The 114,653-nt window shown below is 70.5% G+C and carries 103 protein-coding genes, 2 tRNA genes and 2 pseudogenes (1 of these 107 running past the window's edge); 48 read left to right on the top strand and 59 right to left on the bottom strand.

The features are described from left to right. Positions 1 to 261: the start of a GNAT family N-acetyltransferase gene (locus IG08_RS0118790; RefSeq protein WP_030603407.1), read on the bottom strand. The gene continues 483 nt to the left of window position 1, outside the view; only the first 261 of its 744 coding nucleotides appear in the window; the start codon lies at positions 259 to 261; its stop codon lies beyond the left edge, outside the window. An 80-nt stretch (positions 262 to 341) separates the two neighbouring features. Beyond that, positions 342 to 1,055: an HNH endonuclease family protein gene (locus IG08_RS0118785; RefSeq protein ID WP_030603405.1), complete on the bottom strand. Its 714-nt coding sequence runs from the start codon at positions 1,053 to 1,055 to the stop codon at positions 342 to 344. Between the two features lie 190 nt (positions 1,056 to 1,245). Here IG08_RS0118785 and IG08_RS0118780 point away from each other — a divergent pair, with 190 nt between their 5' ends. Next, entirely contained in the window at positions 1,246 to 1,431 is a 186-nt protein-coding gene (locus IG08_RS0118780; protein WP_030603404.1) for an antitoxin, read from the top strand. Positions 1,432 to 1,589: 158 nt separating this feature from the next. Here the strand turns inward: IG08_RS0118780 and IG08_RS0118775 are convergent, their stop codons facing one another. Further along, positions 1,590 to 2,507 carry an SCO6745 family protein gene (locus IG08_RS0118775; RefSeq protein WP_030603402.1) on the bottom strand — a complete coding sequence of 306 codons (918 nt, stop codon included), beginning with the start codon at positions 2,505 to 2,507 and terminating at the stop codon, positions 1,590 to 1,592. Between the two features lie 117 nt (positions 2,508 to 2,624). Between IG08_RS0118775 and IG08_RS0118770 the strand changes: the two genes are divergently transcribed. Together IG08_RS0118770 and IG08_RS0118765 are read left to right on the top strand one after the other, a co-directional pair. Then, positions 2,625 to 3,278 carry a TetR/AcrR family transcriptional regulator gene (locus IG08_RS0118770; RefSeq protein WP_234342907.1) on the top strand — a complete coding sequence of 218 codons (654 nt, stop codon included), beginning with the start codon at positions 2,625 to 2,627 and terminating at the stop codon, positions 3,276 to 3,278. Positions 3,279 to 3,337: 59 nt separating this feature from the next. Continuing rightward, positions 3,338 to 3,709 carry a MerR family transcriptional regulator gene (locus IG08_RS0118765; RefSeq protein ID WP_043454704.1) on the top strand — a complete coding sequence of 124 codons (372 nt, stop codon included), beginning with the start codon at positions 3,338 to 3,340 and terminating at the stop codon, positions 3,707 to 3,709. Between the two features lie 54 nt (positions 3,710 to 3,763). Here IG08_RS0118765 and mfd read toward each other — a convergent pair whose 3' ends face one another. The 3 genes from mfd to IG08_RS0118750 all read right to left on the bottom strand — a co-directional run bounded on the left by mfd (position 3,764) and on the right by IG08_RS0118750 (position 10,965). After that, positions 3,764 to 7,318, bottom strand: a complete 3,555-nt coding sequence (mfd, locus tag IG08_RS0118760; protein WP_030603398.1) for a transcription-repair coupling factor — start codon at positions 7,316 to 7,318, stop codon at positions 3,764 to 3,766. A gap of 282 nt (positions 7,319 to 7,600) precedes the next feature. Next, complete coding sequence (locus IG08_RS0118755) at positions 7,601 to 10,180, bottom strand: ABC transporter permease (RefSeq protein WP_030603396.1); 2,580 nt, start codon at positions 10,178 to 10,180, stop codon at positions 7,601 to 7,603. Beyond that, positions 10,177 to 10,965, bottom strand: coding sequence for an ABC transporter ATP-binding protein (locus IG08_RS0118750; RefSeq protein WP_030603394.1), 789 nt, complete (start codon positions 10,963 to 10,965; stop codon positions 10,177 to 10,179). Before IG08_RS0118750 ends, IG08_RS0118755 begins: the two co-directional genes overlap by 4 nt. A 414-nt stretch (positions 10,966 to 11,379) precedes the next feature. On the opposite strand from IG08_RS0118750, the gene IG08_RS0118745 reads away from it, so the two are divergent. Both IG08_RS0118745 and IG08_RS0118740 read left to right on the top strand, forming a co-directional pair. Next, positions 11,380 to 12,879: an MFS transporter gene (locus IG08_RS0118745; protein WP_030603392.1), complete on the top strand. Its 1,500-nt coding sequence runs from the start codon at positions 11,380 to 11,382 to the stop codon at positions 12,877 to 12,879. 60 nt (positions 12,880 to 12,939) lie between these two features. Next, a complete protein-coding gene (locus IG08_RS0118740) occupies positions 12,940 to 13,434 on the top strand; it encodes a GNAT family N-acetyltransferase (protein ID WP_030603390.1) in 495 nt (164 codons plus the stop codon). Positions 13,435 to 13,468: 34 nt separating this feature from the next. On the opposite strand, the gene IG08_RS0118735 is transcribed toward IG08_RS0118740, so the two are convergent. Continuing rightward, positions 13,469 to 13,858, bottom strand: a complete 390-nt coding sequence (locus IG08_RS0118735; RefSeq protein WP_030603387.1) for a hypothetical protein — start codon at positions 13,856 to 13,858, stop codon at positions 13,469 to 13,471. A gap of 89 nt (positions 13,859 to 13,947) precedes the next feature. Continuing rightward, positions 13,948 to 14,649: an NAD(P)-dependent oxidoreductase gene (locus IG08_RS0118730; RefSeq protein ID WP_030603382.1), complete on the bottom strand. Its 702-nt coding sequence runs from the start codon at positions 14,647 to 14,649 to the stop codon at positions 13,948 to 13,950. A 305-nt stretch (positions 14,650 to 14,954) separates the two neighbouring features. On the opposite strand from IG08_RS0118730, the gene IG08_RS0118725 reads away from it, so the two are divergent. Further along, on the top strand, positions 14,955 to 15,359 hold the full coding sequence (locus IG08_RS0118725; RefSeq protein ID WP_030603379.1) for a DUF485 domain-containing protein: 405 nt from the start codon (positions 14,955 to 14,957) through the stop codon (positions 15,357 to 15,359). Then, complete coding sequence (locus tag IG08_RS0118720; RefSeq protein ID WP_030603375.1) at positions 15,356 to 16,966, top strand: sodium/solute symporter; 1,611 nt, start codon at positions 15,356 to 15,358, stop codon at positions 16,964 to 16,966. The genes IG08_RS0118725 and IG08_RS0118720 overlap by 4 nt, the downstream gene beginning before the upstream one ends. A 51-nt stretch (positions 16,967 to 17,017) precedes the next feature. On the opposite strand, the gene IG08_RS0118715 is transcribed toward IG08_RS0118720, so the two are convergent. The 3 genes from IG08_RS0118715 to IG08_RS0118705 form a co-directional block, all read right to left on the bottom strand. Further along, entirely contained in the window at positions 17,018 to 17,905 is an 888-nt protein-coding gene (locus tag IG08_RS0118715; protein WP_030603372.1) for a coiled-coil domain-containing protein, read from the bottom strand. 187 nt (positions 17,906 to 18,092) lie between these two features. Next, positions 18,093 to 20,855 carry an SUKH-4 family immunity protein gene (locus IG08_RS55865; protein ID WP_052424776.1) on the bottom strand — a complete coding sequence of 921 codons (2,763 nt, stop codon included), beginning with the start codon at positions 20,853 to 20,855 and terminating at the stop codon, positions 18,093 to 18,095. A gap of 9 nt (positions 20,856 to 20,864) precedes the next feature. Then, positions 20,865 to 21,854 carry an SMI1/KNR4 family protein gene (locus IG08_RS0118705; RefSeq protein WP_030603366.1) on the bottom strand — a complete coding sequence of 330 codons (990 nt, stop codon included), beginning with the start codon at positions 21,852 to 21,854 and terminating at the stop codon, positions 20,865 to 20,867. A gap of 316 nt (positions 21,855 to 22,170) precedes the next feature. Between IG08_RS0118705 and IG08_RS0118700 the strand changes: the two genes are divergently transcribed. Continuing rightward, positions 22,171 to 22,743: a YwqJ-related putative deaminase gene (locus IG08_RS0118700; protein WP_078655646.1), complete on the top strand. Its 573-nt coding sequence runs from the start codon at positions 22,171 to 22,173 to the stop codon at positions 22,741 to 22,743. 80 nt (positions 22,744 to 22,823) lie between these two features. Further along, positions 22,824 to 23,318: an SUKH-3 domain-containing protein gene (locus tag IG08_RS0118695; RefSeq protein ID WP_030603361.1), complete on the top strand. Its 495-nt coding sequence runs from the start codon at positions 22,824 to 22,826 to the stop codon at positions 23,316 to 23,318. A 15-nt stretch (positions 23,319 to 23,333) separates the two neighbouring features. Here the strand turns inward: IG08_RS0118695 and IG08_RS0118690 are convergent, their stop codons facing one another. Next, positions 23,334 to 24,641 carry a sensor histidine kinase gene (locus tag IG08_RS0118690; protein ID WP_030603359.1) on the bottom strand — a complete coding sequence of 436 codons (1,308 nt, stop codon included), beginning with the start codon at positions 24,639 to 24,641 and terminating at the stop codon, positions 23,334 to 23,336. 174 nt (positions 24,642 to 24,815) lie between these two features. Between IG08_RS0118690 and IG08_RS0118685 the strand changes: the two genes are divergently transcribed. The 7 genes from IG08_RS0118685 (at position 24,816) to IG08_RS0118655 (ending at position 30,315) form a co-directional block, all read left to right on the top strand. Continuing rightward, positions 24,816 to 24,887 (top strand) — tRNA-Gln (locus IG08_RS0118685). A 123-nt stretch (positions 24,888 to 25,010) separates the two neighbouring features. Further along, a complete protein-coding gene (glmU, locus tag IG08_RS0118680; protein WP_078655645.1) occupies positions 25,011 to 26,459 on the top strand; it encodes a bifunctional UDP-N-acetylglucosamine diphosphorylase/glucosamine-1-phosphate N-acetyltransferase GlmU in 1,449 nt (482 codons plus the stop codon). A gap of 75 nt (positions 26,460 to 26,534) precedes the next feature. Then, positions 26,535 to 27,515, top strand: a complete 981-nt coding sequence (locus tag IG08_RS0118675) for a ribose-phosphate diphosphokinase (RefSeq protein WP_030603353.1) — start codon at positions 26,535 to 26,537, stop codon at positions 27,513 to 27,515. A gap of 185 nt (positions 27,516 to 27,700) precedes the next feature. Beyond that, entirely contained in the window at positions 27,701 to 28,285 is a 585-nt protein-coding gene (locus tag IG08_RS0118670) for a 50S ribosomal protein L25/general stress protein Ctc (protein WP_030603350.1), read from the top strand. A 70-nt stretch (positions 28,286 to 28,355) separates the two neighbouring features. Then, positions 28,356 to 28,967 (top strand): aminoacyl-tRNA hydrolase, encoded by a 612-nt coding sequence (pth, locus tag IG08_RS0118665; protein ID WP_030603347.1) that lies wholly within the window; start codon positions 28,356 to 28,358, stop codon positions 28,965 to 28,967. 52 nt (positions 28,968 to 29,019) lie between these two features. Then, positions 29,020 to 29,523 carry a hypothetical protein gene (locus IG08_RS0118660; protein ID WP_030603344.1) on the top strand — a complete coding sequence of 168 codons (504 nt, stop codon included), beginning with the start codon at positions 29,020 to 29,022 and terminating at the stop codon, positions 29,521 to 29,523. 135 nt (positions 29,524 to 29,658) lie between these two features. Beyond that, a complete protein-coding gene (locus IG08_RS0118655; protein ID WP_030603342.1) occupies positions 29,659 to 30,315 on the top strand; it encodes an LPXTG cell wall anchor domain-containing protein in 657 nt (218 codons plus the stop codon). Positions 30,316 to 30,387: 72 nt separating this feature from the next. Here the strand turns inward: IG08_RS0118655 and ppc are convergent, their stop codons facing one another. Continuing rightward, positions 30,388 to 33,138 (bottom strand): phosphoenolpyruvate carboxylase, encoded by a 2,751-nt coding sequence (ppc, locus tag IG08_RS0118650; protein ID WP_030603339.1) that lies wholly within the window; start codon positions 33,136 to 33,138, stop codon positions 30,388 to 30,390. Positions 33,139 to 33,442: 304 nt separating this feature from the next. On the opposite strand from ppc, the gene IG08_RS0118645 reads away from it, so the two are divergent. Beyond that, entirely contained in the window at positions 33,443 to 34,453 is a 1,011-nt protein-coding gene (locus IG08_RS0118645) for an acyl-CoA desaturase (protein WP_030603336.1), read from the top strand. Next, positions 34,450 to 35,127: a TetR/AcrR family transcriptional regulator gene (locus tag IG08_RS0118640; protein WP_030603333.1), complete on the top strand. Its 678-nt coding sequence runs from the start codon at positions 34,450 to 34,452 to the stop codon at positions 35,125 to 35,127. Before IG08_RS0118645 ends, IG08_RS0118640 begins: the two co-directional genes overlap by 4 nt. 29 nt (positions 35,128 to 35,156) lie before the next feature. On the opposite strand, the gene IG08_RS0118635 is transcribed toward IG08_RS0118640, so the two are convergent. Both IG08_RS0118635 and IG08_RS0118630 read right to left on the bottom strand, forming a co-directional pair. Continuing rightward, on the bottom strand, positions 35,157 to 35,519 hold the full coding sequence (locus tag IG08_RS0118635; protein ID WP_030603331.1) for a VOC family protein: 363 nt from the start codon (positions 35,517 to 35,519) through the stop codon (positions 35,157 to 35,159). Next, positions 35,519 to 36,319 (bottom strand): trans-aconitate 2-methyltransferase, encoded by an 801-nt coding sequence (locus IG08_RS0118630; protein ID WP_030603327.1) that lies wholly within the window; start codon positions 36,317 to 36,319, stop codon positions 35,519 to 35,521. The genes IG08_RS0118635 and IG08_RS0118630 overlap by 1 nt, the downstream gene beginning before the upstream one ends. 89 nt (positions 36,320 to 36,408) lie before the next feature. Here IG08_RS0118630 and tamR point away from each other — a divergent pair, with 89 nt between their 5' ends. Next, entirely contained in the window at positions 36,409 to 36,906 is a 498-nt protein-coding gene (tamR, locus tag IG08_RS0118625) for a MarR family transcriptional regulator TamR (protein ID WP_030603324.1), read from the top strand. On the opposite strand, the gene IG08_RS0118620 is transcribed toward tamR, so the two are convergent. Continuing rightward, the gene (locus IG08_RS0118620) at positions 36,865 to 37,632 is read right to left on the bottom strand and encodes a LuxR C-terminal-related transcriptional regulator (protein ID WP_030603321.1); all 768 of its coding nucleotides are present in this window, start codon (positions 37,630 to 37,632) and stop codon (positions 36,865 to 36,867) included. The genes tamR and IG08_RS0118620 overlap by 42 nt on opposite strands. Before the next feature lie 255 nt (positions 37,633 to 37,887). Here IG08_RS0118620 and IG08_RS0118615 point away from each other — a divergent pair, with 255 nt between their 5' ends. Then, positions 37,888 to 38,343, top strand: coding sequence for a GNAT family N-acetyltransferase (locus IG08_RS0118615; protein WP_030603318.1), 456 nt, complete (start codon positions 37,888 to 37,890; stop codon positions 38,341 to 38,343). Here the strand turns inward: IG08_RS0118615 and IG08_RS0118610 are convergent. The 4 genes and pseudogenes from IG08_RS0118610 to galT all read right to left on the bottom strand — a co-directional run. Next, positions 38,309 to 38,737, bottom strand: a pseudogene (locus IG08_RS0118610) (capsule biosynthesis protein CapD); the annotation flags it as partial. The gene IG08_RS0118615 and the pseudogene IG08_RS0118610 sit on opposite strands and share 35 nt — an antisense overlap. A 125-nt stretch (positions 38,738 to 38,862) precedes the next feature. Then, on the bottom strand, positions 38,863 to 40,014 hold the full coding sequence (gene galK / locus IG08_RS0118605; RefSeq protein ID WP_030603304.1) for a galactokinase: 1,152 nt from the start codon (positions 40,012 to 40,014) through the stop codon (positions 38,863 to 38,865). Continuing rightward, positions 40,014 to 40,985: a UDP-glucose 4-epimerase GalE gene (gene galE, locus IG08_RS0118600; protein ID WP_030603301.1), complete on the bottom strand. Its 972-nt coding sequence runs from the start codon at positions 40,983 to 40,985 to the stop codon at positions 40,014 to 40,016. The genes galK and galE overlap by 1 nt, the downstream gene beginning before the upstream one ends. Next, positions 40,982 to 42,043, bottom strand: coding sequence for a galactose-1-phosphate uridylyltransferase (galT, locus tag IG08_RS0118595; RefSeq protein WP_030603298.1), 1,062 nt, complete (start codon positions 42,041 to 42,043; stop codon positions 40,982 to 40,984). The genes galE and galT overlap by 4 nt, the downstream gene beginning before the upstream one ends. Before the next feature lie 176 nt (positions 42,044 to 42,219). Here galT and IG08_RS0118590 point away from each other — a divergent pair, with 176 nt between their 5' ends. Continuing rightward, complete coding sequence (locus tag IG08_RS0118590; RefSeq protein WP_030603296.1) at positions 42,220 to 43,899, top strand: sodium:solute symporter family protein; 1,680 nt, start codon at positions 42,220 to 42,222, stop codon at positions 43,897 to 43,899. A 21-nt stretch (positions 43,900 to 43,920) separates the two neighbouring features. Then, entirely contained in the window at positions 43,921 to 44,241 is a 321-nt protein-coding gene (locus IG08_RS0118585; protein WP_030603293.1) for a hypothetical protein, read from the top strand. 32 nt (positions 44,242 to 44,273) lie between these two features. Here the strand turns inward: IG08_RS0118585 and IG08_RS0118580 are convergent, their stop codons facing one another. The 3 genes from IG08_RS0118580 to IG08_RS0118570 all read right to left on the bottom strand — a co-directional run bounded on the left by IG08_RS0118580 (position 44,274) and on the right by IG08_RS0118570 (position 48,387). Then, a complete protein-coding gene (locus IG08_RS0118580; RefSeq protein WP_030603290.1) occupies positions 44,274 to 44,981 on the bottom strand; it encodes a helix-turn-helix transcriptional regulator in 708 nt (235 codons plus the stop codon). Positions 44,982 to 45,256: 275 nt separating this feature from the next. After that, complete coding sequence (locus IG08_RS0118575; protein WP_052424775.1) at positions 45,257 to 46,588, bottom strand: outer membrane protein assembly factor BamB family protein; 1,332 nt, start codon at positions 46,586 to 46,588, stop codon at positions 45,257 to 45,259. Then, positions 46,585 to 48,387 (bottom strand): ABC-F family ATP-binding cassette domain-containing protein, encoded by a 1,803-nt coding sequence (locus IG08_RS0118570; protein ID WP_030603287.1) that lies wholly within the window; start codon positions 48,385 to 48,387, stop codon positions 46,585 to 46,587. The genes IG08_RS0118575 and IG08_RS0118570 overlap by 4 nt, the downstream gene beginning before the upstream one ends. 438 nt (positions 48,388 to 48,825) lie before the next feature. On the opposite strand from IG08_RS0118570, the gene IG08_RS0118565 reads away from it, so the two are divergent. Next, on the top strand, positions 48,826 to 50,424 hold the full coding sequence (locus IG08_RS0118565; protein WP_030603285.1) for a S8 family peptidase: 1,599 nt from the start codon (positions 48,826 to 48,828) through the stop codon (positions 50,422 to 50,424). Between the two features lie 89 nt (positions 50,425 to 50,513). On the opposite strand, the gene IG08_RS0118560 is transcribed toward IG08_RS0118565, so the two are convergent. The 10 genes from IG08_RS0118560 to rsmI form a co-directional block, all read right to left on the bottom strand. Beyond that, positions 50,514 to 51,644, bottom strand: a complete 1,131-nt coding sequence (locus tag IG08_RS0118560; protein WP_030603283.1) for an N-acetylmuramoyl-L-alanine amidase — start codon at positions 51,642 to 51,644, stop codon at positions 50,514 to 50,516. A gap of 155 nt (positions 51,645 to 51,799) precedes the next feature. Then, on the bottom strand, positions 51,800 to 53,785 hold the full coding sequence (locus IG08_RS0118555) for a sensor histidine kinase (protein WP_030603281.1): 1,986 nt from the start codon (positions 53,783 to 53,785) through the stop codon (positions 51,800 to 51,802). A 216-nt stretch (positions 53,786 to 54,001) separates the two neighbouring features. Next, positions 54,002 to 54,781: an MHYT domain-containing protein gene (locus IG08_RS0118550; RefSeq protein WP_030603278.1), complete on the bottom strand. Its 780-nt coding sequence runs from the start codon at positions 54,779 to 54,781 to the stop codon at positions 54,002 to 54,004. A 231-nt stretch (positions 54,782 to 55,012) separates the two neighbouring features. Continuing rightward, on the bottom strand, positions 55,013 to 56,254 hold the full coding sequence (locus IG08_RS0118545; protein WP_106980978.1) for an ankyrin repeat domain-containing protein: 1,242 nt from the start codon (positions 56,252 to 56,254) through the stop codon (positions 55,013 to 55,015). A gap of 291 nt (positions 56,255 to 56,545) precedes the next feature. Then, entirely contained in the window at positions 56,546 to 57,445 is a 900-nt protein-coding gene (locus tag IG08_RS0118540; protein WP_030603274.1) for a 4-(cytidine 5'-diphospho)-2-C-methyl-D-erythritol kinase, read from the bottom strand. Continuing rightward, complete coding sequence (gene rsmA, locus IG08_RS0118535; protein WP_052424773.1) at positions 57,442 to 58,368, bottom strand: 16S rRNA (adenine(1518)-N(6)/adenine(1519)-N(6))-dimethyltransferase RsmA; 927 nt, start codon at positions 58,366 to 58,368, stop codon at positions 57,442 to 57,444. Before rsmA ends, IG08_RS0118540 begins: the two co-directional genes overlap by 4 nt. A gap of 116 nt (positions 58,369 to 58,484) precedes the next feature. Further along, positions 58,485 to 59,831 (bottom strand): resuscitation-promoting factor, encoded by a 1,347-nt coding sequence (locus tag IG08_RS0118530; RefSeq protein WP_030603268.1) that lies wholly within the window; start codon positions 59,829 to 59,831, stop codon positions 58,485 to 58,487. Positions 59,832 to 59,958: 127 nt separating this feature from the next. Continuing rightward, the gene (locus tag IG08_RS0118525; protein WP_030603266.1) at positions 59,959 to 60,837 is read right to left on the bottom strand and encodes a TatD family hydrolase; all 879 of its coding nucleotides are present in this window, start codon (positions 60,835 to 60,837) and stop codon (positions 59,959 to 59,961) included. Between the two features lie 52 nt (positions 60,838 to 60,889). After that, the gene (locus tag IG08_RS0118520) at positions 60,890 to 61,288 is read right to left on the bottom strand and encodes a hypothetical protein (protein WP_030603263.1); all 399 of its coding nucleotides are present in this window, start codon (positions 61,286 to 61,288) and stop codon (positions 60,890 to 60,892) included. Between the two features lie 256 nt (positions 61,289 to 61,544). Then, positions 61,545 to 62,414, bottom strand: a complete 870-nt coding sequence (gene rsmI, locus IG08_RS0118515; RefSeq protein WP_030603260.1) for a 16S rRNA (cytidine(1402)-2'-O)-methyltransferase — start codon at positions 62,412 to 62,414, stop codon at positions 61,545 to 61,547. Positions 62,415 to 62,477: 63 nt separating this feature from the next. Here rsmI and IG08_RS0118510 point away from each other — a divergent pair, with 63 nt between their 5' ends. The 3 genes from IG08_RS0118510 to IG08_RS0118500 all read left to right on the top strand — a co-directional run bounded on the left by IG08_RS0118510 (position 62,478) and on the right by IG08_RS0118500 (position 67,721). Further along, the gene (locus IG08_RS0118510) at positions 62,478 to 64,220 is read left to right on the top strand and encodes a dolichyl-phosphate-mannose--protein mannosyltransferase (protein WP_030603258.1); all 1,743 of its coding nucleotides are present in this window, start codon (positions 62,478 to 62,480) and stop codon (positions 64,218 to 64,220) included. 85 nt (positions 64,221 to 64,305) lie between these two features. Further along, the gene (locus tag IG08_RS0118505) at positions 64,306 to 65,940 is read left to right on the top strand and encodes a penicillin-binding transpeptidase domain-containing protein (protein WP_030603255.1); all 1,635 of its coding nucleotides are present in this window, start codon (positions 64,306 to 64,308) and stop codon (positions 65,938 to 65,940) included. A 98-nt stretch (positions 65,941 to 66,038) separates the two neighbouring features. Continuing rightward, entirely contained in the window at positions 66,039 to 67,721 is a 1,683-nt protein-coding gene (locus IG08_RS0118500) for a penicillin-binding transpeptidase domain-containing protein (RefSeq protein WP_030603253.1), read from the top strand. 22 nt (positions 67,722 to 67,743) lie between these two features. On the opposite strand, the gene IG08_RS0118495 is transcribed toward IG08_RS0118500, so the two are convergent. Further along, on the bottom strand, positions 67,744 to 68,097 hold the full coding sequence (locus tag IG08_RS0118495) for an SsgA family sporulation/cell division regulator (protein WP_030603250.1): 354 nt from the start codon (positions 68,095 to 68,097) through the stop codon (positions 67,744 to 67,746). A 159-nt stretch (positions 68,098 to 68,256) separates the two neighbouring features. On the opposite strand from IG08_RS0118495, the gene IG08_RS0118490 reads away from it, so the two are divergent. From IG08_RS0118490 to IG08_RS0118465, 6 genes are all read left to right on the top strand, one after another. Beyond that, a complete protein-coding gene (locus tag IG08_RS0118490; protein WP_030603247.1) occupies positions 68,257 to 69,300 on the top strand; it encodes an energy-coupling factor ABC transporter permease in 1,044 nt (347 codons plus the stop codon). A gap of 1 nt (position 69,301) precedes the next feature. After that, the gene (gene cbiQ, locus IG08_RS0118485) at positions 69,302 to 70,063 is read left to right on the top strand and encodes a cobalt ECF transporter T component CbiQ (RefSeq protein WP_030603245.1); all 762 of its coding nucleotides are present in this window, start codon (positions 69,302 to 69,304) and stop codon (positions 70,061 to 70,063) included. Then, positions 70,051 to 70,818 (top strand): energy-coupling factor ABC transporter ATP-binding protein, encoded by a 768-nt coding sequence (locus tag IG08_RS0118480; RefSeq protein WP_030603242.1) that lies wholly within the window; start codon positions 70,051 to 70,053, stop codon positions 70,816 to 70,818. Before cbiQ ends, IG08_RS0118480 begins: the two co-directional genes overlap by 13 nt. Positions 70,819 to 70,828: 10 nt before the next feature. After that, on the top strand, positions 70,829 to 71,296 hold the full coding sequence (locus IG08_RS0118475; protein WP_030603239.1) for a MarR family winged helix-turn-helix transcriptional regulator: 468 nt from the start codon (positions 70,829 to 70,831) through the stop codon (positions 71,294 to 71,296). Positions 71,297 to 71,425: 129 nt separating this feature from the next. Continuing rightward, a complete protein-coding gene (locus IG08_RS0118470; RefSeq protein WP_030603236.1) occupies positions 71,426 to 71,872 on the top strand; it encodes an organic hydroperoxide resistance protein in 447 nt (148 codons plus the stop codon). A 34-nt stretch (positions 71,873 to 71,906) separates the two neighbouring features. Continuing rightward, positions 71,907 to 73,061 carry a serine hydrolase domain-containing protein gene (locus IG08_RS0118465; protein WP_030603232.1) on the top strand — a complete coding sequence of 385 codons (1,155 nt, stop codon included), beginning with the start codon at positions 71,907 to 71,909 and terminating at the stop codon, positions 73,059 to 73,061. Here IG08_RS0118465 and IG08_RS0118460 read toward each other — a convergent pair. The 3 genes from IG08_RS0118460 to IG08_RS0118450 all read right to left on the bottom strand — a co-directional run bounded on the left by IG08_RS0118460 (position 73,058) and on the right by IG08_RS0118450 (position 74,779). Beyond that, positions 73,058 to 73,330 (bottom strand): DUF1876 domain-containing protein, encoded by a 273-nt coding sequence (locus tag IG08_RS0118460; RefSeq protein WP_030603229.1) that lies wholly within the window; start codon positions 73,328 to 73,330, stop codon positions 73,058 to 73,060. The two genes, IG08_RS0118465 and IG08_RS0118460, sit on opposite strands and share 4 nt — an antisense overlap. Positions 73,331 to 73,430: 100 nt before the next feature. Further along, positions 73,431 to 74,276, bottom strand: coding sequence for a DMT family transporter (locus IG08_RS0118455; protein ID WP_030603226.1), 846 nt, complete (start codon positions 74,274 to 74,276; stop codon positions 73,431 to 73,433). Beyond that, complete coding sequence (locus IG08_RS0118450; RefSeq protein WP_030603223.1) at positions 74,273 to 74,779, bottom strand: YbaK/EbsC family protein; 507 nt, start codon at positions 74,777 to 74,779, stop codon at positions 74,273 to 74,275. The genes IG08_RS0118455 and IG08_RS0118450 overlap by 4 nt, the downstream gene beginning before the upstream one ends. 144 nt (positions 74,780 to 74,923) lie before the next feature. On the opposite strand from IG08_RS0118450, the gene IG08_RS0118445 reads away from it, so the two are divergent. Then, positions 74,924 to 75,580, top strand: a complete 657-nt coding sequence (locus IG08_RS0118445) for a GNAT family N-acetyltransferase (RefSeq protein WP_052424772.1) — start codon at positions 74,924 to 74,926, stop codon at positions 75,578 to 75,580. On the opposite strand, the gene IG08_RS0118440 is transcribed toward IG08_RS0118445, so the two are convergent. After that, positions 75,564 to 76,124, bottom strand: coding sequence for a cysteine hydrolase family protein (locus IG08_RS0118440; protein ID WP_030603218.1), 561 nt, complete (start codon positions 76,122 to 76,124; stop codon positions 75,564 to 75,566). The genes IG08_RS0118445 and IG08_RS0118440 overlap by 17 nt on opposite strands. Positions 76,125 to 76,191: 67 nt before the next feature. Between IG08_RS0118440 and IG08_RS0118435 the strand changes: the two genes are divergently transcribed. Beyond that, on the top strand, positions 76,192 to 76,650 hold the full coding sequence (locus IG08_RS0118435) for a MarR family winged helix-turn-helix transcriptional regulator (RefSeq protein WP_030603216.1): 459 nt from the start codon (positions 76,192 to 76,194) through the stop codon (positions 76,648 to 76,650). Positions 76,651 to 76,719: 69 nt separating this feature from the next. Here IG08_RS0118435 and IG08_RS0118430 read toward each other — a convergent pair whose 3' ends face one another. Further along, a complete protein-coding gene (locus IG08_RS0118430; RefSeq protein ID WP_030603214.1) occupies positions 76,720 to 78,918 on the bottom strand; it encodes an MMPL family transporter in 2,199 nt (732 codons plus the stop codon). 127 nt (positions 78,919 to 79,045) lie between these two features. Then, positions 79,046 to 79,648 (bottom strand): TetR/AcrR family transcriptional regulator, encoded by a 603-nt coding sequence (locus IG08_RS0118425; protein WP_030603210.1) that lies wholly within the window; start codon positions 79,646 to 79,648, stop codon positions 79,046 to 79,048. A 179-nt stretch (positions 79,649 to 79,827) separates the two neighbouring features. Between IG08_RS0118425 and IG08_RS0118420 the strand changes: the two genes are divergently transcribed. Then, on the top strand, positions 79,828 to 83,073 hold the full coding sequence (locus IG08_RS0118420) for a S41 family peptidase (protein ID WP_030603206.1): 3,246 nt from the start codon (positions 79,828 to 79,830) through the stop codon (positions 83,071 to 83,073). On the opposite strand, the gene IG08_RS0118415 is transcribed toward IG08_RS0118420, so the two are convergent. The 5 genes from IG08_RS0118415 to IG08_RS0118395 all read right to left on the bottom strand — a co-directional run bounded on the left by IG08_RS0118415 (position 83,062) and on the right by IG08_RS0118395 (position 87,516). Beyond that, a complete protein-coding gene (locus tag IG08_RS0118415) occupies positions 83,062 to 83,826 on the bottom strand; it encodes a hypothetical protein (protein WP_030603203.1) in 765 nt (254 codons plus the stop codon). The genes IG08_RS0118420 and IG08_RS0118415 overlap by 12 nt on opposite strands. A 115-nt stretch (positions 83,827 to 83,941) precedes the next feature. Beyond that, a complete protein-coding gene (locus IG08_RS0118410; protein ID WP_030603200.1) occupies positions 83,942 to 84,124 on the bottom strand; it encodes a hypothetical protein in 183 nt (60 codons plus the stop codon). A gap of 91 nt (positions 84,125 to 84,215) precedes the next feature. Further along, positions 84,216 to 85,100 carry an SDR family oxidoreductase gene (locus tag IG08_RS0118405; RefSeq protein ID WP_030603197.1) on the bottom strand — a complete coding sequence of 295 codons (885 nt, stop codon included), beginning with the start codon at positions 85,098 to 85,100 and terminating at the stop codon, positions 84,216 to 84,218. Continuing rightward, positions 85,097 to 86,014, bottom strand: a complete 918-nt coding sequence (locus IG08_RS0118400) for an alpha/beta fold hydrolase (protein ID WP_030603194.1) — start codon at positions 86,012 to 86,014, stop codon at positions 85,097 to 85,099. The genes IG08_RS0118405 and IG08_RS0118400 overlap by 4 nt, the downstream gene beginning before the upstream one ends. After that, entirely contained in the window at positions 86,011 to 87,516 is a 1,506-nt protein-coding gene (locus tag IG08_RS0118395; protein WP_030603190.1) for a flavin-containing monooxygenase, read from the bottom strand. The genes IG08_RS0118400 and IG08_RS0118395 overlap by 4 nt, the downstream gene beginning before the upstream one ends. 134 nt (positions 87,517 to 87,650) lie before the next feature. Between IG08_RS0118395 and IG08_RS0118390 the strand changes: the two genes are divergently transcribed. Continuing rightward, the gene (locus IG08_RS0118390) at positions 87,651 to 88,304 is read left to right on the top strand and encodes a MerR family transcriptional regulator (protein ID WP_030603188.1); all 654 of its coding nucleotides are present in this window, start codon (positions 87,651 to 87,653) and stop codon (positions 88,302 to 88,304) included. A 6-nt stretch (positions 88,305 to 88,310) separates the two neighbouring features. On the opposite strand, the gene IG08_RS0118385 is transcribed toward IG08_RS0118390, so the two are convergent. Then, positions 88,311 to 89,114 (bottom strand): exodeoxyribonuclease III, encoded by an 804-nt coding sequence (locus IG08_RS0118385; protein ID WP_030603185.1) that lies wholly within the window; start codon positions 89,112 to 89,114, stop codon positions 88,311 to 88,313. A 67-nt stretch (positions 89,115 to 89,181) separates the two neighbouring features. On the opposite strand from IG08_RS0118385, the gene IG08_RS0118380 reads away from it, so the two are divergent. Next, the gene (locus IG08_RS0118380; RefSeq protein ID WP_030603182.1) at positions 89,182 to 89,658 is read left to right on the top strand and encodes a GNAT family N-acetyltransferase; all 477 of its coding nucleotides are present in this window, start codon (positions 89,182 to 89,184) and stop codon (positions 89,656 to 89,658) included. Between the two features lie 18 nt (positions 89,659 to 89,676). Here IG08_RS0118380 and IG08_RS0118375 read toward each other — a convergent pair whose 3' ends face one another. The 8 genes from IG08_RS0118375 to galU form a co-directional block, all read right to left on the bottom strand. Beyond that, complete coding sequence (locus tag IG08_RS0118375) at positions 89,677 to 90,972, bottom strand: MFS transporter (protein ID WP_052424771.1); 1,296 nt, start codon at positions 90,970 to 90,972, stop codon at positions 89,677 to 89,679. Between the two features lie 124 nt (positions 90,973 to 91,096). Next, positions 91,097 to 91,170: transfer RNA gene (locus tag IG08_RS0118370), tRNA-Ala, on the bottom strand. A gap of 125 nt (positions 91,171 to 91,295) precedes the next feature. Next, a complete protein-coding gene (gene sepX / locus IG08_RS0118365) occupies positions 91,296 to 92,558 on the bottom strand; it encodes a divisome protein SepX/GlpR (RefSeq protein ID WP_030603174.1) in 1,263 nt (420 codons plus the stop codon). 197 nt (positions 92,559 to 92,755) lie between these two features. Continuing rightward, positions 92,756 to 93,421: a GNAT family N-acetyltransferase gene (locus IG08_RS0118360; RefSeq protein ID WP_043454652.1), complete on the bottom strand. Its 666-nt coding sequence runs from the start codon at positions 93,419 to 93,421 to the stop codon at positions 92,756 to 92,758. Positions 93,422 to 93,441: 20 nt separating this feature from the next. Continuing rightward, entirely contained in the window at positions 93,442 to 93,984 is a 543-nt protein-coding gene (locus IG08_RS0118355) for a MogA/MoaB family molybdenum cofactor biosynthesis protein (RefSeq protein ID WP_052424770.1), read from the bottom strand. After that, complete coding sequence (gene moaC, locus IG08_RS0118350) at positions 93,981 to 94,493, bottom strand: cyclic pyranopterin monophosphate synthase MoaC (protein ID WP_030603154.1); 513 nt, start codon at positions 94,491 to 94,493, stop codon at positions 93,981 to 93,983. Before moaC ends, IG08_RS0118355 begins: the two co-directional genes overlap by 4 nt. 129 nt (positions 94,494 to 94,622) lie before the next feature. Beyond that, positions 94,623 to 95,945 (bottom strand): molybdotransferase-like divisome protein Glp, encoded by a 1,323-nt coding sequence (gene glp, locus IG08_RS0118345; RefSeq protein ID WP_030603151.1) that lies wholly within the window; start codon positions 95,943 to 95,945, stop codon positions 94,623 to 94,625. Between the two features lie 5 nt (positions 95,946 to 95,950). Next, a complete protein-coding gene (galU, locus tag IG08_RS0118340; RefSeq protein WP_030603147.1) occupies positions 95,951 to 96,853 on the bottom strand; it encodes a UTP--glucose-1-phosphate uridylyltransferase GalU in 903 nt (300 codons plus the stop codon). Positions 96,854 to 96,985: 132 nt separating this feature from the next. Here galU and IG08_RS0118335 point away from each other — a divergent pair, with 132 nt between their 5' ends. Then, entirely contained in the window at positions 96,986 to 97,570 is a 585-nt protein-coding gene (locus IG08_RS0118335) for a 5-formyltetrahydrofolate cyclo-ligase (RefSeq protein ID WP_106980964.1), read from the top strand. Between the two features lie 134 nt (positions 97,571 to 97,704). Here IG08_RS0118335 and IG08_RS0118330 read toward each other — a convergent pair whose 3' ends face one another. Beyond that, positions 97,705 to 100,482: a penicillin acylase family protein gene (locus tag IG08_RS0118330; protein WP_030603142.1), complete on the bottom strand. Its 2,778-nt coding sequence runs from the start codon at positions 100,480 to 100,482 to the stop codon at positions 97,705 to 97,707. A gap of 242 nt (positions 100,483 to 100,724) precedes the next feature. Here IG08_RS0118330 and IG08_RS0118325 point away from each other — a divergent pair, with 242 nt between their 5' ends. The 6 genes from IG08_RS0118325 (at position 100,725) to mscL (ending at position 106,426) form a co-directional block, all read left to right on the top strand. Then, entirely contained in the window at positions 100,725 to 102,260 is a 1,536-nt protein-coding gene (locus tag IG08_RS0118325; RefSeq protein ID WP_030603138.1) for a potassium/proton antiporter, read from the top strand. Positions 102,261 to 102,537: 277 nt separating this feature from the next. Further along, the gene (locus IG08_RS0118320) at positions 102,538 to 103,800 is read left to right on the top strand and encodes an MFS transporter (protein ID WP_030603136.1); all 1,263 of its coding nucleotides are present in this window, start codon (positions 102,538 to 102,540) and stop codon (positions 103,798 to 103,800) included. A 68-nt stretch (positions 103,801 to 103,868) separates the two neighbouring features. After that, complete coding sequence (locus IG08_RS0118315) at positions 103,869 to 104,195, top strand: FmdB family zinc ribbon protein (protein ID WP_030603132.1); 327 nt, start codon at positions 103,869 to 103,871, stop codon at positions 104,193 to 104,195. 112 nt (positions 104,196 to 104,307) lie between these two features. Beyond that, on the top strand, positions 104,308 to 105,141 hold the full coding sequence (locus tag IG08_RS0118310; protein ID WP_030603124.1) for an S-methyl-5'-thioadenosine phosphorylase: 834 nt from the start codon (positions 104,308 to 104,310) through the stop codon (positions 105,139 to 105,141). Positions 105,142 to 105,292: 151 nt separating this feature from the next. Beyond that, on the top strand, positions 105,293 to 105,829 hold the full coding sequence (locus tag IG08_RS0118305) for a CpaB family protein (protein WP_030603122.1): 537 nt from the start codon (positions 105,293 to 105,295) through the stop codon (positions 105,827 to 105,829). Between the two features lie 138 nt (positions 105,830 to 105,967). Next, complete coding sequence (gene mscL / locus IG08_RS0118300; protein ID WP_030603119.1) at positions 105,968 to 106,426, top strand: large conductance mechanosensitive channel protein MscL; 459 nt, start codon at positions 105,968 to 105,970, stop codon at positions 106,424 to 106,426. Between the two features lie 70 nt (positions 106,427 to 106,496). On the opposite strand, the gene IG08_RS0118295 is transcribed toward mscL, so the two are convergent. Together IG08_RS0118295 and IG08_RS54265 are read right to left on the bottom strand one after the other, a co-directional pair. Then, a complete protein-coding gene (locus tag IG08_RS0118295) occupies positions 106,497 to 106,679 on the bottom strand; it encodes a hypothetical protein (protein ID WP_030603116.1) in 183 nt (60 codons plus the stop codon). A gap of 43 nt (positions 106,680 to 106,722) precedes the next feature. Then, positions 106,723 to 107,255, bottom strand: a pseudogene (locus IG08_RS54265) (radical SAM protein); the annotation flags it as partial. A gap of 64 nt (positions 107,256 to 107,319) precedes the next feature. Between IG08_RS54265 and IG08_RS0118285 the strand changes: the two are divergent. From IG08_RS0118285 to IG08_RS0118270, 4 genes are all read left to right on the top strand, one after another. After that, positions 107,320 to 108,555, top strand: a complete 1,236-nt coding sequence (locus IG08_RS0118285; protein ID WP_043454646.1) for a low temperature requirement protein A — start codon at positions 107,320 to 107,322, stop codon at positions 108,553 to 108,555. 48 nt (positions 108,556 to 108,603) lie between these two features. After that, positions 108,604 to 109,632 carry a P1 family peptidase gene (locus tag IG08_RS0118280; protein WP_030603111.1) on the top strand — a complete coding sequence of 343 codons (1,029 nt, stop codon included), beginning with the start codon at positions 108,604 to 108,606 and terminating at the stop codon, positions 109,630 to 109,632. A gap of 240 nt (positions 109,633 to 109,872) precedes the next feature. Next, positions 109,873 to 111,090, top strand: coding sequence for a L,D-transpeptidase (locus IG08_RS0118275; protein ID WP_030603108.1), 1,218 nt, complete (start codon positions 109,873 to 109,875; stop codon positions 111,088 to 111,090). 197 nt (positions 111,091 to 111,287) lie between these two features. After that, positions 111,288 to 112,034 (top strand): DUF6227 family protein, encoded by a 747-nt coding sequence (locus IG08_RS0118270; RefSeq protein ID WP_030603105.1) that lies wholly within the window; start codon positions 111,288 to 111,290, stop codon positions 112,032 to 112,034. Positions 112,035 to 112,108: 74 nt separating this feature from the next. On the opposite strand, the gene IG08_RS0118265 is transcribed toward IG08_RS0118270, so the two are convergent. Together IG08_RS0118265 and IG08_RS0118260 are read right to left on the bottom strand one after the other, a co-directional pair. After that, positions 112,109 to 112,363 (bottom strand): hypothetical protein, encoded by a 255-nt coding sequence (locus tag IG08_RS0118265; RefSeq protein WP_030603103.1) that lies wholly within the window; start codon positions 112,361 to 112,363, stop codon positions 112,109 to 112,111. Positions 112,364 to 112,487: 124 nt separating this feature from the next. Beyond that, positions 112,488 to 114,587 (bottom strand): PTS fructose transporter subunit IIABC, encoded by a 2,100-nt coding sequence (locus IG08_RS0118260; protein WP_030603098.1) that lies wholly within the window; start codon positions 114,585 to 114,587, stop codon positions 112,488 to 112,490. Positions 114,588 to 114,653: the final 66 nt, after the last annotated feature.

Here is a 114,653-nt window from a genome sequence, read left to right as displayed (position 1 = left end):
CACTTCGTCCCAGCCCCGGGCGGGCAGTTCGCCGCGGCCCTCGGCGTCGAGGGCGAACGGCACGCTGTGGGCGTGCGCGACGATCTCGCCCTGCTCGTCCTCGGCGAACAGGACGAACTCGGGGAGTTCGCCGGAGATCCGGCCGTAGTGGGCGTTGCCCACGGGGTCCTCGGTCACGAACTCCGGCCAGCTGTTGGCCATGTCGAGGACGCGCTCGCGCATGTCGGGACGCTCGGCAAGGCTCGATACCTTCAGCTCCATGCGGCCACCGTAGGCATGGGCCTCATCGCCGGGAACCTGCTTTTCACGCCGCCGTACGGCGATCCCCCGTCAGGCCGCCGTCAGTCCGCGTGGAACCTCGCGGGCGCCTCGGTCGGGTTGCCGCCGGAGGGAAGCTTCTGGTCCGCGCAGCTCGAGAGGACCTTCTCCATCGCGGACTTCTCCGCGGCGGTCACCCACAGCTCGTACTTCTTCTTCACCGCGACCTGCGCGGCGACATACGTGCACCGGTACGCCTTGTTGGGCGGCAGCCAGGTCGCCGTGTCGCCGTCACCCTTGGAGCGGTTGGTGCTCGCGTCGACGGCGAGGAGGTTGAGGGGGTCGTTGGCGAGAGCTATGCGCTTGCTGGGATCCCAGTACTTGGCGCCTTTCTGCCAGGCGTCGGACAGGGCGACGACGTGGTCGATGTCGACCTGGCTGCGGCCGCGCCGGTAGGTCACGTCCTTGCCGGAGTAGGGGTCCGAATCCAGCACGCCGTACGACACCTTGCAGTCCCCGTCGGTGAACTTCACGTCCTCCAGGTCCCGTTTGAGGATGTCGTCCCGGGTGTCACAGGAGTTCGAGTCCGTGTCCGCCCAGGCCGTGCCGAACCTGTCCCGGTCGTAGCCCGTCTTCGGCGCCCGGCCCTTCACCGTCAGCGACTCGGCGGCCGTGAGGGCCGCTCCTCCCCCGCCCGCGGTCTGCTCCGACCCGGCGGATCCTGTCGTCTGGTCCTTGCATCCGGCCACGGCGAACACCATCACGGCGACCGCAACCCCGCCCCTCAGACGCCTCACGGTGCGCCCCTCCCCTTGCCATGCCGGTCCGCCCCCGCATGGGGCGTCTTCCCTGGTACGGCTCGCGCACACCGTAGCGGGCGGGCGTACGGGGGCACTCAAGAGGTCCAGACCTCAGCGATCCCGAGGGTGCATCCCTCGCATATCGGTCGTATCGTCGTTGCTGAGTCACCTCCGGAAGGAGCTCTGGATGGGCATCTTCGACAAGTTCAAGAGCAACCGCCAGGCGCAGGACAAGGCCAAGGACATGTCCGACGCCGCGGAACGCAAGGTCAACGAGAGGACGGGCAACAAGTACGAGAGCCAGGTCGACGACGCGCAGCAGAAGATCGAAGGCGCGACGGGCATGGATCGCGACAGGCCCGAACAGCCATAAGGCCGGAGCCTCACGGAGGACACAGGACCCCCCGGGCGCAGCCCGGGCCGGACCCCTGAACCACGTGGAAACAGAGGCCGTCCGCGGAGATCCGTCTCCTGCGGGCGGTTTCACGTTTCCCGCCGAGCCCAAGCACTTCCCGGGCGGTCAGCCCGCGCTCAGGCCTTCCCGATCCCCAGCGTCGTCTCCGAGGGCAGCAGTCCGGAGGACAGCACCGCGACCCAGAACTCGCCGAGCAGGTCCGCGAGGCGGCCGGTGCCGGCCGGACCGAGGGACTGCCAAGGGGCGGCGGCGAGTTGGTCGGTGTGCCGCTCGACGCCGCGACGCAGGTCGCGGCCCGCCTCCGTGGCCTCGCCCTCCTCGCCGACCAGGCCTCGGGCGGCCAGGCCTCGGGCGGCCAGGCTTTCCCGTGCGGCCGACCATTCCTCGGCGCTCCAACCTCGACTCTCGAAGCGCTCCACGGAGGCGGCGCCTATCGCGGAGAAGGAGACCAGCGACTCGGCCGGGTCGAGCCCCGCCACGAGCAGGGCGGCTATGTGGCCGTCGCCTCGGTGCTCGCGCAGGATCGTCGCCGCCTGCCACAGCTGGAGGTGAGGGACCGTGGGCCACTCCAGTTCGACGTTGGCCGCGGCGAGGGGCCGGCCGGCCGTGTTCGCCGCCTCGGCGGCGCGCCGGGCGAGGGCGGCGGCCTCCGCCAGCTCCGGGCTGTCGACGCGGTCGCCGAATATCGCGCGGTAGGCCCCGTCGATCCCCCGCACTCTCGCCGCCAGCACCTCTTCGGGGCTCGCGACCGCCCATGCCGAGTCGACGTGCTCGGCGACCATGCGGGGGCTGAAGCTGTAGAAGGCGGACGTCACGCGCTCGCCGCCCACCGGGCCCAACGGCGCGGCACGCAAGGGGAAGTAGCTCGGCCAGCGGTCCTTCGTGTCGTAGCCGAGCGCCGCCGCCTCCTCGAAGACCTCCGGCGCGTAGTACAGCACCGCATGCAGGGGTTCCAGCAGGTGCCAGAGCTGACGCACTCGGGCCGGCTCCACACCGCCGTCGGCCGTACCGGTCTCGCCGTCATGCTTCGACATCACGCGACTCCCTCGTCGTAACCGGGCCATTCGGATCCGCATCCCAACTTGACACTGACAAGATTGCCGGAGCCGCACGAACTTGTCAATGCCTAGATTGTGCGTACGCTGCTGACCATGGCACCCCCAGAAACGAAGAAGCCGGAACCGGAGCCCGGGCCGAAACCGGAGCCCGGGCCGGAGCCGGAGCCGGAGAAGGCGCACCCGAAGAAGGCAACCCCCTACCACCACGGCGACCTGCGCCGAGCCATCCTCACCGCCGCGCTCGACGCCATCACCGCCGACGGCCCGGCCGCGCTGAGCCTGCGCGATCTCGCCCGCCGGGCCGGCGTCTCGCACGCGGCCCCGGCCCACCACTTCAAGGACCGCACCGGACTGCTCACGGCGATCGCGGCCGAGGGTTTCGGACTGCTCGCGGGCACGCTCGGAGAGGCGACGGACCTGAAGGACGCGGGCGTGCGCTACGTACGCTTCGCCCGCGAGCACCCGGCGCACTTCCAGGTGATGTTCGCACCCGGGCTGCTGCGCCCCGGCGACCTCGAACTCACCACGGCCCGCGCCCTGGCCACCGACGCCCTGCGCACCTCGGTCTCCGCCGTACGGTCCGAGGACTTCGGTATCGACACCCGCCTCGCCGGCATCGCCGCCTGGTCCCTGGCCCACGGCTTCGCCACGCTGCTTCTCGGCCACAACCTGGACGGCCCGGTCGGCGACAAGGACCCCGAGGAGGTGTTCCGGACGCTGGCGACGACGCTGTTCCGCGCGCACTGAGCAGAGGTGCTTGACCTTGCGGTCGTCGCATGAGACCGGCTCCCATGGGACAGCCTCGGATACGGATCGGCGAGCTCGCCGAGGCGACCGGCACGACCCCGCGCGCCCTGCGCCACTGCGAACAGGCGGGGCTGATCACATCGGAGCGCGCCGCGAAGGGCCACCGGCTCTGCGACACCGCCACGGCCGTCCGTGTCCGCGACATCCGCCGCCTCCTGGACGCCGGCCTCACCCTGGACGACGTACGGGTGTTCCTGCCGTGCCTCGACGGCGACATCGCTGCCGGCTCCCCCTCCGACAAGGCCCTCCAGGTGGCCACCAGGCGTCTCGCCGTCATGGAGGAACGCATCGCCGCGCAGATCGCCGTACGAGACCGGCTCGCGACGGCCCTCCGTCAGACCACCGGCGCACGCATACGACCGGCGGCCTGACCGCCCCTCAGAACGACGCCGCCCATCAGGACGACGCCACCCCTCAGGGCAACATCACGAACCCAGAATCGACGCCAGGAACTCGCCGGTCCACCCCAACAAATCCCGCCCGACCAGCGGCTTTCCGCCCACCTTCGCCGTCTTCGGCCGCGGCACGAGCACCTGGTGCACGGCCGGCTTGATGACGGTCCCCGGGTACAGCCGCTTGAGCCTGAGCTCCTGCGACTCCCGCAACTCCACCGGCGCGAAGCGGATGTTGGTGCCCTGCAGGACGATCTCGCCGACGCCACACGCGCGTGCCAGCATCCGGAGTCCCGCCACCAGGAGCAGGTTCTCGACCGGCTCGGGCAACTTGCCGTAGCGATCGACGAGTTCCTCCCGGACGGCCTTGATGTCGTCCTCGGTGTTGACCGAGGCGATCGCCCGGTAGGCCTGGAGGCGCAGCCGCTCTCCGGGGGCGTAGTCGTGCGGGACGTGCGCATCCACCGGCAGCTCGATCTTGACCTCGAGCGGGGGCTCCTCCTCGACACCGCCCTCCAGGGAGGCCCGGTAGTCCGCGACGGCCTCGCCGACCATGCGGACGTACAGGTCGAAGCCGACGCCCGCGATGTGGCCGGACTGCTCGCCGCCGAGCAGGTTGCCCGCGCCGCGGATCTCCAGGTCCTTCATCGCGACGTACATGCCCGCGCCCATCTCCGTGTGCTGGGCGATGGTCGCCAGACGCTCGTGCGCGGTCTCCGTCAGCGGCTTCTCCGGCGGGTACAGGAAGTACGCGTACCCGCGCTCGCGCCCGCGCCCGACACGGCCGCGCAGCTGGTGCAGCTGCGAGAGGCCGAAGTTGTCGCCGCGCTCCACGATGAGCGTGTTCGCGTTGGAGATGTCGATGCCGGACTCGACGATCGTGGTCGACACCAGGACGTCGTACTTCTTCTCCCAGAAGTCGACGACGACCTGCTCCAGCGCCTGTTCCGACATCTGGCCGTGCGCCGTCGCGATGCGCGCCTCGGGGACGATCTCGCGCAGCCTTGATGCCGCCCGGTCGATCGACTCGACACGGTTGTGGATGTAGAAGACCTGGCCCTCGCGCAGGAGTTCGCGGCGGATGGCCGCGCCGATCTGCTTCTCCTCGTAGGGCCCCACGAAGGTGAGGACCGGGTGGCGCTCCTCCGGCGGGGTCGTGATGGTCGACATCTCGCGGATGCCGGTGACCGCCATCTCCAGGGTCCTGGGGATCGGGGTGGCGGACATCGTCAGTACGTCGACGTTCGCACGCAGCTTCTTCAGCTGCTCCTTGTGCTCGACGCCGAAGCGCTGCTCCTCGTCGACGATGACCAGGCCCAGGTCCTTGAACTTGGTCTCGGCCGAGAACAGCCGGTGTGTGCCGATGACGATGTCCACGGAGCCCTCGCGCAGGCCCTCCAGGGTGGCCTTCGCCTCGGTGTCGGTCTGGAAGCGGCTCAACGCCCGTACGTTGACGGGGAATTGGGAGTAGCGCTCGCCGAAGGTCCCGAAGTGCTGCTGGACGAGGAGCGTCGTGGGGACGAGGACGGCCACCTGCTTGCCGTCCTGTACGGCCTTGAAGGCGGCCCGGACCGCGATCTCCGTCTTGCCGTAGCCGACGTCGCCGCAGACCAGACGGTCCATCGGGACCGTCTTCTCCATGTCGTCCTTGACCTCGGCGATCGTCGTCAACTGGTCGGGCGTCTCCGCGTACGGGAACGCGTCCTCCAGCTCGCGCTGCCAAGGGGTGTCCGGCCCGAAGGCGTGCCCGGGGGCGGCCATGCGCGCGCTGTACAGCTTGATCAGGTCGGCCGCGATCTCCTTGACGGCCTTCTTCGCGCGCGCCTTGGTCTTCGTCCAGTCGGCTCCGCCGAGCCGGTGCAGCGTCGGGGCCTCGCCGCCGACGTACTTGGTGATCTGTTCCAGCTGGTCGGTGGGGATGTAGAGGCGGTCGCCGGGCTGGCCGCGCTTGGCGGGGGCGTACTCGACGACCAGGTACTCGCGCGTGGCGCTCTGCACGGTCCGCTGCACCATCTCGATGTAGCGGCCGACGCCGTGCTGCTCGTGGACGATGTAGTCACCCGTCTCCAGGGTGAGCGGGTCGATCGTCTTGCGGCGGCGGGCGGGCATCCGGGCGCCGTCCTTGCCGGCGGCCTTCTGCCCGGTCAGGTCGGTCTCGGTCAGGACCGCGAGCTTCAGGGCCGTGTCGACGAAGCCGTAGTCGATCGAGCCGCACGCCACGTGCACGACGGACGGGGAGATCTCCGCGAGGTCGGCCTCCAGGCGCGCCGCGACACCCTCACCGCCGAGCACCTCGACCGTACGGGCCGCCGGGCCGTGCGCTTCGGTCACGAACACCGTGCGCCAGCCGTCGGCGAGCCAGCCCTTGGTGTCGGCGAGCGCCTTCGCGGTGTCGCCGCGGTAGCTGTCCGGGGCGTGCATCCCCAGCTTCAGGGTGTCGCCCGCCGCGTCAGCGGCAAATGGATCCGTGAGCTCCTCGTCGGCCGCGAAGGGCGACACCGACCACCACATCATGTCCAACTCGCGCGCCCGCTCCCGGACGTCCGCGATGGACCACAGGGAGGCCGCGTCGACGTCGATGGGCGCCTCGCCACCGCCGGCGGTGGCCGCCCAGGAGGCCTGCAGGAACTCCTGCGAGGTGGCCACGAGATCGGCCGCACGCGTGCGTACCCGCTCCGGATCGCATACGACGGCCATGGCGCCCTTGGGCAGGACGTCGATCAGCAGCTCCATGTCGTCGACGAGCACCGGCGCCAGTGACTCCATGCCCTCTACGGCGATCCCCTCGGCGATCTTGCCGAGCAGCTCGCCGAGCTCCGGGTGCTGTTCGGCGAGGGCACGCGCGCGTGCACGTACGTCGTCGGTCAGCAGGAGTTCGCGGCAGGGCGGGGCCCACAGGCCGTGCTCGGCGACCTCCAGGGAGCGCTGGTCGGCGACCTTGAAGTAGCGGATCTCCTCGACGTCGTCGCCCCAGAACTCGACGCGCAGGGGGTGTTCCTCGGTGGGCGGGAAGACGTCGAGGATGCCGCCTCGTACGGCGAACTCGCCGCGCCTCTCGACGAGCTCCACGCGCGCGTACGCGGCGGCCGCGAGGGCCTCGACGACGGTGTTGAGGTCGGCGGTCCGGCCCGTCTTCAGGGCCACCGGCTCGAGGTCTCCGAGGCCCTTGACCTGCGGCTGGAGGACCGAGCGGACGGGGACCACGACGACGGAGACCGGGCCCGTCTCGGGGTCGTCGGTGCTGGGGTGGGCCAGGCGCCGCAGGACGGCGAGGCGACGGCCGACCGTGTCGCTGCGGGGGCTCAGCCGCTCGTGCGGGAGTGTCTCCCAGGAGGGGTACTCGACGACCCCCTCCGAGGGGAGCAGTGAGCGCAGGGCCGCGGCCAGGTCCTCCGCCTCGCGGCCCGTCGCCGTCACCGCCAGTACCGGGCGGCCGGACTCGCGGGCGAGGGCGGCGACCGCGAAGGGGCGGGCCGCCGGGGGGCCGACCAGGTCGACGTGCATGCGGTTGCCGTCTGCGGCCGCGGTGATCGCTTCCGCGAGGGCGGTGTCCTTGACGACGGCGTCGAGCAGACCGTGCAGGCTCATTCGGGGCGGCTTTCATCCGGGGGCGGGCAACGCGAATCGCCCGACTCGTGTTACGGGCCGGGGGGTGTCCAGGGTACGTCGGTGCCCGGGCGTACGTCGGGCCTGTGGATAACGTCCGCTGCGAGTGGCGCCCTGCGCTGGTGTCGGCGTACCAGGAGGCTCCGCACACCCACCACCCGTTTCCGGTCGGCCAAGAGGCTGGACTCGACAGACACCAAAGAACCCGGCGCCGAGAAGTCCCCCGTGACTTCTCGGCGCCGGGCGCTCCCCCGTCCCCGTTGGCTATTCGGCCGCGATCGCGTTCAGCACGTTCATCCGGCCCGCCCGGAACGCCGGGATCAGCGCGGCGAACAAGCCCACGAACGCCGAGGCGATGAACACGCCGCCGATGGTCGGCCAGGGGATCTCCAGGACCGTCAGGCCCTCCAGAGCCAGCAGCTTCTGAGCCGTCGCGCCCCAGCCCATGCCCAGACCCAGCCCCAGCAGCGCGCCGAAGAGGGCGATCACCACCGACTCCATGCGGATCATCCGCCGCAGCTGGCGCCGCGAGAGGCCGATCGCCCGCATGAGGCCGATCTCCCTCGTCCGCTCGACCACGGACAGCGCCAGGGTGTTCACGACACCGAGGATCGCGACGATGATCGCGAGGGCGAGAAGGCCGTAGATCATGTTCAGGAGCTGACCGATCTGGTCCTTCAGCGCTTCCTTGTAGTCGGTCTGGTCGCGGACCTTGTACTGCGGGTAGTCGTGCAGCGCGGACTTCAGGGACTTGTACGCGGCGTCCTGCTGCCCCTCCTTGGCCGTGGCGAAGACCATGTCGTCGAGCGGCAGCTTGTCGGCCGGCACGTACTTCGCCAGCGTGTCGATGGAGGTGTACATCGCGCCGGCGTCGATGACGACGTCGCTGCTGGTGATCGCGCGGACCGTCAGGTCGGCCGTGGAGCCGTCCTTGAAGGCCACGGAGATCTTGGACCCGAGGTGGATGCCGTGGTCCTTGGCGAACGTCTCGTGGACGGACATCGAGTCGGGCTTGTAGGCGTCCTCGAGCTTGCCAGCGACCGTCTCGGTGCGCAGGTCGGTCGCGTAGGACGGGTCGGCCGCGGTGATCGCCGTATCGTCGAGTGTCTTGCCGTCGGGCGTGGTGAAGTCGCCCTCGGTCCACTTGTACTCGGTGACCCGCTCGAGCCCCGGCGTCGACTTCACGGCCTGCACGGCCTGCGGGGTGATCAGCTGGCCGCCGTCGCTCCCGATGATGAAGTCCGTGCCGACGGTCTTGTCGAGCTGGTTCGTCGCGGAGGCGACCATGGAGGAGCCGACGACCGACAGACAGGCGACGAGCGCGAGGCCGATCATCAGGGCGGCGCCCGTGGCTCCCGTACGGCGCGGGTTGCGCAGGGCGTTGCGCTCGGCCATGCGGCCGACCGGGCCGAACCCCCTGAGGACGACCGCGCCCAGGACGCGCACCACGCCGCCCGCGAGCAGCGGGCCGATCACGACGAAGCCGATCAGGGTCAGCACCACGCCGAGGCCGAGCCACAGCGAGCCTTCCTTGGCCTTGTCCGCCTGGGTGACCAGGTAGAGGGCGTAGCCGCCGGCGCCGGTCAGCACCGTGCCGACCAGGGCCCGTATCCGGCCGGCCTTGGCGTCGGCGGGAGCGCCGGCGTCGCGCAGCGCGGCCATCGGGGAGACCTTCCCCGCGCGGCGGGCCGGCAGGTAGGCCGCCAGGACGGTCACGACCACGCCCAGCAGCAGGCCGACCACCGGGGTCGTCCACGCCACCGTCAGATCGGCCGTCGACAGGTGCATGCCCATCTGGCCCATCAGCTTCATCAGGCCGACCGCGAGACCGACGCCCGCGCCGACCCCCAGCACCGAGCCGAACACGCCCAGCAGCAGCGCCTCGGTCAGCACGGACCGGTTGACCTGCTTCCGGCTGGACCCGATGGCCCGCATCAGCCCGATCTCCCTCGTCCGCTGGGCGACCAGCATCGAGAAGGTGTTGATGATCAGGAAGATGCCGACGAGGAAGGCGATCCCGGCGAAGCCGAGCATCGCGTACTTCATGACGCTCATGAAGCCCTCGACGTCCTTCTGGTTGGCGTCGGCGGTCTCCTTGGCCGTCTGCACCTTGTAGGCGCCGCCGACTTCGGCCGCGACGTTCTGCTTCAACTGCGCGTCGGTGACACCGGAGGCAGCCGTGACGTTGACGTTGGTGAAAACGCCCGTCTCGCCGACCAGCGTCTCCTGGGCCGTCCTGGTGTCCAGGTAGAAGATCGCGGCACCGGGGTTGGTGACCTGGAAGTCGGCGATGCCGGAGATCTTCGCCTTGTGGGTGCCGACCGCGCTGATCACGCCGATCTCGTCGCCGAGCTTCAGGTGGTGCTTGTCGACGGTGTCCGCGTCGACCATGACCTGACCGGAGTTCTTGGGTGCCGCACCGGAGGTGATCTTCATGGTGCGGGCCTCGTTGGCGTTCCAGCTGCCGACGATGGTCGGCGCACCGCTGGACGGCGACAGGCTGTCCTTGTCGGCGTCCACGACGGTCACGGAGCTCGAGAAGACGCTCCCCTCCGCCGACTTCACGCCCTGCGCCTCGCGCACCTTGCCGAGCACCGAGGCCGGCATGACCGGCGGCTTGCCGTTGCCCGAGGTCGTCTCACCGCTGTCGGAGGCGCCCTTGGCGCTCACCGTCACGTCGGAGGACGTGGCCGCGAAGAGCTTGTCGAACGTCGTGTTCATCGTGTCGGTGAACACGAGCGTCCCGCAGACGAAGGCCACCGACAGCAGGACCGCGACGGCCGACAGGGCCATCCGTCCCTTGTGCGCGAAGAAGTTGCGCATCGAGGTCTTCATGACGGTCATGACGTACGCCCCCGGGCGTCGAAGTCCTTCATGCGGTCGAGGACGGCCTCAGCGGTCGGCTTGTACATCTCGTCGACGATCCGGCCGTCGGCGAGGTACAGCACACGGTCGGCGTACGACGCCGCCACCGGGTCGTGCGTGACGATCACGATGGTCTGGCCCAGCTCGTCCACGGACCGGCGCAGGAAGCCCAACACCTCTGCCCCCGCACGGGAGTCGAGGTTTCCGGTCGGCTCGTCACCGAAGATGATCTCGGGCCGGGCCGCCAACGCCCTTGCCACGGCGACACGTTGCTGCTGACCGCCGGAGAGCTGGGTCGGCCGGTGCTTGAGCCGGTCGCTCAGCCCCACGGTGTCGACGACCTGCCCCAGCCACGCCGCGTCCGGCTTCCGGCCGGCGATGTCCATGGGCAGCGTGATGTTCTCGATCGCATTAAGCGTCGGCAGCAGATTAAACGCCTGGAAGATGAACCCGATCCGGTCCCGGCGCAGTTGCGTGAGCTTCTTGTCCTTCAGACCGGTGATCTCGGTCTCGTCGAGGTAGATCTGCCCGGACGTGACGGTGTCGAGCCCGGCGAGGCAGTGCATGAGCGTGGACTTGCCGGACCCCGAGGGGCCCATGATCGCGGTGAACTGACCCCGCGCGATGTCCACGTCGACGTGGTCGAGGGCGACGACACGGGTCTCCCCGGACCCGTACGCCTTGACGACCTGCCGCGCCCGCGCGGCAACGGCCGTACGCCCTCCAGTGCCCCCGTGCCTGGTGATGGTCACAGCCGATGTCACGGTATGTCTCCTATATCGGTCAGCGAGTGAGCCGCCGAGATCGCCCGGCGTTCGGTGTGTGCTTGGGTACGGCGTTCAGTCTGGTGCCCGGAGATGGTCCGGCGCGCTGGTGCTCAGCACCGTCTTCCACGGGGGAAAACCCCACCCCCGTGGATCCGGTCTGCCTCCCCCCACCGCTCCCCAGCGGCGTAAAGCCAGGTTAAGGACGGGACCGGTGCCATCTCCTCCTCCGGCGGTACGAACCCTCCCCGAGCCGTAGTACGGAGGTCCCCCTAGGGGCAGTCCACCCCCGGGTGGAGCCGATCTAGGGGGTCGGGTCCACCCTCCGGTCCACTGAGGTTCCACCCTGCCGCGACGTGAGGGTCAAGTGGGAAGCTGTCGTACGGCAGATAGATGCAGGGGGAAGGAATCCAGGTGGGCGACACGCAACCCGCGATACGTGAGGCCCCGCAGCGCACGTCGCCCGACCGGCGCGGCGCCGTCGTGGCCGCGCTGATGCTCGCGATGGCACTGGCGGCCCTCGACTCCACCATCGTCTCCACGGCCGTACCGCAGATCGTCGGCGACCTCGGCGGCTTCTCGGTCTTCTCCTGGCTCTTCTCCGGCTATCTGCTGGCCGTGACGGTCACCCTCCCCGTCTACGGCAAGCTGTCGGACACCTTCGGCCGCAAGCCGGTGCTGATCGTGGGCGCGGCCCTGTTCCTCCTCGGCTCGCTGCTCTGTGCGGTCGCCTGGAACATGGGCGCGCTGATCGCCTTCCGGGTCGTGCAGGGGCTGGGCGGCGGGGCGTTGCAGGGCACGGTCCAGACACTCGCCGCCGACCTCTACCCGCTGAAGGAACGCCCGAAGATCCAGGCCAAGCTGTCCACGGTGTGGGCGGTGTCGGCGGTCGCGGGACCGGGTGTGGGCGGGGTGCTGGCGGCGTACGCGGACTGGCGGTGGATCTTCCTGGTCAACCTGCCGATCGGGGCAGTGGCGTTGTGGCTGATCGTCCGCCACCTGCACGAGCCGAAGCGGGAAACGCCGTCCACGCGCGCGCGTGTCGACTGGGCGGGCGCGCTGGCGGTGTTCGCGTGCGGGGGTGTGCTGCTGACGGCGCTGGTGCAGGGCGGGGTGGCGTGGCCGTGGCTGTCGGGCCCGTCGATCGCCTTGTTCGGTACGGGACTTGCCCTGGTGGCGGTCGTGGTGCTGGTGGAACGCCGGGCGGCCGAGCCGATCATCCCGGGGTGGGTGTGGCGCCGCCGTACGATCGCCGCGGTCAACCTGGCCCTGGGCGCTATGGGGTTGCTGATGGTGGCCCCGGCCGTGTTCCTCCCGACGTACGCCCAGTCAGTGCTCGGTCTGGCACCCGTGGCCGCCGGATTCGTGCTCTCCGTATGGACGTTGAGCTGGCCGGTGTCGGCGGCGCTCAGCCAGCACGTGTACCGGCGGATCGGCTTCCGCAACACGGCGATGCTGGGGATGGGGACGGCGACGCTGGTTCTCCTCGCCTTCCCGTTCCTGCCGTATCCGGGCGAGGCATGGCAGCCGACGTTGCTGATGCTGCTCCTGGGCGGCGCCCTGGGCCTGTTCCAGCTCCCCCTGATCGTCGGCGTCCAGTCCACGGTCGGCTGGGCGGAACGCGGCACGACGACCGCCTCCGTCCTCTTCTGCCGCCAGACCGGCCAGACCATCGGCGCGGCGGTCTTCGGCGCGGTCGCCAACGGCGTGCTGGCCTCCCGCCTGGGCGGCGCGAGCGACCTCGACTCGGTCACGCGCGCGTTGGACGCCGGTACGGCACCGGAGGCGACGCGGCGGGCCATCGCGGACGCGGTGCACGCGGTGTATCTGGGGGCGGCGTGTGCGGCGGCGGTGGCGTTCGTGGTGCTGCTGGTGCTGGCGCCGAGGCGGTTCCCGGTACTGAAGGAGCAGTGAGCGGGCAGGGCGCAGTTAATGGAGGTGTTCGAGAACAGAGCCCCGCCTAGTCTCGATCTCATGGTGAAGCTGGAGCGGCTACGGCCCGATCACGCGGACGCCCTACTGGCCTTCGAGCGGGCGAACCGCGCGTACTTCGCACGCACGATTCCGGATCGGGGTGACGCGTACTTCACGGAGTTCGCGGCCCGGCTCGAGGCGCTGCTCGCCGAACAGGCCGCCGGGGACTGCCACTTCCACGTCGTGACAAGCGAGGGAGGGGAGCTGATCGGCCGGGTCAACCTCGTGGACGTGGCGGACGGCTCCGCCGAACTCGGCTACCGCGTGGGCGAGTCCGCCGCGGGGCGGGGCGTCGCGACGGCGGCCGTCGAGGAGGTCTGCCGGCTGTCCGCGACGGAGTACGGCCTCACCGAGCTCACCGCGAGGACGCCCCTCGACAACCTGGCCTCCCGAACCGTCCTCGAGCGCAACGGCTTCACCTGCGTCGGCCCCACCACCCTCCCCCACTCCGGCCGCCCCGGCGTCCGCTACGCGCGCGTGCACCTCGGGAACTGACACGGGAGGCGGGAAGCGTCCCGGCAGATCTTCGTCAGTTCTCCCGGTCGAACCAGGCCGTGGCCTCCGGCAGGAACAGCAGGACGACCACCGGCACCCCGGCCGCGATGCGCAGCGCGGCGTCCACGAACTCCGCGGGCGCCGTCGCGTCGAACACCTGGTTGAACGACCCGACGAGGACGAACACCATCACCACGATGGTCGTGATCCGCACCCCGCCCCGCGCGCCACCGTCGTACCTCAGGGCCAGCAGCGCGCACACCCACACCAGCGTCCAGGGCGCCACCAGCTCGCCGAGCCCGTAGGAGGTCAGCTCCTCCGAGAGCACGAGGACGACCACCAGGCCGAGGAAAGCGAGCCCGAACAGCAGCAGTCGAACGGCCCGCACCTCTGTCGGCATCACGGATTCACGCACGTCGGACATCGGTACCGTCCCCCGGATTCGTCCCCTTGCGACCGCTCCCCCGGCGACCGACGCCGTATCGTACCCAGCCGCCCGCCCCGGACCCGCCCCTATTTCTCCTTGCCGCCGACCGCCTCCTTGCGGATCAGGTCGAGGAAGCTCGGCGTGTTCTGTGTGGTGCGTACGTCGACGTACGCGCGCGCGTGGCGGTCATCCGCAGCCTGCCGCAGCAACTCGTGGGCGAGATCCGCCCGTGCCGTGTACCGGCCGGGCAGGCGTGACGTGCCGACCTCGTAGTCGCTGACGGCCGGCGCGTCGAACAGGCCGCCGGGGCGGAGCACCGTCCAGTCCAGGTCCGTCTCCCGCACGATCTCCTCCATGCGCCGCATGTCCTCGTACACGGTGCGCCCCATGAAGCGCATGAGGGCCGGCTCCAGCACCCTCCTGAACAGGAAGTTCTCGCCGGGCGCGGGGGTCCCGAAGAGCACGGTCGAGGTCACGGCGACCAGTCGGCCGACGCCGTGCTTGGCCATGGCCTCGGTGATGTGGGTGATGCCCGCGGAGTACACGGTCACCTCCTCCTTGCTGTACGGCACCCCGAGCGCCGAGATCACGGCGTCCTGTCCGGCCACGACCCCCTCGACGGCGAACGGGTCGTACACATCGCCCTCCACCACCCGCAGCCACGGCCCCTCCAACGGGAAGCCCCCGGGACGCCGCGTGACCGCGGTGACCGTGTGCCCCTCGGCACCCGCCTGTTCGACGACCTGTCGCCCGGTCGGCCCGTTCGCTCCGAAAACAACGATGTCCACTGCTCTGTCTCCTCGTGAAGTCGTGAAGTCCTGAGGTCCTTGAAGTCCTTGAAGTCCTTGAAGTCCTTGAAGTCCTGCCAACAAGAGGGACCGGGCGGCCGAAGTGTGACGCGCCCTCCAAAAGTCAGAGTTAACGCGGGTAACACCGCAGGTCAGCGAAGTAAGCGCATACCGACCGATCAGTTTGGAGAAAAGGCTGTACATCTCCGAACCCGCGAGTAACGTGCGTGACTCCGCTCGCCCATCCGCCCCCAACTCCCTGCGGTCCCCACCGAACGGACCCGAGCCACGCAAGGAGCACCGGGATGTCCTACGACCCGTCACAGCCCCGTCCGACCTACCCCTGGCAGCCGCCCGCCCCACCCCAACCGGCGCACCGCAGACCGCGCCACCAGCACGCGCTCGGCCACCACAGCGACCTGCGGATCCTGCGCAGCGCCTACCGCTGGCAACGGCGCGTGGCCACGCTCACCGCGCTCGGGTACTTCACGCTCTTCCTGTTCCTGTCCGCGTTCGCGCCGTCCGTCATGACGAGCACGGTCGCGGGCGGTCTGCCCACCGGCCTGCTGCTCGCCCTGCTCCAACTGCCCGTCACCTGGCTGGCGATCGCCCTCTACGAGCACACCGCGCGCCGTCTCGTCGACCCGATCGCGGACCGCATCCGCAAGCAGTCCGAACTGGACGCCAAGAGGGAGGCGGTGCGGCGATGACGGGCTTCAGCGACTCCTCGCAGGCGATGTCCCTGGTCGCCTTCTCCGCCGTCGCCACCCTCACCCTGCTGCTGTGCGTGATGACAGGCCCGGACAACGACGACCTCGACGAGTTCTACACCGGCTACGGCTCCCTGTCCCCGCTGCGCAACGGCCTCGCCATCGCGGGCGACTACATCTCCGCCGCGACCGTGCTGGGCACGGGTGGTGTGATCGCCCTCTACGGCTACGACGGCGTCGTCCTCGCGTTGAGCACGGCCCTGTCGCTGATGCTGCTGATGTTCCTGCTGGCCGAACCCCTGCGCAACGCGGGCCGGTTCACCATGGGGGACGCGTTGGCACGGCGGATGCCCGGGCGTTCGGTGCGCATCGCCTCGTGCCTGGTCACCATTGCCGCGCTGCTGCCGCTGATGCTGGTGCAGCTCGCCGGCACGGGCCAACTGCTGGCGTTCATCCTGGGGTTCTCCGGTGACTCGCTGAAGACGGGCTTCATCATCGGCCTCGGCGTGCTGATGATCAGCTACGCGGCCATCGGCGGCATGAAGGGCACTGCCCTCATCCAGATCCTGAAGATCGTGATGCTGCTCGGCTCGGGCGCCGTGGTCGCCGTACTGATCATGAACAGGTTCGCCTGGGACCCGGGCGCGCTGTTCGACGCGGCGGCCGACCAGAGCGGTGTGGGGCCGGCCTTCCTGCAATCGGGTCTGGAGTTCGCGGGCGGGCCGTACGCGCGCGTGGACATGATCACGTCGCAGCTCGCGGTGGTCATCGGCGGTGCGTGCCTGCCGCACGTCACCATGCGCATGTACACCGCCTCGAGCGCCCGCCAGGTGCGCCGTTCGATGTCCTGGGCGGTCTCGTCGGTGGTGTTGTTCGTCCTGGTCATCACGGTCGTCGGGTTCGGCGCGACGGCGCTGATCGGGCGGGCGGTGATCGCGGAGGCGGATCCGCAGGGAAACACGGCCTATCTGCTGGGGTCCCGGGCCGCCTTCGGCCCGGACGTCTCCACGGCGGAGACGTTGCTGTTCACCACGGTCACCACGGCGATCTTCCTGACCTTGCTGGCCTCCGTCGCCGGCATGATCCTCGCCTGCGCCAACTCCCTCGCCCACGACGTGTTCGCGACCCGCGTCCAGGAGATGTCGGCGCAGCGCGAGATGATGCTGGCCCGCGTCTCGGCACTGGCGGTCGGCATCCCGACGATCCTCCTCGCCACGCTGATCCAACACCGCAGCCTGCAGCCGCTGGTGATCCTGTCGTTCTGTGTGGGTGCCTCGGCCCTGGCTCCCGCGTTGGTCTACAGCCTCTTCTGGCGCCGCTACACCCGAACCGGTCTCCTCGCCACCCTCATCGGCGGCACCCTCACGGTCCTGATCCTCATGTCGGGCACCAACCTCGTCTCCGGCACCCCCATCTCCGCCTTCCCGCACGCCGACTTCAACTGGTTCCCGTTCACCACGACGGGCCTGGTGTCGATCCCGGCGGGCTTCGCCTTCGGGTGGCTGGGGACGGTGCTGTCGGGGCGGCGGAAGTCGGAGGAGCAGAGGCGGCAGTACGAGGCGGTCGAGGGGTGGATTCTGGCGGGGGCGGTGCGAAGGGGAAGGTGAAGTCGCAGTCGGGGGCGCGCAATCGGCACCGGGCGCCCCCGACAGAGCGCGTCACTCCAGCGCGGCCCGCCCCGTGAGCGCCGTCAGGCTGTTCCGCACGTGATCCATCTGCGCCCGCACGTCGTCCCACATCTCGCCGTGCTCCCGCAACACCCGCTCGGTCTCCCGAGCGACCCGCTCCTCCCGCACCTGCGCCTCGGCCACCACCTCGGCCGCCCGCGCGTGTGCCTCCTCCTGGCGGCGTCGACCGGACACCTCCGCCTCGGCGAACGCCTGCTTCGCCTCCGACAACGCCGCTTCCGCCCGCGCCACCCGCTCGGCGTTCCGCGCGTCCGCAGCGGCTGCCCGCTCCTCCGCCTCCCGCTCGGCCTCGGCCCACCGCTCGGCGTGCTCCTTGGCCTGCTCGGCGAGCATCCCGGCGGTGCGCTCCCGCACCTCGCGCAACGCGGCGAGCGCCTCCCCGCGCCCCTCTTTCACTTCACGCCGGGCGGTGATCCGGAACTCGTCGGCCTCGGCACGCGCCGCGAGGAGCCGTTGCCGGGCGCGTTCGTCGGCCTCGGCACGCACGTCGTCGGCGTGCGCCTGCGCGGCCTCGCGTACGCCGTCAGCGCGCGCCTGCGCCTCGTTCACAAGGCGCCGCGCCTCCTGCCGCGCGCCCTCCCGGACAGCCGCGGCCTCCTCCTGCCCGAGCTCGAAGATCCGCCGCGCACGCTCCCCGAGCGTCTCGTACGACTGGGGAGCCAGCGCCGCCACGACCTCCCGCAACCTCTCCGCCTCCGCTTCCATCTCCCTGGCGAGGACGGTGAGTCGGGCGGCACGTTCCCAGGCGGCGTCACGGTCCTGGGACAGGGCGGCGGCGTACACGTCGACCTGCTGGGGGCGATAGCCGCGCCCCCGTACGGCCACGAACCCATGGGGCAACACCGGTGCGCTGCTCATCCTGGAACCCCTCTCCGCCGAACGGACGCGAAATGATGATTTCGCGCACATCTTGATGTATCGGACGGAAGTGTTCATAACGCGACACTCCGCGCGCAGGTTACGGTCACCACGCGCACACAAAAGAGCCGGACCCGATCACCCGGGTCCGGCCCTTTCACACGCAGCCTGCGTCAGGAGCGGGACGTCACAACAACCCGTCCCACATCTGCTCCAGCAGCACCGACCACCAGCTCTCCGGCGAACCGAGCGCCGCCGGATCGAGGGAGGCCAACTGGGCCTGGAAGTCCACGGTCCAGCGTCCCGCCTGCTCCTGGTTCAGCCCGAACCTGAGCCGCCACATCCGGCCGAGCAGCGCCAGGCACCGCTGGAACTCGGGCAGCCCCGTGTTCACGAACTGCGGCGGCACGGGCGCACCGCCCGGCCCGGCCTCCACCGGCACCGCGACGATGTTCGCCGTGCCGTACTGCACGCAGATCGCCCGGCCGAAGTCGCTGCCCATCACCAGGTACGAGCCCGCGTCCGCGGCCGGCTGCACCCCGCGCTCGGCCGCCAGCTCCGCGAGCGTCGGCACCGGCCGCCCCGGCTGGGCCTGCGCCCAGAAGAAGGGGCCCATGTCCATCGGCAGCCCCCCGGCCACCAGGGAGTGCGCCACGACCGGCGGCACGCCTTGCCGGGACACGGCAGCCTGCTCGAACCGGAAGATCCCCGGCCCGTGCGCCGCCGCCAGTTCCTGCGCGATCGCCTCCGGCGGAATCGGCGGCGCCGACTGCACCGGGGGAAGCGGGGCGCGGACGGGTGCCGGACGCGCCGGCCCGTCGGCCACCTGGTGCAACTCGCCCTGGTGCGCCAGCAACTGCTGCATGCCCTGCTGCCGGCTCGCGTGATCCGTGCCGTACGGCGCGATGCTCGTGATGCGCGCCTGCGGCCACTGCTCCCGGATCATCCGCGCGCAGTACGCACCCGGCAGCTCGCAGGACTCCAACTCCGTGTGCAGCTCCAGCACCTGGTCCGGCGGCACGTTCATGCCCCGCAGCTCGTGGAAGATCTGCCACTCCGGATGCGGTGTCCCCGGCGCCGAACGCCGGATCAACTGCTGCTCCGACCCGTCCTGCGCGCGGTAGCGAAGGACGGCCTGATAGCCGGGGCCCACCGTCGGCTGCCCCTGCTGCGGATACCCGTAGGCCGGCGGCTGCTGCCCCGGAGGCGGCGGACCGGGCACGGGCTGTCCCTGCGGCGCCATCGCACCGGGCGGCATCGGAGGCATCGGCTGGGGAGCACCCGGCGCCATACCGGGTGCGCCGGGGGCTTGCGGCGGCGGAGGCGCGCCGGGAGCGCCGACCGGGGGCGCCGACAGCACGGTCTCCGCATGATGTACGGCACCTCGAGCGCCCCCTGGGGCGCCAGGCGCGCCGGGGGCGCCAGGAGGCTGCGGTACGCCAGGAGCACCCGGTGTGCCCGGGGCGCCCGGAATTCCCGGAACGCCGGGCGGATTCGGCGCACCCGGGGCGCCAGGAACACCCTGCGCGCCAGGAACACCCTGCACGCCAGGCGCACCCGGCGCGCCCGGAGCCTGCGGCACACCGGGAGGCTGAGGCGCCCCCGGTCCCGCGGGACCCGCGGGACCCTCAGGACCATCGGGGCCGAGCGCCGACACGAACTGTGTCGGCACGTACCCACCCGCCGGCGCACCCGGCGCGGGCGGCGGAGGCGTGCCCCCCGGCCGCACACCTGGCACCCCCGGGGCACCCGGCGGAGGCGGCGGGTTCGCTCCCGCGCCCCGCGCACGGCCCGGCGGGGGCCCCACCTTGCTCGTGGCGACGTCGGCGATCTCCCCGGCGTTCGGCGCGAGCGGCCGACCCGGAGCAGCGGGACCACCCGGAGGCTGAGGCGCCCCCGCGGCACCGCCGGGCCCCTGCGGATAGCCGTACGACGGCGCACTCGGCGGAGACGGAGGCGAAGGCGGAGGCGTAGTGCCCACCGCCGGACCCCCAGGAGGCGGCGTACCCGGACCACCCGGACCCTGCGGATACCCATACGAAGGCGCACCCGGAGGCGGCGGAGGCGTAGCACCGGCCCCCGGCCCGCCCGGAGGCGGCGTACCCGGCACACCAGCGCCCTGCGGATAGCCGTACGAAGACGCACGCGGCACAGCACCAGGCACACCCGGAGGCGGAGTCACGCCACCCCGCACACCACCCGGCGCACCGCTGAACGCACCCGGCGCATTCGGATCGTCGAGCGCCGGTGCGGGCGCCGTCGGCGGAAGCTGGCTGCCTCCCGACATCAACTCCGTCTCGGCATCAGGAGCCGCCGAGCCCGGCGGAAGCTCATCGTCCGCACCACTCAGCGGCGGCGAGAACACCGTCTCGGGCAGCGGCACGGAACGGTCGTCCTCCCAGACGCCTCCGTTGGTGTCGGTTCCGGCCCAGGGCGTCGCCCCGTCGGGCACACCCGGCACGGAGGCCGCCGACGACCCGGACGACACCGAGGGCTCGTCAGAGGCAGAGGCAGGCGCAGGCGCAGACGCGGCACCCGCACCCGCACGGGCCCCCGCCCCACCCCGCCGGTCCGGAATCCCCAACTTGTCCGCCGCGTCCTGCAACCACTCCGGCGGAGTCAGCAAGAACGACGTCTGATTCAGGTCGACACGAGCCGCAGGTGCCGGTACCGCGTCAGCGACCCCGTCCTCACGGCCGTACTCCTCCTCGTACCTGCGGATCACCTCGCCCACCGGCAGCGAAGGCCACAGCGTGGCCTCGCCGCTGTCCCGCGCGAGCACCAGCCGGTGCGCACCCCCGCCCGAACTCGGCCCGCCCGCACGGTCCTCGCCCCACACCACGAAGCCGAGCTCGAACTCCCGCACCCGCACCTCACGATGCTGGTACGACGGCACATCCCCGTTGATCCACTCTTCCGCGCGCTCCTGCGCCTGTGCGAACGTCACCATCGCCGAAGCTCACTCCCCTACAGAAGACACAGGCACCGGACGCGCGAACCCGCCGTCCACCATCAGGTTCGCCACCGTCTCCAACTCCGGCGGATTCCCCGCCAGTCGGGACAGGAACACGTCGAAGTCCTCACCGCAGGGCAGCAGCAGCCGCTCCACGCGCTCGGCCGGCGCCAACGAGGGGTCCACGTCCCGCACGTCGTCGTACGCGCAGAACCACACCGAACCGGCCCGCCCGCCCTTCACCTTCACGGCGAGCAGCCCGCCCTGGACGAAGCCGACGCCCAGGTAGTCCTTGGTCAGATGGTCGCGCAGGCACTTGTTGACGTACACGAGGTCGTTGACGGCCGCCTCGTCCCGCACCGTGAAGAACGGCTGGTCGACCAGCAGGCCCAACTCCGCGTCCAGCGCCGTCCCCACCGGCGCGGACCCGCCCGCCGCCTTCAGGAACGACCGGTACGGACCCGGCAGCCGGTACCCGAGGTCCTCCTCGACCCCCAGCACCTGCGACTCGGTCACCGCCACACCCGACTTGGGCAGCCCGAAGTGCGCGGGACGGGTCTCCTGGAGCGGCCGCGTGCCCCTCTTGCCCTGGTCGACGTTCGCCGTCGCGATCCCGCCGTGATGCCGCAGCAGCGCCTTCACCTCGACCGGGACCAGCTCCAACCGCCGCCCGCCCGGTGCGTGGTGCCACGTCCAGCCGTGCGGCGTCGCCACCGCCGGCACCGTGTCCCACAGTTCGTGCCCGGACGCGGCCAGCGCCGCGTTCGCCGACACGTAGTCCGTCAGCCTGAGTTCGTCGACCCCGAAACCCTCCGGCGGATCGGCGATCTCCGCGGCCGCACGCGCGTAGGGCGAGAAGTCGGGGTAGCCGTGCTCGTCAACCCGTACCCCTCTCGGGTGACGCGCCGCCCGGACCGGGTCCGGGAAGTGCACGACCTGCCCGGCATAGGCCGCGTTCGGCGGCGCGGCTTGCTGCCCGAGCCGACCTGTCGTCATGGCGGTTGCCCCCTGCGGCACTCTGGTACGACCCGCAGCGACCACCTTCGGCCACTACGCCCCGTATCGACTGTCTAGTCCGTCTCCCCGCGTCGACCACGCGGAACGTGGCGCCCGCACGGATCGCGGTGCCGACAGCCTATGCGGTACGACGACACGGGTCACCGGGCACCGGTCAGCGCCCTTCCGCTTCCGTGACCAGCCGTCACCCCGCCGTGACAGCCCGCCCAAACCCGGGCGTGTCGCGCCGCCCCAGCTTCCGCACCAGGCACGCCGTTTGGCACTCTGTGTCGTCCGGGGGGATGCTCGGGAGGGGATGACGATCATGAACACGACGCAGACGGGACCACAGGCAGGGCCGCACACCCGCACGCACGACGGCACTCACGCGGCCTCGCACACCGGCACGTCCGGCGACCCCCGCATCGGCTGGAGCAGCACCGAAAGACCCCACGCCCCCGTGCTGCGCCACCGCCGCGACGGCATACTCCCGACCGTCGCCGCAGCCCTCTCCGTGCGCGGCGCCACCCTCACCGGCACGGCCGCCCGCGGCGACCAGCCGCCCGCCCTGCACCCCCTCGTCCAGGACTTCCTCGACACGCTCGGCAGCACCCAGCGCGACCGTTTCACCGGCCGTTGCGCCGAGGCCATGCTCATCTCCCGCCACATCGCCGCCGTCGACGCCACCCGCACCAAGCGCGCCGCCCGCAAGCCGATGACCAACGGCGAGGCCCGCAGAGCCCTCAAGCAGGCCAAACTCACCGCCCGCCGCATCCGCGAGGACGGCGACCCCCTCCACGGCGGCTTCGCCACCCCCTGCCGCGCCTGCACCGCCCTCAGCGCCCACTTCGGCGTGTACATCGTCGACCCCACGACAGCCGACGACTGAACCCCGCGCCCCCGGCGCGGCAAGCCGTACGACGCGCCCCCGGGCGCCCCGTCCCCGACCTCGACGAACGCGAAGGGCAGATGCACCCCGACCGCACCTCCACCACCCGCTTCCCGGTACCTGTCGACGCCGCCTTGCGCGCCGCCGGCTGGCAGCCCGGGCGCTGGGACATAAAACAGGCCGAGTTCTGGGCCGACGCCCTGCGCGAACACGCCTCGCCCGCCGGACACCGGCACTGCGTGTTCCCCGCCGCCGTCGAGGCCTGGGCCGAGTTCGGCGGCCTCCACATCACCCCCACCGGCCCCGGCCGCCAGGTCGCCCCCGCCAACCTCCACCTCGACCCGCTGCACGGCCTCCACCTGGCCCGCACCCTCGGCGACCTCGGCCGCGCCCTCGACACCGAGGTCTGCCCCCTCGGCGCCGAGACCGACACCCAGGCCCTGATCGCCATGGACACCGAAGGCCGCGTCTACGCCCTCGACCACACCGGCGACTGGTACCTCGGCCCCGACATCGACCAGGCCCTCGGCGGCCTCGTCGCCGGCATAGAACCGGCCCGCCTCACCGCCGGCTGAGCACGGCGGGAGCGGCTACGCCGCCGGAATCACCGCCGACACCCGGAAGCCCCCCGCCTCCGTCGGCCCGGACACGAACACCCCGCCCAGCGCGGTGACCCGCTCCTTCATCCCCACCAGACCGTTGCCCCCCGACGGCAACCGCGCCGACGCCTGCGACGGCACCTCCGGCGGCGGTTCGTTCTCCACCTGCATCGCGATCTCCGACATCCGGTGCGCCAGCCGCACGTGCGTCTTCGCGCCCGCCGCATGCTTGTGGACGTTGGTCAACGCCTCCTGGACGACGCGATACGCGGTCTGTTCGATCTCGCCGGCATACGACCGCGTGTCACCCTCCACCGACAGGTCCACGACCATCCCCGCGGCCGCCGACTGTCCGATCAGCTCGTCCACATCCGACAGACAGGGCCCCTCCGCCTCGTCCACGGCCCGCGAAGCCGCCGCGGCCGCGGCGAACCCCACCGCCGCCAACGGCACCGCCGACCGCTCACGCCGGTCCAGCCCGTCCCCACTGCGCAACACCCCGAGCATCTCCCGCAACTCGGTCAACGCCTGCCGCCCCATGTCCCCCACGAGCGCCGCGTTCTTCACGGCCTTCTCCGGATCCTTGCGGGCAACGGCCTGCAGCGCGGCGGCATGGACGACCATCAGACTCACCCGGTGCGCCACCACGTCATGCATCTCCCGCGCGATCCGGGTCCGTTCCTCGTTGCGCGCCCACTCGGCGCGCTCCTCCGCGCGCTCGGCCAGCAGCTGCAACTCCCGCTCAAGGCTGTCGGCCCGCTCCCGGAGGCTCTCCATGAGCCGCCGCCGAGCCCCGACATACAGCCCCAGCAGCAGCGGCGGCGCGGTCATGCCGACCGCGGTGGTGATCGAGGCGAAGGGGACGAACCAGTCCCCCAGATCCAGCGTCCCCCGCGCCATGTCCTGCCGGACCCGCACGAACATCACGATCAGCATGCCCACCAGCGACATCCCGGCCAGCGAGCCGATGATTCGCCGCGGCAGCTCCGAAGCGGCCAGGGTGTACAGGCCGACGATGCCCATCAGGTAGCCCATCTGCGCCGGCGTGATCGCGATCGACACCAGCACCACGGCGATCGGCCACTTCCGCCGGAACAGCAGCGCCGACCCGGCCAGCACCCCGAAAACGATCCCCGCGGCCGTCGGGATCCCCGCGTCCCCCGCGAACCGCATCCCCTCCGCCCCGCACTCCACCGCGGACACGAACGCCAAGCTCACGTCCAACGCCGCGCTGCGCCACCTTGCCCACCACCACGGCCCCGCCTGGGCCGTGGTGGTGTCTTCCCCCGTCGTGGTCATGCCTCCAGCCTACGTTCGCCGACCGCCCCATTTCCGGTGACTTTCGACGACTGGCCTACACCACACGGCATGCGACCGTCGCACTTGTACCGTCGCACGGAAGGCGCCTGGTACGGCATAGTGTTGGGTGCCTGCTCGGCGACCTGGCCAACGGTCCGGTCCCGTCGAGTTCCATCCCCCGTGGTGTAATTGGCAGCACCGTGGCTTTTGGTGCCATTTGTCCGGGTTCGAGTCCTGGCGGGGGAGCAAGCGTCCACTCCGGGCCCTGACCAGTGACAGCACTGTCAGGGCCCACTCTCATGTCCCTCACGAAACGCCCCGGTATCCTGCGGATGTCGACCCCCACCCCAAAAGCCGAAGGGCAACCCCGTGAGCGCCATTCGCCCGGCAGCCGTCGTCGTTCTCGCAGCGGGTGAGGGCACCCGTATGAAGTCGGCCACACCCAAGGTCCTGCATGCGATCTGTGGCCGTTCCCTGGTGGGTCATGTGCTCGCCGCAGCACGTGAGTTGGACCCCGAGAACCTGGTCGTGGTCGTAGGCCACGCTCGCGAGAAGGTCACCGCGCACCTCGCCGAGATCGACCCGCACGTACGGACCGCCGTGCAGGCGCAGCAGAACGGCACGGGTCATGCCGTACGGATGGCGCTGGAGGAACTCGGCGGTTCCGTCGACGGCACCGTTGTCGTCGTCTGCGGGGACACCCCCCTTCTCTCCGGGGAGACCCTCAAGCACCTCGCCGCCACGCACACCGCCGACGGGAACGCGGTCACCGTGCTCACCGCCGAGGTTCCCGACGCGACCGGCTACGGCCGCATCGTCCGCGACGGGGCGTCCGGCGCCGTCACCGAGATCGTCGAGCACAAGGACGCCTCCGACTCCCAGCGGGCCATCCGTGAGATCAACTCCGGTGTGTTCGCCTTCGACGGGCAGCTGCTCGCCGACGCGCTGGGCAAGGTGCGTACGGACAACTCGCAGGGCGAGGAGTACCTCACCGACGTCCTCGGCATCCTCCGTGAGGCCGGTCACCGGGTCGGTGCCTCCATCGCCGGTGATCACCGCGAGATCGCCGGGATCAACAACCGGGTGCAGCTCTCCGAGGCCCGCCGCATCCTCAACGACCTGCTGCTGACCCGCGCCATGCTCTCCGGCGTCGACGTCATCGACCCGGCGACGACCTGGGTCGACGTGACCGTCACCTTCGGCCAGGACGCCACGATCCACCCCGGCACCCAGCTGCACGGCTCCACGCACCTCGGCGAGGGCGCGGAGGTCGGCCCCAACAGCCGGATCACGAACACCCGTATCGGCGCGGGCGCCCGCGTGGACAACACGGTCGCCGACAGCGCCGAGGTCGGCGCGAACGCGACTGTCGGGCCGTACGCCTACCTCCGTCCCGGCACCCGCCTCGGCGCGAAGGGCAAGATCGGGACGTACGTGGAGACGAAGAACGCCTCCATCGGGGAGGGGACCAAGGTTCCCCATCTCTCCTACGTCGGGGACGCGACGATCGGCGAGTACAGCAACATCGGTGCGGCGAGCGTGTTCGTGAACTACGACGGACAGGACAAGCACCACACGACCGTCGGGTCGCATTGCCGCACGGGTTCGGACAACATGTTTGTGGCTCCCGTCACGGTCGGGGACGGCGCGTACACCGCCGCCGGCTCTGTGATCACGAAGGATGTGCCGCCCGGTTCGTTGGCCGTGGCCCGCGGTCAGCAGCGGAATATCGAGGGTTGGGTGGCTCGCAAGCGTCCGGGAAGCGCCGCCGCGAAGGCGGCGGAGACGGCTTCCCGGCAGGTCGAGAGCGAAGACTGACCGGAAACGGGTGCGTCTGGGACGGCGTACCGTGATAAGTGCACACCCAGTTGAGACACCTCTGAGGAGACAGCTGTGACCGGGATCAAGACGACCGGCGAGAAGAAGATGATGTTCTTCTCCGGCCGCGCCCACCCCGAGCTTGCCGAGGAGGTCGCCCAGCAGTTGGGTGTCGGGGTTGTCCCGACCAAGGCCTTCGACTTCGCGAACGGCGAGATCTACGTCCGCTACCAGGAATCCGCGCGAGGTGCGGACTGCTTCGTGATCCAGAGCCACACGGCTCCGATCAACCAGTGGATCATGGAGCAGCTGATCATGATCGACGCGCTGAAGCGTGCGTCGGCCCGCTCCATCACGGTCATCGTGCCGTTCTACGGTTACGCGCGGCAGGACAAGAAGCACCGTGGGCGTGAACCGATCTCGGCGCGTCTGATCGCGGACCTGATGAAGACGGCCGGTGCCCACCGCATCCTCACGGTCGACCTGCACACCGACCAGATCCAGGGCTTCTTCGACGGCCCGGTCGACCACCTCTTCGCCCTCCCGCTGCTCGCGGACTACGTGGGTGCGAAGGTCGACAAGGGCAAGCTGACGGTCGTGTCCCCGGACGCCGGCCGGGTGCGCGTGGCCGACCGCTGGTGCGACCGCCTCGGCGCTCCCCTCGCGATCGTGCACAAGCGGCGCGACAAGGACGTGGCGAACCAGGTGACCGTCCACGAGGTCGTGGGTGAGGTCAAGGGCCGCGTGTGTGTCCTCGTCGACGACATGATCGACACGGGTGGCACGATCTGCGCCGCCGCCGACGCGCTCTTCGCGCACGGTGCCGAGGACGTCATCGTCACCGCGACGCACGGCGTGCTCTCCGGCCCCGCCGCGGACCGGCTGAAGAACTCCCGGGTGAGCGAGTTCGTGTTCACCGACTCACTGCCGACGCCGGGCGAACTGGGCGCGGACCTGGACAAGATCACGGTGCTGTCGATCGCGCCGACGATCGCGAGCGCGGTGCGCGAGGTGTTCGAGGACGGTTCGGTGACGAGCCTCTTCGACGAGCAGTAGGCCCCCGCTCCGATAGATCGATTTCTGGTACGGCCTTCCCGCCGCGTAAGCTGTCACAGTTGCTCGGCGAGGGAGGCCGTACCTGTTCACGCAGGTATCGGCGGTCCGTTATCGACGCGCTCTTCGTAGCAGGCCGATGTTCGGCCGGGTGACCACCTTCCCCAACTGATCTACGAGGAGTGACCATGGCCGACGTCAAGCTCACCGCCGAGACCCGCACCGAGTTCGGCAAGGGCGCCGCCCGCCGCATCCGCCGCGAGAGCAAGGTTCCCGCCGTTGTCTACGGCCACGGCGCCGACCCCGTCCACATCACGCTGCCGGGCCACGAGCTGCAGCTCGCCCTGCGCACCCCGAACGTCCTGCTCACCCTGGACATCGAGGGCCGGACCGAGCTGGCGATCCCGAAGGCCGTCCAGCGCGACGCCATCAAGGGCTTCCTCGAGCACGTCGACCTGCTCACCGTGAAGCGCGGCGAGAAGGTCACCGTCGAGGTCTACGTCCACACCGAGGGCGAGCTGGCCCCGGGCGCCTACCTGCTCGAGCACGTGCTGAGCACGCTGACGGTCGAGGCCGAGGCGACTCACATCCCCGAGTCGGTCACCGTCTCCATCGCGGGCCTGGAGGCCGGCGCCTCCATCCTCGCCAAGGACATCCCCCTCCCGGCCGGCACCACCCTGGTCATCGACGAGGACGCGGTCGTCCTCCAGGTCCTGGCCGCCCAGGCCGAGGAGGCCCCCGCGGAGGCCGAGGCCGAGGCCACCGAGGTCTGATTTCCCTCAGAATCTCCATCGTCGGCCGCCGCTCCCCTCAGGAGCGGCGGTCGGCGCGTATCAAGGACACATGGGAGACACGGACGTGACGACCGACGCCAATGCCCCCTGGCTGATCGTGGGGCTCGGCAACCCCGGGCCCGAGTACGCGGCGAACCGGCACAACGTCGGCTTCATGGTCGCCGACCTGCTGGCGGAGCGGATGGGCGGCCGGTTCAAGCGGGCCGGCAAGGCGCAGGCGCAGGTGATCGAGGGCCGCATCGGTCCCCCCGGGCCGGCGAACCGGCGCGTCATCCTGGCCAAGCCGATGTCGTTCATGAACCTGTCGGGCGGTCCGGTGAACGCGCTCAAGGACTTCTACAAGGTGCCCGTGGCGAACATCGTCGCCATCCACGACGAGCTCGACATCGACTACGGCACGCTCCGTCTCAAGCTCGGCGGCGGGGACAACGGTCACAACGGGCTGAAGTCGATGACGAAGGCGTTCGGCGCGGACTATCACCGCGTGCGGTTCGGGATCGGGCGGCCTCCGGGTCGTATGCAGGTCGCGGACTTCGTGCTGAAAGACTTCGCGTCGGCGGAGCGCAAGGAGCTGGACTACTTCGTGGACCGGGCGGCGGATGCCGCGGAGGCTCTGGTGATCGAGGGCCTGGAGCGGGCGCAAAGCACGTACAACTCCTGACTTGTCCGGCGGTCGGCCGGGGCCGAGTTGACTGGCTGTCCGGGCATGGCCAATGATCCCCGCCATGCCTGCCACAGCCCTCACCTCCCGCCAGGCCTCGGTCGCCGCACTCCGTTTCGGGCGGCTCGCGACGATGGGCACGGTCGCGGCACTGATCCTGATCGCGGGTGTGTGGGCGTCGTGGGGTACCGCGCAGCACGTGATGCTGACGAAGGGCCGGGAGAGCGGCACGATCGAGGTGACGCGGTGCGGGGACGACACGTGCACCGGGCCCTATACACCGATCTCCCAGGGGTCCAAGGCCCGCGACACCGTCGTCATCGAGAAGACGGTCGCGGTGAGGAAGGGCCAGACCTACACGGTCGTGGTGAAGCCCAGCAGTGACGAGGTCGTCCGCTCCGGGCCGGCCGGGATCCTCTATGCCTGGGTTCCGCTGGGTGGCGCCCTGTTGCTCGCGTCGGTCGTCGTCGCGGGCGGATTGGGGCGCACGCGGGGCGCGTGGGTCATGGCGGGGGCGGGCATGGCACTGCTCACTGCCGCTTTCGTGACGATCTGACATCCTTCGACGTTCTCCACATCTGTGGAGGACCTGAGTGTTGTCTGTTCGTGATTGACCTTGTGTCAGTACGGGCTGGATGCTGAGCCGCCCCCTCCACATCTTCCCTTTCACATCTCGAAGATGGACTGCCCCATGCGTACCCTCATCCGCGCCGGCGCCGTGTCCGCCGTGGCCGCGACCGCCCTGCTCGCGGCCCCCTCCGCCCATGCCACCGCTCCGGGTGACAACGGCACTGTGAAGATCCACGACGCCACCACCGGCGAAGAACTGCGGAAGAACGAACCGCACGTCTGCACCTTCTACCTCGACGCGTTCGGCTTCGACGCCGTCCAGCAGGTCGACTGGCACATCGAGGCCTGGGCCCCCACGGCCGACGTCAAGGGCGAGACCGTGAAGTCCGGCGACATCACGCTGGACGCCGACGGCCACGGCCGCACGGACGACCTGTCGCTGCCCGACGGCCACTACAAGCTCTTCTGGAACTTCGACGGCGAGAACGGCGCCGCCAAGCACAAGGTGTTCTGGACGGACTGCGAGGAGGAGGACGGCGGAGGCGACAGCACTGTCACGCCGTCTCCTTCTTCCTCTACGACGTCGGAGACGCCCGGCACCTCCGCCTCCCCCAGCACCGACCCCGCCGGAGCCACCGAGGCCTCCCCCTCCGCCCAGGGCACCGCCGGTGACCTCGCCGAGACCGGCAACGGCGCCCCCGTCGGCCTTCTCGCGGGCGTCGCCGCCGCGCTGATGGCCGCCGGCGGTTACCTCGTCGTCCGGCGGCGCCGGGCCTGACGTACCGGAAGCAGAAGGCGGTGCCCCCGAGTCTCGAGAGGCTCGGGGGCACCGCCGTATGCGTGCGAACCGTCAGCCGGTGTTGCGCAGACCCGCCGCCACACCGTTGACCGTGAGCAGCAGGGCCCGCGCGAGCAGCGGGTCGGGCTCCTCGCCCGCGGCCGCCGCGTCGCGCTGGCGCTTCAGGAGCGTCACCTGGAGGTAGGAGATCGGGTCGAGGTAGGCGTCGCGGATGGAGAGGGTCTGCCGCAGTACCGGGGTGGCGTCGAGGAGTTCGGCCTCGCCGGTGATGCGCAGCACCTCGCGCACGGTCAGTTCGTGCTCGGCCTTGATCGTGTCGAAGACGTGCTTCAGCTCGTCCGGGACGAGGGTGTCGACGTAGTGCGCGGCGATCCGCAGGTCCGTCTTGGCCAGCGTCATCTCGACGTTGGAGACGAAGTTCCGGAAGAAGTGCCACTGCTCGTGCATCTCGTCGAGCACGCCCTCTCCTCCCAACGTTGCAGTCAGGCCCGCCTCGCGCAGCGCCTTCAGACCGGAGCCGACGCCGAACCAGCCGGGCACGATCTGCCGGGACTGGGTCCAGCCGAAGACCCACGGGATGGCGCGCAGTCCGTCGAGGGAGACGCCCGAGCCGGGGCGGCGCGAGGGCCGTGAGCCGAGGTGCAGATCGGCGAGCTGGTCCACCGGCGTCGACGCGAGGAAGTACGTCGGCAGGTCCGGGTCCTCGACGAGCCTGCGGTAGGCGTCGTGGGCGGCGTCGCTGACTGCGTCCATCGCCGCGTCCCAGCGGGCCAGCGCCTCGTCGGACTGGCGGGGGGAGGTGTGCAGGGCGGAGGCCTGGAGGGTGGCCGCGACCGTGAGCTCCAGGTTCTCCCTGGCCAGGGACGGCACGAGGTACTTGTCGGAGATGACCTCGCCCTGCTCGGTCACCTTGATCTCGCCCTCCAGGGTGCCCCAGGGCTGGGCGAGGATCGCGTCGTGCGAGGGGCCGCCGCCGCGGCCGACGGTGCCGCCGCGGCCGTGGAAGAGACGCAGGCGTACGCCGTAGCGGTGGGCGACGTCACGCAGGCGGCGCTGCGCCCGGTGGATCTCCCACTGGCTGGTGGTGATGCCGCCGAACTTCGACGAGTCGGAGTAGCCGAGCATGACCTCCTGGACGTCCCCGCGCAGGGCCACGAGCCTGCGGTACGACGGGTCGGAGAGCATGTCCTCCAGGATCGTGTCGGCGGCCTTGAGCTCGTCGGTGGTCTCCAGGAGCGGCACGATGCCGATCTTGGCCCAGCCGGCGTGCAGGTCGAGGAGACCGGCCTCGCGGGCCAGCACGGCCGCCGCGAAGACGTCGTCGGCGCCCTGGCACATCGAGATGATGTACGACTCGATGACCTCGGGTCCGAAGACCTCCAGGGCCCGCTTCACGGTCTGGAAGACGCCGAGGGTCTTCTCGCCGGCCGCGTCGACGGGCGCCGGGGTCGGGCCGAGGGGACGGCGGGACCGCAGCTCCTTGGCGAGCAGCTTGCCGCGGTACTCGCGGGGCATGTCCACATACCGCCAGGACTCCTCGCCGAGGCGGTCGAAGAGCTGGCCGAGGGCGTGGTGGTGGGCGTCCGCGTGCTCGCGTACGTCCATGGTGGCGAGCTGGAGGCCGAACGCGGACAGCGTGCGGATGGTGCGGTTCATCCGGCCGTCGGCGAAGAGGCCGCCGCGGTGCTCGCGCAACGAGGTCTGGATGAGGGTCAGGTCCTGGAGCAGCTCGGCGGTGCCGAGGTAGTCGCGGCCGTCCTCGTGCGGGATGCCCTTGGCGAGGCGCGTCTTGGTGTTCTCGAGCTTCTGCCGAATGCAGGTGGCCTTGAGCCGGTAGGGCTCCTCGGCGTTCAGCCGCTTGTAGCGGGGGCTGATCTCCGGGAGGCGCTCCAGGTCGGCCTGCAGGGACTCCAGGAGCTGCTCGGTGGCGCCGGTGTAGCGGATGGAGTTGGACAGGAAGCCGCGCAGCTCGTCGATCAGCTCGAGGGCGTCGTTGATGCCGTGCTCGTGCTGCAGGATCAGGACGTCCCAGGTCACCTGCGGGGTGACGTTCGGGTTGCCGTCGCGGTCGCCGCCGATCCAGGTGCCGAAGGTGAGGGGGCGGGTGTCGTCGGGGAGCGTGACGCCGACGCGCTCCAGCTCGGCGGTGAGGTCCTCGAGAACGTCGCCCACGGCGCCCGCGTGCAGCTCGTCCAGGTAGTAGATGGCGTTGCGGGCCTCGTCGGCCGGTTCCGGGCGTACGACACGGAGCTCGTCGGTCTGCCACACCAGGTCGATGTTCTCGGCCAGGCGGGTGTCGTAGCGGCGGCGGTCGGCCTCGATGACGGGGGTCTCGAGGAGCGCGGCGATACGGCGGAGCTTGTTCAGCACCGAGCGGCGCGCGGCCTCCGTCGGGTGGGCCGTGAACACCGGGCGGACGTTGAGGTTGGCGACGGACTGACGCAGGTGCTCGGGGTCGGCGTCCTTGAGGCGGTCGGCCGTACGGGCCAGGAGGCCGCCCTCGGCGGCGCGCCGGGCGCGCAGTTCGCGGCCGCGGTGGACCTGCTCGGTGACGTTGGCCAGGTGGAAGTAGGTGGAGAAGGCGCGGACCAGCTTGGCCGCGGTCTCCAGCTCGGTGCCGCGCAGCAGCTCGGCGGCGGCCTCGCCGTCCTCCCGGGTGAGGCGGCGGACCTTCTCGACCAGCTCGAGCAGCTCGGGACCCTCCTGGCGGACGAGGGTCTCGCCGAGGAGGTCGCCCAGTCGCCTGATGTCGGCTCGCAGCTCGCTGCCGGTCGTGGTGGTCTGGTCGTCGGCACTGCTCACAGGTGCGGCTCCTTGCAGTGTGGAAACTCTCTGGGAGGGAACCCGGACGGCGGTCGTGCGGCGAGGGCCGCTTACGGGTCCGGACATCCGGGAAGAAATCAGAGCGGACCGCGCTGTCCGACCGACTCCAAGGATAGGTGTCCATGCGGACGCGCAGACTCTCGGGCTCTTGCCGCCGGGCGGCGCACTGCCATACTTACGACGCCGTAGGTTACGGAACCGTAGGGACCGTTGTAACGGAACCAGGGAACAGTTCCTGCAGCCCAGCACATTTCTCAACCCTCGAACCCCACAGGGGACGCCCATGACCACAACCCCCGATGTGATCGAAGACGCCCCGAAGGCGACCGACGCAGCTGCCATTCCCTCCGCCACGCTGGGCGGTGAGCAGAAACGCTCGATCGAGCAGATCACGCTTCTCGTCTTCATCATCGTCCCGTTCCTCGCGGTGCTCGCCGCGGTGCCGCTGGCGTGGGGCTGGGGCGTGAGCTGGCTGGACCTCGGCCTTCTCGTCTTCTTCTACTTCCTCGGCTGCCACGGCATCACGATCGGTTTCCACCGCTACTTCACCCACGGTTCCTTCAAGGCCAGGCGACCGCTCCGGATCGCGCTGGCGATCATGGGATCGATGGCGGTCGAGGGCCCGCTGGTGCGCTGGGTGGCCGACCACCGCAAGCACCACAAGTTCTCCGACGCGGAGGGCGACCCGCATTCGCCGTGGCGTTTCGGGGAGACGCTTCCGGCGCTGCTGAAGGGCCTGTGGTGGGCGCACATCGGCTGGATGTTCGACGAGGAGCAGACGCCGCAGGACAAGTACGCGCCGGATCTGATCAAGGACAGGGCGATCCGGGCGATCTCCCGCCAGTTCATCTGGTGGGCAATGCTGTCCCTCACCCTGCCGGCGGTGATCGGGGGTCTGGTGACGATGTCCTGGTGGGGCGCCTTCACCGGCTTCTTCTGGGGCTCTCTCGTCCGGGTGTGCATGCTGCACCACGTGACCTGGTCGATCAACTCGATCTGCCACGCGGTCGGCAAGCGGCCGTTCAAGTCGCGGGACCGTTCGGGCAACGTGTGGTGGCTGGCGGTGCTGTCCTGCGGTGAGTCCTGGCACAACCTGCACCACGCCGACCCGACCTCGGCGCGGCACGGTGTGGAGCGGGGTCAGATCGACTCCTCGGCGCGGTTCATCCGCTGGTTCGAGATGCTCGGATGGGCCTATGACGTGCGCTGGCCGTCACGCTCGCGTATCGATTCCCGCCGGAACACGGACCAGGACGGCTCCGGGCACCAGAAGGAGACGGCCGAGGCGGCATGATTGACGCCGTGGCGACCGATCCGAGCAGCACCCCGAGCAATGAGAAGCCGCGGCGCGCCCGGCGCACCCGGATGACCGGCGCCGAGCGCCGAGCCCAGCTGCTGGAGATCGGTCGCACCCTCTTCGCCTCGAAGGGCTTCGAGGGCACGTCGGTGGAGGAGATCGCGGCGAAGGCCGGGGTGTCCAAGCCGGTGGTGTACGAGCACTTCGGCGGTAAGGAGGGCCTGTACGCGGTGGTGGTGGACCGCGAGATGAGCCGCCTGCTGGACATGGTGACGAGCTCGCTGACCGCTGGCCACCCCCGGGAACTGCTCGAACAGGCGGCCTTCGCGTTCTTCGACTACATCGAGGAGTACACGGACGGCTTCCGGATCCTCGTCCGCGACTCCCCCATCCCCACGTCTACGGGCTCCTTCGCGTCCCTGATCTCGGACATCGCCACCCAGGTGGAGGACATCCTGGGCCGCGAGTTCAAGAGCCGAGGCTTCGACCCCAAGCTGGCTCCCCTCTACGCCCAGGCCCTGGTCGGCATGGTCGCCCTGACCGGCCAGTGGTGGCTGGACGTACGCCGCCCGAAGAAGGCGGAGGTCGCGGCCCATCTGGTGAACCTGGCGTGGCACGGCCTGGACGGCCTGGAGGCGAAGCCGCACTTGATAGGGCGCCGGAAGGCCTGACCCGTCACGGGTGCCGTGTCCGTTCCGACTCAGCCGGTCGGCTCCAGGAACTCCAGCCGGTTGCCGACGGGGTCGTAGGAGTAGAACCGCTTGTGCCCCGGCAGGTCCCCGTCCCAGACGACGGAAGCCCCAGCCGCCTCCAGCCGGGCGGCGTACGCCTCGACACCCGTGACCCGCAGCCCGGGGTGGGCCTTCTTCGCGGGCGTGAAGTCCTTCTCGATCCCCAGACGGAGCTGCACGATCCCCGCCTGGAACCAGCAGCCTCCCCGCGCCGCGAGCACCGGCGGCTTGGGGATCTCGGTCATGCCGAGGACGCCGGCGTAGTACGTCCGCAGCCGGTCCTCGGAGCCCGGCGGCGCGGCGAGCTGCACATGGTCGACGGCGGTGATCATCACGCCTTCTTGCGGGCGACGGCGAAGATGCGGCGGAACGGGAAGGCCGTGCCGTACGCGGCGGCCGGATAGGCCTTGCGCAGGGCGGCGCGATACTCGTCGAGGAAGCCCTCGCGTGCCTCCGGGTCGTCGGCGAGCGCGGTGAGGACCGGTCGCAGGCCCGTCCCCTTCACCCAGTCGAACACCGGGTCCTCGCCGGTCAGCAGATGGACGTACGTCGTCTCCCACGCGTCGACCGCGCAGCCGAGGTCGGCGAGCCTCTCCAGGTAGGCCGTGGGCGTGAGCACCGCGTCGTCGTGGCGCAGGATGTCGTCGAGCCCGGCGGAGTGGGCGAGTTCGCGCATCAGCCGATGGCTCGGGGAGTCGAAGTTGCCGGGCACCTGGAAGGCGAAGGTGCCACCTGCGACGAGCCCCGCGACCCATTCCGGGAACCGCTCCACGTGCCCCGGCACCCACTGCAGCGTGGCATTGCTGACGATGAGGTCGTACGGCTGTGCGGGCGCCCAGGTGCGTACGTCGGCGTGGGCGAAGTCGAGGCGGCCGCCGCCCGGGGTGGGGCCCGCGTGGTCGACGTGGGCCTTGTCGAGCATCTCGGCGGAGTTGTCGAACCCGGTGATGTGGGCGGCGGGCCAGCGTTCGGCGAGGAAGACCGTGACGTTGCCGGGGCCGCAGCCGAGGTCGGCGATGCGGGGTGGGTCGGCAGGGAGGTCCGGGATGCGGGCGAGCAGGTCCGCGAAGGGGCGGGCGCGGTGGTCGGCGTGGCGCAGGTACTGGGCGGGGTCCCAGGTCGGTGAGGTCATGCCTCTCACCTTCCTCCTGCTTTTATCTTGACGTCAAGAGACTTCACATCAAGAGACTTCACATCGACACAACCACTACACTGATCGTCATGGAGGACGAGGTCGATCGGCTGGTCGCAGCATGGCGCCGGGAGCGCCCGGACCTCGACGTGGAACCGCTCGAGGTGCTCAGCCGGGTGAGTCGACTGGCCCGGCACCTGGACCGGGCACGCCGACTGGCCTTCGCCGAGCACAACCTGGAGCCCTGGGAGTTCGACGTCCTGACGGCGCTCAGGCGCGCGGGAACGCCGTATCAGCTCTCCCCCGGACAGCTGCTGACGCAGACTCTGGTCACCTCGGGCACGATGACGAACCGCATCGACCGCCTGGCCAAGAAGGGCCTGGTGGAGCGGCTGCCCGACCCGAGCGACCGACGCGGTGTGCTGGTCCGGCTCACGGACGAGGGCCAGGACCGCGCGGACCTGGCCCTGGCCGGTCTGCTGGACCAGGAGCGGGCGATCCTCGCCGAGCTGTCCCGCGCCCAGCGCGGTGAACTGGCCGGGCTGCTACGCCAGTTGACCGCCCCGTTCGACAACATCCCCGGCTAGGTCGACGGGCCCGACGCCCGCACGACGTGCGAGGGCGACGGCGGCGAGGGTCGAGTGGACCCCCAGCTTGCCGAGGACGTTCTGCATGTGGGTGCGGACGGTGTGCGGAGAGAGGAACAGCCTCTCGGCGACGGCCTTCCGCCCCAGCCCCGCGACCATGCAGCGCAGCACTTCCCGTTCCCTCGGTGTGAGGGACTCGACCAGCCGCTCGCTCTCGGTGCGGTGCTTGCGAGCGGCGGTGAGCTCCCTGAGCACGCCCGTGAGCAGGGCGGGCGGCAGATGGGTCTCGTCGCGCAGCACCCCACGAATGACGGTCAACAGCCGGGACAGCGAGCAGTCCTTGGCGACCCAGCCGGAAGCGCCGGCCTGCAGGGCGAGCGCGGCCCGCCGCGGGTCGTCCTTCTCGGCGAGCACGACGATCCGTACCGCCGGCTGTGCCGTACGGACCCCGACCACCAGCGAAATACCGTCGACCAGCCCGTCCTCATTGCTGTCCTGAACAGGCACGGCAGGCCGTATGCCCTGCACGTTGCCGCCCAGATCAGCGTCGACGAGCAGCACGTCGAACCGACGCCCCTCGGCGGCCGCGCGCTCCAGACTGCGCAGCGCGGCGGGACCGCTGCCGGCCGCGGAGACCTCCACGTCGGGCTCGGCCGCCAGTGCTGCGGCGAGCGACTCGGCGAAGATGCGATGGTCGTCGACGACCAGGACTCGGATGCGAACCACGAAACCCCCTTCCCCAAGCTCTCGAAGAGCAGGGGATACCTCGTCGGCGGGAGCAGACATCGGCGCAGGTACGACGTCCGAAGCACGATGGCCGCACGGCCGCCGCCGTGCAAGAACTGCTACCCCCACTTCGGGCGCCGTACCCGACTGTCTCGCCCCCTGATCAGCACCGGCCCCCACCGGTGCTGTTCATCAGGGTACGGCCGGGGGGCAGGAGCGGAAGGTTATTTGCAGAACTGGCTGTCCGGTGCGTTTATGGTGAGCCGCATGTTTCGTCTGGAGACAGAAGTCGACAAAGCCCGGCACAATCTGCTCCGCACCCGCCTCCGGGACACCAACACGGCGGCCTCCCCGATCCTGCGCGCCCTGCGCGGAACCCCTGGTGAACGGGAACTTCCGCTCCAGGTATGGGCGTTGGACCCGGCCGGGGATCTTGCGGGCGGACTCGTCGGCCACACCTGGACGACGTGGCTGCACGTGATCTATCTCTGGGTCGACGAACGCCACCGGGGATCGGGTCTGGGTTCGCGATTGCTCGCACAGGCGGAGCGCGTGGCACGCGAGGGGCGCGGCTGCACGGCCGCACGCCTGGAGACCTGGGACTTCCAGGCCCCGGAGTTCTACAAGAAGCAGGGGTATGAGGTGGTGTGCGTGATTCCCGACTATCCGCCGGGGATCACGGAGTACACGTTGGTGAAGCGGTTCGGCTGAAGGCGGGGGCGTTCTCCGCGGCCCACTGCCGGAACGGCCGGGCCGGGGTGCCGGTGACCTGCGCAACCGTGTCGCGCACCCTCAGCGGTTCGTCGTTGACGTCGCCGCCCGTGACGTCGAGCACCGCGTCCGCGGCTTCGGCGCCGAAACCCGCGGCCATGTGGGCGTGGGCCTCCTGCCTGCCGATCTCGGCGAAGGGCGCCTCCCGCCCGAGCGCCGCCGCGACGGCCTCGACCTGCTGCCGGGCCGTCACCGGCTCGGGGCCGGTCAGGGCGTACGTCCGCCCCCGGTGGCCGGGCCCGGTCAGTGCCACCCGCTCCAGTGGATCCCGTTCCGCCGGCGGGTCGACCTGTGCGAAGTGGTCGGCGGCGACGGTGTCGTACGGCTTCCGGACGGCGGCGAGGGAGGAGGGCCCGGTCATCCCGGCGACTCCGGTCGTGCGGGGCTTCAAGCCGGGTGGAACAACCGTCAGCCCTGTACCCGCCAGGGGCACAGGGCTGAAGCAGCCGACCGCGAGGGTCAGTTCAGGCGCCGCGCCCCCGCCGAGGGCACCGCCTCGAAGACCCGGGGCGCGGTGAACCCGGCGGCGGCGAACGCCTCCTCGACCGCCTTCGTGATCGTCTCCACGTCGGCCGTCTCCGCCAGCACGATCGCCGAGCCGCCGAAGCCGCCGCCGGTCATGCGGGCGCCCAGTGCGCCGGACGCGAGGGCCGTGTCCACCACCAGGTCCAGCTCCGGGCACGAGATGCGGAAGTCGTCCCGCAGGGACGCGTGGCCCGCCACCAGGACCGGGCCGATCGCGCGGGTGTCGCCCGCCTCCAGCAGGGCGACGACCTTCTCCACGCGCTCGTCCTCCGTGACGACGTGGCGGACCAGGCGGACGACCTCCTCCTCGTCGCCCAGGCGGGCCAGCGCCGCGTCGAGATCGCCGTAAGCGACATCCCGCAGCGCGTCCACGCCGAGCAGCGCCGCGCCCTTCTCGCAGCCCGCGCGGCGCTTGCCGTACTCGCCCTCACTGTGGGAGTGCTTGACCTGGGTGTCGACGACCAACAGGCGCATGCCTTCCGCCGCCAGGTCGAAGGGGATCTGCTTCTGGGACAGGTCCCGGGTGTCGAGGAACAGGGCGTGGCCGGTCTCGCAGCAGGCGGACGCCGTCTGGTCCATGATCCCGGTGGGGGCGCCGACGTAGACGTTCTCGGCGCGCTGGCACAGACGGGCCAGCTGCCAGCCCGGCAGGCCCAGCGAGAACAGGTCGTTCAGCGCGAGCGCGATCACGACCTCCAGCGCCGCCGACGACGACAGGCCCGCGCCGGACGGGACCGTCGAGGCGAGGTGGACGTCGGCGCCGGTGACGGGGTGGCCGGCCTCGCGCAGGGCCCAGACGACACCCGCCGGGTACGCCGTCCAGTTCCGGTCCGACCCCGGGGTCAGGTCGTCGACCCGCAGCTCCACGACACCGCCCTCGACGTCCGCCGAGTGCAGGCGCAGGACGCCGTCCTCACGGCGCGAGACCGCCGCGACCGCGGTGTGCGGCAGGGCGAAGGGCATCACGAAGCCGTCGTTGTAGTCGGTGTGCTCACCGATGAGGTTGACGCGGCCCGGCGCCGACCAGACACCCTCGGGCGCGGTTCCGTAGAGCTCCACGAAACCGTCCCGCACCTGCTGTGCCACTACTGCTCCCTAGAGATGTTCTGCGCGAACTCCCACGCGTCCGCGACGATCCCCGCGAGGTCCGCGCGGGTCGGGTTCCAGCCCAGCTTCTCGCGGGCGGTCTGCGCGGAGGCCACCAGGACCGCCGGGTCGCCACCGCGGCGCGGGGCCATGACCTCGGGGATCGGGTGGCCGGTGACCTGTCGGACGGTCTCGATGACCTGACGGACCGAGAAGCCCTCGCCGTTGCCGAGGTTGCAGATCAGGTGCTCACCCGAAACCGCGGCCTTCAGCGCCAGCAGATGCGCGTCCGCCAGGTCGGCGACGTGGATGTAGTCGCGGACGCAGGTGCCGTCCGGCGTCGGGTAGTCGTCGCCGTAGACCGAGATGGCCTCGCGCCTGCCCTGCGCGACCTGCAGGACCAGCGGGATGAGGTGCGACTCGGGGTCGTGGCGCTCACCCTGCTTGCCGTACGCGCCCGCCACGTTGAAGTAGCGCAGCGAGACCGCGCCGAGGCCGTGGGCCGCCGCCTCGCCCGTGATCATGTGGTCCACGGCGAGCTTCGTGGCGCCGTACGGGTTGGTCGGGGAGGTCGGCGCCGACTCGACGATCGGGACCTCCTTCGGCTCGCCGTACGTGGCCGCAGTGGAGGAGAAGACGAGCCTGCGGACGCCGGCCTCGCGCATGGCACCCAGCAGGGCCATGGTGCCGCCGACGTTGTTGTCCCAGTACTTCTCGGGCTTCACGACCGACTCACCGACCTGCGAGGAGGCGGCGAAGTGCAGCACCCCGTCGAAGGACGCGTCCAGCCACTTGGCGGCGTCACGGATGTCGCCCTCGATGAAGGTCGCCCCGGCCGGAACCCCCTCACGGAAGCCGGTGGTGAGGTTGTCGAGGACGACGACCTCGTGCCCCGCCTCCAGCAGATGCTGGGCGACCACACTGCCGACGTACCCCGCACCACCCGTGACCAGGTACTTCCCGCTGCTCATGAACTCGCTACCTCTCGCAGTCGCTGTGCTGCGGCCTCCGGCCGGATGTCGTTGATGAACACGTTCATGCCGGACTCGGAGCCCGCGAGGAACTTCAGCTTGCCGGACGTACGGCGGATGGTGAAAAGCTCGAGGTGGAGCGCGAAGTCGTCGCGGTTGACGCCCTCGAACTCCTCCAGCGCACCGAACGGCGCCTGGTGCCAGGCGGCGATGTAGGGCGTCGGCGGTTCACCTTCGCCGAAGATCCGGTCGAAGCGCCTCAAGAGTTCCAGATAGACCTTGGGGAACTCTGTGCGGGCGTCCTCGTCGAGACCCAGCAGATCCGGCACCCGGTGCTTCGGGTACAGGTGCACCTCGTACGGCCAGTGCGCCGCGTACGGCACGAAGGCGACCCAGTGCTCGCTCTCCAGGACGACCCGCTCATCGGCGAGTTCGCGCTCCAGGACAGCGTCGAAGAGGTTCTCACCTCCCGTCGCCTCCTTATGAGTTGCGACAGAACGGAGCATGAGCGCGGTGCGCGGCGTGGTGAACGGGTAAGCGTAGATCTGGCCGTGCGGGTGGCCCAGCGTCACGCCGATCTCGGCGCCCCGGTTCTCGAAACAGAACACCTGCTCGACGGAGGGGAGATGCGACAGCTCCGAGGTGCGGTCGGTCCACGCGTCGAGCACGAGACGCGCCTGCTCCTCCGTCAGCTGGGCGAAGGCGGCGTTGTGGTCGGAGGTGAAGCAGACGACCTCGCAGCGGCCCGAGTCACCGGCCAGCGAGGGGAAGCGGTTCTCGAAGACCACGGCGTCGTACCACGAGTCGGGGATCTCGCTCAGGCGGTCACCCTGCGACGGGCACAGCGGGCACTCGTCGGCCGGCGGATGGTAGGTCCGCCCCTGCCGGTGCGAGGCGATGGCCACGGAGTCGCCGAGCAGCGGATCCCGTCGAACCTCGGACGTCGTCACGGTCCGATCGAGCGGACGCCGGTCGACGGCCTCCCGCACCGCGTCGTCACGCAGGTCGTAGTAGATGAGCTCACGACCGTCGGCCAGCCGGGTCGAGGTCTTCTTCACTGCGGACTCCTATTCGAGCCACTCAATCATCAAACAGAACCAAACACATTAGAACACGACTCCCCCCAATCGTCCACATCACAATCCAACAAAGAGCACCATCGGAAGTGTTCAACAACTAAACGCGGAGGCGTAGGTTCCGCTACGGATCAGTTCACGCGACGAAGCGAGTACTTATGCAAACCCCCACATATCTGGCAGCCGAGCTACGGCTCCCCACGAACTGGCTCGACTACACGATCCTCGGCATCTACTTCGTAGTGGTCCTCGGCATCGGCTTCGCGGCCCGGCGCTCGGTGAAGACCAGCCTCGACTTCTTCCTCTCCGGCCGCTCCCTGCCGGCCTGGATCACCGGTCTCGCGTTCATCTCGGCCAACCTGGCCGCCACCGAGATCCTGGGCATGGCCGCCAACAGCGCGCAGTACGGCGCGTACACCGTGCACTGGTACTGGATCGGCGCCATCCCGGCCATGGTCTTCCTGGGCCTGGTGATGATGCCCTTCTACTACGGCAGCAAGGTGCGCTCGGTCCCCGAGATGCTGCTCCTGCGCTTCGACAAGTGGGCACACCTGCTCAGCTCGGCCCTGTTCGCCTTCGCCGCCATCCTGATCGCCGGCGTGAACCTCTACGCCCTCGCGATCGTCGTGGAGGCACTGCTGGGCTGGCCGCAGTGGGTGGCGATCGTCGTCGCCGGCGCCTTCGTGCTGGCCTACATCACCCTCGGCGGTCTGTCCTCCGCGATCTACAACGAGGTCCTCCAGTTCTTCGTGATCCTGGCGGCCCTCATCCCGATCGTCGTGCTCGGCCTGAAGAAGGTCGGCGGCTGGGACGGCCTGACGGACTCGTTGACGAAGACGCACGGCGCCGACTTCACCACCGCGTGGGGCGGCACGGGCATCGGCAGCGTCAACCCGCTGGGCGCGAACTGGCTGACGATCGTCCTGGGCCTCGGCTTCGTGCTGTCCTTCGGCTACTGGACGACGAACTTCGCGGAGGTGCAGCGCGCCCTGTCCGCGAAGAACCTCAGCGCGGCCCAGCGCACCCCCCTGATCGCCGCGTTCCCGAAGATCTTCATCGTCTTCCTGGTGATGATCCCGGGCCTGGTGGCGGCGGTGCTGGTGCCGAAGATCGGCACCGCGGGCTCCGACCTCCAGTACAACGACGCGATCCCGTACCTGATGGAGCAGTTGCTGCCCAACGGCGTTCTGGGCATCGCGGTGACGGGCCTCCTGGCCGCCTTCATGGCGGGCATGGCGGCCAACGTGTCGTCCTTCAACACGGTGTTCACCAACGACATCTGGGCCCGCTATGTGGTCAAGGGCCGAGAGGACGAGTACTACGTCCGCTTCGGCCGCCTGATCACGGTGATCGGCGTGGCGGCGTCGGTGGGCACGGCGTTCCTCGCCTCGTCCTTCTCGAACATCATGAGCTACCTGCAGACGCTGTTCTCCTTCTTCAACGTGCCGATGTTCGTCGTCTTCATCGTCGGCATGTTCTGGAAGCGCGCGTCCGCGAAGTCCGGCTTCTGGGGTCTGCTCGCCGGCACCGTGACCGCGATGGTGAACTACTTCTGGATCTACAAGCAGGGCATCATCGACATCCCCTCCGACCAGGGCGCCAACTTCGTGTCGGCGATCGCGGGCTTCGTGGCCGGCGCGGTGGTCATGGTCGTCGTATCCCTGTTCACCGCCCCGAAGCCGGCCGAGGAGCTGGAAGGCCTGGTCTACGGCACCCGCTCCCCCGGCATGTCCGAGCCGCCCGCCGCCGGCGACGACGCCTGGTACCGCAGGCCCGCCCTGCTGGGCTGGGGCGCCGTGATCCTGGCCGCCGCCTGCTACATCCCGTTCTCGTTCTGATCCGGGGAGGATTGAGGAACCATGTCTGAGCACTCCGGATACTCCGAGGACGACGTCCAGCGGGAAGTCACCGAGCTGCAGGCGAAGTCCACCACCGCGGCCCGCATCTTCGACCTGCGCCGCATCATCGGCGGCCTGTTCGTCCTCTACGGCGTCATCGTCACGATCGCCGGTATCAACCCCTCCGACGCCTCCCTCGACAAGTCCGAGGGCGTCAACATCAACCTCTGGACCGGCCTGGGGATGCTGCTCCTCGGCATCTTCTTCCTGGTCTGGCTGAAGCTGCGGCCCACGGTGCCGCCCACGCCGGACGTCGGGGCGGACGAGAAGCCTGCCGAATAACGCAGGGCGACAGCCCGACGGGGCCGGAGCTCCTACAGCTCCGGCCCCGCACCCGTCTCAGGAGACGCATGCGGCACGGGCCCGGCCCGGTCCAACAGCCCCGTCCGCGCCGCCAGCGCCGCCGCCTCCAGCCGTGACCCCACGCCCAGCTTCATCAACACCCGCTGGACATGGGTCCGAGCCGTGGACGGAGCTATCCCCATCCCCGCCGCGATCAGCCGCGTGTCCTCGCCGTCGGCCACCCGGACCAGCACCTCCACCTCGCGGGGTGTGAGCATCTGCAACAGCCGCTGCCCCTCGTCATCGGGCTGGGCCGCCGGGTTCAGGAGCTCACTGAACGCCCCCTGCAGCAGCTGCGGCGCCACCGCTGCCTCCCCCGCCCGGGCCTTCATGATCGCCCGCTCGACCCCCTCGATGCGCTCGTCGTGGCGCACATAGCCGGAGGCCCCCGCGGCGAACGCCGCCGCGATCCCCCGAGGACTCGGCACCGGCCCCAGCACCAGCACCGCCACCTGCGGACGCTCGCGCTTGATCTTCACCACCGGGTCGAACATCCCCGGCTCGGCAGGCGTAGCCGTACCCAGCAGGCACACCTCCGGCGCCCGGCTGATCACCAGCTCCGCCGCCCCCGCGGCAGGCGCCGCCGCGGCGAGCACCCGGTGCCCGCGCAGTTTCAGCGCCGAGGCCAAAGCCTCGGCGAGCAGTCGGTGGTCGTCGACCACCATGAGCCGCACTCCCATCGAGCAACCCCCCAGTCCCCCCAATGGATCCGCGTGGATGCCCCGGTGGATGCCCCACTACGGATGCCCACATGCCCACTGATCCGCACGGACAGAAGGCCCCCTCCCGGCTCCCCCGCCCTTCATGCCCCCGGAAGCTACACGCTTGTTCGACGTTGCGCTTCCCCTACTGGTGAGAACTGCCCCGGATCGACGGAATTTCTGGTTTTCCTCTCATTCGAGGGTGATGAGCGGTACGCGCACGCCCCCACCCCTGAACAGGGACGGGGCCGCACTCAGCTCGCACCGAAGGCGACGGCCAGGTACGCCTCACCGGCGTACGCCGCGGACACGTACAGGTTCCCCCGCGCGTACAGAATCTCGGAGTCGTCCGGAAGCGGGCCGAGGTTCTCCAGCAGCACGGTCTCCTTGAACGTGCCGCCGTCGATGCTCACGATCTGCCCGCCCTGCCCGCCCCTGTCGTACGACGGACGCTTGTAGGCGATCAGTTTCGTGCCCGCCATCCGCAGCGGCAAGAGCGTGTATCCGTCACCCGCGTCGGCCCGGCGGCCGATCCGCTTCCCGGTGACGAGGTCGATCGCGACGATCTCGTTGGTCCCGTCGTGCTCCTCGGTCGGCAGATAGATCCGGTCGTCGCCGACCACGTACCGGCCGTCGGCCGCCGGGATACGAGCGCGCAGTCTGCCGGTCCTGTTGTCGATCGAGAAGAGGTCCGAGGCGCCGCCGACGACCAGCGGGTCGGTCGACACCAGGCGGCCAAAGCCGAGGCCGGCGGGCATCTCGTAAGCGGAGATCACCTTCCCGGACGTCGGATCGACGGTCTGGACGTGGATCTCCCGCACGCCGGACGTCCCGCACACGCGCACCGCGACCAGCTTGGGGCCACCGCCGTAACCGGCGTCGTAGCAGGTGTCGGACGGCTTCGGGGCCCACAACTGCTCGCCGGAGGCAAGGTCGAGGGCAGCGCCGCCGCCGGTGCCGCCCACGGCGACCGTGCCCGCGCCGACGGTGACGTTGCCGAAACTGATCGGCCCGTCACCGGAGTCGACGGTCCTGGTCCACAGCTTCCGGCCGGCGTCGAGGTCGATCGCCGCGATCCGGCTGCAGCCGTACGACGGCGTCTCCTCGGTCGGCATCGCCGGCTGGTAGGTGATCGCCGTCCTGTTGTCGTCCGTGACGTGGTCGCTGCCCTGGCACACCGGGCCGGGCAGCTTGATCGTCCACAGCTCGGTGCCGTTGTCGGGGTCGTAGCCGACGATCTCGGCGATGCCGGTCTTGGCGTACACCGTGTCGGTGAGCCAGGAGCCGGTGGTGGAGACGGTGCCGACGTTCTCGACCGCGGGCGCTGGGACCCGGAAGAGGACCTTGGAGACGGTGCTCGCCTTCTGCACTGCGCCGCCGCTGTCGCCGCCTTTGTCGTCCGTGCCGCCGCCGGCGCTCGCGGTGTCGGCCTTCCTGGTGTCGGCACCGGAGGAGGACGTGGACCAGATGCCGCCCCCGATGACCAGCGCGATCGCCACGACAACCGAGACCAGGATCACCGGCCGAGCATGGGACTTCCTCTCCGCGCCCGACAGCGGCTGCGCGGTTGAGTGGTCAGTGTTCACGCGTCCTCGGCGAGTTCCAGCCAGCGCAGTTCCAGTTCGTCCCGCTCGCCGGCCAAGTCCCGCAGTTCGGCGTCGAGTTCGGCGACCTTGGCGAAGTCCGTGGCGTTCTCGGCGATCCGCGCGTGCAGCTTGGTCTCCTTCTCGGAGATCTTGTCGAGCTGCCGCTCGATCTTCTGGAGCTCCTTCTTGGCGGCGCGCGCATCGGCGGCGCTCTTCTCCGGTACGGCCTTCACGGCGACCGGAGCCGACGCGGCCACGGCCTCCTCCATGCGCCGGCGCCGCTCCAGGTACTCGTCGATGCCGCGCGGCAGCATCCGCAGGGTGGCGTCGCCGAGGAGGGCGAGCACGCGGTCGGTGGTCCGCTCGACGAAGAACCGGTCGTGGGAGATGACGATCATCGAGCCGGGCCAGCTGTCGAGGACGTCCTCCAGCTGGGTCAGGGTCTCGATGTCGAGGTCGTTGGTGGGCTCGTCGAGGAAGAGGACGTTCGGCTCGTCCATGAGGAGCCGCAGCAGCTGCAGCCGCCGCCGCTCACCGCCGGACAGGTCGCCGACCGGCGTCCACTGCTTCTCCTTGTTGAACCCGAACGTCTCGCACAGCTGCCCGGCGGTCATCTCGCGCCCCTTGCCGAGATCGACGCGCTCGCGCACCTGCTGGACGGCTTCCAGGACCCGCAGGTTCGGGTTGAGCTCGGCGACCTCCTGGGAGAGGTAGGCGAGCTTGACCGTCTTGCCCACGGCGACCCGCCCGCCGACGGGCTGTGTCTCGCCCTCCGTCCGCCAGGCCTCCGCCATGGCCCGCAGCAGGGAGGTCTTGCCGGCGCCGTTGACACCGACGAGGCCGATGCGGTCGCCGGGGCCGAGCTGCCAGGTCACGTGCTTGAGCAGCACCTTGGGTCCGGCCTGGACGGTGATGTCCTCGAGGTCGAAGACGGTCTTGCCGAGCCGCGAGGAGGCGAACTTCATCAGCTCGCTGCTGTCCCGGGGCGGCGGTACGTCCGCGATGAGCTCGTTGGCGGCCTCGACGCGGAAGCGCGGCTTGGAGGTACGGGCGGGCGCGCCGCGGCGCAGCCAGGCCAGCTCCTTGCGGACGAGGTTCTGCCGCTTGGTCTCCTCGGTGGCGGCGATGCGCTCGCGTTCGGCGCGGGCGAAGACGTAGTCGGAGTAGCCGCCCTCGTACTCGTAGACGTCGCCCTTCTGCACGTCCCACATGCTCGTGCAGACCTGGTCGAGGAACCACCGGTCGTGCGTGACGCAGACGAGCGCGGAGCGACGCTCGCGCAGGTGCTTCGCGAGCCAGGCGATGCCCTCCACGTCAAGGTGGTTGGTGGGCTCGTCGAGGACGATCAGGTCCTGTTCCTCGATGAGCAGCTTGGCGAGGGCGATGCGCCTGCGCTCGCCGCCGGAGAGGGGGGCGATGACGGTGTCGAGTCCCTGCGGGAAGCCGGGCAGGTCCAGCCCGCCGAACAGTCCGGTGAGTACGTCCCTGATCTTGGCGTTGCCGGCCCACTCGTGGTCCGCCATGTCCCGGATGACCTCGTGCCGGACGGTGGCGGTCGGGTCGAGGGAGTCGTGCTGGGTGAGGACGCCGGTGCGGAGTCCTCCGGAGTGGGTGACGCGGCCGGTGTCGGCCTCCTCCAGCTTGGCGAGCATGCGGATCAGGGTCGTCTTGCCGTCGCCGTTGCGGCCGACGACGCCGATCCTGTCCCCTTCGGAGACGCCGAGGGAAACACCGTCCAGCAGGGCGCGGGTGCCGTACACCTTGCTGACGTTCTCGACATTGACCAGGTTGACGGCCATTTCTCTCCTGACAAGGGGGACGATCGACCCTCCAGGGTAGTCGGCGGGCGGACGGTCTTCGCGGGCCGGTTTTTTTCGCCCCCGCCGCCCCTTCCCGTCCCGTCCCCGGGGGCTCCGCCCCCGGACCCCCGCTCCTCAAACGCCGGAGGGGCTGAATTTGCCGGACGGGCTGAATTTTCCCGGCCGGGGCTTGATCTTTTAGCCCGTCCGGCGTTTGAGGACGAGGCCGTTCAGGCCGAAGCGGGGGTCTGGGGGCGGCAGCCCCCAGGGACGGGACGGGAAGGGGCGGCGGGGGCGAGAAACACCCCGCCGCCACCCCGGCGTAGGGATTCCCCTCTATTGACGTGGCCTCTTCAAAACAGCCACCGTATGCGCACAAGGACCGGCCACCCCCCGCAGCCCCGTCCGTGCACGTATCCCGAGAGGGGTAACTCCCCCATGTTCGTGCAGCACTCCCCCACACGCCGCAGACGCGGCGCCCTCGCCGCACTCGTCTCCGCCGCCGCACTGTTCGCCGTGGGCGCCGCCACCACCGCCCCCGCGTCCGCCGCGCCCGCCGAGGGCGTGATCCAGGGCGCCGACGCCGCAGGTGCCATCAAGGGCAGCTACATCGTCACCCTCAAGACCGACACGAGGGCCGCCTCCGCCAAGGGCAAGGCCGTAGCCACCGGCTACGGCGCCGAGGTCACCCGCACCTACAAGAAGGCCCTCAACGGCTACGCGACCGAGATGAGCGAGACCGAGGCCAAGCGGCTCGCCGCCGACCCCGCCGTCGCCTCGGTCACGCAGAACAAGACCGTCCACATCAACGACACCCAGACCGGCGCCACTTGGGGCCTGGACCGCATCGACCAGGCCGACCTGCCGCTCGACTCGTCGTACACCTACCCGTCCAGCGCGGGCAGCGGCGTCACGGCGTACATCATCGACACGGGCGTCCGCATCACCCACACCAACTTCGGCGGGCGGGCTTCGTACGGCTATGACGCCGTCGACGACGACTCCACCGCCGACGACGGCAACGGCCACGGCACCCACGTCGCCGGCACGGTCGCGAGCAGCACCTACGGTGTCGCCAAGGCCGCCGACATCGTCGCCGTCCGCGTCCTCGACGACGACGGCTCCGGCACCACCGACGGCGTGGTCGCGGGCATCGACTGGGTGACCGAGAACGCCCAGTTCCCGGCGGTCGCCAACATGTCGCTCGGCGGCGACGCGGACTCCGTCCTGGACGCGGCGGTCGCCAACTCCATCTCCGCGGGCATCACTTACGCGGTCGCGGCCGGCAACGACAACACCACCGCCTCCTCGAACTCCCCGGCCCGCGTCTCCACGGCGATCACGGTCGGCGCCTCCACCAGCGCGGACGCGCGCGCGAGTTACTCCAACTACGGTTCCGTACTGGACCTCTTCGCCCCGGGTTCGAGCATCACCTCGACGTACAACACGTCCAACTCCGCCACCGCGAGCCTTTCGGGTACGTCGATGGCGTCCCCGCACGTCGCCGGCGCGGCCGCGGTCTACCTGGGCGAGAACCCGAGCGCCACGCCCGCCCAGGTGTCCTCGGCGCTGGTCTCGGCGGCCTCCGCGTCCACCCTCACCAGCGTCGGCACCGGCAGCCCCAACCTGCTGCTCCAGGTCACCCCGGCCGGTGACGACGACGGCGGGGACGACGGCGGCGACACCGGCACCGCCTTCGAGTCGGCGACCGACGTGTCCATCCCGGACGCGGGCTCGGCCGTCTACTCGCCGGTCACCGTCAGCGGCCTCACCGGCAGCGCGCCCAGCGACCTGTCGGTGTACGTCAACATCGTCCACACCTACCGCGGTGACCTGGTGATCGACCTGGTCGCCCCCGACGGCTCGACCTACCGTCTGAAGAGCAGCAGCTCCTCCGACTCCACGGACAACGTCGACGCCACGTACACGGTCGACGCGTCCAGCGAGACGACGGTCAACGGCACCTGGCAGCTCAAGGTCCAGGACGTCTACAGCGCGGACACCGGCTACATCAACAGCTGGAAGCTGACCTTCTGAGCCGGCCGTAGAACGACCACGTACAAGAAAACCGTGCGCCCCGGGGACACCATCACCCGGGGCGTACGGCAGTTTCGGTGTGCGGCGGGTCAGCCGGCCGCGGCCACCCGGACCTCGCCGAGGAGGTCGTACATCGTCTGGCCGGGGCAGTCGGTCTGCAGCCAGTCGCGATGGCCGCTGATCGTCGAGACGTCCTTGGTCGCGCCGCTGACCGGGTTGACGAAGGTGGTCTTCCCCTGCGGGTCGAGGCCCTTGAAGCGGGAGATCACCTTGATCAGACGGGTCAGCGAGGCCTTGGCCGCGTCCGTCGGAGCCTGGTCGACCAGGTTGCCGAGGAGGGCGATGCCGAGGTTGCCGGAGTTGAAGCCGGCGGTGTGGAAGGCGGTGACCAGGTTGCCGTCGGTGTCGAAGGCGGGGATGACGTCGTCGCCGGAGTAGCGGCCCTCGTAGACGGTGCCGGCCTCGTCGATGAGGAAGTGGTAGCCGATGTCGCCCCAGTCGAGGGTGACCGCGTGGTACTCGTAGATCGCGCGGATGGTCGCGGCCGGGTCGGGGTCGGCGTTGGGCGTGTCCGTGTGGTGGACGGTGATCGTCTGCAACGGGTAGTACGTCTCGGGCGAGTTGACCTTGCCGTCCTTGTACCGCTTGGCCTCGTCGGCGCCCCAGGCCGGGCGCGAGAGGTAGCCGACGCCACGCACGCGGGTGGGCTCCGACGGCACCTCGAAGGTGCGGGCGGACCCGTCGGTGGTGTCGATCGCCAGCGAGCGCACGGCGTCCGCGCCGTCCGGGACCTTCAGGGCGTAACCCGTGGCGTTCTGGGCCGCCACCAGGGCCGTACCCCCGCCCTCGACGGTCGCGCAGCCGCCGGCCGCCGGCTTCCAGGAGCCCGCCGCGTCGCCGTCGGTGAACTTGATCCCGGCGCCGTCCGCCGCGCCGGTCCAGCGGACGCCGACGTAGGAGGCGGCGAAGGCGGTGGCGGTCCCGGCGGTGCCGGTGGCGGCCTCGGTGCGGGTGGCCGGGAACTTCTGCGGCGTCGTACCCGAATCACCGGAAGCCGCCGAGGAGTTGTCCGTACTGTCCGACTCCGTGGCCGCGAAGACCACCGGCGTCAGTGCCGCACCGGCGGCCACCGCTCCGGCGGCGCCGATCACACCGCGGCGGGAGAGGGGCGTCTTGCGGCGGTGGGAGGAAGAGGAGGGACCATGTGGGGTGGTTGACACGGAAGTGACCTTCCAGCTCAGTTGAGGAACAGCACCGAGCGGAGCCCGACGGGCGGTGCTTGAACTATCAATCGACCCTACTGGTCACTTCCATCTCATTTACACCAGGGGCCACATGAATTCCTCGTGGAGATGTGGAGATCCGGAGGAGTGCGTCAGGCGCCGGCGATCCGCTGCTGCTGGATCAGCGCGGACGCGGGCGCCAACCCGCGTCCCCGGTGCGCCTCTTCGGCCACCGGCATGTCGTCCCGGATCAGCCCTTCGGGGATGAACACGGCCGCGGTCACGCCGCCGCTCGGCGAGGCGCGGACCTCGACCCGCAGACCCTGCCGCTCGCGCAGCCGGTTGACCACGAACAGGCCGATCTGCTTGGCGTCGAGGAGGTCGACCTTCTCGGACTGGATCTTGCGGTTGGCGTCGGCGAGGGCGTCCTCGTTCATGCCGAAGCCGCTGTCCTCGACCTCGATGAGGACGCCGTCGCGCATCCTCGCGGCCTTCAGCTGCACCTTGGTGCTCGGCGGGGAGAACGCCGTCGCGTTCTCGACCAGTTCGGCGAGCAGGTGGATCACGTCGGCCACCGAGCCGCCCACCACGGACACCCGGGGCACGGCCCAGATCTGCACCCGGGACGAGTTCTCGATCTCGGCGACCGCCGCCCGCAGCACGTCCGCCAGCTGGATCGGGTCCCGCCAGCCGCGGCCGGGCGCGATGCCGGACAGGATCAGCAGGCTCTCGGAGTGACGGCGCATCCGGGTGGCCAGGTAGTCGACGCGGTACAGGTCCTGCAGCTCCACGGGGTCCTGCTGGCGCTGCGCCAGCGCGTCGAGCAGGTCCAGCTGACGGTGCAGCAGCACCTGGCTGCGGCGCGCGAGGGAGACGTACACCCCGGAGATCCCGCTGAGCAGTTCGGCGCGCTCGGAGGCGGCCTTGAGCGCGGCCCGCTGGACCGCGGTGAGGGCGGTGCCGACCTGCGCGAGTTCGTCGCCGACCAGGCGCCGCATGGGGGCCTCGGCGTCGATGTCGACGCCCTGTCCGGCGTGCAGCTTGCGCATGGCCTGCGGCAGACGCCGACCGGCCACCTCCAGGGCGGAGTTGCGCAGGTCGAGGAGTTCGACGATGAGGCCGCGGCCGACGAGGACGGACACGAGCAGCGACAGCAGCACGCCGACCAGACCGAGCACCACCGCGACCCCGGAGGCGCCGAGCGTGTCCCAGCCGAACGGGTTGGCCTTGGCCGTGGCGCCCGTACCGGCCGCCGACTCGGCGGAGGTCAGCCCCTTGAGCACGGCGGCGGACGAGGTCTCCCAGCCCGCGAGGGCGGACCCGGACACGGCCGCCGTACCGGGACCGGCCTTGCGCACCTGGTTCTCCACGGCCTGCACGCGCGCGTACCCGTCGCCGTCCAGGGTCTTCCGGTACGCCGTCCGGTGCTCGACGTTCAGATCGGCGACCGCCGGCTCCAGCAGCTCCCGCTGGGTGGCCACGGCGCCGACGAACAGCGCGTACTGCTCGCGGCCCAGCTCCCCGCCCGCGGCGGCGGCGTCCAGCAGCGCCTGCTCCTGCGCCACCGCCTCGCGCGCACGGCTCAGTTCGAGCACCACGCGCGCCTCGGACGCGGCATCCGTGCCGCGGTCCCCGGTGAGCGCACCGGTGACGGAGAAACCGTGCTCGATGATCGCGGTGTACTTCGTGTACGTCGCCGAGGCCGCCCCCGGCTTCCCGGTCGCCGCGGTGCGCAGCTCCGAGAGCGAACCCGTGTCCGCCTTCAGCTTGTCGATGCGCTCCGGCAGGCTCGCGTCGAGGAGCGCCGCGTCCGAGCTGGAGGCGTTGATGCCGTCCAGCAGAGCGGCGGAGGCCTCATCGGTGGCCTTGCGCGCGGCGGTGAACTCCGCCGGCGCGGCAGCCCGCTTGAGCGCCGCGGTCCGCTCGGTCTGCAGCGCGGTGACGAAGTCGCCGACGGGGGTGAGCAGTTCGGAGTTGACGTCCTTGGCGTTCTCGGTGTCACCGATGCTGGACGCGGTCGTCACGGCGGCGAATCCCCACAGCGCCATGAGGGACACGATGGGCAGCATGAGCAGGGAGACGATCTTCGCCCGGACCGATCTGGGACGCAGCCGGGCGGACGTACGGGTGACGCTCATAGGGGACCTCGTTCGGGGGAGTTCGTGCGTACGACGCCGACGGTCCGGGCTGGTTGTCCGGTGTCGGCGTCGGCGTGGGGCCCGTCGGACAGGCTCTGGGCGGACCTGATGAAGTCGGCAGCGGAACCGCGCCCCTTCAGGGGTGCGGGGAACGGCGCGAGCAGCCTCCACCGGGCCCGCGGCAAAAGAACCGCACAGCCAGCGGAGCGCAACCGCTCAGACCGTGGCGAGTTCGACCTGGCGCAGCAGCTCCGCGGCGGCGGCGGACTCCTCGCGCTTGCCGGTGGGGGACAGCGCGACGTACGCGGCGGCGAGGAACAGGAACGAACCGAGCACCACGGCCAGCGGGAAGATGAACTCCGTGGGGGTGGCGCCGGACAGGGACGCGCTGCTGGGCGCGAGGGAGATGCTCACGGCGTACATCGCGGTGTAGTGCATGCTGCTGACCGCGAGCCCCATGACGAGCGCGGCGGCGGCCGCGAGGACCGGTCCGCGCACGATGAGGGTGAGCGTGAGCGCGGCGGTCGCGGCGACGACGGCGATCACGACGGAGGCGATGACGAGCAGCGGGTCGTAGTCGACCTGGCCGTGCAGGTTGAGCGCGGCCATGCCGGTGTAGTGCATCGCGGCGACGCCGACGCCGGTGCCCAGGCCGCCGAACACGACCGAGGTCACTCGGGAGCGCCCGTAGCCGGCGGTGAAGACGCCGGCCGCGACCACGCCGATGGACATCAGCAGGCTGAGCACGGTGAGCGGGACGTCGTAGCGGATGGGGGTGCCCTCGACGCTGAAGCCGAGCATGGCGACGAAGTGCATGGTCCAGATGCCGGAGCCGATGGCTACGGAGGCGAGCAGCAGCCAGTTCCGCTTGGAGGCGCCGTCCGCCTCGAGCGCCCTGACGGTGCAGCGCAGTCCGAGCGCGGAGCCGAGGCAGGCCATCGCATAGGAGAGGACGGGGGTGACCCATCCGGCGCTGAAGTGATCCATGTGGCCCATGGGGGGATTTCCTCTCGCGCGTCGCGCGGTTCGGGGGCCGCGCGCACGAAGTACCGCCGGTAACAGAGGTGCCGGGGTTGGCTGGATCATGCCAGCCCTTTCCATGGCACAGAGGGCGCGAAAGGGTTGATGACAGGCGATTGCTGAACATTAAATTACTGTGGCGTGGGTTACACCCCGTCTGCATATTTATGCAGGTCAGGCGGATGTCGGGAGTATGTCAGGGGGTTGTCAGGTCGCGTCCCGACGCCGCTCGTACCGCTGGACCGCGTCCAGCATCCAGGTGTCCGTCCACTCGGTCCGGTCGACGGGTCCGATCCTCCGGCCGGCCTCGACACAGCGCGGGTCGTCGCGGTTGGCGAGACCGTAGACCGCGTGGATTCGCACCAACTGTTCCTCCTCGTCGACGAGTTGGAACAGCGCATCGGCGATCCCGGGCTCCCGCCCCGGATACTCGGCGAGCCAGTCGCAGGTGGTCGCGCGCACGCCGGCATCGGGGTCGCGGGCCAGCGTGAGGACCGCCGCCAGGCCCTCGGGGCGGACGAGCAGCCGGTCCTCGCGCCGCTCCAGGGTGTGCAGCACCATGCAGCGGACCCGGGAATCCGGATGCGCCAGATACGACAGCCCCAGGGCCTCGGTCTCCGGGCCGCACTCCTCCTCGGTCAGCCCGTTGAGCACCATCGCCAGCACTTCGGGGTCCCGTTCCTCGGCTGCCCACGCCAGGAAGGCCTCGGCGGCGCGCCCCTCGAACCCGGTGTATCCCGTCAGCGGATCCCCCACCAGGAACACGCACCGCAGCACATCGGCGGCGAACAGGCGGTGCAGACGCTCGGGGTGACGGCTGAGGGCGACCGCGGCCGCCCAGGTCTCCTCGTCCTTCCGACGGGCGAGGGCCAGCGCCACCGTCGCCCAGACGGCATGGTCGGCATCGGGATACGCCAGCGCCCGCGCGAGCATCTCGTCGAAGGGCGTACGCACCCGGAACGACACCTCCAGCTCGGTGAGGATCCCCGCGTGCCCGTCCAGTACGGTCAGCCCGCCGAGCGTGAACTGCTCGTATGCACAGGACCAGTACGCGTCCTCGACCCACACCCGCTCGACCGGGCCCACCGCACCGGTCCTGCGCCGCAGTTCGGCCTCCACACCCCTCTCGGCCCACCGCCGGGCACGGGCCAGCAGCCCGTCCCGTACGGCGGGCGCGAGGTGCACGAGTTCCGGCAGCAGCGTGGTGACCATCCCCACGGAGCCCGCGTCGACCGCCCGCAGCAAGGGCGTTCCGCCGTCCGGCAGGGGGTGGAGCGGGTCCGCCCCGCCTTCCAGCAGCGCTTCGGCGACCGGTTGGTCGTACGCCGCCACGGCCAGGCAGAGAAGCGGGAGGCCGTCGGCGCGGGTGTCCGGATCCGCCCCCTCGTCCAGCAGGGCCCTGACCTCGTCCGCATCGCCACGCCGTACAGCCGCGACCAGTGAATCCACGCTCAACTCCCCCGTTTCCGGGGGGAGCTTAGGGGGCGGAGCCGGTTGGGGCACGCGATTAACCAGCCCTGGCGCCCGGTCAACTTGCCCTGGGCACGCCACCGACTTGCCGAGGCAGCCGGTGCCTGAGCGGGGCTCGCGAAGTTAGATGCGATTCGGCAGCCCGCCCAGGGGCGCGGGGAACTGCGCGACCAGCCACGACGGCGCCGCACCCAAACGACGGCATATCGCGACCCAAACCGAGTTGCCGCAGCACCGGACCAACTCGCCCGGCACCCAACCAACCCGCCCCTAACCGCCGAGCACCGTCGCCCCCTGCACCGGCCCCGAAGCCGTACGCACACTCCGACACGTACCGGAGGTACGGAGCACCTCCGCCACCTTCTCCGCCGCCCCGGCGTCGCGCGCGAGGAACGCCGTGGTCGGCCCCGAGCCAGAGACGAGCGCGGCAAGCGCACCCGCGGCGCGGCCTGCCGCAAGGGTGTCGGCCAGCTCCGGGAAGAGGGAGAGCGCGGCAGGCTGGAGGTCATTGGAGACGGCGGAGCCAAGCGCGTCCGGGTCGCCCGTGGCCAGGGCATCGAGGAGTTCCTCGGAGGCGACGGGCTCCGGGACGTCGAGCCCCTCGGTGAGCCGGTCGAACTCCCAGAAGACGGCCGGGGTCGACAGCCCCCGCTCGGCCATCGCGAAGACCCACTGGAAGGTCCCGCCGACTTCGAGAGCCCTGAGCTTCTCGCCGCGCCCGGTGCCGAGCGCCGCCCCGCCCACCAGGCTGAACGGCACATCGCTGCCCAACTCGGCGCAGATGTCGAGGAGTTCCTCACGGGAGGCGCCCGTGCCCCACAGCGCGTCGCACGCGAGCAGCGCACCCGCACCGTCCGCGCTGCCGCCGGCCATGCCCCCGGCCACCGGGATGTCCTTGGCGATGTGGAGGTGCACGGCGGGGTCGAGGCCGCGCCGCTCGGCGAGGATCAGCGCGGCGCGCGCCGCGAGGTTCGTACGGTCCAGGGGGACCTGGCCGGCGTCCGGCCCCTCGCAGGTGACGCGCAGTTCGTCGGCGGGGGTGACGGTGACCTCGTCGTAGAGCCCGACCGCGAGGAACACGTTGGCCAGGTCGTGGAACCCGTCGGGCCGGGCGGCCCCCACCGCGAGCTGGACGTTGACCTTGGCGGGGACGCGGACGGTGACGCTCACTTGCCGGGCTCCTCGTTCTCGCCGGACTGCCTCTTCGGGGGCTCGGGGGTCGCCCCCCGGGATGATGCAGCCTCCGCGATCCGCGCGAACTCCTCCACGGTGATGGCCTCCCCGCGCGCCTGCGGCGACACCCCCGCCGCGACGAGGGCCGCCTCGGCCGCCGCCGCCGACCCGGCCCATCCGGCGAGCGCGGCCCGCAGGGTCTTGCGGCGCTGGGCGAAGGCCGCGTCGACGACGGCGAAGACCTCGCGCCGGGAGGCCGTGGTCTTGAGCGGCTCGGCCCTGCGGACCAGCGAGACCAGCCCGCTGTCGACGTTCGGCGCGGGCCAGAAGACGGTGCGGCCGATGGCCCCGGCCCGCTTGACCTCGGCGTACCAGTTGGCCTTGACGGACGGGACGCCGTACACCCGGGAGCCGGGCCCCGCGGCAAGGCGGTCGGCGACCTCCGACTGGACCATGACGAGGGTGCGCTCGATGCTCGGGAAGGTCTCCAGCATGTGCAGCAGCACCGGCACGGCGACGTTGTACGGCAGGTTCGCGACCAGCGCGGTCGGGGCGGGCCCCGGCAGCTCGGTCACCTGCATCGCGTCGGAGTGCACGAGCGTGAACCGGTCGGCGCGCTCCGGCATCCGCGCCGCGATGGTGGCGGGCAGCGCGGACGCGAGTACGTCGTCGATCTCGACGGCGGTGACCCGGTCGGCGGCCTCAAGCAGCGCCAGCGTGAGCGAACCGAGCCCCGGGCCCACTTCGACGACCACGTCGTCGGGCCGGACCCCCGCGGTGCGGACGATACGGCGGACCGTGTTCGCGTCGATCACGAAGTTCTGGCCGCGCTGCTTGGTGGGGCGTACGCCGAGAGCCGCCGCCAGCTCACGGACGTCGGCGGGGCCCAGAAGGGCGTCGGGGCTGGGGCTGCTGCTCACGGCCACAAGGGTACGGGCCCGCCGGGGCCGCCCGCGCCGACGCAGCCCGCCCTCAGACCCACGACAGCGTCCCGCGGCCCGCCCTCAGACCTACGACCGTGCCCCGCGGCCCGCCCTCACCCGTGCAACCGCGTCCCGCAGTGCGGCCACGGGCTCGCCCCGCGCCGCACGTACAGCTTCTTCGCCCGGAACGTCTGTTCCGCAGCCGACGCGTCCTGCGGGCGCCCCTTGCCGCCGAGGCTCTGCCAGGTCTGCGTGTCGAACTGGTAGAGCCCGCCGTACGTCCCGGACGGGTCGACGGCACCCGGCCGGCCGCCGGACTCGCACGTGGCCAGCCCCTGCCAGTTCAGGTCGTCCGCCCCCTGCACCGAGGTCGGCAGCGGCATCGTGCCCACCTTCACGACCTGCGTGCGGGGCTCCCGCACGACCTCGGTCCTGAGTCGGCGCGGCTTCTGCTTGACGCCGTTGACCGTGCGCAGGGAGTACGTGACCCGGCGCAGCCCCGGCTGTCCCGCCCGCTCGACGAGCTCCGTGCCCCGGAACAGGGAAGGGTCCTCCGTCCGCTCCTCGTTGAACGGGATCGACTCCTCGCGGACCTCCTTGGTCCCGGTGATCCGCAGCACGGTGACGGTCTGCCCGTCGCGCGGGAAGCTGCCGGGCGCGACGGAGGTGGCGTCCTGTCCGCGCAGGGTGATCCCGGCCTCCTCCACGACCTCGCGCACGGTCGCCGCGTTGGTGCGGATCGTGCGCGCCCGGCCGTCCGCCATGATCGTCACCGAGCGCTCGGTGCGCACGTCCAGCGCGAGCCCCTCGCGCCCGATGCGCCGGGAGCGCGAGGTGGACACGTACGCGCCCTCCGCACGCACCCTCAGCTGTTCGAGCGCCCCGTCCACCGTGTCCGCCGTGGTCCACACCTCGCGCCGCTGACCGTCCAGCGTGAGCCGTACGGGGCGCCCGTAGCGCACGGCGACCTCGTCGCCGCTGGCGAGCGCCTCGCCGGGGGCGGGCGCGACCACGTCGTGCGCCCCGACCTCCACGCCCTCCTCCGCGAGCAGCTCGGTCACGTCGTCCGCGAAGGTGTGCAGGGTGCGCGGCTTGCCGTCGACGCTCAGCTCGATCGCCTTGTCCTTGGCGACGAAGGCGGTGGTACCGCCGGCGAGGAAGGCGACGACCAGCGCCTGCGGGAGCAGACGGCGCATGGCACCGTCCGAGCGCTCCCCACCTCGCGCCTTGCGCCGACGCGTGGCACGCCGGTCCACTCCAGCGCGCGCAACGGGATCCGGCACAACGGGCGCGGGCGCCGGCTGCGCCTCGTAGGCAGGCCGGTACGTGTCGTCGTACGACGTCGGCGCCGCGTACACGCCGTAGGCCAGCGTCTCGGCACCGTGCAGATCTGTGTGCGGTTCGGCGTACGGCTCACTCGGGCCGTACGCCTCGAACGTCTGGTACTGCGAGTTGCTCACGCCGACACGCTCCAGGGGCCGGAGGGTCCAGAGGGGTCCAGAACCTAGCGGAGCGATCGTCACTCACCAAGGCGACGCGGCTACCCAGAGTGGTGTTCGAGCTGGTCAATAACGGATCGGCAACGGGTCAGTAGCCGAACGCGCGTGCCGTGTTGGCCGCGAGTGCCGACGCCAGCGCGTCCTCGTCGATGCCGCGCACGGCGGCCAGGGCGCGCACCGTGACCGGAATGAGATAAGGGGCGTTGGGCCGTCCGCGGTACGGCGCCGGCGTCAGGAAGGGCGCGTCGGTCTCCACGAGGAGCAGTTCCAGCGGGGCGACGGCCACCGCGTCCCGCAGGTTCTGGGCGTTCTTGAAGGTGACGTTGCCGGCGAAGGACATGAAGTATCCGGCGCGGGCGCAGATCTCCGCCATCTCGGCGTCGCCGGAGTAGCAGTGGAAGACGGTGCGCTCGGGGGCACCCTCCTCCTTCAACACCCGCAGCACGTCGGCGTGGGCGTCGCGGTCGTGGATGACGAGGGCCTTGCCGTGCCGCTTGGCGATCTCGATGTGGGCGCGGAAGGAGCCCTCCTGCGCCTCCTTGCCCTCGGGCCCGGTGCGGAAGTAGTCGAGGCCGGTCTCGCCGACGCCCTTGACCTGGGGGAGCGCGGCCAGGCGGTCGATCTCGGCGAGCGCCTCGTCGAGTGCCCCCGCGCCCCCCGGTTGCCGCGCGCCCTGCCGGGACCAGCCGTCGGGGTCGCCGTGGACGATGCGCGGGGCTTCGTTGGGGTGCAGGGCGACGGTCGCGTGGACGCTCTCGTGGGCGGCCGCCGTCTCCGCGGCCCACTGCGAGCCGCGGACGTCGCAGCCCACCTGGACGACCGTCGTGACACCGACCGACGCGGCTTTCGCGAGCCCCTCCTCCACCGTGCCGGACTGCATGTCCAGGTGGGTGTGGGAGTCGGCGACCGGTACCCGGAGAGGTTCCGGGAGCGGCGGCGCCGCGTTCTTCTCGCTGGAGGAAGGCATGCCCCGATCCTACGAAAGGGGCATGCCTTCCTACCGGGGGGAGGGAGAGGGCTCAGCTCGCCTTGCGGTGGAACGGGTGCAGGAGATCGGACAGATGCCAGTGGTGGCGTTCCCCGGCCTGCTCGGGCACCTCCGGCGCCTCGGCGGACGGCGTCCGGCGATGCTGCCGCTGCGCCGCGTCGAGCACCGACGACACCTGGCCCGCACGCATGATGCGCACGACATGGCCGTCGCAGTTGAGGCACGCGGGCCGGCTCAGCGGGGAGGGGACGACCTGGCCGTTCGCCACGTACATCACGAACTCGTGGCCGTCGGCGTCCCGGTGGTGCTCGATCTCGTACGACTGCTCCCAGCCGTGCCCGCAACGCATGCAGGCGAAGGAATACGACTCGTGGACGACGGCGTCGGCGCCACTGCGCAGTGCGGCGGTCTGCCCTGCGATCTCGCTCATGCCAGCTCCTCTGGTCCGCTGGACACAGGGACGGGTGCGTCCCTTCAACCAGTGGACGCCTCTGCCGGAGCGAATGCATCAGCCCTGTCGAGTGTTGGGTCCCATTTGGACTTTCCTTGCCATACCGGCCTCTGGGGCAGGGGCTGCGCTTTGCCTTTCGCCACTGTCCTTTGCCTGCCCGTGGGGCGCGCGCTCAGACGATATGCGCCCTGCTCAGAGGGGGTGTGGCGCAGTTCACGGGCACGTCACGGACACCTCACGAAACACTCCCCGAAGCGGCGTTCTTCGCAGCCACAACCGCGTCGAACACCTGCCGCTTCGGCAGCCCCGCCTCGGCGGCCACCGCGGCGATCGCCTCCTTGCGCCGCTCCCCCGCGTCCTCACGCACGCGTACCCGTCGCACCAGCTCAGCGGCGTCGAGCTCCTCGGCACCGCGCTCCGGCGCCCCCTCGACGACGACGGTGATCTCCCCGCGCACGCCCTCGGCAGCCCACGCGGCCAGCTCCCCCAGCCCGCCCCGCTTGACCTCTTCGTACGTCTTGGTCAGTTCCCGGCACACGGCGGCCCGCCGCTCGGCCCCGAACACCTCGGCCATCGCGGCAAGGGTGTCGTCGAGCCGGTGGGGAGCCTCGAAGTACACGAGAGTCCGCCGCTCCTGACCGACCTCCCGCAGCCGGGTCAGCCGCTCCCCCGCCTTGCGCGGCAGGAACCCCTCGAAGCAGAACCGGTCGACGGGCAGCCCGGACAGCGCCAGCGCGGTGAGCACGGCGGACGGTCCCGGCACGGCGGTGACCCGGATGTCCTTCTCCACCGCGGCGGCGACCAGCCGGTAGCCGGGGTCCGACACCGACGGCATCCCGGCGTCGGTCACGAGCAGCACGCGCGCGCCGCCCACGAGTGCCTCGACCAACTCGGGCGTACGGGCAGCCTCGTTGCCCTCGAAGTACGACACGACCCGCCCCTTGGGCGTCACACCGAGCGCCTGCGTCAGCCGCCGCAGCCGCCGCGTGTCCTCGGCGGCGACGACGTCGGCCCCGGCCAGCTCCTCGGCGAGCCGGGGCGGGGCGTCGGCGACGTCGCCGATGGGAGTACCGGCAAGGACCAGGGTTCCGGGCGCAACTGTCACGTTTCTATCCTCGCAGGGACCCAAGCACGGGACTCACACAGCGCCGTTCCCTACGATGGCGCGGTGACCAGTACCGCGTCCTCCACGGACACCCGGCAGGACCAGGCCCCCCAGGACCGGCGGCCGTCGTGGCAGCAGAGGCTGCGCCGATTCGGCTACACGGCGGAGCCCAGAAGCGACGTGCGCGACCGCCTGGTGCCGCCGTATGTCGAGCCCAGCCCGCGCATGTGGCAGGTGCTCGGCGTTCCGCAGGCGCTCGCGGAGCGCATCACCCGCTGGTCGGGCTGGGGCGGTCCGCTGCTGGTGACGCTGATGGCCGGCGTGATGCGGTTCTGGAACCTGGGCAGCCCGAAGGCGGTGATATTCGACGAGACGTACTACGCCAAGGACGCGTGGGCGCTCGTCCACCGCGGCTACGAGGTCAGCTGGCCCAAGGACATCGACAAGCTGATCCTCTCCTCGAACGGCAACGTCCCGATCCCGACGGACGCGTCCTACGTCGTGCATCCGCCGGTCGGCAAGTACGTCATCGGGCTCGGCGAGCTGATGTTCGGATTCAACCCGTTCGGCTGGCGGTTCATGACGGCGCTGCTGGGCACGCTGTCGATCCTCATCGTGTGCCGCATCGGCCGCCGTATGTTCCGCTCGACCTTCCTCGGCTGCCTGGCCGGCGCGCTGATGACCGTGGACGGCCTGGCCTTCGTGATGGCCCGCACCGCGCTGCTCGACGGCGTGCTGATGTTCTTCGTGCTGGCCGCGTTCGCCTGCCTGGTGATCGACCGCGACCGGGCGCGCGAGAAACTCGCGGCCGCGCTCCCGGCCGACGCGAACGGCCTGGTCCGCCCCGACGCGCACATCGCCGACACCCTCCGGCTCGGCTGGCGCCCCTATCGCTGGCTGGCGGGCCTGATGCTGGGCCTCGCCATGGGCACCAAGTGGAACGGCCTGTTCTTCCTGGTCGCCTTCGGCATCCTGACGGTGCTGTGGGACGCCGGCTCCCGCAAGGTCGCGGGCGCCCGCCACCCGTACGAGGCGGTGTTCAAGTACGACCTGGGCCTCGCGTTCCTCTCCACCGTCCCGGTCGCGATCCTCACGTACTTCACCTCGTGGATCGGCTGGATCCTCTCCCCCGCGAACGGCAGCGGCGGCTACTACCGCAACTGGGCCGCGACCGACGGCAAGGGCGGCAGCTGGACCTGGCTCTTCCCCGACTGGTGGCGCAGCCTGTGGCACTACGAGCACGAGGTCTACAAGTTCAACGTCGGCCTCTCCTCGCCGCACACCTACCAGTCGAACCCGTGGAGCTGGATCGTCGACGGCCGCCCGGTCTCGTTCTTCTACGAGTCCCCCTCGCCCGGCGCCGACGGCTGCCCCGCGGACGCGGGCGAGAAGTGCGCCCGCGAGGTCCTCGCGATCGGCACCCCCCTGCTGTGGTGGGCGGCCGGCTTCGCGATCCTCTACGTCCTGTGGCGCTGGTTCTTCCGCCGCGACTGGCGCGCGGGCGCGATCGCCTGCGGTATCGCGGCCGGCTACCTCCCCTGGTTCAACTACCAGGAACGGACGATCTTCTACTTCTACACGATCGTCTTCGTCCCCTTCCTCTGCCTGGCTCTCGCCATGCTCATCGGCTCCATCATCGGCCCACCGAAATCCAGCGACGCCCGCCGCGTCGCGGGCGCGACCGCGGCCGGCGTGCTGGTTCTGCTGATCGCCTGGAACTTCATTTATTTCTGGCCGCTGTATACGGGGACGTCGATCCCGATCGACAACTGGCGTTCACGTATGTGGCTGGATACCTGGGTCTAACGAAAGAGGAAACTCCCGCCCCTCTTGTCACACCTCCCGCTTAGGCTGCCCACAGCCAACGGGGAAAACGGGAGGGGACCGCGTTATGGCCAGGGGGGTAAAGGTCGCCGTCATCAGCACGGCGTTCGCCGTGATGGTAGGCGGTGCCGGGTACGGCGCGTACAACATCGTGTCCGCGCTGAACGGCGACGGGGGAACGGGCGCCGCGGGATCGTCGGACGCGAAGAGAAGCGGGCCGCCGAGCAAGGACGAGGTCGCGGAGACGAGCAAGAAGTTCTTCGCGGCCTGGGAGAAGGGCGAGGCGGCGAGTGCGGCGTCGTACACGAACAACAGCACCGTGGCCGAGCAGCTGTTGACGGCGTACAGCGACACCGCGCACATCACCGACGTGCGGATCACACCCGGGACGGCGACGGGCGACACCGTGCCCTACGGCGTGAAGGCCACGGTGAAGTACGCGGGCAAGTCCAAGCCACTGTCGTACAAGAGCCGACTGACCGTCGTGCGCGGGGTGACCACGGGGCGCGCGCTGGTCGACTGGAAGCCGTCGGTCGTCCATCCCGAACTGCAGACCGGCGACACGCTCGTCACCGAGGAGTCGGCGAACCCGCCGATCGAGGCGGTGGACCGCGACGGCGTCGTGCTGACGAAGGCGAAGTACCCGTCCCTCGGACCGGTCCTCGACGCCCTGCGCGCCAAGTACGGCGAGCAGGCGGGCGGCACCCCCGGCATCGAGCTGTCGATCCGCCACCAGACCGAGGGCGTGGCCGAGACCTCGCTGCTGACCCTGGCCAAGGGCAAGGCGGGCAAGTTGGAGACGACGCTCAGCGCCACCGCGCAGGCGGCCGCCGAGAAGGCGGTGAAGCTGTACGACCAGTCCTCGGTCGTCGCCGTCAAGCCCAGCACCGGCGAGGTGCTGGCGGTGGCGAACAACCGCAAGGACGCCTTCAACGCGGCGTTCGAGGGCACGGTCGCCCCCGGCTCCACCATGAAGATCATCACCGCCGCGATGCTCATCGACAACGGCGTGACCTCGATGAACGGCCCGGCGCCCTGCACCGAAGACGCCGTGTGGCAGGGCCAGACCTTCAGGAACCTCACGGGCATGCAGCCCAACCTGAACGCCACGCTCGCCAACAGCTTCATGCGCTCCTGCAACACGGCCTTCATCAAGCTCATCGACGAGAAGCCGCTCACGGACGAGTCGTTGACGAAGGAGGCCGAGGAACGGTTCGGGATCAACCACGACTGGCAGACGGGCATCGTCTCCTTCGACGGCAAGGTCCCCGCCGTCAGCGGCCCGGACCGCGCGGCGGGCGCGATCGGCCAGGGCCAGGTCCAGATGAACCCGCTGAACATGGCCTCGGTGACGGCCACCGCCATCACCGGCGCTTTCCGCCAGCCCTACCTGGTCTCACCGAAGCTCGACGACCGCCAACTGGCCACCGCGAAGGGGCTGCCGTACAACACGGCCTCCCAGCTCAAGCAGATGATGCGGCTGACCGCGACCCAGGGCACCGCCGCGAAGGCGATGGCCGGGCTCGGCGGGGACATCGGTGCGAAGACCGGTTCCGCCGAGGTCGACGGGAACGCGGTGTCCGACAGCTGGTTCACGGGCTTCCGCAACGACGTCTCGGCGGCGGCCCTGGTCCAGGGCGGCGGCCACGGCGGCGACGCGGCGGGCCCGATTGTCGCAGCTGTGCTACGAGCTGCGGGCTGAAGTCACCCGCGCAGGACGGGACTCTAGGGTGGTACTCGTCGTTGAGGTGTGTATGAGGGCAACGGGGACCCTGGGGATTTCGCGGAGGAACGAGAGCAGTGGGTAACAGAAGGCGCGTCGCCGAGCGACGGAAGACCAGGCCCGCCGTGATCGGCGGGATGATCGCCGTGGTGGTCGGCGGCGCCGGTTTCGGCGTCTACGCGCTGTACAGCGGCGGAGCGGCGGCCGACGACCGGACGCAGAACACGTCCGCGGCCGCCGACGACAAGGCGAAGGACATCCCGTCCGGCCCCCTCTCGGCGACCGAGGTCAACACCACCGCGCAGACGTTCCTGACGGCCTGGCAGCAGGGCAAGGTCACCACGGCCGCCGCCGCCACGGACGACACCAAGGCCGCCACCACCCTCCTCACCGGCTACACCAAGGACGCCCACATCAAGGGCGTCACGCTCACCGCGGGCACCCGCACCGGCGACAAGGTCCCCTTCTCCGTCAAGGCGACGGTGACGTACAAGGGCACCAGCAAGCCGCTGACGTACGACAGCGCACTCAGCGTCGTCCGTAGCACCACCACGGGGAAGCCCCAGGTCGACTGGCACTCCTCCGTCGTCCACCCCGACCTGAAGGACGGCGACACCCTGGTCACCGGCGAGTCCGGGACCCCGCCGATCAAGGCGGTCGACCGGGACGGCGGCGAGCTGACCGAGGCCAAGTACCCGTCGCTGGGCACGGTGTTGGACGGGCTGCGCGAGAAGTACGGCAAGACGGCCGGCGGCAAGGCGGGCGTCGAGCTGCGCGTGATCCGCGGCAAGTCCGCGAAGTCGTCGAAGGCATCGGACAAGACCCTCGTCGAGCTCAGCAAGGGCACGCCCGGCACGGTGAAGACGACGCTGAACCCGACGCTCCAGGCGGCGGCGGAGCGGCAGGTGGCGGGCACGGCACGGTCCTCCGTCGTCGTCCTGCGTCCGTCGACCGGCGAGATCCTCGCGGCGGCCAACGCCGGCCACGGCTTCAACACCGCCTTCCAGGGCTCCCTCGCCCCCGGCTCCACGATGAAGGTCATCACCTCCTCGCTGCTGATCGAGAAGGGCCTGGCGTCGGCGGACAAGGCGCATCCGTGCCCGAAGTACTTCACGTACGGCGGCTGGAAGTTCCAGAACGACGACAAGTTCTCGATCAAGGGCGGCACCTTCAAGGCGAGCTTCGCCCGCTCCTGCAACACGGCCTTCATCAGCCAGGCGCCCGACCTGGAGAACGACGACCTGACCAAGCAGGCCCAGCAGGTCTTCGGCCTGTCCATGGACAACTGGGCCATCGGCGTCCCGTCCTTCGACGGCTCGGTGCCGGTGCAGAGCGCGGCCCAGATGGCGGCCTCGCTCATCGGCCAGGGCGCGGTCCGCATGAACCCGCTGAACATGGCGTCCGTCTCCGCGACCGTCGAGTCGGGCACCTTCAAGCAGCCCTACCTCGTCTCTCCCGAGGTCGACAACCGCACGCTGGCCACGGCCTCGCGCACAATGTCGTCCGGCACGCTCTCGCAGCTGCGTGAGCTGATGGCGTACACGGCGGGCTACGGCACGGCGGCCGAGGCGATGTCCGGTGTCTACGGCAACGTCGGCGCGAAGACGGGCTCCGCGGAGGTCGACGGCCAGAAGAAGCCCAACGGCTGGTTCACGGCGTACCGCGGCGACCTCGCGGCCGCGGGCGTGGTCCAGGCGGGCGGCCACGGCGGCGACACGGCGGGGCCGATCGTGGCCGCACTGCTGAAGATGGGTGGCTGAAACTCAGCCCCCTTACGTACGGTCAGCTCCTCACCGGAGCGGTCGCCGTGTACGTCCGCCGCAGGAACCGCAGCAGTGCCTTCGTCTCGAACTGCACCACCGAGACGCCCTGCGCGGAGTGGAACTCGACTACGGCCTGTACCCGACCACAGGGCCAGACCCGGACCTCGCCACTGCCGGCGGGCGCCCTCAGCCCCTGCTCAAGGAGTGCACGCGAAAACGTCCACTCATGGGTCCCTGGCAGGCCGATCCGTACGGAACGCGGGTCGGCCTCGGGGTCGTAGCGCAGGGTCACGGGGACGGCGTCGGCTCCCTCGTCGGGGATGTCGGCGTCCGTGACGATGTGGGCTCGTGCGTACTGTTCGACTACGGACATCGTGACGGCCCTCTCACGCTGCGTGACCTGTGCGGAAGCTGTGCATCCACTCCCCCTCCAATGTCGCACATTTCCCGGGACACGCCCCCGGAGACGAAGATGCTGTTCCTCACGCATCGCTCTTGCGAGTAGTTCGCAACAAGCCACTATCATCGAACGGTGCATGTGCCTGATGGATTCATAGACGCCCCGATGTCCGCCGCGACCGGCGTGGTCGCGGCGGCAGCCGTCGCCGTGAGCCTGCGCGGCGCGCGCCGCGAGCTCGACGAGCGGACCGCGCCGCTGGCCGGCCTGGTGGCCGCGTTCATCTTCGCCGTGCAGATGCTCAACTTCCCCGTCGCGGCGGGGACCAGCGGCCACCTGCTCGGCGGCGCGCTCGCCGCGATACTCGTCGGCCCCTACACGGGGGTCCTCTGCATCTCCGTCGTCCTGCTCATGCAGGGCATCCTCTTCGCGGACGGCGGCCTGACCGCGCTCGGCGTGAACATCACCGACATGGCGGTCGTCACGACGGTCGTCGCGTACGCCGTCTTCCGCGGCCTGGTGAAGGCGCTCCCGCGCGGCCGGCGCTCCATCACCGCCGCCTCCTTCGTCGCCGCCCTGCTCTCCGTGCCGGCGGCGGCCGTCGCCTTCACCCTGATCTACTCGATCGGCGGCACCACCGACGTCTCCCTCGGCAAGGTCGCCACCGCGATGGTCGGCGTGCACGTCCTGATCGGCATCGGCGAGGCGGCCATCACGGCCCTGACCGTCGGCGCCGTCGTCGCCGTACGCCCGGACCTCGTGTACGGCGCGCGCGATCTGCGGCAGAAGCTCAAACTGCGGGTCAACGGCGAGCTCGTGGACGTTCCCCCCGTGGCGCCCGTCCCGGTCGCCGCCCGCTCGCACCGCAAGGTGTGGGCCGTCGGCCTGGTCACCTCCCTCGTCCTCGCCGGATTCGTCAGCTTCTACGCCTCGGCCAACCCCGACGGCCTGGAGAAGGTCGCCGCCGACAAGGGCATCGACCAGAAGGCCGAGGAGCACGCGGCGGCCGACTCCCCGCTCGCCGACTACGGAGTGAAGGACATCACCGACGCGCGTCTGTCCGGCGGTCTCGCCGGCGTGATCGGCGTCGGGGCCACCGTCGTCGCGGGCAGCGCGGTGTTCTGGGTGGTGCGCAGGCGGCGTACCGCTGATGTCTCGCCCGTGGGCACGAGCGCCTGACGTGGGCGCCGGGCACGCGCACAAGCTCTACCGGCACGGGCACTCGCCCGTGCACGGTCTGCCGCCGCACACCAAGCTCGCGGCCGTCTTCGCGTTCGTGGTGGTCGTGGTGTCGACGCCGCGGGAGGCGATGTGGGCGTTCGGCCTGTACGCCGTCCTGCTGGGCGTCGTCGCGTACGTCGCGCGCGTGCCCGCCGGCTTTCTGCTCAAGCGACTGCTGATCGAGGTCCCGTTCGTCGCGTTCGCGGTGCTCATGCCGTTCGTGGCGGAGGGCGAGCGGGTCGAGGTGCTCGGGATGTCCCTGAGCGTGAGCGGCCTGTGGGGCGCCTGGAACGTGCTCGCCAAGGGGACGCTCGGCGTCGCCGCGTCCGTGCTGCTCGCCTCCACCACCGAGCTGCGTGAACTCCTGCTGGGACTGCAGCGGTTGAAGCTCCCGCCCCTGCTGGTGCAGATCGCGTCCTTCATGATCCGCTACGGCGATGTCATCACGGACGAGATGCGGCGGATGCGGATCGCGCGGGAGTCCCGGGGTTTCGAGGCCCGGGGTGTCCGGCACTGGGGCGTGCTGGCGAAGTCGGCCGGCGCACTGTTCATCCGCTCCTACGAACGCGGCGAGCGGGTCCATCTGGCCATGATCAGCCGGGGGTACGCCGGTTCGATGCCGGTCATCGACGAGGTGACCGCGTCCCGGGCGCAGTGGTCGTACGCCCTCGCCCTCCCCGTCGCCGCCCTCGTCGTCTGCGTGTTGGGATGGGCCCTGTGACACCTTCTCTGGAAGTGGCCGGTCTGGCCTTCGCCTACCCCGACGGGCACCAGGCCCTGTTCGGCGTGGACTTCTCGATCTCCCGCGGCGAACGGGTCGCGCTGCTCGGCCCGAACGGCGCCGGCAAGACGACCCTCGTGCTCCACCTCAACGGCATCCACAGTGGCGGGGTGGGCACGGTCCGGGTCGCCGGACTTCCGGTCGGCAAGAAGCACATGGCCGAGATCCGGCGCAAGGTCGGCATCGTCTTCCAGGACCCGGACGACCAGCTCTTCATGCCGACGGTCCGGGAGGACGTGGCCTTCGGGCCCGCGGCGGCCGGGCTGAAGGGGCCCGAGCTGGAGGAGCGGGTCGACCGCGCTCTGCAGCAGGTCGGCATGGCGGAGTTCAAGAACCGGCCCCCGCACCACCTCTCCTTCGGCCAGCGGCGCCGGGTGGCGGTGGCCACCGTGCTCGCCATGGAGCCGGAGATCCTCGTCCTCGACGAGCCCTCCTCCAACCTCGACCCCGCCTCCCGCCGCGAACTCGCCGACATCCTGCGCTCCCTGGACGTCACCGTCCTCATGGTCACGCACGACCTGCCGTACGCCCTCGAACTGTGCCCGCGCTCGCTGATCCTGAGCGAGGGCACGATCGTGGCCGACGGCAAGACGGCCGAGCTGCTCTCCGACGACGAGCTGATGCGCGCCCACCGCCTGGAACTCCCCTTCGGTTACGACCCCCGTTCCGCCGCGGCCGCGCTCGGCGGTCCATGACAATGGGCGCGTGACGAACGAGGAGACCCCGGACGCCGGCTCGCCGCTGCTGGACGAGCAGCTGTGCTTCGCGCTGTACGCCGCCCAGCGCGCGGTGACGGCCGCCTACCGCCCGCTCCTGGAGGAACTCGGGCTCACCTACCCGCAGTACCTCGTCCTGCTGGTGCTGTGGGAGCGCGGCGAGACGACGGTGAAGGAGCTGGCGGGCGCGCTGCGGCTGGACTACGGCACGGTGTCGCCCTTGCTCAAGCGGCTGGAGAGCGCCGGGGTTGTGCGCCGGGAGCGCGCGGTGAGCGACGAGCGCTCGGTGCTCGTCGCGTGCACGGGGCGCGGAGAGGAACTGAGGGAGCGCGCTGCTCGCGTACCCGGCGCGCTGCTCGCGGCGACGGAGCTCGACGGCGCGGAGGTCGCGCGGTTGCGCGAGGAGTTGTGGAGGCTCGCACAGCGCGCGGAGGCCGCGGCCGAGCGCTCCCGCTGACCTGTAGTTACCCACGGTTGCCACCCCCCTGTCAGAAAACTGTCAGCTACTGGCCGGTACCTTGTGCACGATGTACTTGCACACTCCTGTGCTGCCTGCCGTTGTGTTCGTTCTGGGGGAGGTCCTGTCGTGACCGAGACTGCTGCTGTCGACACCCGTCCGTCGAAGATCATGTACGTCGCCGAGGCCACCGCACACGGTGGCCGGGACGGCTACGTCACCAGCCAGGACGGCCAGATCGAACTGAAGGTCGCGATGCCGCCGGAACTCGGCGGGGACGGCAACGGCACCAACCCGGAGCAGCTGTTCGCGGCCGGCTACAGCTCCTGCTTCCACAACGCGCTCGTCATGGTCGGCCGCCGCTCCGGCTTCGACCTGTCCGGTTCCACGGTCGCCGCGAAGGTCGGCATCGGCCCCAACCAGCAGCGCGGCTACGGCCTCGCGGTCGCCCTCAGCGTCTCGCTGCCGGTCCTGGACGCGGACGTCGCGGCCAAGCTGGTGGACGAGGCCCACGAGGTGTGCCCGTACTCCAACGCGACCCGCGGGAACATCGACGTGACGATCCTGCTTGGGTGAGTAGGGAGCACCCGGAAGCAGGAGGAGTACGGACGTGGACGTGAACGGCACAGTGGCCGAGGGCTTCGAGCCGGTCAGGGAGGCGTTCGTACGGAACTTCGAGGCGCTCGGGGACCGGGGCGCGGCGGTCGCCGTGTACCGGGACGGGCGCAAGGTCGTCGACCTGTGGGGCGGCACCAAGGACGTCGACGGCACGGACCCCTGGCAGCACGGCACCGCGCAGATCATGCGCTCGGCGACCAAGGGCGTCGCCGCCGCCGTACCGCTGCTGCTGCATCAGCGGGGACTGCTGGACCTGGACGCGCCGGTGGCCGAGTACTGGCCGGAGTTCAAGGCGCGCGGCAAGGAGCGGGTGCTGGTCCGGCACGTGCTGAACCATCGCGCCGGGCTGCCGATGCTGGACCGCCCGCTCACGCCGGAGGAGGCCCTGGACCCGCTGAAGGGCCCCGAGGCCGTCGCCGCGCAGGCCCCCGTCTGGGAGCCCGGCACGGACCACGGGTACCACGCGCTGACGTACGGCTGGCTGCTCGACGAGCTGGTGCGGCGGGTGACCGGGCAGGGCGCCGGCGAGTGGATCGCGGCGGAGATCGCCGGGCCGCTGGGCGCCGATCTGTGGCTGGGACTGCCCGAGGCGGAGGCCGGCCGGGCCGGGCGCGTGGGCCGCGTCGAGGCGCCCGAGCCCGCCACCGTCCTGCGCGCCCGCCCGAAGCGCTCGGTCACCGAGGCCTACACCGACCCGGACTCCCTCACCAACCGGGCGTTCGGCGCGATCACCCCGTTCCCCGACCAGAACGACCCGGCGTACCGCGCGAGCGCCCTGCCCGCGACGAACGGCATCGCGACGGCGGACGGGCTGGCCCGTTTCTACGCGGCGCTCATCGGCGAGCTGGACGGCGTGCGCCTCTTCTCCCCCGCCACCGCCGACCTCGCCCGGACCGAGGAGTCGGCGGGGCCGGACCGTGTGCTGGTCGTCAACACCCGTTTCGGGCTGGGCTACATGCTGCACGGCAGCGCGTCGCCGTTCCTCGGCCCGGGTTCGTTCGGCCACCCGGGCCGAGGCGGCGCCCTGGGCTTCGCCGACCCTGAGTCGGGCATCGCCCTCGGCTATGTCACCAACGGCTTCCGCAAGACGGTGACGGCGGATCCGCGGGCGCAGGCGCTGGTACGGGCGGTGCGGGGAGCCCTCTAGACGTTGATCGGGTGGGACGTGCGCCCGGACGCCTCGTCGATCTCGCCGTGCGCCTTGGTCAGCAGCTGCATCGCGAGCTCGTTGAGGGCGCGTGCCGCTGCGACCTCCTCTCCCACCCGTGGCTGATTCGAGTCGGAGTGGTGGCGGCTCGCGTGCCCCTGTGTGCGTACCTCCGTGCCGTCCGGCAGCCGCACCAGCGCGGCCGCCCGCGTGTGCTGGTCGTCCTCCTTGAACTCCAGCTCGATGTGCCATCCCACAGTGGTGTGCATGACGATCACCTCCGGAAGACCTCCTTCCAGGGTGCCCCTCCGGAGCCGCCGATGCACGATCCAGGCGGAATGACCGACCTGCCCCGCGTCTCGGACCGCCCTACCCGGCGTGCAGCATCAGCCCGATCCCGACCACCAGGAGCCCGGCCGCGGCGATCCTCGGCGCACCGAACGTCTCCTTGAAGAACACGGCGCCGATCGCCGCGCCCACGATGATCGAGGACTCGCGCAGGGCGGCGATCGGCGCGAGTTCCGCCTTGGTCTGCGCCCACAGGACGAGCCCGTACGCCGCGACGGAGAGCGCGGCACCCAGCAGACCGACGCCCGCGAACGGCCGTAGAACGGTGACGAGTTGACCGCGCCACCGATAGAGCGCGAACGCCGGGATCGCCACCCCCTCCAGCGCCATCAGCCAGGCGATGTAGCCGAGGGAGGAACCGGAGGCGCGCACGCCGAGCCCGTCGACGACGGTGTACGCGGCGATGGTCAGACCGGTCGCCAACGCGGCACCGATCGCAGCCCAGTTGGGGCGGCGCCCGCGCATGCCCCACAGGGCGACACCCGTAAGTCCCGCACAGGACACGGCGATACCGGCGGCCGCCCACCCATCCGGGACCTCGTGGGCGAAGAGGGCGGCGAGGAGGGTGACGACGAGGGGCGCCGTGCCGCGCGCGATCGGGTACGCCTGGCCGAAGTCCCCCAGCCGGAAGGACTTCATCAGCAGCACGTAGTAAACGATGTGGATGAGCGCCGAGGCGATCAGATACGGCCACGCTCCCGCCGCCGGGACGGCCACGAACGGCACCATCGCCAGCCCGATGAGCATCCCGCCGCCCGCGATCAGCGTGAACCCGACGAGCTTGTCGGTGATCTGGTGGGCGATGGCGTTCCAGCTGGCGTGCGTGACCGCGGCGAGCAGGACGGCCGCGGTGACGACCGGGGTCACTGGGTGCGCTCGCGCACGTCCACCAGGGTGGCTCCGGCGTGGGCGACCAGGTCCTTGGGCTCCATGGGGAAGACGGCGTGCGGGTTGCCGGCGGCGGCCCAGACGACGTCGTGGTCGAGGAGGGACCGGTCGGCGAGGACGCGCGTCCTCGTACGGTGCCCGAAGGGCGGCACGCCCCCGATGGCGTACCCGGTCGTGTCCCGTACGACCTCGGCCTTGGCCCGCGTGACCTTCCCGGCCCCGAGCGCCTGCTGGACGAGCTCCAGATCCACCCGCGACGCCCCGTCCATGAGGACGAGCACCGGAACCCCGTCCGCGGCGAAGATCAACGACTTGCAGATCTCGCTCAGTTCGCACCCGATCGCGGCGGCAGCCTCGGCGGCGGTGCGGGTGGCGTCGGGGAAGCGGCGGATCTCGGCGCGCAGTTCACCGAGCCCGAGCGCGTCGAGCGCCTCGGCGAAACGGGGGTGGGCTCCGGAGTCTTCGGTATCGGTCGTCGTCATGCACGGCACGCTAGCGGTGGGTGTAGGTGCCATGCGACCGGGTTACGACGACCTGCGCCACGAGGCCGGCTACGGGCAACAGCAGCGCGCGCTCCTAATGTCCGGGACGTTCCACCTTCCCCTCCGCTCATGCAGGATGCTGCGATGACCCCGTCCCCCGCCGTACGCCCCTACCGCCCCGAAGACCGCGAAGCCCTCGAAGACATCTGCGTCCGCACCGCCCACGCCGGCCAGGACAGCCGCCCCTTCTACGCCGACCCGAGCATCTTCCCGGCGATCTTCGCGGCGCCGTACGTCCACCTGGAGCCGGAGCTGGCCTTCGTACTGGACGACGGGCGAGGACAGGCCGTGGGATACATCCTCGGCACCGCCGACACCCCCCGTTTCGTCGAGGACTTCCGGATGAAGTGGCTGCCGTTGGTCGCCGGCCGTTACCCGGAGCCCAGCGGGGTGCCGAGGACGCCGGACGACGAGATCGTCCCGCTCCTCCACCACCCGGAGCGGCTGCTCGTCCCGGAGGTCGCCGCGTACCCCGCCCATCTGCACATCGATCTGCTCCCGGCGTGGCAGGGGCGCGGGTACGGCCGGGCGTTGATGCTGACGTTCCTCGACGCGCTGCACCGCGCGGGCGTGCCGGCCGTGCACCTCTCCATGGTCACGGCCAACACCCCGGCCCGGGCGTTCTACGACCGTCTCGGCTTCCACGAGATCGACGTGCCGGACGCCGACGCGACCGTCACCTACCTCGGCCGCCCGACGTCCCCCACGGCCCCGACGGCAGAGCTCATGAACCCCCGCTGAACGTCACGTCCTTCGCCGCCACCACTCCCGCCGTACGGCCCGGTGCCGACTGGTACCGCCAGTAGAGGTTGGTGTGCGCGATGACCTGGTCCGGCGGCGGGGAGCCCCACTTGCTGTTGTCCGGGGCCGTGTGGGCGTCGGCGACGAGGGTGACGTCGTAGCCACGGACGAAGGCGCCGTGGATGGTGGAGCGTATGCAGGCGTCGGTCTCCGCGCCGGTCACCACCAGGTGGCCCACTCCGGCACGCGCGAGGACGGTCTCCAGGTCGGTGTCCTCGAAGGAGTCGCCGTACGACTTGTGGACCAGGGACTCCGTGTCCTGGCGGGGCAGCTCGGAGACGTACTCCCAGCCTTCGCTGCCCTTCTCCAGCCCCTCGTCGGAGTGCTGGACCCAGACGACAGGGACGCCCTGCTCGCGGGCCCTGTCCACGAGGGAGCCGATGGTCGCGACGATCTCGTCACGCTGGTGCGCCTCGGCGACGACACCCTTCTGGACATCGATCACGAGCAAGGCGGTGTGGGGCCGTGCTGACAGTGTGGTCATGCACCCCACGCTAGAGCGCCACACTGACAATCACCGTCGGGATTAGTAGCCATGTACGGTATCCGTCGTGAGTGACACACCGAAAGGCGCCACCGCCGGCCATCTCGTCTGGCTCCTGTCCAACAGATGGCGCACCGCCGTGGACCAGGCCCTGGCGCCCCTGGACCTGACCCACGCCCAGTACGTGCTGCTGGCCTCCCTCTCCGGGATGGAGCGCTCCGGCACGCGGCCGAGCCAGCGTGAACTCGCCGACTACACGGGCCTGGAGGCGCTGTACATCTCGAAGCTGGCCCGCTCGCTGGAGTCGGCCGGGCTCGTCCGCCGTACCCGTGACGCCGAGGACACCCGGGTCGTACGGCTCGCCCTCACCGACGCCGGCCGCACCACCGTGCGGCCCGCCATCGACGCCGTACAACTGCTGCTCGACCGGCTCCTCGCCCCGCTGGGCGGCCTGGACGACCCCCGCACCGAGGCCTTCAAGCAGACCCTGACCAGCCTCCTCGACACCCCGCTGGGCCCCGCGTAAAAGGGAAGCCGGTGAAGGCACCCGTCCCCACGGAGCCCTCACCGGCCGGTCTTGCTCAGAAGCGGTACGTCAGACCCGTACCAACTCCCGGTCCTCGTCGGAGTCGTTGCCCTTCGACTCCGTGCGCAGGCCCTCGCCCTCGACGTCCACGTTCGGGAGCGCGCGGTCCAGCCACTTCGGCAGCCACCAGGCCTTCTTGCCGAGCAGGGCCAGGACCGCCGGGACGATCGCCATCCGGACGACGAAGGCGTCGAAGAAGACCGCGATGGCGAGGCCGAAGCCGATCATCTTGATCATCGACTCGCTGGAGCTGATGAAGCCTCCGAAGACGGCCATCATGATGACCGCGGCGGCGGCCACGACCCGGGCGCTGTGCCGGAACCCGGTCACCACGGCCTGGCTCGGCGACTCGCCGTGGACGTACGCCTCGCGCATGCGGGTCACGAGGAACACCTCGTAGTCCATCGCGAGACCGAAGACGACGCCCACCATGAAGATCGGCATCATCGACATGATCGGGCCGGTCTCCTCGACGCCGATCAGGCCGGCGAGCCAGCCCCACTGGAAGACCGCGACCACGGCACCGAGCGCGGCGAGCACCGACAGCAGGAAGCCGAGGGCCGCCTTCAGCGGTACCAGGATCGAGCGGAAGACCACGATCAGGAGCAGGAAGGCGAGGCCCACCACCAGCGCCAGATACGGGATCAGCGCATCGCTGAGCTTCTGCGAGAAGTCGATGTTCATCGCGGTGGTGCCGGTGACCAGGACGTCCGCGCCCGTGTCGGACTTGATCTCGGCACCCTGGTCACGGATGGCGTGCACCAGGTCCTCGGTCTGGGTCGAGGACGGCTTGGAGTCCGGGATCACGGTGATGGTCGCGGTGTCGCCGGCCTTGTTGAAGGTCGCCGGGGTGACCGTGACGACGTCCTTGAGCCCCTCGATCCCGTCGGTCACCGAGGTGGCCGCGGCCTTCGGGTCGTCGCTGCCCTTGGCGTCGACCACGATCATCAGGGGGCCGTTGAAGCCGGGGCCGAAGCCCTCCGAGAGGAGGTCGTAGGCACGGCGCTGCGTGGTGGACGTCGGCTGCGAGCCGTCGTCGGGCAGGCCCAGCTCCAGCTGGGTGGCCGGGAGGGCGATGGTGCCGAGACCGACCACACCGAGGAGCAGTACGGCGGCGGGGCGGCGGATGACGAAGCTCGCCCAGCGGGTGCCCAGGTTGGGCTTGCCCTCTACGGCCGTCTTCTTGCGCTTCTCGCCCGTCGGCCGGACCTTCCGGCCCGCGTACCCGAGCAGCGCCGGGATCATGGTCAGCGCGATGAGGACGGCGATCACGACCGTGCCCGCCGCCGCGAGGCCCATCTTGGTCAGCATCGGCACGTTGACGACCGCGAGGCCGGCCAGCGCGATGACGACCGTGAGGCCGGCGAAGACCACCGCCGAGCCGGCGGTGCCGGTGGCCCGGCCGGCCGCCTCCTCGCGGTCGCGGCCCTCGGCCAGCTCGCTCCGGTAGCGGGAGACGATGAACAGCGCGTAGTCGATGCCGACCGCGAGACCGATCATCAGGGCGAGGGTGGAGGTGGTGTCGCCGAGGTCGAGCGCCTTGGCGAGGGCGGTGATGGTGGAGACGCCGATTCCGACGCCGATGATCGCGGTCAGCAGCGGCAGCCCGGCCGCGACCAGCGAGCCCAGGGTGATGACGAGGACGACCGCGGCGATGGCGAGGCCGATGACCTCTCCGATGGCCCCCGCCTCGGCCCCGGCCTGCAGCGCGTCACCGCCGACGTCGACGGTCAGCCCGGTGGCCCGGGCATCGTCCCCGGCCGCCTCGAGGGCATCCCTGGTCGAGTCCTTCAGCTCCATGCCGGGAAGGTCGTACTTCACCGACGTGTAGGCGACCGTGCCGTCCTTGCTCACGGCGTTCGTCGTGAACGGGTCGGTGACGGAGACGACCTCGGAGCCGTCGCTCAGCTCCTTGACGGTCTTCGCGACGGTCGCCTTGTTGGCGGCGTCCGTCATCTTCTCGCCCTCGGGCGCCTTGAAGACCAGGCGCCCGGTCGCGCCGTCGGCGCTGGCACCGGGGAAACGCTGTTCCAGCAGGTCGAAGGCCTTCTGGGCCTCGGTGCCGGGGATGGAGAAGGAGGTGGTGCCCGCGGCGGGCGCGGAGGCCGCACCGACGCCCGCGAGCGTCAGCAGGGCGACCCATATCAGGGCGACGAAATGCCGTCGCCGGAAGGCGAGCCGGCCGAGTTTGTAGAGGAACGTGGCCACGAGGGCGTACTCCCGGTCAGGTCGTGGGTTGTTCAGGGCAGGGGTGATCAACCCGGTGGGTGGCAGGGGTGATCGGCCCGACGACGTGAGCGGTTACGTCAGGAAGGGGTCCAGCTGCGGGGACTTGCTAGAGGGTGGGTACGCCGAGGGCAGGGAGAACCACGGCGTCGATGTACGAAAGGAGGAAGACCTGCGTCGGCGGCTGCTCGTCGATCAGGGTGCGGGCGGCGAACGCGCCGATCATCATGTGGACCATGTAGTCCAGCGCCGGGTTGTCCGCACGGACCTCGCCCCGGTCGATCGCCCGCTGCAGCAGACGCTGGAGCTCCAGCAGCTCCGGCTCGATGATGTGCTCCCGGAACGCGCTCAGGAGATCCGGGTTGGAGTGGATCGCCATGGCCAGACCCCGCATCAGCGCGGAGTTCTGCTCCATCTTGCAGTCGTCCGACAGCATCGTCAGAGCGTGGAGATCGCCCCTGAGCGACCCGGTGTCGATGTCGCTGAGAGAGCCGCCCGGCTTGTCGTGCCGTACGGCCTTCGCGACCAGCTCGGCCTTGCCGCCCCACTGGCGGTAGAGCGTCGCCTTGCTGGACCGGGTGCGCGCGGCCACGGCGTCCATGGTGAGGGCGTCGTAGCCGACTTCCCGGAGCAGGTCGAGCACGGCCTCGTACAGCTCGGCCTCGCGCTCGGGCGTGATCCGACTGCGACGCGCCGTTGCGACCTCAGCCATGATTCCCACCTTCTCCGGTTCCGAACGACACGGTTTCGTACGTGACGAATGTAGCGCACTCTCCATCGAAACGAAACTGTTTCGTTCGTGTTGCGGGTCACGCCGGCCCGTCTATGCGACTTTTTCATGAGTTGCCCGGATAAGTTGCCCGGCCGCATCTCCCGGAAAAGCATGGGGAGGTGAGCTATCTGCGCCTGCCGCACCTGAGCGGCGACCTGCTGTCCTTCGTGGCCGAGGACGACCTGTGGCTGGCCCCCCTCGACGGCCCGGGCCGCGCCTGGCGCCTGACCGTGGACCGCACCAAGGTCGGCCACCCGCGCTTCTCGCCCGACGGCCGCCACATCGCTTACACGAGCTGGCGCAGTCTCGTCCCCGAGATCCATCTGGCGGACGTGGAGGGGGGACCGGGCAGGCGGCTCACCTACTGGGGGTCCGCCGACACGCAGGTCTGCGGCTGGACACCGGAGGGCACCATCCTCGCCGTCGCCTCCCACGGCGAGCCCTTCTCCTACTTCACCTGGGCGTACAAGGTCCGCACCGACGGCTCCCCCGGCCGCAAGCTCCCCTGGGGCCCGGTCTCCGACATCCAGGTCGCCGACCTGGACGGCGATCGCAGGACCTTGCTCCTCACCGGCACCCCGCCCCACGAACCGGCCGCCTGGAAGCGCTACCGGGGCGGCGCCACGGGCCGCCTCTGGCTGCACGGCGAACGGCTGCTGCCCGACATCGGCGGCCACCTCCACTCCCCCATGTTCGTCGGCGACCGGATCGCCTTCCTCTCCGACCACGAGGGCGTCGGCAACCTCTACTCCTGCGCCCACGATGGCTCCGACCTGCGCCGCCACACCGACCACGACGCCTTCTACGCCCGGCACGCGGCGAGCGACGGCACCCGGGTGGTGTACCAGTGCGGGGGCGACCTGTGGATCGTCGACGACCTCTCCCGTGAGCCGCGGAAGCTCGACGTACGGCTGAGCGGACCGCGCGCGGGACGCCGTACGTACCAGGTGCCCGCCGCCCAGCACGTGGACGGCATCTCGGTCGACGAGACGGGCCGCGCGAGCGCCGTCGTCGTCCGCGGCAGCCTGTACTGGCTGACCCATCGCGACGGTCCCGCCCGCACCATCACCGACACTCCGGGCGTACGGGTCCGCCTCCCGGAGATGCTCGGTTCCGTCGGCCAGGTCGCGTACGTCACGGACGCGGAGGGCGAGGACGCGATCGAGATCGCCTATCTGCCGCGGGCCACCGGTGACCGTGAGCCGCGGCGGCTGGCCTCCGGGGAGCTGGGCCGGGTCCTGGAGCTGGTGTCGGACCCGCAGGGCGAGCGCCTGGCCATCGCCGCGCACGACGGACGGCTGCTGCTCATCGACACGACGGAGGAGTCCAACGGCGAGGTGACCGAGCTGATCCGGTCGATCAACGGCCCGGTGCGGGACCTCGCCTTCTCGCCGGACGGGGCGTGGCTGACGTGGTCGCACCCCGGGATCGGCCGCTCGCTGCGCCAGATCAAGATGGCGCGTATTTCCCCGAAGGGAGGGGAGGACCGCCTGATCGTCGACGTCACCAACGGCCGCTTCGAGGACGAGAACCCGGTGTTCACGAGGGACGGCCGCTACCTGGCCTTCCTGTCCTGGCGAGGCTTCGACCCGGTGTACGACGTGCACACGGGGGACCTGTCCTTCCCTCTCGGCTGCCGCCCGTACCTGGTCCCCCTGTCCTCCGCCACCCCCTCCCCCTTCGCCCTGAACCCCGAGGGCCGGCCGGCCGCCGGAGGCCTGGACCCCGTCGAGGACGAGGGCGGGGAGGGCGGTGCGGTGACCGTCGAGATCGAGGGCTTGGAGAGCCGGGTGACGCCCTTCCCGGTCACCGCGTCCAAGTACTCGGCGATGCACCCGGTCTCGGGCGGCGGCCTGGTCTGGCTGCGCTGGCCGATCTCGGGCGCGCTGGGCGAGACGTTCGTGAACCCGGACGACACCTCCGGGCGGCCGACCCTGGAGTACTTCAGCATCAGCAAGGCGAAGAAGTCCGAACTCGTCGACCATCTGGACTGGTTCGCGGTCAGCGGCGACGGCTCGCGGCTGGTCGTGGTGGACGAGGACGAGCTGCGGGCGACCCCCTCGACCGAGTCCGGCGACAGCGACTCGACCGTCTGGATCGACCTGCGCCGCATCCTGCACGAGGTCGACCCGCCCGCCGAGTGGCGCCAGTCGTACGAGGAGGCCGGCCGCCTGATCCGGGCGTACTACTGGGAGCCGGGGATGTGCGGCATCGACTGGGAGGCGGTCCTCGACCAGTACCGTCCGCTGGTCGAACGGGTGGCGTCCCCCGACGAGTTCGCGGACCTCCTCCGTGAAGTCCTGGGCGAGCTGGGCACGTCGCACGCCTACGTCACGGCCGCCCGCCGCAACGAAGGGCCACCGCACTACCAGCGCCGGCAGGGCCTGCTGGGCGCCAACTTCGTGCTGCGGGAGGCGGGTTGGACGGTGAGGCGGATCCTCCCCGGCGACTCCTCCGACTCCAAGGCACGTTCCCCGCTGGCCGGCACGGGCATCCGGGAGGGCGCGGTGCTGACCCACGTGGACGGCCGCCCGGTGGACGCGGTGACGGGCCCGTATCCGTTGCTGGCGGGGGCGGGCGGTACGACGGTGGAGCTGACGTTCACCCCGGCGGAGAGCGAGGGCCGGGCGCGGCGGGTCGCGGTGGTCCCGCTGCTGGACGAGCGCCCCCTGCGCTACCAGGACTGGGTGGCCAAACGCCGGGACGTCGTACGGGAGTTGAGCGGCGGCCGCTGCGGCTACCTGCACATCCCCGACATGGGCGGCTCCGGCTGGGCCCAGTTCAACCGCGACCTGCGCCTGGAGGTCTCCCGGCCCGCCCTGCTCGTCGACGTGCGCGGCAACGCGGGCGGCCACATCAGCGAACTCGTCGTGGAGAAGCTGACCCGCACGATCCTCGGCTGGGACCTCACGAGAAACGCCCAGCCGGTGTCGTACGCCTCCAACGCCCCCCGCGGCCCGATCGTCGCCCTCGCGGACGAGGCGACCTCCTCCGACGGCGATATGATCACGGCCGCCTTCAAGCTGCTCAAGCTCGGCCCGGTGGTCGGCCAACGCACCTGGGGCGGAGTCGTCGGCATGACCGGCCGCCACCAACTCGGCGACGGCACGGTGATCACCGTACCGATGAACGCGGCCTGGTTCGACGCGTACGGCTGGTCCGTGGAGAACCAGGGCGTCACCCCGGACCTGGAGATCCTCCGCACCCCGCTGGACTGGGCAGAGGGCCGCCACGCCCAACTGGACGACGCGGTGCAGCTCGCACTGGACCTGCTGGAGACCAACCCGCCCGCGACACCCCCGGATTACTCGAATGTGCCGGACCGGTCCCGCCCGAAGCTGCCCCCACGCACGTCAGACCTGTGAGGCGGGGGCGGCGCCGGCGGGCGCCTGAATGAAGTTGACGGCGGCCACCACGACCGGCCTGGTCACGTAACCGCCCACGCTCTCCACGGAAACGACGAGCGCGAGGGGCGAGGCGGTGTCATGTCCCTTGGCCAGTTCGCGTATCCCGCCCCGGGTGAAGAGCTGGGTCGCGCCCACGGTGGCGAGGTACCCACAGCCCGCGACCATCACGAGACGACTCCGGGCGGCGAAAGGATTGCGGGCCAGCAGGACGATGGCGTGGTCCACGAGCGTCGTGCCGTCCACTGCCGTCTCGCCGTACTCTTCGGCGCCGTCGCTCCCGTCCGCGGACACGATGCGGTACTCGGTCGGGAACTGGCGGAACACGAACGGGGCGTTCAGGCGGTCGGCCAGAAGCCGCCAGACGGCGTTCTGCGCCGGGCCGCCGATCACCACCAGGTTCTCCTCGGCGTCCGACGCCATGACGAAGGCACTCGCCCGGACCGTCGCCGCCTCGTGGATCCGCAGGTCCTGGGAGAGGGACTGCCGCAAGTTCATGGCCGCGAGGGCGTCCGCCTCGGGAATCTTCGGATAGCGGGACGACCCCGAACGGGACTCACCGACGACCATCACCACCCGCCGGCCGCGGTCCAGCCGCCACACCCGTGCGGCGGGCTTCCTGGTCCGGTAGTGGTGGACGAGGTTCCGGCCGATCCAGCCCACCAGGAAGGCCAGCAGCGAGGCGATGAGATTGACCGACAGCTCCTGCCGCACGACCCGGCTCCCCCCGCCCTCGGCTGCGCGTCAACCAGCAGTGTGCAGCACGGAGTCGGCACGCGAGAAGGGGTGCCCCCTCAGGGGCACCCCTTCTGCTCAGCGCAGGCAGACGTCAGGCGTCGTAGTCCTGGTCGAAACGGTCCTGCTCCTCCTGCTGGAGGCGCTCCGTCTCCGTGTCGCGGTCACCCCGCTGCTTGCCGCGCTGCTGGGCCTGCTCCTTGGCCTCCTGGGCCTTCTGCTTGGCCTGCTCCTGCCACTGCTCCGACTTGTCCTGGAACTGGTCCTTCATACCCATGTGGGTTCACTCCCGTGATGAGTGGGGGGGGATGAGCCCCGTGGTGGGGCCTCGACCAGATTCACACGACCGGACAGACCGCGCATTTCGATCAGTTACGGAGCGTAGCCCGCGCCTCCTCATCAGCCGCCCCACCTGCACCGACGAGCCCGGACCGGATGCCCTCCAACCGGTCCCCGAACCGCCGCATCTCCCGCTGACCGACCGTCCCGATGAGCCCCGGCAGATACCCGCGCACACCCTGCGTCCCACGCAGCCACCCCTGCCCGTACACATGGCTCGACCGCCGCTCGATCCCGGCCACGATCCGGTCGACCGCCGGCCCCAGCGGATACGTCTTGTTGGCCGGCCACGGCAGCCGCTGCCGCAACTCCCGCATCACGTCGTCCTGATCGGCCCCGCGCACCATGTCCGTGTCGGTCCACGACAGGTAACCGACCCCGACCCGCACGCCCTTGTGGCCGACCTCGGCCCGCAGACAGTGCGCGAAAGCCTCCACACCGGACTTGGACGCGCAGTACGCGGTCATCATCGGCGCCGGGGTGATGGCGGCGAGCGAGGCGATCTGGAGCAGGTACCCCCGGCTCTCCATCAGCACCGGCAGGAACGCCCGGGCCGTCACCGCCGACCCGATCAGATTCACCTCGATCACCCGCCGCCACGCCTCCGGATCGGAGTCGACGAAGGGACCGCCGGTCGCGACTCCCGCGTTGGCGACGACGATGTCGACCTTCCCGAACCGCTCCTTGACCTCCTGCGCGACCCGCGCCATCGCCTCGTGGTCGGTGACGTCGGCGTACCAGTGGTCGCTGTCGCCGTGCAGCCGCTCGGAGACCTGCTTGAGCGCGTCCGCCTCCAGCCCGACCAGCGCGATCTTCGCCCCGCGCGCCGACAGCTTGCGGGCGAGCAGCTCACCCACGCCCCGCGCCGCTCCGGTGACGACGGCGACCTGTCCTTCGAGGCTCACCCTGCTCATGCGCCCTCCTTGATCGTTGCGTACGTCACCACGAGCTCGCGGATCTTCCCGGTCACCAGCTCGGGCGCCTCGACCGGCGTCATGTGGCCGAGGCCGGGCAGTTCGGTCACGCCGAGGCAGTCGGGCAGCGCGGCGGCCAGCGAACGGGCGTGCACCGGCGGGGTCATCCGGTCCGCCGTACCGACGACTATGGCTGTGGGCACGCGGAGTTGCCGTACCCCGTGGTCCAGGTCGAGCAGATCCAGCACGTGCGACCAGGCGTACCGCACCTTGCGCGGACACGCGTGCACGATACGGGCGCACGCCTCGACCATGTGCGGGGCCGAACCGGGGCCCATCGTCCCGTACTTGAGGATCCGCCGGGCCAGTGGAGTGACCGGTCCGAGCGGCGCCCGTGCCCCGAGGATGTGCTTGGTCAGCCAGGTCCGCAGGCGTCCCGGCCGGATCGGTACGACCCTCGACTCGGCGACCAGCCGCGACGCACCCGTGCTGCACAGCAGGACGGCGGCCGCGTGTTCCCGGAAGCGTTTCCTGTCCGCCGCCGCCATCACCGTCATCCCGCCCATGGAGTGACCGGCGATCACGGCCTTCTCCCCCGGCGCGAGGGTCGCTTCGAGTACGGCTTCGAGGTCGTCGGCGAGTGCGTCCGTACTGCAGGCGGGGCTCGCGGGGCTGCGTCCGTGGCCGCGCTGGTCGTAGGCGATGACCCGGTGGTCTGTGGCCAACTCCCGTATCTGGGCTGCCCAGAAGGCCGTCGAGCAGGTCCAGCCGTGGGCGAGGACGACGGCCGGCGCCTTGTCGGGTCCGTGGATCTCGACGTGCAGGCGGGCGCCGTCGGCGGACACGGCGGTGAGTTCGCGGACGGGGACGGGCGGGGCGTACGGGCCGGAGGCCACGTGCATGAGACGGCTCACGCGGTCACCTCGGCCTTGCTGTCGGCCGGCACCCGGAGGAGTTCGTACTCCGAGAGATCCACGCGCCGTGTGGCCCGCCGGAACTCGCTCGTCGTCCCCGGCCAGATGGTGGTGTTACGGCCGTTCGCGTCGAGGTACCAGCTGGTGCAGCCGCCGGTGTTCCACACCGTGCGCTTCATGCGTTCCTGGACCCGGTGGTTCCAGGCCTGCACGGCGGCGGGACGGGCGTCGAGGGCGGCCCGCCCACCGAGGACGTCGAGCTGCCGTACGAAGTCGGCCATGTAGTTCAGCTGGGACTCGATCATCAGGATCATCGAGGAGTTGCCGAGGCCGGTGTTGGGCCCGATGATCGTCATCCAGTTGGGGAAGCCGGCCGCGGACGCGCCCCGCAGCGCCTCCATCCCGCCCTTCCAGGACTCGGCGAGGGTCCGCCCGTCCGCGCCGACGACCCGGTCGGCGATGGGCATGTCCGTGACGTGGAAGCCCGTACCGAAGACGATCGCGTCGACCTCGGCCTCGCTGCCGTCGGCGGCGACGAGCGTGGAGCCGCGGACCTCGGTGAGCCCGCTCGCGACGAGGTCGACGTTGGGCCGGGCGAGCGCCGGGTAGTACTCACTGCTCAGCAGGACCCGCTTGCAGCCGAGGCGGTAGTCGGGGGTCAACTTGGCACGCAGGGACGGGTCCTTGATGGCACGCGCCATGTTCTGCTTGGCCAACTTCTCGATCAGGCCGAGCTCGTTGGGATGCTTGGTGAAGGCCTGGACCTGCAACTCCCGCAGGCCCCAAAGGAGTCCGCGCCGGGCCTGGGTGGTGAAGGGCAGTGCCCGGTGCAGCGCGCGCTCCGCACCGCTGATCGCCCGGTCGACGCGGGGCATCACCCACGGCGGCGTGCGCTGGAAGAGGGTGACCTTCTGTGCGACGGGCTGGATGACGGGCACGATCTGGATGGCGGACGCCCCCGTCCCCACCATCGCGACCCGCTTGCCGCGCAGGTCGTAGTCGTGGTCCCAGCGAGCGGAGTGGAAGACCTTGCCGGGGAAGGAGTCGAGCCCCGGGATGTCGGGGATCTTCGGGTCGGACAGCGGCCCGGTGGCGGAGACGACGACGTCGGCGGAGAGCGAGCCGCTGGTCGTCTCGATGTCCCACCGAAGCTTCTCCCCGTCCCAAGTCATCTTCTTCACTTCGGAGTTGAAGCGGATGTGCGGGCGGAGCCGGAAGACGTCGGTCACGTGCTCCAGATAGGCGCGGATGTGCTCCTGCCCGGAGAAGGTGCGCGGCCAGTCGGGATTCGGCGCGAAGGAGAAGGAGTAGAGATGGGACGGCACGTCACACGCACACCCGGGATAACTGTTGTCCCGCCAGGTGCCCCCGACACTGTCGGCCCGCTCCAGGACGACGAAGTCGGTGACGCCCTCGCGCCGCAGCCGCACGGCGGCCCCGAGTCCCCCGAACCCGGACCCGACCACCGCCACCCGCACATGCTCGTGTTCGTGCTCGGCCATCCCGAAGCCTCCACGCGTCGCTTTTCGAACTCTGCCAGTGAACACTGGCGCAATGGGAGGGTAGAGCAGCTCCGTACTGATGGGTAGGGGGCAGGGACAGGGAAGTCACCCGAGGTACAACATAGGGTGCCGACGTGACCGAGAAGCGTGAGTACCGCATGGAGGAGCTGGCCGAGCTGGCCGGCATCACGGTGCGCACCCTGCGCTTCTACCGCGAACGCAAGCTGATCCCCCCGCCCCGCCGAGAAGGCCGTATCGCCTGGTACGACGACCACCACCTGGCCCGTCTCCGCACGATCGCGGCCCTTCTGGAACGCGGCCACACCCTCACCGGCATCGCGGAACTGGCGGAGGCCCTGGACCACGGCCGCGGCGTCGCCGACCTCCTGGGCGTCGCCGCCCCCACGGAAGAGGAACCGGTCCGCCTCACCCCCGAGGAACTCGCCGCCCGCTTCGAGGGCCAGGTCACCACGGAGAACCTGGCCGCCGCCCTCGACCTCGGCTACCTCGGCACCGACGGCGACGAGATCGTCCACATCAGCCGCCGCCTCCTCGACGTCTCCTCGGCCCTGGTCCGCGAGGGCATCCCCCTCGCCGAGGTCCTCACCGCCGGCAAGCGGGTCCGCGAACACGTGGACGACCTGGCCGAGATGTTCGCCGAGTTGGTCCTCCGCCACGCCACCGAGGACGACCTGCAACGACTGCGGCCACTGGCCCGGAGCGTGGTGGAGGCGGAGCTTTCGCTGGCGCTGGACCGGCGGTTGCGGAAGCAGGGCCAGGAACCCTAGGCGCTTCTAGAGGGCGTAGACGACAGTGACCGGCGCGTGATCCGACCACCGCTCGGCGTGCGTGGCGGCACGCTCCACGAACCCCTTGACCGCCTTGCCGGCGAGGCCGGGCGTGGAGCAGTGGTAGTCGATGCGCCATCCCGAGTCGTTGTCGAACGCACGTCCGCGATACGACCACCACGAGTACGGCCCCTCCACATCCGGATGCAGCGACCGTACGACGTCGACGTACCCCCCGTCGGCCGGTGTCAGAACCTGCGTGAGCCACTCCCGCTCCTCCGGCAGGAACCCGGAGTTCTTCTGGTTGGCGCGCCAGTTCTTGAGGTCGGCCGGCTGGTGGGCGATGTTCCAGTCGCCGCAGACGAGGACCTCACGGCCGTCGGCGGCGGCGCGTACCCGGAGGTCCTTGAGGTAGGCGAGGAACTCGGCCATGAAGCGGATCTTCTCGTCCTGCCGCTCGGTGCCGACCTCACCGGAGGGGAGGTAGAGGGAGGCGACCGTGACGCCGGGCAGATCGGCCTCGACGTAACGCCCGCTGGTGTCGAACTCGCTCGACCGGAAGCCGACCTGGATGCGGTCGGGCTCGCGGCGGGTGTAGAGGGAGACGCCGGCGCGGCCCTTGGCGGCGGCGGGGGCGTGCACGACGTGCCAGCCGTCGGGGGTGCGGACGTGCTCGGGCAGTTGCTGCGGCTCGGCGCGCACCTCCTGCAGGCAGAGCACATCGGCGGAGGTGTCCGCGAGCCACTCCACGAAGCCCTTCTTCGCGGCGGCGCGCAGTCCATTCACATTGGCGGAGGTCACAGTGAGCACTCCGGCACGATACCGGCAGACTGGATCGGGTCCCGCCTCCGTTCTGGATTGATATACGGTGATTAACATGCATATACGTCAGGTTCCCTTCGACCACCCCGACGCCGTCAAGCTGGACGAAGAGGTCCAGGCCGAGTACCACGCCCGCTACGGCGACGGCGGCGACGCGACCTTCCTGGCTCCGGCCGACTTCGACCCTCCGAACGGCGTCTACCTGATCGCGTACGACGAGACGGACAGACCCGTCGCCACGGGTGGCTGGCGTGCCCAGGACATGAACGACGAGGGCAACCTGGACGGGGACGCCGAGGTCAAGCGCATGTACGTCATCGACGCGATGCGCGGCCGGGGTCTCGCCCGGCGCATCCTGGCCGCTCTGGAGGCCGACGCCCGCGCGGCCGGCCGTAGCCGCATGGTCCTGGAGACCGGCACCGAGCAGCCGGAGGCGATCGCGCTGTACACGTCCAGCGGGTACGAGCTGTGTGAGAAGTTCGGCCACTACCGGTTCCATGAGGAGAGCCGGTGCTTCGCGAAGGGGCTGTGAGGCGGGGGCCGTAGAGCTTCAGGCCTGTTCGTTCTCCCGTTCGCTTTCTTGGGGGCGGCCTCCCGGGAGTCGGCCCTCCCTGGGGCGGTCGGCGCGGTTGATGCGGTACACGTCGGGGACGCAGAGGTTGAGGACGCTGGCGGCGGCGATGAGGCCGGCGCACGCCGTCAGGACCGTCCGGTCGTCCCAAGTGCGGGTCGCGAGGGCCGTGATGAGGTAGCCGAGGGGGATGGCGAGCCGTTCGCCCACGTTGTTGAAGGCGCTCATGCGGCCCAGTTCGGCCTGCGGCACGTGCTGCTGGAAGGCGGTGGTCCACGCGACGATCGCCACGTCGAGCCCGATCCCCGCCAGCAGCGTGGCGATCATCACGGCGGGCAGCGCCAGCCCCTGCCCCATCGCGGCGAGGGGCAGCGCGAGCGCCGCGGCGCCCGCGATGGCCACGGTCAGCAGGCGGCGCGGCCGCCAGCGCAGGCACACCAGCGTCCCGGCCAACAGGCCGGACGCGAAGGCCGCTTGGACCAGCCCCCAGTCGCGTGCGCCCGCGTAGTGGCGTGCGGCAACGAGGGGGCCGAGGAGTTGGAAGCCGGCCAGCCATGCGGCGACGAGCACGGTTCCGGCGGCCGTGTAGGTCCACAGCCAGGTCCGCGACCAGAACCCGGTCCATCCCGCGCGCAGTTCACTCAGCGCGCTGCCGACGGCGGCGAGGGGAGCGTCCAGCCTGAGCCCGAGGAGCAGGAGAGCCGCTACGGCGAAGGTCAGCGCGTCCCAGGCCAGCGCCCAGGCCGGCCCGCTGACCGCGACGACGAGTCCGCCGATGACGGGGCCGAGCACCTTGACCGCGTTGCTCGGCAGCCGCAGCAGCGCGTTGGCCTGCTGCAGATGCTCCGCGGGGACGATCTGGCTGACGGCCCCTTGAATCGCCGGCACGGTGAAGGCCACCGCGGCCCCCGAGACGAAGCCGCACGCGGCGATGGAGGTCGTCGACGCGTGCCCTGTGGCGACGGTCACGGCCAACGCGCCCTGCGCGACGGCGGCCAGCAGGTTGCCGAGGAAGAGGATCCGGCTGCGCGACAGCCGGTCCGCGAGGACTCCGCCCACCAGCAACAGAACGATCGTCGGCACGGTGTTCGTCGCCAGCACCAGCGCCAGCGACCCCGCTCCCCCGCCCTGCTCGATGACGGAGTACGCCAGCGCGAGCGGGGCCATCGCGGACCCGGTCGCGGAGATCAGATCGGCCAGCACGAACCGCCGGAACGCCGCGATCCTGAGGGGCGCCGTCCGGCTCGTCGTCGGTAAACCGGCGGTGGCCTTCATGCTCCCCCTCATGTCCCACATGAGCCACATGTCCCACGGGCTGCGGAAATACAAAGATCCCGCCCGATCAACCGATCGGACGGGATCTTCTCAACTCCCAGGTCGCCCCGGAGAGTTGTTGCGGTGGACCTGTGGGGATTTGAACCCCAGACCCCCTCGATGCGAACGAGGTGCGCTACCAGACTGCGCCACAGGCCCTTGCAACGAGTGAAACTCTAGCATCCCCGTCAGGGTGCTTGGAAATCCGTTCCCGGCTGGTCAGGGACGCGGCCCGCGGGACCCTGCGGGACCCGCACCGTGCTGATGCGCACCCGCCCCGGACATCACTCGTTGGCCGCTCGCGGCCGGTCGCCGTCCTCGTACTGGTCGAAGAGCGGCGTGCGTCCGCGCTCGCGGGCGCGGCGGGCGGAGGCGGCGCGACGGGCGTCAGTACGACCGTCCGCCGCCGGCATGCCCTCCGCATCGGACGCCGGCTCCTCCGATCCCCCGTCCTCCGCTACGGGCTTCGCCTCCTGCTCCGGCGCGACGGAAGTGGACCGCGCCGAGCTCCACGCGTCCGGCGCCCCGAGATCCACGTCGGTGGTGGCCCGCGGAGCGACCGGCGCGGTCACGTACGTCGGCAACGGCACCGGCACCGGGTCCCAGCTGTCTCCGTGGCCCGGCCTCCGCTGCCGCTCGCGCTGCTGGTCGACCCACTCCGCGTGGTCGGTCTGCTCGACGAGGGCGCGTCGGTCCGCGGCGAGCGCCGACAACCCGGGGTCCGTTTCCGGCTCTGGTCCCTCGTCCGGTTCGTCGGCGTCCGCGCTCGTGGCGACGGAGGCGCGCCGGCGTGGCTGGCGCGCGCTCTCGCGCAGTCTCTGCGCGGCGGCCTCGGCCTGGCGTCGGTCCATCTGGTAGGCGAAGCGTCGGCGTTCCTGGGAGCGCAGGTACACGATGTACGCGCTGAGCAGGACGGCGGGCACGCCGGGCGCCCACAGGAACGCGAGCCCGCCGACGGCGGCGACGATCGCGCCGAGCGTGAAGGCGAGGAAGAGCACCACTGTTGTGCGCCGGCGGCGCGCGAGGGCCTTCGTGCGCTGGGCGCGCGCCGCGGCCGCTTCCGCCGCGGGCGTGCGCCGGGCGACGGGCGCGCGCTTGCGCGCCGGCGCGCCACCGCGTTCGGGCGCGGGCGCATGTGCGCGCGCCGATTCGCGCGCGGCATCACGCGCGGGCTCGCGCACCACTTCGCGCGCGGGCTCGCGTGCTGCTTCGCGCGCCGGTTCGGAGCGCCCGGAAACCGGCGCCTGAACCTTCGCCTGCGCCTGAGGACGGGTCGGAGGCATGGCGAAGGCCCGGACGTCCACCGAGTCGGTGACCGCGCCCGGGTTGCCGGCGCTGTGCTCCCCCTCATCGGTGGAGCGCGCCCGCAGGTCCTTGGCGTACCGGCGCTCCATCCCCGCCCGTCCGGACAGCAACCGGATGGCGGTGCTGAAGCGTTCCGTCGGACGGGCCTCGTTCAGCTCGTCCTGCCTACGGAGCCACATCGGCACCAAGTAGGCGGCCCAGGCCCCGACAATGACTGCGTAGATGAGGCCGCTGCTGCTCACGCCTCACACGGTAGAGGGGTTTGTGTGAGGCCATCTGCCAATTGAGCCGGTGTGTCGCACGATCTGGCTGATATTTCGAGCTTTTTTTGTGACCGATCCGATCAGCAGGCCACCGAAGACGCGAATTCCGCGCCCTGAGACGGTCACCTGCCGATCATTTTCGAACGTTTATTCAATTCCCTGGGGTCGCTTCCCGCCTACGCGGGATTCCCCGGAGTGTTCTGCGGGTTCCGGGGGGTGTTGTGGTGTGTGCCGGAGGTGTCGTGGGGAGCGTTCTGCGAGCGTGACCGCTGCCAACGCCTCAGCAGGCCGTCGGGGGCCTCCTCCGCGGTGAGCGCGAAGACGAGGTGGTCGCGCCAGGCGCCGTCGATGTGGAGATAGCGCGGGCGCAGCCCCTCCTCACGGAATCCGAGTTTCTCCACGACCCGGCGGCTGGGCCCGTTCTCGGGGCGAATACAGACCTCGATGCGGTGCAGACCAACGGTCCGGAAACAGTGGTCCACGACAAGCGCCACGGATGTGGGCATCACTCCGCGGCCGGCCACCGCCTCGTCCACCCAGTAGCCGATGTGCCCCGAGCACATAGAGCCCCAGGTAATCCCGGCGACCGTCAACTGCCCGACCAGCCGCCCCTGGTACTCGATGACGAACGGCAGCATCCGGCCCGCGTTCGCCTCGGACCGCAGATGTCTCACCATCTGGCGGTAGGTCGGCCGGTGCGTGATCGGCCCGCTGGGGGTGGGCGGCGGGATGGTCGCCTCCCAGGGGCGCAGCCAGTCCCGGTTGCGCCGGTTGACCTCGCGCCAGGCCCGCTGGTCGCGCATCTTTATCGGCCGGAGGACGACATCGCCGTCCGCCAGCACGACGGGCCAGGATGGGCTGTTCAGCTCGCACCCCCACTGCCGGCGTCGGGTCTGGGATGGTCGCCGCCGCGGATCTGGTCGACGGCGTGCGTCAACAGGGGCTCCAGGACGGCCAGTCCGTCCTTCACCCCGCCGCTGGAACCCGGCAGGTTGACGATCAGCGTCAGCCCCGCCACCCCTGCCAGGCCCCGGGAGAGCGCCGCGGTCGGCACCTTCCCCCGCCCGAACGCGCGGATGGCCTCGGCGATGCCCGGCACCTCGTAGTCGATCACCTTGCGGGTCGCCTCGGGTGTGCGGTCGGTGGGCGAGATGCCGGTGCCGCCGGTCGTGACGATCACGTCGTAGCCGGCCTCGGCGCCCGCGCGCAGCACGGCCTCCACGGGGTCACCGTCGGGGACGACCTGCGGCCCGTCGACGGCGAAGCCGAAGCCTTCGAGGCCCGCGGCGATCAACGGCCCGCCCTTGTCCTCGTAGACCCCGGCGGCGGCCCGGTTGGAGGCGGTCACGACCAGCGCGCAGTACGGCGCGAGGAGCGTGCCGCCGGTCGACGCGTCGAGTGTCATGACCGGCTCCAGTCGCCCGACTTGCCGCCCGTCTTCTCCTCCACCCGTACGTCCGTGATGACCGCTCCCTTGTCGACCGCCTTGACCATGTCGATCACGGTGAGCGCGGCGACGGAGACCGCGGTGAGGGCCTCCATCTCGACGCCTGTGCGGTCCGTCGTCTTCACCGTGGCCAGGATCTCCACGGCGTCGTCCGCGACCGACAGATCCAGTTTCACACCGGACACCGACAACGGGTGGCACAGCGGGATGAGGTCCGGCGTGCGTTTGGCGCCCATGATGCCCGCGATCCGTGCCGTGGCCAGGGCGTCTCCCTTGGGGACGCCCTCGCCGCGCAGCAACTCGACCACACGGGGCGAGACCAGGACTCGGCCGCTGGCGCGGGCGGTGCGCGCGGTCACGTCCTTCCCGGACACGTCGACCATGCGGGCGGCCCCGGCCTCGTCGATGTGGGTCAGTCGGTCCTGCACAAAGGGTCCGGGGGTCTCCCCCCGGGAAGGCACAGTCATGGCGTGTGGCGCTCCCGGTCCGGGCCCGTCGCGGTGCGGCGCGTGGGCCTGTTGTGCGCGACACGGTACCGCCAAGTCGACGCAAACAACGGATCAGGACTCCCCCACGGACAGCGCACGCGCGTGGGCTCAGCCGAGCAGGACGACCTCGACCTCGGTGCCGGGCTCCACGGACTCGACGTCCTCGGGGACGACGATCAGCGCGTCGGCGTGTGCGAGGGCCGCGACCAGGTGGGATCCGGCACCGCCGACCGGGCTCACCGCGCCATCGGCGTAGGTCCCCCGCAGGAACTGCCTGCGGCCCTTCGGCGAGGTCAGCGCCTTGTCCGCGGTCAGGGTCGCCGTGGTCCTCGGCCGGTGGACGTCCTCGAGCCCCATGAGGGTGCGGATCGCGGGGCGGGCGAACAGTTCGAAGGAGACGTACGACGACACCGGGTTGCCGGGGAGGGCCAGCAGCGGGGTGTGGTCGGGGCCGATGGAGCCGAAGCCCTGGGGCTTGCCGGGCTGCATGGCGAGCTTGCGGAAGTCGATGCCGCTGCCGGCCTCGTCCTCGTCACCGACGTACGACAGCGCCTCCTTGACGACGTCGTACGCCCCGACGCTCACACCGCCCGTGGTGACCATGAGGTCGGCGCGGACGAGCTGGTCCTCGATGGTGGACCGGAGTGTTTCGGCGTCGTCGGCGACGGCGCCCACGCGGTAGGCGATGGCACCGGCGTCACGGGCGGCCGCGGTGAGGGCGAAGCTGTTGGAGTCGTAGATCTGCCCGCCGGCCAGTTCCTCGCCGGGCTGTACGAGTTCGCTGCCGGTGGACATCACGACCACGCGGGGGCGCGGGCGCACGCGTACGGTGCCGCGGCCGATCGTGGCGAGCAGCGCGATCTGCGGCGGACCGAGCACGGTACCGGCTTCCAGAGCACGGTCTCCGGCCTTCACGTCGCTGCCCTTCGCGCGCACGTGAGCGCGGGCCTCGGCTGGCCGGAACACGTGCACGTGCCCGGAGGCGCCCTCAGGGGCCAGGCTGCGGGCGTTCATCCCGCTCACCGGGCCCTCACCCAGGCCGCCGTCGGTCCACTCCACGGGGACGACGGCCTCGGCGCCGGGCGGCAGCGGGGCGCCGGTCATGATGCGGGCGGCCTGGCCGGGACCCACGTGGAGCAGATCGGCCTGGCCCGCCGCGACGTCCCCGACGACGTCCAGGACGGCGGGGAACTCCTCGCTCGCGCCCGCGACATCCGCGACCCGCACCGCGTACCCGTCCATCGAGCTGTTGTCGAACGGCGGCATGGACACCGGCACCGTGACGTCGTCGACCAGGACACAGCCCTGGGCGTCGAGCAGTTGCAGCTCGATGGGCTCCAGGGGGCGGACGGTCGCGAGGATGTCCTCCAGGTGCTCGTCCACCGACCAGAGGTGGTCCTGGCCGGTGGTGCGGGGCGCGGCGCTGCTCAACGTTGCTACATCTCCTCGGCTACGTAACTGCGAAGCCAGGTCCGGAAGTCCGGGCCCAGGTCTTCACGTTCGCACGCGAGTCTGACAATGGCACGCAGGTAGTCGCCGCGGTCGCCGGTGTCATAGCGGCGGCCCTTGAAGACGACGCCGTGCACCGGGCCGCCGACCTTCTCGTCCTCGGCGAGCTGCTGGAGGGCGTCGGTGAGCTGGATCTCGCCGCCGCGACCGGGCTCGGTCTTGCGCAGTATGTCGAAGATGTGCGGGTCGAGGACGTAGCGGCCGATGACCGCGTAGTTCGACGGGGCGTCCGTCGGGTCGGGCTTCTCCACCAGGCCGGTGACCTTGACGGTGTCAGCATCGTCGGTGGGCTCGACAGCAGCGCATCCGTAGAGGTGGATCTGCTCCGGCTCGACCTCCATGAGCGCGATGACGCTGCCGCCGCGCTGCTCCTGGACCTCGACCATCCGCTTGAGCAGCGGGTCGCGCGGGTCGATCAGGTCGTCGCCGAGGAGGACCGCGAAGGGCTCGTGGCCCACGTGCGGGGCCGCGCACAGGACGGCGTGGCCGAGGCCCTTGGGGTCGCCCTGGCGGACGTAGTGCATGGTGGCGAGGTCGCTGGACTCCTGCACCTTCGCGAGCCGGTCGGCGTCGCCCTTCTTCTGAAGGGCCGATTCCAGCTCGTAGTTGCGGTCGAAGTGGTCCTCCAGGGGCCGCTTGTTGCGGCCCGTGATCATGAGGACGTCATCGAGGCCCGCGGACGCGGCCTCCTCGACCACGTACTGGATCGCCGGCTTGTCCACGACCGGCAGCATCTCTTTGGGAGTGGCCTTGGTGGCCGGCAGGAACCGGGTGCCGAGGCCAGCTGCGGGGATGACAGCCTTGCTGATCCGAGGGTGCGACTGAGTCATGTCCGCAACCTTATCCGGTGCCTTTGCAGTGAATCTGAGGCTCCGGTTAATAAGCTCTGATATGAGCGCATTGAAGGGGTACGGGTGCAGACTTTGAGTCACGTCGGACGTCCCGCCGAGCCTGACAAGCGAATGTTGCGGCGAGAGTTCCTCGCGGTGAGGAACAGGTTGACGGCCGATGACGTGCGGGAAGCGGCGGCCGCGCTGTCCGAGCGGGCGCTCGAGCTGCCCGAGCTGGCGCGTGCGCGCACGGTGGCGGCGTACGTCTCCGTGGGGAGCGAGCCCGGCACGCCGGCGCTGCTGGACGCGCTGCGCGCGCGGGGCGTGCACGTCCTGCTCCCGGCGCTCCTGCCGGACAACGACCTGGACTGGGGCGCGTACGCCGGAGAAGGCTCCCTCACACGCATCCAACACGGCGGAAAAATGGCCCTCTTCGAGCCCGCCGGGGAGCGCCTCGGCCCGGACGCCGTGACCGCCGCCGACGTCGTGCTGCTGCCCGGGCTGGCGGTGGACGCGCGCGGGATGCGCCTGGGGCGCGGCGGGGGGTCGTACGACCGTGTTCTCGCGCGCCTGGAGCGCGCGGGCGCACACCCCGCGCTGGTGGTGCTCCTGTACGACTACGAGGTCGTCCAGCACGTCCCGGAGGAGGCGCATGACCGACCGGTGCACGCGGTGGTGACGCCATCGGGCGTGCGCCGTTTTCGCGCCGACTCCTGAGCAGCGCTCCCCTCGACATCCAGGGGGCGCATTACAGATGTCTCGCGCGCCTCTGCGCGCACCACGCCTCCGCATGCGAAAGGGTCCTCCACACGCGTGTGGAGGACCCTTTCGGCGAGCTTCGCTTCAGCGGCTCACGGCTTCAGCACCAGTGTGTCGCTCGTGCTCTTGTCGACCGCGTCGTCCGAGAAGGACCAGTCCAGCAGTTCGCCGTCGGCCCACTTGCTCGTCTGGTCGGTGTAGTGGGCGCTGAAGGCGTGCCCGGAGGCGCCGGTGAGGTTGATCCACTTCGATTTGTCGATGTCGCCGAGGTTGACCACCATGCGCATCGACGGCACCCAGACGACGCCGTAGCCGCCGGCGGCGTTCCACCCGGTGGCGTTGACCGTCGCCTCGCCGCCGCTGAGCTTCCAGGGGCCACGGTTGAGCATGTACTGCAGGTAGCCGGGGCCGTCGGTGCCCAGGGTCTGGTTCTTCAGGAACAGGCGGTGCAGCCGGCCCCAGCTCCAGGTGTCGATGTCCTTGCCGAGCTTGGCGGTCAGTTCCCAGCGGGCGTCGATCATGGCGCGCTTGAACAGTTCGTCGCGGTTGTCGGCGCCGGGGCGGGTGCCCGAGGAGGGCGTCTTCCACCAGTCGCTGTTCTCGTCCTCGAGCAGGTTGCGGACCACCTGGAACCAGCGGTCGCCGCCGTCGGGCTGCGCCTGGTCGGCGTCGCGCTCGCCGCACTCGCGCACCTTCTGGGTGTCGTCGACCGGCCCGGTGCTGTCGGCCGGGTCGACCCACAGGCACTGGCCCTTGACCCGCAGCTCCTTGGGCAGCTTGTTGCCGAAGGCGAGCTTGAGGATGTTGCGCCAGACCGAGTTGAAGTACGCGGCCGCCGCCGAGTCGGCGTCCTGGGTGTAGTCCCAGCCCTCCAGCAGCTCCTGCGCCTCGCGGACGTCCTTGTCGCCGACGTCGATCTTCAGCAGCATGGGCACGAGCAGGCTGGCGATCGCGCTGTTGTTGTCCAGCTGCATCTGGCGCATGTCGTCGGTGGAGATCTTGCCGCCGCCCTTGATCTTCTGCTCGATCAGGTCGGTGATGCGCTGGCTGCGGGTGCCGTAGCCCCAGTCCGTGGTGAGCGTGTAGGGGTACTTGTCCTTGTCGATCACGGCCTGGTTGGCGGTGACGATGTAGCCACGCTCCGGGTTGTACTCGTACGGCAGCTCGTCCTGCTTGATGTACTCGCCGGTCCAGCTGTACTTGGAGTCCCAGCCCGGCGCCGGGATCGAGCCGTCGTCGCCCTTCGCGCGCACCGGGATGCGCCCGGGCAGCGTGTAGCCGATGTTCGTGCTGTCGGCGTAGGTGAGGTTCTGCGAGGGCACGTCGAACAGCGCGGCCGCCGCGCGGAACTCGGTCCAGTCGGCCGCCTTGTCCATCGCGAAGACGGCGTCCATGGAGGTGCCCGGGTCCAGGGCGGTCCAGCGCAGGGCGACGCCGTAGCCGTTGCCGCGGTCGGGCGCGGCGTTGTTGACCTCGGCCTTCTTGCCGACCTTCACGAGTTCGTCGTTGCGGTCGGACAGCAGAGGCCCGTTGTTGGTCTCCCGGACGACGATCTTCTTGGACTTGCCGCCGGCGACCTTGATGGTCTCCTCGCGCGTGGTGAAGGGCTTCACCTTGCCGTCGTACAGGTAGCCGTCGCCGGTGAGCTTCTCCAGGTAGAGGTCGGTGACGTCGACGCCGGAGTTGGTCATGCCCCAGGCGATGTCCGCGTTGTGTCCGATGACCACGCCGGGCATGCCCGCGAAGGTGTAGCCGGTGACGTCGTACTGGCACTTGCTGGAGACGGTGCGGCAGTGCAGGCCCATCTGGTACCAGACGGACGGCAGTGAGGCCGACAGGTGCGGGTCGTTGGCCAGCAGCGGCTTGCCGGTGATGGTGTGCGAGCCCGCGACGACCCAGGAGTTGGAGCCGATGCCGTTGCCGTTCACGCCGACGGCCGTGGGGACGTCGTCCAGGACGTTGTAGAGGCCCGAGAGCTGGCTCTGCAGGGCCGAGGTGGCCGACGTCGAGGTCGAGGACGACGTGCCCGTGGTGCCCGTCGTGGAGCCGCTGGTGGACGTGCCGCTGTCCGACGTGCTGCCGTTCTGCTCGAACGTCTGGGTGAGCTCGTTGTACTGGCCCTCCTGGACGATCGTCTGGTTCCGGCTGTACGGGTAGTCCGGGTACAGGTCCTTGATCTGCTGGGGGCCGAGGCGGCTGGTCATCAGGGCGCGGTCGATCTCGTCCTGCATGTTGCCGCGCAGGTCCCAGGCCATCGCCTTCAGCCAGGAGACCGAGTCGACCGGGGTCCACTGCTCGGGCTTGTAGTCGTTCTCGAAGCCGAGGGCCGCGTACTCCAGGGAGATCTCCTTGCCGTCCTTGCCCTGGAGGTAGGCATTGACTCCCTTGGCGTACGCCTGGAGGTACTTCTTCGTGGAGGCCGACAGCGTCTTGTCGTACTCCTCCTTCGCGACCCGGTCCCAGCCCAGGGTGCGCAGGAACTCGTCGTTGTCGACCTGGCCCTTGCCGAACATCTCCGACAGGCGCCCGGAGGTCATGTGACGGCGCACGTCCATCTCGTAGAACCGGTCCTGCGCCTGGACGTAGCCCTGCGCCATGAACAGGTCCGCGTCGGAGGAGGCGTAGATCTGCGGGATGCCATAGCTGTCGCGCTTGACGTCGACGGGGCCCGAGAGGCCCTCCAGCGTGATCGAGCCCTTGGTCTGCGGGAAGGACGCGCGGACGGTGCTGATGCTCCAGTACGCCCCGTAGGCGACGCCCCCGATGATGGCCAGTACAAGGACGAGAACGATCAGACGGGCCTTGCGCCCCTTCTTCCTGCCGGACTTGCCGGGCTGCTGACCCGAAGAGGCGGTGGTGGTGGGGGGCATCGCTGTCCTTGCTGTCCTAACGCGAGCGGCAGGGCGGGCTGTGCTTTTGACTGAACGCTGGAGCAACCATAGGCGCAGGGCCTGTGGCCACTTGACGCGGAGTCGGGAACCAGCGCGGACGAGCGTTCGATCTTGCCCCGAGAAGCGTCAAGAAATCGTCAAGAGTTAGGTAAGGTAACGAAGTACTTGGATACGGAGCGCCCCCACTTCGTGTCCTATGTACGTGAGCTCACGCGCGCGTGATGTGCGTGAGCCAGGGAAGGGAACGGCCGCTGACTGTCCACCATCTCAACCAGCTCCTGCTCGTCTGCTCGCTCGTCCTGCTCGTCGCCGTGGCAGCGGTCCGGATCTCCTCGCGCAGCGGGCTCCCCAGCCTGCTCGTCTACCTGGGGATCGGCGTCGCCATGGGCCAGGACGGCATCGGCGACATCCACTTCGACAACGCCGAACTGACCCAGGTCATCGGATACGCGGCCCTGGTCGTGATCCTGGCCGAGGGCGGTCTGGGCACGAAGTGGAAGGAGATCAAACCGGCCCTGCCCGCCGCCACCGCGCTGGCGCTGGCCGGGGTCGCGGTGAGTGTCGGGGTCACGGCGACGGCCGCGCACTACCTGATCGGGCTGGAGTGGCGTCAGGCGCTCATCATCGGGGCGGTCGTGTCCTCGACGGATGCGGCGGCGGTCTTCTCGGTGCTCCGGAAGATCCCCCTCCCCGCGCGCGTGACGGGCACGCTGGAGGCCGAGTCCGGCTTCAACGACGCCCCGGTGGTCATCCTCGTCGTCGCCTTCTCCACGGCGGGCCCGGTCGAGCACTGGTACATGCTGATCGCCGAGATAGCTCTGGAGCTGACCATCGGCGCCGCCATCGGCCTCGCGGTCGGCTGGCTGGGCTCCTGGGGCCTCAGGCACGTGGCGCTGCCCGCCTCCGGCCTCTACCCGATCGCGGTCATGGCGATCGCGGTGACGGCGTACGCGGGGGGTGCGCTGGCGCACGGCAGCGGCTTCCTCGGCGTCTACCTCGCCTCGATGGTGATGGGCAACGCGAAGCTGCCGCACTGGCCCGCCACGCGCGGGTTCGCGGACGGGCTCGGCTGGATCGCCCAGATCGGCATGTTCGTCCTGCTCGGCCTGCTGGTCACCCCGCACGAGCTCGGTGACGACGTATGGCCCGCGCTCGTCATCGGGCTGGTGCTGACGATGGTGGCCCGCCCGCTGAGCGTCGTGCTGTGCCTGACGCCGTTCCGGGTGTCGTGGCAGGAGCAGACACTCATGTCCTGGGCCGGGCTGCGCGGCGCCGTGCCCATCATCCTGGCGACGATCCCGATGGTGCAGGGCGTCGAGGCCAGTCGCCGGATCTTCAACATCGTCTTCGTCCTGGTCGTCGTCTACACCCTGGTCCAGGGGCCGACGCTGCCCTGGCTGGCCCGCAAGCTGCGCCTGGGCGGGGATGCCGAGGCCGCCGATCTCGGCATCGAGTCAGCACCCCTGGAGCGGCTGCGCGGACACCTGCTGTCCGTCGCGATCCCCGAGGGGTCGAAGATGCACGGCGTCGAGGTGAACGAGCTGCGGCTGCCGGCCGGGGCCGCCGTCACTCTCGTCGTACGCGAGGGAAAATCGTTCGTTCCGCTGCCGACGACGGTGCTGCGGCGCGGCGACGAACTGCTCGTGGTCGCCACGGACCCGGTCCGGGACGCGGCGGAGCGGCGGCTGCGCGCAGTGGGTCACGGCGGCAAGCTCGCGGGGTGGCTCGGGACGGGTAACGGCCACGCCGACCATTAAGGACATGTTTCATACGGTTCACACCTGCGCCAATCACAGGTGAACGCGCGCGTGGTGCTCGTTTTCACAGGCACACCGCGCGTTACTCCCTGTACGATGAAGGCGCATTCTGATCGAACCAACTCTGCCTGATGCAGTGCTGGCGCGACCGTATGGCGGCCGAGAAGCGCTCCGCAGTGGGCTCCGGCATCTACCGCAGTCCGCGCAAGAGGACAGCTCTCGGCGCCGACGCCCAAGAAAAGGGGCCGCGCTACCAGGCGGCAGAAAGGCACGGGCCGTGGCATCCACGGTCGCTTCCCGCCCTGGATACGGGCAACTGCTGCGTACACGCGGCGCCTGGACATTCCTCCTCCCCGGCTTCGCGGCGCGCCAGCCGTTCGCGATGCTCACCATCTCCATCGTGCTGCTCGTGCAGCACACCACCGGCTCGTACGGCGCGGCGGGCGCCGCCGCGGCCGTCACGGGCGTCTCCATGGCGCTGTTCGCGCCCTTCACCGGCCGCCTCGCGGACCGCTACGGGCAGCGCGCCGTCCTGCTTCCCGGCGTGCTGGTGCACTCGGCGTCCGTCGTGACCCTGACGGCGCTCGCGCTCTCGCACGCGCCCCTGTGGGCGCTGTTCGTGGCGGCCGTGCCCACGGGCGCCTCCGTGCCGCAGGTCGGGCCCATGGTGCGCGCCCGCTGGGGCGTGAAGCTCCAGGGCTCGCCGCTGATGACCACCGCGGCGGCCTTCGAGTCCGTCACGGACGAGCTGACCTTCGTCTTCGGCCCGCTGCTGGCCACCGCGCTGTGCACGACCGTCCACCCGGCCGCGGGCCTGCTGACGGAGGCGTCGCTGACGCTGGCGGGCGGCCTGCTGTTCGCCGCGCAGAAGAGCACTCAGCCGCTTGTCACCGCCGCCGGGCACGCGCGCGTGGAGCACGGTTCAGCGCTGCGCATCCCCGGAGTGCGCGTCCTGATCGTGGCCTTCCTGGGCATCGGTTCCGTCTTCGGCGGCATGCAGGTCTCGCTGGCCGCGTTCACGGAGTCGATCGGCGAACCGGGCCTGAACGGTGTCCTGTACGGCGTCTTCGCGGCGGGCAACATGCTCTCCGGTCTCGCCTGTGGTGCCATCGCGTGGAAGGTGGCCCCGCAGCGGCGCCTCGTTGTCGGCTACGCCGCCCTCGCGCTGACGGCCTCCGGCCTGTGGGCCGCGCACTCGGTGCTCGTCCTGGCCGGACTCGGCCTCCTCGTCGGCATGTGCATCGCGCCCGCCCTGATCACCGGCTACACCCTGGTCGAGGACCTGGTCCCGGCCGGCGCCCGCACCGAGGCCTTCACCTGGCTGACCGGCGCGGTCGCACTGGGTCAGGCGGCCGCCGTGACGGTCGCCGGACAACTGGAGGACCGCTTCTGGGGCGGTGCCGGATTCCTGGTGCCGATGGGCGGCACTCTGCTCGCCCTGGGGACCCTGCTGGCGCTGCGGTCACGGCTCGCGGGACGGCCCCGCAGCCGTACCGTCGCACGTGGCGTCGGTCACCGCGTGCCGGTGGCAGTGGACTGATCCTCGGGAATACGTCACTATGGACGCTCGTTAGCACTCATTGAGTGAGAGTGCCAGGAGGAAGACAAGTGCCGACCTACCAGTACCAGTGCACCGAGTGCGGCGAGGGCCTCGAGGCGGTGCAGAAGTTCACCGACGACGCCCTGACCGAGTGCCCCAGCTGCGCTGGCCGCCTGAAGAAGGTGTTCTCCGCGGTCGGCATTGTCTTCAAGGGCTCCGGCTTCTACCGCAACGACAGCCGTGGCTCCTCGTCGAGCAGCTCGCCGGCGTCGTCCTCGAAGTCGTCGACGTCCTCTTCGTCCTCGGACTCGAAGTCGTCTTCCGACTCGAAGTCCTCCTCGGACTCCAAGTCGTCGAGCACGGGCACCTCTTCGAGCAACAGCTCCGCCGCGTAAGACCGGCGCGCAAGACAGGCCTCACGGGACCCTGCCGTCGTAGGACGGCAGGGTCTTCGGCGTTTCCGGGCCCGGGCGCCGGGTGCTGTCGACGCCGGTTAATGTGCTCGTCATGGCGAACGCAGAGATCGGCGTAATCGGCGGCTCCGGCTTCTACTCGTTCCTCGACGACGTGACCGAGATCCAGGTGGACACCCCGTACGGGCCGCCCAGCGACTCCCTCTTCCTCGGCGAGATCGCCGGCCGGCGGGTCGCCTTCCTGCCCCGGCACGGACGCGGCCACCATCTGCCGCCGCACCGGATCAACTATCGGGCCAACCTGTGGGCACTGCGATCGGTCGGGGCGCGCCAGGTCCTCGGCCCGTGCGCCGTGGGCGGCCTGCGCCCCGAGTACGGGCCGGGCACGCTGCTCGTGCCGGACCAGTTGGTCGACCGTACGAAGTCCCGGGTGGGGACGTACTTCGACGGGCTGCCGCTGCCCGGCGGCACCGTGCCGAACGTGGTGCATGTGTCCCTCGCCGACCCGTACTGCCCCGTCGGACGGGCGGTCGCACTGAAGGCGGCGCGCGGGCGGGACTGGGAGGTAGTGGACGGCGGCACGCTGGTCGTGGTCGAGGGACCGCGGTTCTCGACCCGTGCCGAATCGTTGTGGCACCGGGCTCAGGGCTGGTCGGTGGTGGGCATGACCGGCCATCCCGAGGCGGTGCTCGCCCGTGAACTCGAGCTCTGCTACACGTCGTTGACGCTGGTCACCGACCTCGACGCGGGCGCGGAGACCGGCGAGGGCGTCTCTCACGACGAGGTGCTGCAGGTCTTCGCGGCGAACGTGGACCGGCTGCGGGGCGTGCTGTTCGACGCGGTGGCCGCGCTGCCGGCGAACCAGGAACGGGACTGCCTGTGCACGAGCGCGCTGGGCGGGATGGATCCGGGGTTCGAGCTGCCGTAGCGGAACCGAGGGCGGGCTCGAGTGCGGAACTTCCCGTTCGGGTGAGGGAGTTGTCCACAACCCGTCGGTAGTCCACCGGCCTCAGCGGGAATCGGTGCGAAGCCTCATCGTGGCATCGCAAGCCGATCTCTCGTCACAGGTGGTGGTTCTCGTGTCGTTCGCTCCGTCTCCCTCTCCCCTCTCTCCGCGCCCACCCGGCGCGGATGCTCCCCCTACGTGCGAAGTCCCGCATTTCGCGCCGGTGCGCGTGCGCGGTGGACGGTATCAACTACGGCGGCTCGTACGGCACCGGAGGCGGGCCGTGGCGGCCGGCCTGGCCATCACCGCTGCCGCGCTCGTGGCGGCGGGCCCGCAGGACACCGACCGGGCGCGGGGGCATCCGGTGGCCGAGCCCGTACGGAAGCACCGTGCCGTCGAGACGGTGTCGGCACCGGTGCGGATCGCCGACGGGGCGACGGTCCGGCTGCTGCGGCCCGGAGACCGCGTCGACGTCATCGCCGCCGAGGATGCGGCGACGGGCGGCGACGCCCATGTGGTCGCGCGCGGGGTGCGGGTGACCAAGGTGCCGGAGCCGGTGGACGGCGTGACCGAGGGTGGGGCACTGGTCGTGCTGTCGGTGCCCCGCTCCACCGCGGCACGCCTCGCCGGCGCGAGCACGACGGCACGGCTGGCGGTGACGCTGTGTTGAGCCGTGCAGGCAGCCTGTTGCGTGACTTCCTGTCAAGTCCCCCGTTAGAGCTACCCAATTGGACATGGTTGCCTCGCGTTGACGTAGGTTGCGGAGCTGTTTGTTCCACAACCTGTGCATGCGAGAAGAGGCCCCGCAGTGAGCGAGAAGAAGGAACCGAGCGTCTGGCAGGGCTTCAAGGCCTTCCTGACGCGCGGGAACGTCGTCGATCTGGCAGTTGCGGTGGTCATCGGCGCCGCCTTCACCAACATCGTCAACGCGGTGGTGAAGGGACTCATCAACCCGCTCGTCGGAGCGATCGGCACCAAGAACCTCGACAGCTACAGCTCGTGCCTGAGCGACAGCTGCCAGGGCGACGAGGGCATTCAGCTCCTGTGGGGCTCGGTCCTCGGAGCGACGCTGACCTTCGTGATCACCGCGGCCGTCGTCTACTTCCTGATGGTCCTGCCGATGTCGAAGTACCTGGCCCGGCAGGCGGCCCGTCAGAAGGCGAAGGAGGGCACGCACGAGGTCATCGAGGTGACCGAGCTGGAGGTGCTCAAGGAGATCCGCGACGCGCTGGTCGCGCAGCGGGGGTCGGGACACGACGAGCAGTAGCGCTCACGGTCCGCCGGCTCTGGCTGGCGGCAGTGCGGCCGGCTCGGAGGTGGTGGGCGGACCGGCCGACTCAGATGTGGTGGGGCGGCTTCTCGTCGAGGAAGCGCTTCAGGTCGGCCGCACTGTCGTTTTCGGTGCCGGGCCGCTCGCCCCACCCGCGGTCCGTGTCGTCCGAGGACTGCTGGTCCAGTGGGTCGTCGAAGATCAGCGCGGGCTTCGGCTCGCGCGGCTCGGGGTCGGGAGCGGTGGTCATGCCTCCAGAGTACGGCCGCCGTCCTGACGGCCGTACCGGGGACTCACACGGCGTGGCGGCCGTGGGCCCCGAAGATGCTTCCGGCCTGGGCGATCTGCCCAGGCGTGGGGCAGGGAGTGTCGCGGAGCGCGAAGGGCCGGCCGAGCGCCTGCCACTTGGCCTCCCCCAGCTTGGGGAAGGGCAGGACGTCGACACGGCCGACGTTGCCGAGGGAGGCCGCGAAGGCGGCGACGCCCTCGATGTCGGCGGGGTCGTCGGTGAGGCCGGGCACGAGCACGAAGCGGACGTGGACCTCCTTGCCGAGGTCGGCCAGCCTGCGGGCGAAGTCGAGGGTGGGCTCCAGCGGACGGCGGGTGACCTCGCGGTAGGTGGCGCGGTCCCAGGACTTGATGTCGAGCAGGACCAGGTCGGTGCCGCGCAGCAGGGCGTCGTTGGCTCGGACGCCGAGGAAGCCCGAAGTGTCCAGAGCGGTGTGCAGACCGAGTTCGTGCTTGAAGCGGTGCAGCAGCTCACCGGTGAACACGGGCTGCAGCAGCGGCTCTCCCCACTGACGGTGGCGCCGCCGCCCGTGGCCGCACCCTCGCGCGTTTGTGAATCCGTTCACAAGAATTCCGGCGGTTTATCTGCTGTGCTTGGACGCATGACGTCCAGTTCAACTCCCCCGCCTGCGTCCCACGAGGCGCCCGGCGGCCGCGGCCCTCTGCGCAGACTCACCGCCCGCGGCCGCGACGAGGCGCACCGGGTCGCCTCACCGCTCGAGCTCTTCTTCGACCTGTGTTTCGTGGTGGCCATCGCCCAGGCGGGCATCGCCCTGGTCCACGCCGTCGCCGAGGCGCACACGGGCGAGGGGATCCTCAACTACGCGATGGTCTTCTTCGCCATCTGGTGGGCCTGGATGAACTTCACCTGGTTCGCTTCGGCGTACGACAACGACGACGCGCTCTACCGCGTCGTCACGCTGGTCCAGATCGCCGGCGTCCTGGTGCTGGCCGCCGGGATCTCCCGGGCGTTCGAGGAGCACGAGTTCCTGGCCGTCTGGCTGGGCTACGTGATCATGCGGCTCGCGATGACGGCGCAGTGGCTGCGCGTGGCGCGTGCGAGCGAGGGCGCGGAGAGAACGATGGCCCTGCGGTACGCCGGCGGCGTGCTGCTCTGCCTGGTCGGCTGGCTGGGGCTGGTGGTTCTGCCCGAGGGCGCGCGGCCCTGGGTGTTCCTGGTGATGGCGCTGCTGGAGATGTGCGTGCCGCCCTATGCGGAGAAGGACCACCCCACCTCCTGGCATCCGCATCACATCGCCGAACGGTACGGGCTGTTCACGATCATCGTGCTCGGCGAGACGATCGCCGCGGCCACGGTCGCCGTGAAGTCCGGCATCGACGAGAACGACGCGCTGGGCGAGCTGCTGCCGATCGCCGCGGGCGGCCTGCTGATCATCTTCTCCGCCTGGTGGATCTACTTCGTGGTGCCCATCCACGGCCATCTGCGCTCCAACAAGCAGGCGTTCCTGTGGGGTTACGGCCACTACGTCGTCTTCGCCTCGGCCGCCGCGATCGGCGCGGGGCTGGAGGTGGCCGTCGAGCAGTCCGTGGGCAAGGCGCACATCTCCACACTGGCCGCGTCGGCTGCCGTGACCCTGCCGACGGCTCTCTACCTGCTCACCGTCTGGGCGCTGCACTCCCGCCACTTCAAGGTGGGCACCGCCCAGCAACTGGTGCTGCCGGTGACCGCGTTGCTGGTGATCTGCTGCACCTTCCTGGGCGACTGGGCGGTGTTCGCGGCAGGCATCGTTACGGCGCTGGCAGTGGCGACCGGAACGACGCTGACCGCGCGCATGGCCGCCCGTGAACACAAGGAGCCGGCGGCGCGGGAAGCCTGACTGCTCCCTTTCCCTGGCCTGCGCCGATGACTGGACGAGACTGGTCCCATGACAGTCGACGCTTTGACGGACGTCACCGGCGTACGCGTGGGGCACGCGTCGCGCACGGGCGACGGTTGGCTCACCGGCACCACCGTCGTGCTCGCTCCCGAGGGCGGGGCCGTCGCCGCCGTGGATGTGCGCGGCGGCGGTCCCGGCACCAAGGAGACCGACGCTCTCGACCCGCGCAACGTGGTGCAGAAGGTCGAGGCGATCGTGCTGACCGGAGGCAGCGCGTACGGGCTCGACGCGGCCTCCGGGGTGATGGCCTGGCTGGAGGAGCAGGGGCGCGGAGTGCCCGTCGGACCGGACCCGGCGCACGTCGTCCCGGTCGTGCCCGCGGCGTGCGTCTTCGACCTGGGGCGGGGCGGCGACTTCCGGGCCAGGCCGGACGCGGCCACCGGTCGGGCCGCCGTCGAGGCCGCCGCTGCGAGTGAGATCGGCGCGCGGGTGAGGGAAGGGTGCGTGGGCGCGGGGACGGGAGCCGCGGTCGGACCGATGAAGGGTGGGGTCGGGACCGCGAGCACCGTGCTCGAGTCGGGGATCACCGTGGCCGCGCTGGTGGTGGCCAACGCGGTGGGGTCGGTGATGGATCCGGAGACGGGCGTTCTGTACGGCGAGTTGTTCCAGGGGCGCGTGAACTACCCGGAGGCGCGTGTCCATGAGAGCGCGCGCCGCCGGCTCGCCGAGAGCTCGGCGAAGAATGCGCCGCCCCCGCTGAACACCACACTGGCGGTGGTGGCCACCGACGCGGAGCTGTCGAAGGCGCAGGCGCAGAAGCTGGCCGGCACGGCGCACGACGGCATCGCGCGCGCCGTGCGGCCCGTTCACCTGCTCCACGACGGGGACACGGTGTTCGCGCTGGCCACGGGAGCGCGCCCGCTCGACGCGGAGCGCCCACTCGCGCTGAACGACATCCTCGCCGCGGGCGCGGATCTGGTGACGCGCGCGATCGTGCGGGCGGTGCGCGCCGCCGAGCCGGTGGACGGGCCGGGTGGGGCGTGGCCGTCGTACGAGGAGTTGTACGGGAGCCGGTGACAGGGAGCGCGGGCGCCCCGGTGTAGGCATCGCGGCGCGGGCGCCCCGGTGCGCTCACTCGGGAACGGGTGCGCGGGGCGCCCGGCCCACAGGGCGAGCGGGCGCTCCCCGCCGCGATTGTCCCGGTTATGTCACGTGATGGCATTCACGGCGGTTGATGGGAACCCGGTCTGGGGGCGACCCCCTCTTCCTCCACGCAGTGGAGCGGACAACCCACATCACCCGAACCTGGAGCAGCCTGTGACGACGCCGGACATAGCAGCACGGCGCGCACTGGGGGCCTGTGCCGTCCTGATGGTCGGCACCCTCACCCTCACCGCGTGCGGCGGCAACGCGAACGCCAAGAACGACGACAAGGGCGGCAAGGAGTCCGCCAAGACCTCAGTCGCGAAGATCGTCATCTCGGCGAAGAACGGTTCGACGGGCGCGTCGATCAACTCGACCGGCGTGCAGGTCAGTGACGGCACGCTGACCGACGTGAAGATGACGGTGGCGGGGACGGGCCAGGCGGTGCCGGGCTCGACATCCGCGAACGGCGGCAGCTGGAAGCCGAAGGAACAGCTGGAGCGCGGGACGAAGTACGAGATATCGGCGACCGCGAAGGACGAGGACGGCAAGACCTCCGCCGCCAACTCCACCTTCACGACGGTCACTCCGCAGAACAGCTTCATAGGGACGTACACACCGGACGGCGGAACGACCGTCGGGGTCGGGATGCCGGTGTCGTTCAACTTCGACAAGGTGATCAGCGACAAGAAGGCCGTGCAGTCGCACATCACGGTGACGTCGAGCAGCGGGCAGCAGGTGGTCGGGCACTGGTTCGGGTCGCAGCGGCTCGACTTCCGGCCCGAGGAGTACTGGAAGGCCGGCTCCAAGGTCACGATGAAGATCGACCTGGACGGCGTGCAGGGCACAAACGGCGTCTACGGGGTGCAGAAGAAGACCGTCACCTTCGCCATCGGACGCTCGCAGGTCTCCACGGTGGACGCGAACACACAGACCATGAAGGTCGTGCGGGACGGCAAGACCGTCAAGTCGGTGCCGATCTCGACGGGCAGCCCGGAGTTCACCACCTACAACGGACAGATGGTGATCTCCGAGAAGTACAAGAAGATCCGCATGGACAGCCGGACGGTCGACCTCGCCAACGCGTACGACATCAAGGACGTGCCGGACGCGATGCGGCTGACGCAGTCGGGGACGTTCATCCACGGCAACTACTGGTACAACAAGGGCAACCCGCCCTTCGGCCGCCAGGGGACCAGCCACGGCTGCGTGGGGCTTCAGGACGTGAAGGGCGGACAGGGCGCCACGCCGGCGAAGTGGTTCTACGACAACTCGATCCTCGGGGACGTGGTGATCGTCAAGAACTCCCCCGACAAGACGGTGTCGCCGGACAACGGGTTGAACGGCTGGAACTTGGCATGGAACGAGTGGGTTGCGGGAAGTTCCGTCTGAGATGGACGCAGCTCAATCCGGCCCCGCAAGACCCTTCTGACCGGGGGCTTTTGACGGATCATGGGGTCGCGTGGGAACTTCCTGCGCGGCCCGGGAGTTTTCCGGGCGTACGTTTTCTCGGTTCCCGGACATGATGTCCGACCGAGGGGCTACGGTATGCACCCACAAGGTGACATGCAGCAACGCCGGGAGAAACCTTGAGCGTTCCGTACGAGACGGCAGCGTACGAACCACCCGAGTCGCCCGAGTCTCCGGAGGAGCACCTCGCGCGACTCCTCGGACGTGCCCTGAACTCCTTCGAGCTGCCCGACGAGACGATACGGCGACTGGACTGCGCACTGGCGCACGACAGTTCGCTGCACTCCGCGCACCACAGCGCGGGGCTGCATCGCGAGACGTACCGGCACACGTGGCTGCTCGCCGACGGTTCGGCGCTCACTCTGTGGGAGCTCGTCCACAACACCGCGCGGGGCAGCGTCCCGCAGCACGAGGTGTACGTCGACGAGGAGGAGCTGCGCGCCGCGACCGCGCGGCTGCCGCTGCCGCCGGACGCGCCGGACTTCGAGCTGCCGGTGACGGTGCAGCTGACGCCGATGCACGCCCCGCGGCACGCCTACGTTCCGGACGACTCGGCGGACCACGCGCGCCGGCTTCTGCGCCGCGCGGAGAACGCGGACCGGCCGGACGCGGAGACGGCGGCGCTGCTGGCGACGGCGTGCGCGCACCAGATCACGCAGGCTTTCGGGCGCCCGTGCCGGGCGGGCCGCGCCGGGTTGTGCTTCTCGCTGTACGAGCACGCGTTCCTGCTGCGCGACGGCGTGGAGGTCTCCCTCTGGGAGGTCGAGCACACGGCGACGCCCGACGGACGGCACATGTGCGAGGTGTACGTGAGCGAGGACGCGGCCCGGGATGCGATGGAGCGGCGCGCGGCGCGGGTTTCCTGAGCGAGGCTCACGCATCACGCCGCACGCATCACGCCGTACGCCCCCAGTGGTCCGCAGGGAGCGGGCGGGCGGCGTCAGCGACCGCTGCTGAGCTGTCGTACCAGCCCCGCGAACGCGTCCTCCTCCGCCGGGGTCAGTTCGACGGACTCCACCCGTGGGCCGACCTGACGCTGGTACGGGAGCGCGGGCAGGATGTGGCCGGTGCGCCGGAGCGCGGCCTCGAAGCGGCCGCGGCGCAGCATGAAGACCAGACCGATCGCCCAGGCGACGGTCACCAGGGCGAGAAGGGTCATACCAAGCAACTGGTAGACGGAGACGTGCTCAGGCATGCGCTCCAGTAGACACCACGGTCCGGGACTTTGGTCCCGGACCGTGACGTATCTCGCAGGTGCCGTGAACTACTCACAGCTACCCAAAGGGACAAGAAGCGTCTTGTCCCGAGGTGCCCTTCGGTTACGCGGCGACCGGCTGCTTCTGCTCGGTCTTCGGTGAGCCGGCGCCCTCCGGCGCTTCGGTGGCCGCTGCCCCCGCCACCGGCTTGCGCATGCTCTTCAGGACGACCACCAGTGCGGTCGTGACGCAGACGCCCACCGCGATGGCGATCAGGTAGAGGAACGGGCTGCCGATCAGCGGGACCACGAAGATGCCGCCGTGCGGGGCGCGCAGGGTGGCTCCGAAGGCCATCGACAGAGCGCCTGTCACCGCGCCGCCCGCCATCGAGGCCGGGATGACGCGCAGCGGGTCCGCCGCGGCGAACGGGATCGCGCCCTCGGAGATGAAGGAGGCGCCCAGGACCCAGGCGGCCTTGCCGTTCTCGCGCTCGGTCTGCGTGAAGAGCTTCTTGCGGACGGTGGTCGCCAGCGCCATGCCCAGCGGCGGGACCATGCCCGCGGCCATCACGGCGGCCATGATCTTCATCGCGGAGTCGCTGGGGTCCTGGACTGCGATACCGGCCGTGGCGAAGGCGTACGCGACCTTGTTGACCGGGCCGCCGAGGTCGAAGCACATCATCAGGCCGAGCAGGATGCCGAGCAGGACGGCGTTGGTGCCGGAGAGGCCGGAGAGCCAGTCCGTCATGCCCTTCTGGGCCTCGGCGATGGGCTTGCCGATCACGACGAACATCAGGAAGCCGACGACGATCGAGGAGATCAGTGGGATCACCACCACCGGCATGATGCCGCGCAGCACCGGTGGGATCTTGATCCGCTGGATCGCGAGGACGACGCCACCCGCCAGCAGACCGGCGGCCAGACCGCCGAGGAAACCGGCCGCGATGTTGGAGGCGATCATGCCGCCGACGAAGCCGGGAACGAGACCGGGGCGGTCCGCCATGCCGTACGCGATGTATCCGGCGAGGACCGGGATGAGGAAGCCGAAGGCGACCTGGCCGATCTGGAGCAGCAGGGCACCCCAGCTGTCGACCTGGGTCCAGGAGAAGTGCTCCATGACCGAGGGCGCCTTGGTGATCTCCCAGCCGCCGATCGCGAACCCGAGAGCGATCAGCAGACCGCCCGCGGCGACGAACGGGACCATGTAACTCACGCCGGTCATCAGCCACTTGCGGAGCCTGGTGCCGTAGTTGTCGCCGGACTCACCGGCCCGCTCGACCGGCGTACCGCCGCCCGCGGCGGCGCCCGCCGTCACCTCACCGCGCGCCGCCTTCCCGCGCACGTCCGTGATCAGCTCGCCGGGACGGTTGATGCCCGCCTTCACGCCGACGTCGACCGTCGGCTTCCCGGCGAAGCGGTCCTTGTCCCGTACGGGCACGTCGTGCGCGAAGATCACGCCGTCCGCGTCCGCGATCACGGCCGGGTCGAGCCGGTCGAAGCCGGCCGACCCCTGCGTCTCGACGACGAGTTCGACGCCCGCCTCGCGGCCCGCGTTCTCCAGCGACTCGGCCGCCATGTAGGTGTGGGCGATGCCGGTCGGACAGGACGTGACGGCGACGATGCGGAAGGGGCGCTCATCGGAAGCGGACGGCGCGTCCGACGCCGCCGCCGCACTGGCCGTTGCGGCATCGGCGGAGGCCGCCGCCGATGCCGCAACGGAGTCTTCGGAGGGGCTCTGCGCGCCACCCGCGCCCTCGGAAGCGCCCTCGCCCGCCGCCGGCGCCTCGTCCCCGCGGATCAGCGCCGCCGCGGCCTCCGCGTCACCCACCGACCGCAGCGCGTCGGTGAACTCCGCGTTCATGAGCTGCCGCGCCAGCGACGACAGGATCGTCAGATGGGCATCGTCCGCACCGGCCGGCGCGGCGATCAGGAAGATCAGGTCGGCGGGGCCGTCGGCCGCGCCGAAGTCGATGCCGGCGGTGCTGCGCCCGAAGGCGAGCGTCGGCTCGGTGACGTGCTCGCTGCGGCAGTGCGGGATACCGATGCCGCCGTCGAGGCCGGTCGGCATCTGTGCCTCGCGGGCGGCCACGTCGGCGAGGAAGCCCTCCAGGTCGGTCACCCGGCCCAGGGCCACCATGCGCTCGGCGAGGGCACGCGCCGCCGCTTCCTTGGTATCGGCGGACAGGTCGAGATCGACCAGGTCCGCGGTGATCATGTCGCTCATCGCGGGCTCCTTCGCACGCGTATCGCCCGGGGAGTGGAGTGGGCGGGGGTGGGGACGGGGGTGCAG

Source organism: Streptomyces fulvoviolaceus, from assembly GCF_000718165.1.
Lineage (GTDB): Bacteria > Actinomycetota > Actinomycetes > Streptomycetales > Streptomycetaceae > Streptomyces > Streptomyces fulvoviolaceus.
Note: the sequence above shows the minus strand (reverse complement) of the source record. Positions and strands in the feature narration are given on the sequence as shown.

Coding starts and splice junctions, on each gene's coding strand:
- IG08_RS0118285 (WP_043454646.1), top strand. CDS start 107,320: ATGACGTCCAGTTCAACTCCCCCGCCTGCGTCCCACGAGGCGCCCGGC.
- IG08_RS0118775 (WP_030603402.1), bottom strand. CDS start 2,507: ATGTCGAAGCATGACGGCGAGACCGGTACGGCCGACGGCGGTGTGGAG.
- IG08_RS0118725 (WP_030603379.1), top strand. CDS start 14,955: ATGTCCTACGACCCGTCACAGCCCCGTCCGACCTACCCCTGGCAGCCG.
- IG08_RS0118325 (WP_030603138.1), top strand. CDS start 100,725: ATGTGCGTGAGCCAGGGAAGGGAACGGCCGCTGACTGTCCACCATCTC.
- IG08_RS0118330 (WP_030603142.1), bottom strand. CDS start 100,482: ATGCCCCCCACCACCACCGCCTCTTCGGGTCAGCAGCCCGGCAAGTCC.
- IG08_RS0118375 (WP_052424771.1), bottom strand. CDS start 90,972: ATGAAGGCCACCGCCGGTTTACCGACGACGAGCCGGACGGCGCCCCTC.
- IG08_RS0118460 (WP_030603229.1), bottom strand. CDS start 73,330: ATGCACACCACTGTGGGATGGCACATCGAGCTGGAGTTCAAGGAGGAC.
- IG08_RS0118555 (WP_030603281.1), bottom strand. CDS start 53,785: ATGAGCGTCACCCGTACGTCCGCCCGGCTGCGTCCCAGATCGGTCCGG.
- IG08_RS0118565 (WP_030603285.1), top strand. CDS start 48,826: ATGTTCGTGCAGCACTCCCCCACACGCCGCAGACGCGGCGCCCTCGCC.
- IG08_RS0118295 (WP_030603116.1), bottom strand. CDS start 106,679: ATGACCACCGCTCCCGACCCCGAGCCGCGCGAGCCGAAGCCCGCGCTG.
- IG08_RS0118310 (WP_030603124.1), top strand. CDS start 104,308: ATGGCGAACGCAGAGATCGGCGTAATCGGCGGCTCCGGCTTCTACTCG.
- IG08_RS0118635 (WP_030603331.1), bottom strand. CDS start 35,519: ATGATCACCGCCGTCGACCATGTGCAGCTCGCCGCGCCGCCGGGCTCC.
- IG08_RS0118425 (WP_030603210.1), bottom strand. CDS start 79,648: ATGGCTGAGGTCGCAACGGCGCGTCGCAGTCGGATCACGCCCGAGCGC.
- IG08_RS0118695 (WP_030603361.1), top strand. CDS start 22,824: ATGCACCCCGACCGCACCTCCACCACCCGCTTCCCGGTACCTGTCGAC.
- IG08_RS0118615 (WP_030603318.1), top strand. CDS start 37,888: ATGGTGAGCCGCATGTTTCGTCTGGAGACAGAAGTCGACAAAGCCCGG.
- IG08_RS0118410 (WP_030603200.1), bottom strand. CDS start 84,124: ATGGGTATGAAGGACCAGTTCCAGGACAAGTCGGAGCAGTGGCAGGAG.
- IG08_RS0118380 (WP_030603182.1), top strand. CDS start 89,182: ATGCATATACGTCAGGTTCCCTTCGACCACCCCGACGCCGTCAAGCTG.
- galE (WP_030603301.1), bottom strand. CDS start 40,985: ATGAGCAGCGGGAAGTACCTGGTCACGGGTGGTGCGGGGTACGTCGGC.
- moaC (WP_030603154.1), bottom strand. CDS start 94,493: ATGACTGTGCCTTCCCGGGGGGAGACCCCCGGACCCTTTGTGCAGGAC.
- IG08_RS0118520 (WP_030603263.1), bottom strand. CDS start 61,288: ATGAGCGAGATCGCAGGGCAGACCGCCGCACTGCGCAGTGGCGCCGAC.
- IG08_RS0118525 (WP_030603266.1), bottom strand. CDS start 60,837: ATGCCTTCCTCCAGCGAGAAGAACGCGGCGCCGCCGCTCCCGGAACCT.
- IG08_RS0118780 (WP_030603404.1), top strand. CDS start 1,246: ATGGGCATCTTCGACAAGTTCAAGAGCAACCGCCAGGCGCAGGACAAG.
- IG08_RS0118440 (WP_030603218.1), bottom strand. CDS start 76,124: ATGACCACACTGTCAGCACGGCCCCACACCGCCTTGCTCGTGATCGAT.
- tamR (WP_030603324.1), top strand. CDS start 36,409: ATGGAGGACGAGGTCGATCGGCTGGTCGCAGCATGGCGCCGGGAGCGC.
- IG08_RS0118645 (WP_030603336.1), top strand. CDS start 33,443: ATGACCACAACCCCCGATGTGATCGAAGACGCCCCGAAGGCGACCGAC.
- pth (WP_030603347.1), top strand. CDS start 28,356: ATGGGAGACACGGACGTGACGACCGACGCCAATGCCCCCTGGCTGATC.
- IG08_RS0118660 (WP_030603344.1), top strand. CDS start 29,020: ATGATCCCCGCCATGCCTGCCACAGCCCTCACCTCCCGCCAGGCCTCG.
- IG08_RS0118715 (WP_030603372.1), bottom strand. CDS start 17,905: ATGAGCAGCGCACCGGTGTTGCCCCATGGGTTCGTGGCCGTACGGGGG.
- IG08_RS0118335 (WP_106980964.1), top strand. CDS start 96,986: ATGTTGCGGCGAGAGTTCCTCGCGGTGAGGAACAGGTTGACGGCCGAT.
- IG08_RS0118450 (WP_030603223.1), bottom strand. CDS start 74,779: ATGACGACGACCGATACCGAAGACTCCGGAGCCCACCCCCGTTTCGCC.
- IG08_RS0118670 (WP_030603350.1), top strand. CDS start 27,701: ATGGCCGACGTCAAGCTCACCGCCGAGACCCGCACCGAGTTCGGCAAG.
- IG08_RS0118770 (WP_234342907.1), top strand. CDS start 2,625: ATGGCACCCCCAGAAACGAAGAAGCCGGAACCGGAGCCCGGGCCGAAA.
- IG08_RS0118495 (WP_030603250.1), bottom strand. CDS start 68,097: ATGTCCGTAGTCGAACAGTACGCACGAGCCCACATCGTCACGGACGCC.
- IG08_RS0118755 (WP_030603396.1), bottom strand. CDS start 10,180: ATGACCGTCATGAAGACCTCGATGCGCAACTTCTTCGCGCACAAGGGA.
- IG08_RS0118655 (WP_030603342.1), top strand. CDS start 29,659: ATGCGTACCCTCATCCGCGCCGGCGCCGTGTCCGCCGTGGCCGCGACC.
- IG08_RS0118405 (WP_030603197.1), bottom strand. CDS start 85,100: ATGAGCAGGGTGAGCCTCGAAGGACAGGTCGCCGTCGTCACCGGAGCG.
- IG08_RS0118395 (WP_030603190.1), bottom strand. CDS start 87,516: ATGGCCGAGCACGAACACGAGCATGTGCGGGTGGCGGTGGTCGGGTCC.
- IG08_RS0118445 (WP_052424772.1), top strand. CDS start 74,924: ATGACCCCGTCCCCCGCCGTACGCCCCTACCGCCCCGAAGACCGCGAA.
- IG08_RS0118700 (WP_078655646.1), top strand. CDS start 22,171: ATGACGATCATGAACACGACGCAGACGGGACCACAGGCAGGGCCGCAC.
- IG08_RS0118580 (WP_030603290.1), bottom strand. CDS start 44,981: ATGGGAGTGCGGCTCATGGTGGTCGACGACCACCGACTGCTCGCCGAG.
- IG08_RS0118265 (WP_030603103.1), bottom strand. CDS start 112,363: ATGCCTGAGCACGTCTCCGTCTACCAGTTGCTTGGTATGACCCTTCTC.
- IG08_RS0118740 (WP_030603390.1), top strand. CDS start 12,940: ATGGTGAAGCTGGAGCGGCTACGGCCCGATCACGCGGACGCCCTACTG.
- IG08_RS0118585 (WP_030603293.1), top strand. CDS start 43,921: ATGTCTGAGCACTCCGGATACTCCGAGGACGACGTCCAGCGGGAAGTC.
- IG08_RS0118735 (WP_030603387.1), bottom strand. CDS start 13,858: ATGTCCGACGTGCGTGAATCCGTGATGCCGACAGAGGTGCGGGCCGTT.
- IG08_RS0118570 (WP_030603287.1), bottom strand. CDS start 48,387: ATGGCCGTCAACCTGGTCAATGTCGAGAACGTCAGCAAGGTGTACGGC.
- IG08_RS0118640 (WP_030603333.1), top strand. CDS start 34,450: ATGATTGACGCCGTGGCGACCGATCCGAGCAGCACCCCGAGCAATGAG.
- IG08_RS0118705 (WP_030603366.1), bottom strand. CDS start 21,854: ATGACGACAGGTCGGCTCGGGCAGCAAGCCGCGCCGCCGAACGCGGCC.
- IG08_RS0118280 (WP_030603111.1), top strand. CDS start 108,604: ATGACAGTCGACGCTTTGACGGACGTCACCGGCGTACGCGTGGGGCAC.
- galU (WP_030603147.1), bottom strand. CDS start 96,853: ATGACTCAGTCGCACCCTCGGATCAGCAAGGCTGTCATCCCCGCAGCT.
- IG08_RS55865 (WP_052424776.1), bottom strand. CDS start 20,855: ATGGTGACGTTCGCACAGGCGCAGGAGCGCGCGGAAGAGTGGATCAAC.
- IG08_RS0118480 (WP_030603242.1), top strand. CDS start 70,051: ATGGGCCCTGTGACACCTTCTCTGGAAGTGGCCGGTCTGGCCTTCGCC.
- IG08_RS0118355 (WP_052424770.1), bottom strand. CDS start 93,984: ATGACACTCGACGCGTCGACCGGCGGCACGCTCCTCGCGCCGTACTGC.
- IG08_RS0118630 (WP_030603327.1), bottom strand. CDS start 36,319: ATGACCTCACCGACCTGGGACCCCGCCCAGTACCTGCGCCACGCCGAC.
- IG08_RS0118550 (WP_030603278.1), bottom strand. CDS start 54,781: ATGGGCCACATGGATCACTTCAGCGCCGGATGGGTCACCCCCGTCCTC.
- IG08_RS0118505 (WP_030603255.1), top strand. CDS start 64,306: ATGGCCAGGGGGGTAAAGGTCGCCGTCATCAGCACGGCGTTCGCCGTG.
- mfd (WP_030603398.1), bottom strand. CDS start 7,318: ATGAGCCTGCACGGTCTGCTCGACGCCGTCGTCAAGGACACCGCCCTC.
- IG08_RS0118690 (WP_030603359.1), bottom strand. CDS start 24,641: ATGACCACGACGGGGGAAGACACCACCACGGCCCAGGCGGGGCCGTGG.
- IG08_RS0118720 (WP_030603375.1), top strand. CDS start 15,356: ATGACGGGCTTCAGCGACTCCTCGCAGGCGATGTCCCTGGTCGCCTTC.
- IG08_RS0118590 (WP_030603296.1), top strand. CDS start 42,220: ATGCAAACCCCCACATATCTGGCAGCCGAGCTACGGCTCCCCACGAAC.
- IG08_RS0118260 (WP_030603098.1), bottom strand. CDS start 114,587: ATGAGCGACATGATCACCGCGGACCTGGTCGATCTCGACCTGTCCGCC.